The organism is Stieleria varia (genome assembly GCF_038443385.1).
Classification (GTDB): Bacteria; Planctomycetota; Planctomycetia; order Pirellulales; family Pirellulaceae; genus Stieleria; species Stieleria varia.
Genome location: NZ_CP151726.1, coordinates 8,765,753 through 8,881,095 on the forward strand (window position 1 = coordinate 8,765,753; position 115,343 = coordinate 8,881,095).

Genomic DNA, 115,343 nt, shown 5'->3' on the forward strand with positions numbered 1-115,343 from the left:
TAAATATCAGAAGCCAGAACCATATCGTCGACGGTCAAGTGATACTGTGACCACAACGCTTGCTGCTGTGAGTCGCCCAATTCTACCGTCTTGGATTCAGTCTCTTTGGCAGCTTGCCAATAACCGAGCTGTACTGCCTGTTCGATTCCGTTCTTTGCGTGACGCATCTCTTCTTTGACAGGTGTCGCATTCACGTCATTCGGTATTGAAGTGAGGCCACGAGTAAACTGGTAGAGCGTGACCGCCAATCCTGAATCATGCTCGTAGGCGACGGTGAATCCGTGATCGTCTGGCGGTAACGCACGTGTTTCACTTCGTATCCAACCAGGTGGAGTTGCAAGTGTAATGTTTGGTTTTGGCGGTTCCGTGTTCTGCGCTTCACGCTCGGCTTCAGCAACAGCGGCGAGTAACTGCTCGCGCTCGGATGCCGAAGTCTGTGGCGGTGTCGCCGGTGACACTGGCTGGGAGCGGTCGCACCCGCAGACGCTCACGAGCAACAAGACAATAACGGTGAGTGGTTGGGTTGGATGAGGCATGTTCTGCAAAATAACGCCTGCATTGACCGAGTGCGAGCGGTAGACTTTACGCAAGTCAAAAACGCCCGATCGAGCACTTCGGTCCAATGCTTTGTTCGTCTTAAGGGGTTCCTAGAATCTTTCTGACGACGGTAGCAAGTTTGCTGCCAAGGTCGAAGTGTTGCTTTTCGTCTAAATGAATGCCATCCACGGCACTTGCACTTACTACTTCTCCCGAATCGAACATCTCACATCCAATCTCCGTTGTCATTCTACTGAATTCGCTTGTAAGTCCTAAACACTTAGCATCCGCACCTTCAAATTTATCAGCAATCGGTCCCATTGGTCTGGTTATTGGAGGCGGAACGACGACTAAAACCTTCGGCACAGGCATGTCGGGTTCGATTGGAGCGCGGCGAATTGCAGTCACAATTGCCGACACCCCCTGAGCAGCGTGCCAAGCATTGTGTGCATGCATCGACTGAAAGTCGTTGGTTCCAAGCATGATCAAAACAAGCGACAATGGAGAGTTCACTTCGATTCGCTGTTCGATACCTTCAAGGCCGTTTCTTCCCGGCTTATATGGGTCGTCAAACACAGTCCGCCGTCCATTGAGACAGTCCTCGATTACCCGCACGCTAGCTCCGTTTGCTATCAATTCCATCTCCATAACTCCGGGCCATCGCTTCTCGAAAGTCAAGCGTTGGCGCGTGCCCGGGATGATGCCCCAGGTAAGCGAGTCAGCGTAAACGAGAATCTGATCCACTCACGATTCCTTATAGAGACGAACGCTGGCGTTGACCGAGCGACGCCATTGTGGTTTCCATGTTCATCCGCCCGATGCGTCGCTTCGGTCCAACGCATTGTTCGTCCCGGTCACTGACGATCGCCCAAATTGTCGCTCCGCATCGTCGCCTCCCCAGTCTATCGATCCCAATCTCGGATCGCAAATCGGATGCTGAATTCGAACCTGCGTCCGGGCACTCTCTTTCTGAATCGCAATTCGCGTTCTGATTTTAAACGCTCCGACGCCGTGTCTTTCGAACACTGTCTCAAGTCGCACTTACGACGGCATCGAATGCTGGTCTCAATGGCGGTCATTGAATCGCATTGCGTTGTCCAACTCGAAAAGGTCTCCGCGGCGACGAACGGCGGCGTTGACCGAGCGACGCCATTGTGGTTTCCATGTTCATCCGCCCGATGCGTCGCTTCGGTCCAACGCATGGTTCTGTCGTCCTCCGAGGCGGCACAGTACCGCCGGGTTTCGACCATTGGATTGTACCGCATGCTCGGACCGCACTGCAATTCGAGTCCTGGTTTCGCTCCTGATTTTGCCCCGCCGACGATGTGGCCGAAGTCGAATGCCGAGGCCGGACCGTCACACGCGATCCAATGGCAACAGATGATGATACGAGTCCTGGATCGCCAGCACACGATCTCATGCACAACAGTTCGGCGAGAGGACGCATTGCCGAAGTCAACAACATGCTGTCGGCCCCAAGATCTGCCAACTCATTCGACTGGTCGATCACTACATCGACACGCGACGATCAAGCACGGTTACGACAGAACGAATTGCGATCTATGCAGGCACAGGACGTGCATGCATAGATCGGGCGTTGAGCTTTGTCGGAGGTTGACGTCCCGTAGGACTTGGATCGGAGCGTCCAATCCACCCTCAAAAAGATTCTATCTCGAACGACACTCCCGGTGTCAAACCAGGCAGGTACATCTGGATCGCTTTTGCCGGTTCCGGTCCCGTTTCCTTTGCGACTTCTACCTGCGTTTCCAGGTACCAGTCGTAATAATCCGAACCGTAGTGGGCCGTCCAGAACTCTCGGTGTGACTCCCGCTGGCGCTCCGCGTACCACTCCGGACACGTCTCACTCTCTCGCCAGAACAACTCCTTCCACGTCGGCTTGGGCGTTTCACACACCAAACTTAGCTCGATGCTCCCGCAGTGCGCACACTCGGGCAACGATGGAGGCTCCCACTGCGAGTCCATCGAATCGACCGCTTCGACCGGCGCTTCCGAGACCTCCGGCTCTGTCCCCAACAACTCCTGACAACGAGCCATGTAGCCTGCCAGTCGGTTGTTGCTCCAACCGCCAAAGTACCGAGACTTGGTCAACTGGTCCGGTTGGATGTGCAGACACCAGCGGCGGGTGAACTCGGGCACTGATAGCTTGATCGGGACTTGTTCCCGCTCACCGCCCACACGTTTTCCTTCACGGGCCATGAAGACGACCTCGTCTCCGTCCGCAGCGGTGATACGGTGGTTGCTGATCGGCCCGCCGGTCAGATAGCGTGTCAAGTAGTTGACTACTTCGCCGCCACCACTGGTCTCCTTGGGCGGCGGTTGGATGTAGGCAACCCATTGGGTCGACTCTAGATTTTTGACGAACACCTCCCAGTTCTCATCGCTTTGCAGGTACTCGAACTTTCCGCCGAACTTCAATTTGCCGTCGCGTCGCAAGCGACGAAGCTTCGCGACCGCCCTTTTGCGGAAGTCGTCCTTCAACTTCTCGGAGTCGACCAGATAGTAGCCATCCGAATTGCGAACCCCCGGTGGCGTTTTGGCTTCTTTCCACTCATCGCCACTCAAGCTCGGCCCGGCACCGGGCACCAGCATGTGAACATGCCAGTGTGCCTCCAGCTTTTGGTTCCAAGTGTGCAATACGCTGATCGCTGCCGGGTCGTAGTCCTGCTCGGACTTGATGTTTTTCGAAAGACTCTTCCAAGCCGTGCTGACCAACAAGTCCGCCAGCTCGTTTCGGTTGGCCAACGCCAACTCAGAGAGATCACTCGGCAGAGTGAAGACGACTTGATAGTACGCCACGCCGGAGAGGATCAGCTTGGATGCCTTGTCATTGAAGTCCACTCGCTTGCTGCCACTGCATTGGGGACAGTGGCGGTCGCCGCACGAGTTGTACCGTGAGCTGCTCTTACCGCAGTCGTTGCACAGATACTCACGACCGCCAAGCACATGCGTGCGGCAAAGCGACAGCTTCGCCAGCACGCTCTGGACTTGGCCGCAAGTCGATGCGTCGACCATCGACGCCGCACCGACCCGCAAAATCTCCGCGACGGTTAGCTTTTCTTGTTCGGCTGCGAATCGTCGTCGTTCTTTGGTTTCTTGTTCTCTTCCGGCGGCCCTTCTTCGGGTATCACGTACGTCGGCAGTTGTTTCACTGGCAGCCAGTCCAGCGGGCTCGGTGCGCTGCTGAGGTGCTCGCGACGACAGTGCAGATAAATCATCGTCGTCAGGAAACTCGCGTGACCCAGCAGCCGACTGATGGTCAGAATGTCCACTCCGGCTTCCAGAAGTCCGGTCGCGTAGCTGTGACGCAGAGCGTGCGGAAAGATCCTCTTTTTGATCCCCGCCCGCTTCCCTGCTTCCTTCATCGCCTTGCGGATTGTCGTGTCGGCGTAGGTCTTGTTGGCCGAGTTGCCCGGGAACAGCAAGCCCTCCGGACGATACTTCAGCCAGTAGATTCTGAGCTCTTTCAAGAGCCTCGGTGAAAGCGGAACGCTTCTCTCCTTGCGTCCTTTGCCGCAGGCGATCTTGACCATCATCCGGTCCGAGTCGATGTCCGCGATGGTCAAGTTGGCGGCTTCGGAGTACCTCATCCCGCAAGCGTAGAGTGTCATCAGAAAGGTTCGATGTTTCAGATTGGGAGTGCACTGGAGCAGCCTGTCGACTTCGTTCCGGCTCAGCACGGTGGGCAGTTTCTTTTCACGTCTGCCGAAGGGCAGCATGGTGACTGGCCAGGAAACGGGGATGGAATGTTTGTAGAGGAACCGTAAGGCACAGACTGCCTGGTTGAAGCTGCTGTAGGAACCCTTTACCTCTTCAATCAGATAAAGCTGGAACAATCGAACGTCTTCCGGGGTTACGCGGTCTAAAGGCTTTTTAATGAAGTCGGCGAACCGCTTGGTGTGGTAGGTGTACGCGTCGATGGTGGCCTGAGCGTAATTGCGAATCTTCAAGTCTTCCGCGAGACGTTTGGTGAGTTCGCAGGAACGTTTTTGATAGGGAGTCATGTTGTGAATCCTGAGTGGAAAGGGAAACAAAAAAGGTTGTCCAACCTACGAATGAGATTGGTGTTTCCGAGGCTGCTTACGGTTAGCAAAAGCGCAAGTAAAAACTGGAAATAAAGTCAAAAAGAATCAAAACGTTCAACGATTAACCCGGCTATTTACGGGTCGCATGCGAAGAAAAAAAGAATGAAAGAAAGACTGTCGCGAAGCGAATCAAAGACCTTTGAAAGACACGTCAGTGCAAGGTCGATTGCGCCCAAGCGGCGGGCGAAAGAAGGTGCGGGGGTGCGAATGCAAGAAGAAGCTCAGTGAAGATTTGAAGTTGGTTGGCAAGGAAGCCAACGCCTCCTTCCTCGAAGGATGCGTACCCCTGACTTTAACCCCGAGCAGTCAGCACTTGACTTCAAACCCCACCACGAACTCAACCAACAGAGACCCGATTAAGTTCAACGGCACGCGTAACCGGGCACGCGCGAAAGATTCTCAATTCCAAAATCGCTGGCTCGCGTGCTCCGGTTCACGCGATGGTTCGTCGATTCAACTTTGCGTTGACAAACCGTCAAGGTCAGTTGCAAGAGTTAAGCGATTGCATCAGCCCGGCCCCGCAAACTCGATACCCGAGTAGTTTAGCACCCAGTAGATAAACGCCAGCAATAGTACGAGACCGACGTTCATCAGAACGCTGATCCCACCGAAAACTCTCGCGACAGTAAATCGATATGAAAACACCACCACACAGATCGAACAGATCAGGCTGAGAGCAATCAACGCAAACATCGACACGGCAGTCGCGATATCGTCAAGCCAATTCTTTGTCAGCTGTGGCCAATATGTAACCAGACCGAACAACGCAAACGACGACACAACGGCCATCCATGCGTTTCGGCGGGACGCGGTTGCAAAACGGAAACGCGGTTTAACGCGAGGGCGTTCTATCAAGGATAGCGTCAGTGCAAAAGGGTTCACAGCAAGGTGACCAATGATTGGTTTCTTCGACGAACGCAGAGATCACCCAGCCGCGGCGGTGGTCTCTTGTGGTACGTAACGACGACACCCGCGGCTTGGGTGCATCGACATTGATCATCGCGGTACAAGGAGCGACGGCTGGGAAGCATCGCCGCCCGTTGCCATTGTACCCGGTCAACCCGACCGTGTGTTAATTGAGAACTCCGCTCCGTCTCTGACTCCACGCTGCACTCGATCGCTAGCCGCGTTGATCGGCGGCGTTGACCGAGCGACGCCATTGTGGTTTCCATGTTCATCCGCCCGATGCGTCGCTTCGGTCCAACGCATGGTTCTGTCGTCTTCCGTGGCGGCACTGTACCGCTCGAATGCGACCATTGGATTGTATCGCATGCTCGGACGACACTGCAAATCGAGTCCTGGATTCCGCTCCTGATTTTGCCCCGCCGACGATGTGGCCGAAGTCGAATGCCGAGGCCGGACCGTCACACGCGATCCAATGGCAACAGATGATGATACGAGTCCTGGATCGCCAGCACACGATCTCATGCACAACAGTTCGGCGAGAGGACGCATTGCCGAAGTCAACAACATGCTGTCGGCCCCAAGATCTGCCAACTCATTCGACTGGTCGATCACTACATCGACACGCGACGATCAAGCACGGTTACGACAGAACGCAGAGATCACCCAGCCGCGGCGGTGGTCTCTTGTGGTGCGTAACGACGACACCCGCGGCTTGGGTGCATCGACCTTGATCATCGCGGTACAAGGAGCGACGGTTGGGAAGCATCGCCGCCCGTTGCCATTGTACCGGTTGAACTCGGCCGTGGGCAATTCGATCACTCTGATCAGTTCCTGCCTCCACTCTGCACTCGATCGCTAGCCGCGCTGATCGGCGGCGTTGACCGAGCGACGCCATTGTGGTTTCCATGTTCATCCGCCCGATGCGTCGCTTCGGTCCAACGCATGGTTCTGTCGTCTTCCGTGGCGGCACTGTACCGCTCGAATGCGACCATTGGATTGTATCGCATGCTCGGACGACACTGCAAATCGAGTCCTGGATTCCGCTCCTGATTTTGCCCCGCCGACGATGTGGCCGAAGTCGAATGCCGAGGCCGGACCGTCACACGCGATCCAATGGCAACAGATGATGATACGAGTCCTGGATCGCCAGCACACGATCTCATGCACAACAGTTCGGCGAGAGGACGCATTGCCGAAGTCAACAACATGCTGTCGGCCCCAAGATCTGCCAACTCATTCGACTGGTCGATCACTACATCGACACGCGACGATCAAGCACGGTTACGACAGAACGAATTGCGATCTATGCAGGCACAGGACGTGCATGCATAGATCGGGCGTTGAGCTTTGTCGGAGGTTGACGTCCCGTAGGACTTGGATCGGAGCGTCCAATCCACCCTCAAAAAGATTCTATCTCGAACGACACTCCCGGTGTCAAACCAGGCAGGTACATCTGGATCGCTTTTGCCGGTTCCGGTCCCGTTTCCTTTGCGACTTCTACCTGCGTTTCCAGGTACCAGTCGTAATAATCCGAACCGTAGTGGGCCGTCCAGAACTCTCGGTGTGACTCCCGCTGGCGCTCCGCGTACCACTCCGGACACGTCTCACTCTCTCGCCAGAACAACTCCTTCCACGTCGGCTTGGGCGTTTCACACACCAAACTTAGCTCGATGCTCCCGCAGTGCGCACACTCGGGCAACGATGGAGGCTCCCACTGCGAGTCCATCGAATCGACCGCTTCGGTCGGCGTTTCCGAGACATCCGGCTCTGTCCCCAGCAACTCCTGACAACGAGCCATGTAGCCTGCCAGTCGGTTGTTGCTCCAACCGCCAAAGTACCGAGACTTGGTCAACTGGTCCGGTTGGATGTGCAGACACCAGCGGCGGGTGAACTCGGGCACTGATAGCTTGATCGGGACTTGTTCCCGCTCACCGCCCACACGTTTTCCTTCACGGGCCATGAAGACCACCTCGTCGCTGTCCGCAGCGGTGATGCGGTGGTTGCTGATCGGACCGCCGGTCAAGTAACGCGTCAGGTAGTTGACCACTTCGCCGCCACCACTGGTCTCTCTGGGCGGCGGTTGGATGTAGGCAACCCATTGGGTCGACTCCAGGTTCTTGACGAACACCTCCCAGTTCTCATCGCTTTGCAGGTACTCGAACTTCCCGCCCAGCTTCAGTTTGCCGTCGCGTCGCAAGCGACGAAGTTTCGCGATCGCCCGCTTACGGAAGTCTTCCTTCAACTTCTCGGAGTCGACCAGATAGTAACCATCCGAATTGCGAACCCCCGGCGGCGTCTTGGCTTCTTTCCAGTCATCGCCACTCAAGCTCGGCCCGGCACCGGGCACCAGCATGTGAACATGCCAGTGTGCCTCCAGCTTTTGGTTCCAGGTGTGCAATACGCTGATCGCTGCCGGGTCGTAGTCTTGCTCGGACTTGATGTTTTTCGAAAGACTCTTCCAAGCCGTACTGACCAACAAGTCCGCCAGCTCGTTTCGGTTGGCCAGTGCCAACTCGGAGAGATCGCTCGGCAGGGTGAAGACGACTTGATAGTACGCCACGCCGGATAGGATCAGCTTGGACGCCTTGTCATTGAAGTCCACTCGCTTGCTGCCACTGCATTGGGGACAGTGGCGGTCGCCGCACGAGTTGTACCGTGAACTGCTCTTACCGCAGTCGTTGCACAGATACTCACGACCGCCAAGCACATGCGTGCGGCAAAGCGACAGCTTCGCCAGCACGCTCTGGACTTGGCCGCAAGTCGATGCGTCGACCATCGACGCCGCACCGACCCGCAAAATCTCCGCGACGGTTAGCTTTTCTTGCTCGGCTGCGAATCGTCGTCGTTCTTTGGTTTCCCGTTTTCCTCCGGCGGCCCTTCTTCGGGTATCACGTACGTCGGCAGTTGTTTCACTGGCAGCCAGTCCAGCGGGCTCGGTGCGCTGCTGAGGTGCTCGCGACGACAGTGCAGATAAATCATCGTCGTCAGGAAACTCGCGTGACCCAGCAGCCGACTGATGGTCAGAATGTCCACTCCGGCTTCCAGAAGTCCGGTCGCGTAGCTGTGACGCAGAGCGTGCGGAAAGATCCTCTTTTTGATCCCCGCCCGCTTGCCTGCTTCCTTCATCGCCTTGCGGATTGTCGTGTCGGCGTAGGTCTTGTTGGCCGAGTTGCCCGGGAACAGTAAGCCCTCCGGACGATACTTCAGCCAGTAGATCCTGAGCTCTTTCAAGAGCCTCGGTGAAAGCGGAACGCTTCTCTCCTTGCGTCCTTTGCCGCAGGCGATCTTGACCATCATGCGGTCCGAGTCGATGTCCGCGATGGTCAAGTTGGCGGCTTCGGAGTACCTCATCCCGCAAGCGTAGAGTGTCATCAGAAAGGTTCGATGTTTCAGATTGGGAGTGCACTGGAGCAGCCTGTCGACTTCGTTCCGGCTCAGCACGGTGGGCAGTTTCTTTTCACGTCTGCCGAAGGGCAGCATGGTGACTGGCCAGGAAACGGGGATGGAATGTTTGTAGAGGAACCGTAAGGCACAGACTGCCTGGTTGAAGCTGCTGTAGGAACCCTTTACCTCTTCAATCAGATAAAGCTGGAACAATCGAACGTCTTCCGGGGTTACGCGGTCTAGCGGTTTTTTGATGAAGTCGGCGAACCGCTTGGTGTGGTAGGTGTACGCGTCGATGGTGGCCTGAGCGTAATTGCGAATCTTCAAGTCTTCCGCGAGACGTTTGGTGAGTTCGCAAGAGCGTTTTTGATAGGGAGTCATGTTGTGAATCCTGAGTGGAAAGGGAAACAAAAAAAGGTTGTCCAACCTACGAATGAGATTGGTGTTTCCGAGGCTGCTTACAGTTAGCAAAAGCGCAAGTAAAAACTGGAAATAAAGTCAAAAAGAATCAAAACGTTCAACGATTAACCCGGCGATTTACGGGTCGCATGCGAAGAAAAAAAGAATGAAAGAAAGACTGTCGCGAAGCGAATCAAAGACCTTTGAAAGACACGTCAGCATGCGTGTGCACTGGGGTCAGCCCAGCCCAAGCGGCGGGCGAAAGAAGGTGCGGTGTGCGAATGCAAGAAGAAGCACAATCAACGCTTGAAGTTGGTTGGCAAGGATGCCAACGCCTCCTTCCCCGCAAGGATGCGTACTCCTGACTTGCCCCAAAGAACGATCAGCAATCCACTGCCAGATTCTTCACAAACTCAACCAACAGAGACCCGATTAAGTTCAACGTCACGCGTAACCGGGCACGCGCAAAAGATTCTCAATTCCAAAAACGCTGGCTCGCGTGCTCCGGTTCACGCGATTGTTCCCCTCAAAGTCGCAGTCAACCGTCCCGCGCAACACCGTCGGCAGCGATCTGTTCTTCGAGTGCAGAGACGACGCCCTGGTACAGTTCTGTCATATTGATTACGTCACCGGCCTCAACCCGTTTCACAATCATGTCACGCGGAAACGCCAAGACCATCCGCGATGGATGTTTGATCGCGAAATCCGATCCATGTTCGTCGGTAGCCACAACCCATTCGAATCCCAGTGTCTCGGCAACGACGTCACCGAAAGCACCTCCTAGCAGCTCAAGTGCAGCTTCATCGCCTGACGCGAAGGGTTCGGCGTCAAGAAGCGATTGGAGTGTTGGAATATCGTTAGGCGCTTTCTTCAGTACGTGCTCTGGCCCGAAACGTCGAAGGTATGCGTCAAGCCATTCCCGCTCGGAATCAAATCCCTCAACTTCGGTTTCATCGAGCGGGCGTATGTCCATCAAACTGCCTTCAGTCGGGGAACTACTAAGTTAAACCCTACTCACCCAGTGATATATTTGGATTTCGGGTAATATCAACTACTCAAGTAGCGGATAATACCTGAGAACGCTCGTCTCGTCAAGTTGAGTGATATGCATTAAGATCACCCTACTCGCGGCGTGTCTTCGGTTCGGCTGCCGCGCCGAATTGGGGGACTTGCGTCCAGTTTCCTTCTCTCGTTTCGCTCCATCTAAATTTATAGGGTCAGCATGACGGTTCTTCAATTTGAAAAAGAGGTTTTGCTTTCAGCACAATTTGGGGAAAATGACAAGACTTGGTTCCCCAGGTGGGTGAGGCGATATTCGTTGACTTTGCGAAAAGGGCTTGATGGTGAGTTGGCGGTCAATCGGGGCTCGTGATCCGCTTTTCCAAAGCTTTGCTTGCCAGCGGTGCCCCGGCATGGCAGCGTTGGCAAGCGGTCCGGGCACTTGAGTGCTATCGGGATCTGGTATTGAAGCGATCTGAGCCTGACCTGTCAGACATCGTGGCGACACTGGCACGGCTGGGAAAGCGAGAGAGAAATATCGAATTGGACGCACCACCAACCGCCGAGGAACTTGCTCGATTGCGGGGGAACGTCAATCGCTCTGAGCCGCTCTTGATCCAAACCATGCGGGGTGAAATGCGAGTCCTGCACTATGCAATGGCGACGGAGAGGGCCTACGTGCGTTGGGTCAAGCGATTCATGACGCACGTCGGTTCGGAGAAGTTGGAGCAGTTCAATGAACTCGACATTGCCACCTTCCTAACAGCCCTGGCAACACGCGATCAAGTGTCCGCGAGCACTCAAACGCAAGCGCAGTCGGGGATTCTGTTTCTGTATCAGTGCATTTTGGGAAAACGTTTGGGGTTCATTGACGCAGTAAGAGTGAAGCGTCCTGAGACGTTGCCGGTTTGGTTCAGCCGTGAAGAAATCGGAAAGCTGTTGGATCAATTGACCGGCATACACCGCTTGATGTTCTTGTTGATGTACGGGTCGGGACTTCGGCACAAGGAGTGCCGTCGGCTGCGGATCAAGGACATTTGCTTTGACGCCAAGCACATCGTGGTGCGTGATGGTAAAGGGGAGAAGGATCGAGTGACGTTTTTGCCGGAGCAGGCGATTGCGGAATTGAAGCGTCAGATTGAAACAGCGGAGCGCATGCATCACAGGGACGTTGCCGACGGATTTGAGCAGGTGTATTTGCCGTACGCATTGGGTCGCAAGTATCCCAATGCGTGCAAGGAACTGGGTTGGAAATGGGTCTTTCCTTCTCGTCAGCGCAGTCGAGACAAACGCAGTGGTCAGGTTTGGCGGCACCATATCAGCGAGGAGCAGTTTGCCAATGCTTTGAAAGCGGCGCAGAAAGCGGCCGGGATTACAAAGAACGGGGTGCCGCACTCACTTCGTCACAGTTTCGCGACGCATCTGGTCGAGGACGGGACGGATTTGGCCACGGTGCAAAAGCTGATGGGGCACAAAGACATTGAAACGACGATGAAGTATGTGCATGTCGACGTGGGATTTGATGGCCGCTTGCAAAGTCCGATCGATCGGTTGATGCAACAGGGAGGTTGCCTTGGTGGTGGCAACGCAGGCCGTGTAGCGTCGTTGTGATGTCAGACGTAGAGTCGACGTGCTGGATGGCGCGGGGTTTCTGAGAATTGGCGTGAGAACGGGACGCTCTCGAGAACGCGGCTGAATTGGGCAGGCGTGAGAACCGGACGCTATCGCGTGGCGGCTGATTTGGGTAGGCGTTTTTCGTGCCAGTGGGTGCGAGCTGTTTCACGCAAATGTGTTGTGAAGACTGTTGTGGGTCGCGTGAATGATCCGGGCGAGTGGTCTGTTTGCTTGCCGAGGACGCATGGGGGGACTGCTCGCTTTGCTCGTTGGGTTAGCGTCTCGGAGAGACGATGCTACGTGGTGGTGCGGGCGGATTCGTTGACGCCTGCGGCTTGGCGTTAAACGATGAGCTCCTACCCAGCCCTTCTCTCCCCAGATCCTGACTCGCTGGAAGCTCGCCAGGATCTGGGGAGAAGGGGGCTGTTTTTTCAGTGCTGAGCGGCTGAAGCCTGGACTCCAGCAGGGACTGCTCGCTGCGCTCGTTGGGTTAGCGTCTCGGAGAGACGCTGCTACGTGATGGTTGATTCAAGCTGGCGCAGTGTAGTGCGCCCAGGCCCCAGATCAATTCGTAGCAATCGACCGGGATCACCGTGATATCGGGCTGCGTCGCCCGGCAAAGATCACTCAGGATTTGGAGCGCCGCGGCGTCGGTATCTGGGCTTCGAAAGGTCGGGACGAGCAGGCATTTCGGCCCGACCCTCAAGAAGTTGCAATAACTTTCGGGAACACGTTGGCCGTCAATGTCACGCGGCGGTGGGATGGGCAATCGATGGGCCTTCACTCGGGGAAGCGTTTGCTCGCCCCATTGTTGTAGCTGCCGAAAATTTGCTTCCAGACCAACTGCGTTCTCATCATCGGCGTCATCGCAAACGGCGACAACCACGTTTTGCGTATCCACGAATCGGGCCAATTGATCGATGTGTCCATCTGTATCGTCGCCGATCAAACCGCCACCGTCGATCCAGTTGATTTCGCGAGCGCCGGTCAGCTCGATCAAGTGATCCGTGATTTGCTGCTTGGTCCAGCCGGGATTTCGCGTGTCGGTGACCAGGCATTCGCTGGTCGTCAGCAGTCGCCCGGTTCCGTCCCACTCCATCGCGCCTCCTTCCACGCACAAGGGGCTGTCGATGACTTGCAGGCCGATGTGTTGGGCGAGCTTGGGCGCGACCGCGTCGTCGGCGTCCCACGGTGGGTACTTGCCGCCCCATGCGTTGTAACGCCAGTTGATCGCGTGCATGGTTTGCGTTTCGTCGTCGACCACGAAGGAGGGTCCGTAGTCACGAATCCATGAATCGTTCGTCTCGATGTCGATCCAGTGAACGGAGGGAAGCTGCGACGCCCACTGCGATTGTGCGGCAATGGTTTGTTGGTCTGCGAGGACACAGACGTTGACGTGGGGAGCGAGCTTGCTGATCCAGTCGCGGTAGACCGGAGGAACGTGCTCATAACGTCCCGGCCAAGTCTCCAGGCTGTGCGGCCACGTCAACCAGATAGCGGATTGAGGCTCCCACTCCGCCGGTACTCGAACAGGTTTCACTTACGTTCCTGGGAGAACAGCCATTGAAAGAAGTCATCGCGTGCAAACGTCGCTGACCAACTGTCGTGGTTGACTCCCGGGTATTCGACATAGCGAACTTCGGGAGTATGCCCGGCCAAGGCCAACGCACTGATCATCTCACGCGATCGATTGACCGGAACGACGCTGTCGGCACCGCCGTGAAACGCCCAGACGGGAATGCCGTTGTAGAGCGGCGCCCAAGCCGGGATGCCGCCGCCACAGACGGGGGCTGCTGCGGCGAAGAGTTGGCTGTGATGGGCTGCGGCATACCAAGTGCCAAAGCCGCCCATCGAAAGCCCGGTGACGTAGACTCGCTGAGGATCGACTGGGAGGGTTTCCTGGAGCGACTGGACCAGTTCGATGGTCAGTTGCATCGGGGAGGATGCCTCCTCTTGCAACGAGCGTTTACCGGTCGCTTCGCTCCAGTTCACATTCACCCATTTGTCATCCGTGGGGCACTGGGGAAACACGACGAACGCGGGGTATTGTTGACGCCGGTCGTCGCGGGCAAATTCAGCGGCCCCGTGTACCAGTTGTTTGGCGTTGTCGCTGCCACGTTCACCCGCACCGTGCAAGAACAAAACCAGCGGGTAACGCTTGCCCGGCTCGATGACCGCCGGGGACATGATGCGGTACGAGAGCGATTGGCCAGTTTCGCCGCGATGCTGGTGAGCGTGATAAAGAGTCAAAACGGTCTCTTTGTCGGGTCGATTTGCGTCGGGTCGATTTGCGGAGGACTCCGCTGGTGACTGAGCATGCATGACGCCGGGGGACAAGAGGCAGGTCAATGCGGCGACAAAACCAAGCAACGGAAAAAATCCGAGTCGGGATGGTTTTATCGCGATACCCGGCAAACCGATGAAGTGGGACATGCGAACCTTTGCGGGTTGACTCGACAGGTTTACTCGGCAGGTTTACTCGACCTTGATCTCTTCTTTCACTTTCTGAACAAAGTGAGGCGATTTGCCGCCCTTGCTGAGCTCTTTGGCCCGTTTTTCGGCTTCTTTTTTCTTGTCGAAATCAAAAACCGCGACACGCTTCAGGTTTTGGCTGAAAACGCCCCAGTAGAGTCGCAAGCGTACATTTTCGGCGGTCTTGGAGCGTTTCGACGAAGACTTCTTTTTTTTCTTCGCGACAAGCGCTTTTTCGGCTGCTTCGGCTTCGGCAGCTTTTTCCTTACGATTGACGACCTTTCGGGCCATGGACGGTCTTGGGGGGTGAAGGTGTGGAAGAGGGGAAAATGGACACGGTGCCGAACGCGGCGAAAACGGATCGCCTGGACGACTGTTCTCTCAAATCCTGCGAATTCAGCGGGTTTTCTTGCAAAACAGAGGCCAGCCTCTCCACGAGCGGTTCGCCCCCCCTGACCTTGCGAGGAGGCGGATGGTGGAACGCCACAAGCGGTCTGGTCCTGATTTGAGACCTAGAAAACTACCACGGTTGGACGTGGAACGCCAGACGCCAAACGGCATCCCACCCCATTGCCCGTCGAGGAAAGCTGATAAGCTGGTGGAAATGATCGCTACCCGAGAAACCCATTCTCGCGTATGCTCTTGAATTGTGGGCGCGGTCGCGCCAACGAGTCCCCTCCGAGGAGGGAAGAGAAAACTCTTCTGAGAGAAAACGACAATGCAGGTAAGTGTCTCGGCGCGTCACGGGAATCTTCAGCCCGGAGATCAACAGCTCATTGAGGAAAAAGTAGCCAAGCTACGTCGGCTTTACGACCGCATCAATGCGATCGAAGTGACGGTGGACTTGGAGAATTTGGATAAGCCGCAGGTGGAAATCCAAGCCTCGATCGAACACGCCGACGACTGCGTTGCCACTGCCGATGCATCAACGGTGATTGCCGCACTTGATACGGTGATTCCTAAGATGGAGCAGCAGCTTCGTCGATTGAAAGAAAAGAAAACCGGCCACCGCGCCACTGGACACAAACATTTAGACAATCCCATAGATACCCCTGCCGAAGCCGAGGAATCGTGAGAACAGTCGGCACAGCCGGCCCTCGCGATTGCCGCGGTACTTTGGCGGACGCCCACAGGAGCATTGCCGCCACGTGGTTCGCTTGCACTCATTCACCACCGACATCGGAATCGATCCGAGGGGCGTGACGAATGAGAGGTCTAGTGCGCTGACGAGAGGTACATGTTTCCAAAAGAGGAACCACACCCCATGAAGTTTGCAGATTTTATCAGCACCAAGTCGATTCAAGCCGAGTTAAAGGCGGTCACGAAAGAAGAAGCGATTAAGGAACTGGTTCAGAGTCTATTGGACTCTGGCGAAGTCGCCGCGGATCAACGTGACGAGATCATCGCTGCCATCATGAAGCGAGAAGAGCTTGGTAGTACTGGAATCGGTCGCGGTGTTGCCGTGCCCCACACAAAGCATCCCAGTGTTCAGAAGCTGGTCGGAACGGTGGGTGTCAGCGAAGAAGGCGTTGATTTCGACTCGCTCGACGGCGAGCGTGTTCAGCTTTTCTTCCTGCTGATCAGCCCTCCAGAACGGCCCGGTGATCACCTTCGAGCACTGGAAAACATTTCCCGACAGCTTCGTGACGAAACGTTCTGTCGTTTCTTGAAACAAAGCAAGACTGCAGACGACATCAGTCAGTTGCTGCAGGAAGCCGACGACAACCAATTTGCATCCGGCTGATGTCCCAACCTCTGTCTCGCACCGTCGTTGTTCGCAACTACCAAGGTTTGCACGCCAGGCCAGCAGACATGCTGGTCCGGCTGGCTAATCAGCATCAGTCGCAGATCATGATCGGGCGTGGCGGAGAAGCCGTGGACTGCAAGAGCATTCTGTCACTGCTGACGCTGGGGGCGGCGCAAGGAACAGAATTGTTCGTGACCGCTCAAGGCACAGATGCCCAGAGGGCATTGGATGCGATCGAAGCGTTGTTCGAGTCGGCGTTCGACGAGCCCACCGAGTTAGAGAGCCACATAGAGTCAGAAAGAGGTGCCGAGCCCGCAGGGGAAACCTAACGGCTGACGCCCAATCCGTGCATTTCGGATCAAGCGGACGATCGCGTTCGCTCAAAAAGTTAATACACAACAAGAACACAAAGCTGATGGATCGGTTCGTGCCGCATCAATCGCTAAGATGTCCTCCTTGCCCCGATCTCCGGTGCGAGGCGGTCATCAACGACACTGCCACGGGAACACCCTGTCCGACAACTCGCCGGACAGCTCATTGCCGCCAAAACACTTGTCACTCGCAAACTTGTCGAGCAGTCATCTGCTACCACGACATCGACGACGAAACAGGCTGTCCAAGCGAATCCTGGAATGCAGCGTCCGGCGCTGAGATGCGATACCGCGTGCCGCAGTCCGTTGACCAACGATGGTCGAACTACAAGGAATCCCCGTCTCGCCTGGAGTTGCGATTGGCCCAGCCCTGATTCTGGACGCCGATGGTTATCGCATTCCCCGCTCACTGATCGCCGCCAAAGAAGTGGCCGATGAGTACGCGCGCCTGCGTGCCGCGGTCGACGAAGTCTCCAAGAAGCTGGAAGAGAGCCGCTTGGAAACCGCAGCCGTTGCCGGACAGCACACCGGCGACATCTTTGCCGCTCAATTGCAGATGCTGCATGATCCGCGACTGCAAGCCGAACTGCGGCGACGCATCGAAGTGGAACATCACGCGGCCGCCTATGCGGTCAACCGTGTTCTGAACCATTATGCCGCCGCCCTGAGACGGCTGGACAACCCGCTGCTGGCCGATCGCGCCGAAGACGTCATCGACATCGAAAAGCAATTGTTGTTCCAGCTCGGCGCCGTCACTCGCCAGCCGCTGAGCGATTTGACCGAACCGGTGATCGTGCTTTCGCACGTCTTGACGCCCAGCGAAACGGCGAACTTGGATCGGCGATACGTCCAAGGTTTCTGCACCGAGACCGGCGGTCCCGGTGGTCACACCGCCATCGTCGCCAAAGGACTCGAGTTGCCCGCCGTCGTCGGCATCGGTTCCTTCATCGAATCTGTCAGCGATAACACTCGCGTGATCGTCGATGGCGATCGCGGTCGCGTGATCATCGATCCCGATGCAAAAACCATCGCCGGCTACGAAAAACGTCTGCAACAGCGTCGCAACCTCACGGCGCGGCTTTCAGAACTCGCCAACATTCCCGCCGAGACCATCGACGGCGTGCGAATTCAACTCAGCGCCAACATCGAGTTCCCCGACGAGACCGCCACTTGCCTGCAACGCGGTGCTGACGGCATCGGGCTGTACCGGACCGAGTTCTTGTATCTCGCAAGCAGCGAAGAACCCAGCGAAGAAGACCACTACGAAGCCTACAGCCGAGTCGTCCGCGAGATGGAAGGCCGGCCGGTCGTCATTCGGACCCTCGACTTGGGCGCCGACAAGATGGGGCATCGACCGCTCGCCGAACAAGAACACAACCCGTTCCTTGGACTTCGCAGTATCCGCCTGAGTCTGCGAAATCTGGATCTGTTTCGACCCCAACTCCGTGCCATCTTGCGAGCCGCCGTCCACGGTGACATCCGCGTGATGTTCCCGCTGATCACCACCATCGGTGAGCTTCGCCAAGCACGTATGCTGCTCAACGTCGTCGCGCAAGACCTGGAGGAATCCGGTATCCCACATCGCAGCGACATTCCCGTCGGCATGATGGTCGAAGTCCCTGCGGCGGTCGTGATGCTGGATCGCTTCATCGGCGAAGTCGACTTTTTGAGCATCGGTACCAACGACTTGGCCCAGTACACCTTGGCCGTCGACCGTAGCAACGAGTACGTCGCCGATCTGTATCAATCCAGCGACCCGGCTGTGTTGCGACTGATCCGACAGAGCGTCGAGATCTCCGACCAACACCAAACGCCGATTTCCGTCTGCGGTGAAATGAGCAGCAATCCGGGACGCGCCCTGTTGCTGATCGGCTTGGGCGTTCGCCACTTGAGCGTTCCTCCTTCGGCTCTCTTGAGAGTCAAGAAAGCGATCCGCAGCGTATCCATCGAACAGTGTCAAGCCATTGCGGCTCGCGTGATGTCTCTGGAGGCCGCACGAGATGTCGACCTGTATTTGCTGGATCGATTGTCAGAACTTGTCCCCGAGTTGATCGTGACGTGAACGGCTGCAAAGAACATTGATCCTGTGGAGAGAGACTTCGCAAACGCTTTGAAATGAAATCACCCGAACTCGAAATCACGAACAACGACGACGCTCAGGAATCACCTGAGTTGCTGCGGGTTCGGTATCGAATTCGCTTTTCAAAAACGGACCTTCTGCGTTGGACCAGCCACCGTGACTTGGCTCGTTTGTGGGAACGTCTGCTGCGGCGTGCCCAGTTGAACTTGTCGATGACGGAAGGCTTTCACCCCAAGCCACGCGTTGGTTTCCCCTCCGCACTCGCGTTGGGCACCGAGAGTCTGGACGAAGTCGTCGAAATCGACTTGGCCGAAGAGCTGGCCCCACAAGTGCTGTTGGATCGGCTGGCCGATGACCATCAGCCCGGCTTGACCATCAAGAGCGTGCAACGCATCCCTGTGGAGGCGGGCAAGGCCAAACTGCAGCGAAGCGATTTTCAGGTCGCGTTGCCCGATGGCGTTAGTCCCGACGAACTGCGATCAAACATCGAACAGTTCCTCGGTCAAGAAACCGTGACGATCATGCGTAAGGACAAGCCGCTGACCGTCTCGGTGAAAAAACAAATCAACAACGTGATGATCGAAAACGGAATGCTGATGTTTTCGCTCATCGCCGCCGATGCCGCATCGCTACGTCCGAGCGATGTGCTGGATCTCTTGTCCGCTAGCGACTGGATCGAGCGTGGCACCAAGATCACGAGATCGGCCGTGATCCTCGCTAAAGAATGCGAGCCCAATTCGGACGCTCCCCTTGCCGTGGCGACTTCGCTCCCAGCGAGCGATCCGCCAACGGCCAACTGAACGCTTAACGAGAACACCATTGCCCCCCGATACAACACTAGCCAGCAACACACCACACCCTAAATCGCCTCACAACGAAAACATCCTGCCTGACGGCACCACCACGAGCCAGTTCGACCTGCCTGACACGCGGAGCGCAGATCGGCTCGATCACCAAACACACGAATTCACTTCGAGTTCTGAATTTGAATCAGACTCGGTCAACCACCCCAGAGGTGTCAAAATGCGAAAAGAAATGTTGATGAACGTGCTCCAACCAGAGGAGAGCCGCATCGCCATCTTGGAAAACGGACGACTGGACGAACTGTACGTTGAACGCAAGAGCGTGGAAGCTTTTGCGGGCAACATCTACCGTGGCAAGATCGTCAATCTCGAACCCAGCATCCAAGCCGCCTTCGTCGACTTCGGCGTCGGACGCAACGGTTTCCTGCACATCAGTGATGTCGAACCCCAGTACTTTCGCCAAGGCGGTTACGACCCTGAAGAGATCATGCGGGAGTCCGATGAAATGGCGGAAGCCGCAGCCAAGCGAGCCCGCGAATCGGGACGTGGCAGCAAACGTGCCTTCAAAGGCGGCCGCCCCCGCAACAAGCCGCCCATCCAAGAAATCTTTCGACGCGGCGACGAAGTCCTCGTGCAGGTGATCAAAGAAGGCATCGGAACCAAAGGCCCCACGCTCAGCACGTACATCTCCATTCCCGGTCGCTATCTCGTCTTGATGCCCGCACTGGGCCGCGTCGGTGTCAGCCGCAAGATCGAAGACGACGACGACCGCAAACGCTTGCGTCGCTGCCTACTCTCAATCAACCCGCCCAAGGGACTCGGATTCATCGTCCGCACCGCCGGTGCCGGTCGTAGCGAAAATGAATTGCAACGCGACATGGAGTACCTGCTGCGTCTGTGGCACGCGATCGTACGTCGCGTCAAAACCAATCCCGAACCGGGCGTGCTGTACGAAGAAAGCGATCTGATCATTCGCACCATTCGTGACATCTACAACAACGACATCGATCAAATCCTGATCGACCAAAAAGAAGCCTACGAGACCGCTCGTGAGTTCCTCAAGATGGTGATGCCTCGCGCAGTCGATCGTCTGAAATTCTACGACGGCTCGGTGCCCCTGTTCCACAAGTACAAACTCGAAACCGAGATCGTCAAAATCAATCAACGGCAAGTCAAACTGCCCGAGGGCGGTTCGATCGTGATCGATCCCACGGAAGCACTCGTGGCGATCGACGTCAACAGCGGCAACTTCCGTGGTGACGACTCCGCCGAAGAAAACGCGTTTCGCGTCAACTTGGCCGCCGCCAAAGAGATCGCACGCCAGTTGCGTCTGCGTGACCTCGGCGGCGTGATCGTCAATGACTTCATCGACATGCGAAAAGAAAGCCACCGTCGCAAAGTCGAGCGAGCCTTACGCGACGCCATGGCCAACGATCGCGCCCGCACCAAGATCCTCCGCACGAGCCCGTTCGGCCTGATCGAGATGACGCGGCAACGTATCCGACCAAGTTTGAAACGCAGCATCTATCAGGATTGTCCTTGCTGCGAAGGTCGCGGGTTGGTCAAGACCGCCGAAAGCATGTCGATCGAAGTCGTCCGCATGCTGGCACTGGCGGTCCGTAACTCACACATCCGCCGTGTCACCATTCGCGTCAATGACGCCGTCGCTGCTCACCTGAATAACCAAAAACGTCGCAGCGTGATGGAAATGGAAGACGTCGGTAAGATGACCGTCCAAATCCTCGGCAGCGAAGGCCTGTATCCCGAGCACCTGGAAATGGACTGCCGCGACGAACAAGGCGAACGCGTCGAAATCGATTCGTAATCGACTCGTAATGGGATTCGCCAGAATTCCCGTCCACGTCAAACGCGACTCGGCACGTCAAAACGCCGTTGGTGTTCCATCCTTCCATCACCGCTCGTGAGTCCACCCAATGACATCGACTCCATCCGCCACTGATCGCCCTGTCGCACTCGTGACCGGTTCAGGGACCGGGGTCGGTCGAGCCTGCATTTGGCAACTCGCCGAACGTGGATTCGATGTTGTTGTCAACTACTCACGGAGCGAGGCCGAAGCGATGGAAACGGTCGCCGGTGCTGAGCAACGCGGTGCAACGGTGTTGTGCATTCAATGCGATGTCTCCGACGATGCGTCCGTGGTCGAGATGATCGGTCAAATCCAATCACGTTTTGGTCGTTTGGATGTTTTGGTCAACAACGCCGCGACCACGAGCTTCATTCCGGCGAAGCAACTGGATGATTTGACCGAAGCGATGTGGGATCGCATGTTGGCGGTAAACCTCAAGGGACCGTTCTTCGTCACGCGAGCGGCATCTGTGTTGCTTGCCCAGGGAGATGGCGGTTCTATCGTCAATGTCAGTAGCGTTGCCGGACTGACCGGCAGCGGTTCGTCGATCGCGTACTGTGCCACCAAAGGCGCCCTGAACACGATGACCAAATCCTTTGCCAAATCCCTCGCGCCCGCCATTCGCGTCAATGCGATTCTGCCCGGACCGATCGACAGCCGGTGGATCCGCGAAGGAGACCCGAGCTGGGATATCGACGCCATGGTCGCCGGATACCCGATTCCCAAGGCATCTTCGCCCGACGACATCGCGACCGCCGTCTTGGCTTTGGCCATTGACACCAAGATGGCCACCGGACAACTCCTCTGCGTCGACGGTGGTCTGACGCTCTGATGACCGAGAGGTCGACGACTCGACGGGTGATCTCCGAATGCGTGCAGGTCATCAAAGTCGCCCGACCGGGTTTTTGGCCGACGCACCTTTGGTTTTACGTGCTGCCCCTGGCGACACGGGAAATGTTCCACTCGCCCGCGTTCTGGCTCGGATGCACCTACGTCTGCTTTCCCCTGGGATTGTTGTTGTACGGCTGGAATGACCTGGGCGACGTCGCCAGCGACTCGATCAATGACCGTAAAGACAGTTGGCTCTTTGGTGCTCGCCCCGACGCCACCATTCGCCGTCACCTGCCGGCCTGGATCGCGGCGGTCCAAGTCCCCTTTGTGATCGCGATGTGCTGGCTGGGCGGTGCAAAGATGTTGCTCTGGTTTGCCGGAGTGGTGTTGGTCAATTGGACGTACAACACGTTGCGATTCAAATCCAAACCTGTCCTGGACTTGCTCAACCAGTCGGGCTACTTGCTGATCTTTGTGTTGGCCAGTTGGTTGTGTGGTGTTCCCCAGATCAACGCCGCCGCAATGGTCTTCAGCATGCTCTTCGCAATGCAGAGTCACCTGTTCGGCCAACTCATGGACTTGGATGCCGACTTGGCTGCTGGCCGACGATCGACCGCCGTGATGATTGGTGCAATTCCAGCCAAACTGCTGTTGGTTGCGATCATGTTGTGCGAAGTCGCCATCGCGGCGGCGTTTTTCCGTTCCCCCATCGTCGCCTGGTTCATGGCGTGCGGAGCCACGTTCTTCGCCCTGGACACCGCGTTTGGCCCCAAGCGTTACCCCGTCTGGTTCACCAAAGCATTCTTCGTGCTCTGGAACCTGATCGTCATCGTCACCATGCACTGGGTCTGGCAATACGGACTGTTCCTGCTGGATTGACACGTAGTCGCGTCTCTCCGAACGTGAAAAGTATTGTTGCTGCATATGACCGTGAAGCGGTCATCGCCGGTTCATTCTTCACGTTCCCAGCAATCCCCTCAGTCGCGGATGCGACGACAGCATACAGCCTGGGGCGCGAGCCCCAGGTGAACACCGCCCGACGCCGCCAACAAGCCGCGGAGCGGCGACAGATTGCATCCAGACCACCGCGTGCTGTGGTCTACACCAAACGTTTTATGCTGTCGCTGCTCCGCAGCTTCTGGGTGGACTCGCTTGCAGAAACATGGGGTTGGCACCCCATGCTGTATGCTGTCGCTGCTCCGCAGCTATCGGAGCTAACCCGGGGTGCGCTGGCTTCGCCGCGACCCCAGGCTATGTTGTTTAACCACTTCGTGGTCGGCTTGGAGAATAAGTGTCCACTCTCGTTGCCAAAATCACGCGAAGCGATGATTGCTACGTGGATTTCGCGACACTTATTTTCCGCACGTTGCCCCGAGACGCGAAGGTTCGAGCCTCGGAGAGGCTCGACTACGTGAAGAGTGAACCAGAGACTGGTCTATTGTGTCCACACACAACCATCCTGCCGAACTTTTTCCACCACGAGGATCATCATGGGCGCTTCGCAGGGCGACTTCGTAAAGTACCCGCGGACGCCGCACTTGTTTGGGTCACGCGGGACAGCTGACGACCGGCACCTCGGTCAACGGGAATCCGACGGGTTTCTTAGTGATGATTCTTTGATCGTCGAGGAAAAGATCGACGGCACCAACGTCGGCATCCACTTTGCCGACGGACAACTGCTGCTGCAATGCCGCGGGCATTTGATCACCGAAGGCATGCACCCACAGTACGATCTGTTGAAGCAATGGACGCTGGTCAAACGCGGTGTATTGGAGGAACGACTCGGCGAACAATTCATCTTGTACGGTGAGTGGATGTACGCCAAACATTCGATCTACTATCGCGAGCTGCCTCATTACTTCTTTGAGTTTGACATCTATGACAAGAACGCCGGTTTGTTTCTGACACTAACGGATCGACTGCAGAGACTCGATGGATCGGGCATCGAAACCGTCCCCATTGTTCACCGTGGTCAGGTCAAACGCTCCGACTTGGATTCACTCATCGGACCATCAGCGTTTGGCGCGAGGTTCGACAATCCGATGACCGGCAGTCAGGACAACCTGATGGAGGGAATCTATCTACGCACCGAGAACGCTGATCGAGTGACCGGCAGGGCAAAATATGTCCGTCCCGAATTCGTCGAAAAGATCAAACAAAGCACACACTGGCAACAACAGGCGATCACACCGAACGAACTCGTCGATACCGCGGACATTTGGTCATGAACTGGAGTGAACTCACACGACTGAGCCAAGACGAAGTGATCGCTTGGGCGGAGTTGCAACCTTGGTCGCAAGCCATGGCAGAGTGCCAGCAGGATGCGCAATGGCACGCCGAAGGAGATGTTTGGACGCACACCAAAATGGTTTGCCAACAGCTTCGCCAACTCGATGAATGGGCATCACTCGATTCGTCCGATAGGCAGTTGTTGCTGCTGACGGCATTGTTTCATGACGCGGCCAAGCCGGCGACAACGATCTTCGATCCAGAATCTGGGCACCTTCGTTCTCCCCATCATGCAGTCAGGGGCGAACACTTGGTTCGCAACGTCCTACGACAGTTGGATTGTCCGCTCGACCATCGCGAACGCGTTTGCTCGTTGGTGCGATATCACGGTCGCCCTGCGTTTCTCGTGGAGCGTGATGATCCTGCTGGCGAAGTGATTCGCATGTCATGGCTGAGCAATAACCGACTGCTGTATCTGTTCGCACTCGCCGACACACGAGGACGCAAAACGACATCTGATTCCAGGCCTGAAGAAAATCTTCTCTACTGGAAACTCGTCGCCGAAGAAAACGAGTGCTTGGACCGACCGTATTCCTTTGCCACCGACCACGCCAGATATCTGTATTTCAAGCAACCTGAACCCAACCTGCTCTATGTCCCGCACGAGGATTTTGCTTGCTCGGTGACGATGATGTGTGGCCTGCCTGGTAGTGGCAAAGACACGTGGCTCGCCAAGTATCACCCCGATTTGCCCGTCGTTTCGTTGGACGAGATTCGCAAAGAGTTCAACATCGATCCGACAGACGATCAAGGCCGTGTGATCCAAACCGCGACCGAGCGTTGTCGGCAGCACCTGCGATCGGGGACCTCATTCGCCTTCAATGCCACCAACTTGCTACGTCAAACACGGTCCCGCTGGACCGGATTGTTCGCCGACTACAACGCACAGATTCACCTCGTCTACTTGGAACCACCGCTGAGCGTGTTGCTGCGACAAAACCGCAACCGTGAGGCGGCAGTCCCCGAAAGCGTCATCCAGAAACTCGCCGCCAAAGTCGAACCACCGACCTGGCTGGAAGGACACACGGTCACACTGTCAACAGCCAAATGACAGTGTGACACTGCCGCTCTGTGGAGAAATCTTGCCGATTTAGACAGGATTTTTGGCGTGCGCCCATCGCCAATGCCACTCTACAATACGGACAGGCAGTCTCCGACAATTCCCAGATGCCAGACAATACACCATCAAAACCGACGCGTTTCAGCGACGCATCGCTGCTCGTTCGATTCCAGTCGGGCGAGGACGATGCCGCTACGGCCCTGTACACCCGCTACGCACAACGGCTGATGGATTTGGCTGGGCGAAACAGCGGCGACGATCTCTCCACTCGCGTCGACGCGGAGGATATCGTCCAGTCAGTGTTTCGGACGTTTTTTCGGCGAGTGTCCGATGGCCACTACATGATCCCCGAGGGTGAGGAGCTTTGGAAATTGCTGTTGGTAATCGCCCTGAACAAAGTGCGTTTGATCGCGGAACGTCACCGCACCATCAAGCGTGATGTCAGCAAGACCCAATTGTTGGGCGACCACGATCTCGGTCAGTCGGCAGACGCGAGTGATGTGCTGCGTCTGACGATCGAAGACGTTTTAGAGACACTCCCCGAACTTCATCGCGAGGTCGCTCGTTACCGTATCGATGGATACGAGATCGACGAAATTGCTTCGCGAGTTTCCACTTCACGACGCAGCGTCGAACGCATCCTGCAGTCCTTCCGCGCACGCCTCCGGACTAAGTTGGATATCGAGTGATTGACAAGCGATACACGATTACCACCGACGCAAGCAGCGAAGTCGAAGAACTGCTGGCTCGCTTTGAGCGTGATCGGTCGCAGGATGTCGTTGACTTAAGCGACTATCTTCTCCCCGACGACGACCCCGCGCACAGCGCAGTGGTCACCGAGCTTTGCCGGATCGACATGGAGCGTGCCTTTGAGGAGGGAAAGAATTCGCAGGCGTCAATCTACACGGAATCGTTTCCGGAGGTTTTTTGCGATGAAACACACCGCACTCAATTGGTTTTTGAAGAGTATCGTTTGCGACGACGAGCGGGCGAAGATATCGATCCGATGGAGATTGCGGGTCGCTACGGCATTGATGGGTCACGTTGGCCAAAGTTGAAATTGGGCAGCGGTGAATCCGGTAGGGCAATGTCGACGACTCGCCGGTTCCGAAAAGAAGATTTGGCGGTTCAGAGCGTCAAGTATCCGCGTACAGGAGACATTTTCGCCGGCTATCCACTTGGAGAGCGATTGGGCGAGGGCGCTTTCTCCCGCGTGTTTCTCGCCCGGCAACCCGACTTGGCAAGTCGCCCCGTCGTGCTGAAAGTGACGCCGATGGCGACGGACGAATCAGATCGTTTGGCGCGCCTCCAGCACACTCACATCATTCCGGTCTACTCCGTGCATCGCGAAGGCGACTTGTCATGCATTTGCATGCCATTTCTTGGAGCAACGACGCTCGCAGACTTATCACAACTGAGCGAACGATGGGCTTCACTCGACGGACCAGCGATCGAATTGGTTTCGACGATCGTTGATCGACGCCGATCGACAATCAGCATGGTCCAGGGAAACCCATCACCCGCCTCAGCGGTCGACGAATCTGGCGAACCCGACGAAACGGAGACCTCGCACGAGGGCGTCGGATTGGAGCAGTACGCGAAACTTGGTTACGTGGATGCTCTACTGCGTATTGTGACCGGAGCAGCCGAAGGCCTTGCGCACGCCCACCAAAGAGGAATCATTCACAGAGACCTCAAGCCCGCCAACATTCTTGTTGGTGATGACGGCAACGCACTCTTGTTGGACTTTAACCTCGCGACCGCTAGTTACGAACCAAAGACAAAAATAGTCGGCGGAACACTGCCGTATATGTCACCACAACAGCTTGCGGCTCTCGAAAACGGCCACCCTCCCGACGCCCGCGACGACGTGTTTTCGATGGGTGTGATTCTGTACGAATTACTGACTGGCCATCTCCCCTTTGATTGCCCGAGAGCAGGTGAGGAGTTTGAACTATCACGCGTGATTGCGGACCGGCGTCGAAGTCCACGTGAGGTGCATTCTCGCAACAAACATGTCTCGGTAGGATTGTCCGATATCATCAGCAGGTGCGTTGCTCCTGATCGTGAAGACCGATACGGCGACGCAACTGAACTGCTGGAGGACCTGAACTGTCATCGACAAAACCTACCATTGCTGCACGCCCCGAATCGTTCGATCCGAGAGCGTTTGACGAAATGGTCGGCGCGGCATCCAAGCATCACATCGGCATCATTCGCTGGCAGTTTGGCCGCGTTATTGCTGGTGGCTTGTGTGTTCTTGATTTACCAGCGGGGGCAAAAGATTGCTCGGTTTGACGCAAAGTTCCAGTGGCAAGATTTTCAAAATGAAGCGACCGTTGCGATCACGGCGTTGTCGAGTCCTGGGCGTGAGTCGGAGTTACTGCTAGATGGCGTCGGCCACGCGAGGCAGCTTGTAAACCACTGGATCGATCCCGCCACCCTGGACTGGAACTCAGAAGCTCTCGCGAACCACTTGGAACACGAATCCCGCGTTCAACTCAGTCAGCAAGTTTCGCGCTTGGCCTACTTGATGGCTGACGCCGAAACAGACATTGGCATACGATCGGGAGCGAAATCAAGAGTTTCGCATAGGGAAAGTGCGTTGAAGTGGAATCGCGTTGCCGCTGCATTTGACTCTCGAATGTCCCACATGTTGAATGAGCAGGACTTACGAATCAGACAGCTTTTCGAAGGTGGTCCTTCGGACCTGAGCATCACTGAGATCAAACCCAACTCTTCTGATCTGCGTTTGTTGGCAGCGAGCCGATCAACCGACGCGGCCACCTTGCGAGAACTGGCAAACGCTCAGTTGAGCAATGAACCGACAAACGTCGCCCTTTGGTTCTATCGCGCGATCGCTAACGCCCGACTCGGCGACTGGAACAGCGCGGTTGCGAGTATGGACGCATGCAACTCGCTGCAGCCTCGATCGTTGACCATCCTCTTTAATCGAGGGCTATTCCACCTAAGTGCCGGAGATGCACGAGCAGCAATTGGCGATTTCACCGAGTGTGTCGCAATCAAGCCAGACATGCTGACCGCTCGATTCAATCGTGCGGTCGCAGCCGAGCAGATGGGTCAATATCAGCTTGCACTGGATGACTTGAATGCCGTGTTGGAATCTGATCGAGCCACAACACGGATGGTCTTGATGCGTCGCAGGATTCACCAAACACTTGGCAACGATGTTGCTGCTCAAGCGGATTTATTGACAGCCATGTCCATCCCGCCTCGTGACGCCAATGATTGGGTCGCGAGGGGAGTGGCTCGTTTGGACAAAGAACCAAAACGAGCGATTGAGGATTTCCTGTCTGCCCTGAAGATCGATCCAAGCCACTTCGACGCACTGCAAAACGTCGCTCACGTTTACGCTGAACGTCTGAATGAACCGAGACAAGCACTTCCGTATCTCGATCGGCTTGTGTCGGCGTGGCCCTCAAAGGCATCTCCCGTTTCGTCACGGGGAATCATTCACGCCAGGCTAGCGGCTTTGGATTCTGCGATTGCCGATGCAAAGGCGGCGGAAGCGTTGGAACCGGGTCCAAGGGAACAGTTGCAGATTGCGGGAATCTACGCGATCTCACAAGCGGGAATCAATAACACGGAGAACGTGCTGCCCAGAGATGAAGCCAACACTTTGGCGATCCGCTGGCTCGGACGTGCATTGAGAAACGACCCATCGCTCGCCAAGATCGCAAGCGTTGATGTTGACCTCGCCAGTTTGCGAAGAGAAACGGTCTTTCGCCGACTGGTTGGCAGCGCAATGACGCTGCAGTCGAGCGATAAAGAGCAGGTGCGCGATCCACGATAAGTGAATTCAGCCGCACCGAACCAGGAGCCGGTGCCACGCATGAGTTCCGATCTTAGGCTAGCGATTGGTCCATCAAAAAAGCATCCCAATCGCTGCATCGCTTGCCTTGATCCGCTCGGCTTGCCATGTCCCGTCCAAGGTCCCGTTGGGTGCTTTGACGGGCGGAGCAACCGCCGATACAAACTCTGATTCCAAAGCCATCCTTGCTTGTAGCATGGCATTGATCACCATCAATGCATCTCCGGCAGTGACAGTGAAATCACCGTTCACATCCGCAAAAGCGCCGACAGAGGCGTTGGTGACCACGATCGTTCGGCCTGCACTGCGCCCCAGCAAATTGATGATGATCAATGCGTCTTGGGCCGTGACCATGTCGTTGCCACTGACGTCAAAAATATTGCTCAGATTCTGCCAAGGGCTGGCCGCTGGATTGGTCGGAGTTGGATTGGTTGGAGTTGGATTGGTCGGAGTTGGATTGGTTGGTGTTGGATTGGTTGGTGTTGGGTTGGTTGGAGTCGGGTTGGTTGGAGTTGGATTGGTTGGAGTTGGATTGGTTGGAGTTGGATTGGTTGGAGTTGGGTTGGTTGGTGTTGGATTGGTTGGAGTTGGGTTGGTGGGTGTTGGATTGGTTGGTGTCGGGTTGGTTGGAGTTGTTGGATAGGTGGGAACAGCGATGCAGGCTTCTGTGTAGAACTCCCACCACAAGGGATCTTGCACCTGAACCCATTCAAAATCTTGAACTCCATAGTCACTGCAGCCAAAACCATACTCCCACCACCATGGATAGTTCATTACGTAGGTTTGCTCGGTGATTGTCGGAAGCTCTGGATAGATCGGCGTATAGATGTAGCAGTAATCTGGGTTCGAACCGGGTTCTGAGCATGGCACATAAGGCTGATTGGTTGGGTTGGCCACACCGGGTCCCACGTCAATCGAAACCTCATCGATAAAAACACTCAGTTGGACTTCACCCAGCGGTTCGAGTGACGACGCGGCGTAGTGAATCGTATATTGGCCGGAGTCCAGAAAAGTCACCGGAGCGGATCTTGCCTCTCCTGGACGCAGAGCCACTTGAGTGACCACATTCTCATTGGAATCCAACACAGTGACCGAAACAAAGGCGTCGCTATTTGATGTTCCCTTGTATTCTGAGTTGTCGACGTGCAAATGAATGAGGCGTGAGGAGTCGACATTGAACGCTTGTTTCCAGGCCTTGTTCTCGTCGTCCAACATGACCTCGCTTACCTGCCGCGACATTTGCAATTCGGGTGTGAAATCAGCCACCAAGTTGAATTCGCCCACCGATGCATGAGCCGAGACCGTGGGATTTACCACGACATAATAGGCATCTTTGCTGTTGACTCCAAACGCTTGGACAACCACGCTTCCTTGTCCATGGTGCAACGCTTGCGATTGCACACGTCGGCCATTGGCGTCCATGATGACAATCTCTGTCGACGATTGAACTGTCCCCAACGATTGCAATGATACATGCAGGTTTTCGAGACCTTCTGCTTCAGGCCCGGTTGGAGTCAAACGATACACCAAGGGTGGTGACGAAGGGGAAATCATTTGATTGGTGCTGTAGCGAATGCTATTCCCAATACTTGGAGCCAAACTTTCAGCGTTTGTCAGATCGAACGAAACGGATGAGCTACCGGAGTCCCCTGTGTTCGCCGCGTGTGTTGCCTGAAGCTCACTCGTGCCATCGCCGTGCAGATGGTCGAACCCGCTTTCTTCAAATTCAATTCCCGCGTAGATCGTTTGCAGCTGCTGGATGTCATCGGTGGTCGGCGACAGCACATCGTGGACACCGTGAACAAACATTGCGGACGCGGGATCATCTGCATGCCCTAATCCGAGTACGTGACCGAATTCGTGCAGCGCCACCGCGAAGACATCTTGTAGATTGCTCCATGGTGCGTCCGAGTTGATCAAGATGTCGCCAGCCCAAGAACCCTGGACCATCGCACTATGTGGGATGGACGTTGCATAAACGTTTTGAGAAAGGGGAATGGCGGCAATCCGAATATCGCCAAAACGGGCATCACCCTGTGTGGGGCCAGCGACTCCAAAGCGACTCCCCGAATCGGGCACCTCATGGATGGTCGCATTGAGCGGCTCTAACCAGGCGTTGAATGCGGCATCAAATTGTTCCTTCCAGAGGCTGGGGGCACCGAGCAAATCGAGCTTCTCGAATAGGCGACTGTCTTGATTCGCGACGCTGGTACCGTCTGGAGCAAAGCTGTATGTCAATCCACCGGGATCAAACCAAGGCAGCGGGTCTGCAATACCGAGTCCTGCACCGTCGAAGGCAAGCCGTGTACACAGACGTTCCACACACAGATCGCGTCTTTGCGTCTGCCGACGTGCCTTCTTAATCGTGCTGCGTCGAATCATGTGGTCTGTCAACCGTTCACGGGCTTCCTAAATCTCAAACGCGAAAGCCCTTTTGCGTCTGTTTTTTCATGACAAATTGTCTTCGGGAGGGTTTGCCGGGTCAACCGTTTTCCACTTGCGAATCGCTAGCTCAACATGAATGTTCAGGGCCTGCAGTCTGATGCGGATCGCAAATTGACATCAAGGAGATGCTGCCAAACACCCACCACAGGCAAGAGCAGGATTGGCACCCTCTATCCGCCAGGAATTCTCATAGATCTCCTGCGTTTGGGACAGGGCTCTGCACCCTCAGACGCGTCAACGCCGCTGATAATTGGTGGCCAAATCCTATCAACGAGATCGACTCGCCGTTGCGTTTCTAAACGAAAACTAATGGAAAACGACGATGAGCGAGGGCGACGTCGGGGTCAGCTGGGGCGACTCCCTTGGTCAGCCTTTGCGATTGAGGCAAAGTTTCAAAAAACTGCGGAAATGTTGGCGGATCGAGAATCGGGATCCAACTCTCTTGGTCATTGCGGGACTTCGGTGATCTCTCGGATGCCCCTGTTTATTGTCCACTTCGCTTCTCTCCAGCCAGAACCCAAATCCATGAACATCTTGTCACGCCGTATCAACAAGAAGACTCGCCAACGCAAAATGCTTCGTCGGCGTCGATTCTCTCGACTGGAGACGCTTGAAGCAAGACAACTGCTCGCTGGTGATATCAGCGGAGGAATCTACAACGACCTCAATGGCGACGGTGTTCGCGACCAGGGAGAGGACGGTCTGGCAAATTGGACGGTGTTCTTGGATCAAAATCAAAGCGGAACGCTCGATGCAGGAGAACCGTCTGCGTTGACCAATGCCGACGGCGAGTACTTCTTTGGCGGCCTTTCGGCAGGTGACTACCGAGTGGCCGAACTTGTACGTTCGGGATGGACTCCGACGAATCCCGCGTCCGGCTTTCAAGACGTGACATTGTCAGATGGTCAATCAAAGACCGTCAACTTTTTGAATCAAGGCAGCGGTGGGACGGGCGTCATCACGGGGAATGTCTGGCGCGACATCAACAACAATGGCATCCAGGATCCTGAGGACACTGGGCTGGCGGGATGGACGCTGTACCTGGACCTCAATGGAGACAAAGTACTTGATCCTGAAGAACCATTTGTCCTGACCGATGGCAACGGGGACTACTCATTCACCGGACTATTGGGCGGCGGCGGTACCAGTGCGATCGACTACGAAGTCACCATCGTCTTTCCCACCGGCTGGGAGCCCAAGGACGAAAACATCACTGCCGCAGTCATCGACGGACAAACAACATCCGGCATCGATTTTTCGAATTGGCCCGATCCTGAACAGACAACGTCAATCAGCGGTCGAGTGTTCAACGATCTCAATGGCAATGGTGTGCTCAATGCGGGTGAATCGGGGCTTGGTGGCTGGATCGTATTTGCCGATATGAACCTGAACGGCGTCCGTGATACGGGTGAAGTGTTTGGAACGACCTCAAGCAGTGGGAACTACTCGCTGACCGGCCTTGAATCGGGGAACCTACGAATCACAGTCGCCCAGCACCTCGACTACAAGTCGACTTCGCCAGCTTCGGGATTCCGGAATGTAAACCTTGTTCCTGGGGTGCCTGTCAGTGGCGTCAATTTCGGCGCTCAACTGCGCACGGATGCCGCGATCGGAGGTGTGATTTATGTCGATCGTGACAAAGACGGAACCCGGGATCCAGGGGAAGAAGGTTTACCAGGTATCACCGTTTACTTGGATGTTGACAACAGCGGTTCGCTGACGGCAGGCGATCCGAGCATGGTCACGGGCGAGGACTTTTTCTACACGCCCGATGTCGATGAAGCGGGGGCCTATCGCTTTGAGAAACTGGGCGGCGGGACGTATGTGGTGCGTCAGATCGTGCCACCAGAGCTTGATTCGCCAGGCTCCGAAATCGAGCACAGCGTGACGGTCGGTCCCGCGGATGACATCAGCGATCTGGAACTGGGTGATGAATATCGCCCCAGTGAAATTCACGGCATCAAATTTGAAGACGCAAACGGCAACGGATTGCGTGATCCGGGCGAACCCGGTATCGAAGGGGTGACGATCTTCATCGACTTGAATCGTGACAACGTGTTTGACGACGCAGTGGAGCCATCGACACAGACACTTGCCGATGGTTCGTACTCCTTTGTTGGGCTCGAAGCGGATGCCTACATTGTTCGCGAGATCGTTCCCGCTGGCTTTGTACAAACCTTTCCATCAACCGAAAGTGGAATTCTCTGGCCAGAGGGAGTCAGCAACGCAGCGGTTGGCAATGTGACGCCGACGTTGATCGAGACTTCTCTCGCGAAGGATGAGACGTATACGCAAACGGTCAGTCTGACGCTGCCAACCACCGGTGCGCTGACGAACCTGGTCGATGTGTTTTTGCTGTTCGATGACACCGGCAGCTTCACATCGAACAGCCCAATCGTGCGAGCTGCTTTTCCAAATATCATCTCGCAACTGCAAACCAAACTGCCGGGAATTGACCTTGGGTTTGGAGTCGGTCGGCTGGAAGAGTACGGCGGGTTTGCCTCGGAGTACGGAGCGGGACGCCCATTCACACTCAATCAACCGATCATCGCGTCGGACGTCAGTGGATTCTCGGCATCAATCCAATCCGCACTCGACCATGTTGCCCCAGGTTACGGTGGTGACGGACCTGAGACGGTGATCGAAGCACTTTACCAAATGGTCAGTGGTGCCGGATTCGATGGCAATAACAATGGATCGCTGCTTGATAGTGGGGCAGCGGGATTGTTGTCGACGCAAACGAGTCCTGGCAACAGTGGCGATGTTCCCGCGTTCTCCTCTTTTACGCCAGATCCGGCAAACGGTGTCTTGCCGGCATCCGGAACGATTGGCGGAGCTGGCTTTCGCTCGGGTGCCCTGCCGATCATCATCACCGCGACCGATACCGGATTCGCGTATCAGCCCAAAGGCGAAACCAGCATTGTCGGCATCGACGGCTTGTCCGTCCCCGTGTCTCAATTGACCGCAGCATCGCGGGGCTCATCACCTTTTGGCGCGGGGGCTGGGATTCAAGAAACCGTTACCGGGCTCAATGCCCTCGGGGCCTTGGTCATTGGACTCGGCACCACGGACTCGCCATCATCTGCACCGCGGCAGGGACTGGAGGCTCTCGCCAATCTGACCGGTGCGATCAATCGCACGACCAACACCATCGACAACGGCACGGCCGACGCGATCGCCCCGAATGATCCGTTCTACTTTAAGATTGGTAGCGGTGGTGATCCACTGGTGGGCAACATCGCCGACGGCATCGTCGCGGCGATCGATGGTGCCGTGACCTCCGTCAACGTCAATGTCACGCTGCGTGCGTCCGATCCACGTGTCCACCTCAGTTTTGATCCGGGAGTGATCAACGGACTTGGCGCGGGCGATACCGCAACGTTTGACGTGACTTTTACCGGTGACGGTCGACCACATCGTTTTGATCTGCAGTTCATCCGCGAGGGCACCGATGTCGTGCTCGGGTCGATCCCCGTCGTTTTGGGCACGCCCGTCGAAGGTGACGGCTACGAATATGAAGACTGTGAGGATGGGGAACATAGCCAGGAAGTCAACTTCGGAAATCAGCGGATTGACGGGATCACTCCCAACGTTGCACCAAGCTTTACAGTCGGTGCCGATCAACTTGTGATGGAAGACGCAGGACCGCAAACGGTGACGGGCTGGGCGACCAACGTCAGCCCTGGTCCCGCCAGCGAGTCGACTCAGTTGATCGATTTCATCGTCAGCACTGACAACAACGGACTGTTCGCGATTCAGCCGACGGTCGCTCCCGATGGCACACTGACGTTCTCGCCTGCTGCTGATGCCTTCGGCTCGTCAATCGTGACCATTCAAGCTCATGATGATGGCGGTACGGCTTTGGGGGGCATGAACACGAGTGCTGCCCAGACCTTTGTGATCGAGGTGAGCCCGGTCAACGATGCCCCAATCGGGCTTCCTATCATTCTCGCCCAAACGATCGACGGCACGGGCTCAATCACCCTGACTGAACCGACGAATGTTCAAAGCGGCAACCTGCTCACGGTCGACACCTCTGGCATCAGCGACGCCGATGGATTGGGCACATTCAGCTTTCAATGGTTGCGTGATGGAATTGCGGTCACAGCAGCATCGAGCGACACCTACCTCGTCAGCGAAACGGACGTGGACGCTCGAATTAGCGTGCAGGTGAGCTATACCGACGGAGACGGAACCCTGGAAACCCTGACGAGTGCCGAAGTCGGCCCTGTCAGCGCTGCCAACTCGGCACCCATGGGGGACGTACTGGTGGTAGGCACACTGACAGAGGACGAAGTCTTGACTGCGGACACCAGCGGAATCACGGACGCTGATGGTTTGGGTGCATTCAGTTTCCTTTGGAGCAACGGTGCGACGACCCCCTCGATCACTCTGGGCGACTCGGATGTAGGTCAAAACATCGGAGTGACGGTTAGCTACACCGATGGCGGAGGAAAACTGGAGCATGTGGCCAGTTCGATCGTTGGGCCAGTCGCCAATGTCAATGATGCCCCCACAGGCGAAGTCATCGTTCTCGGGACACCCCAAAATGGGCAGGTGTTGACCGCGGACGCCAGTGGTGTCTCTGATCCGGATGGCCTGGGAATGTTCAGCTACGCCTGGAGCAACGGTGCAACGACACAGTCGATCACCTTGGGTGATTCCGATGTTGGGCAGAACATTTCCGTTGCCGTCAGCTACACCGATGGACACGGCACCAACGAAGGGCCCCTGACAAGTGTCCCTACAGCGGCAGTTACCGACATTGCATCGGCGGGACCAAAGTTCTTTGTAGTCGATCAGTCGCAGCGAAGAGTCTTTGAATACGACACAGACGGCAATGCTCTCGAGAACGATCGATTGGACAAAGAAGGCGAGAAGCCTCGCGGCATCGCTGCAAACGCAGACGGGTCGCTGTCTTGGGTTGTCGACGGTGATGGCGAAGTCTTTGTCTATAACCAAGACCATGAACTACTCGGATCGTGGAAACTCAAGGAGATCGATAAACCGGAGGGGGTTACTGTCCACGGTGATGACTTGTGGATCGTTGATCGTGAAAACGATCGCGTCCACTTCTTCGCCGGGGGTGCACTGCGTCGATCTGGAAAAGCCGAGTCCACATCGAGTTTCCGACTCGATCGCGCCAACCGTAACCCAATGGATGTCGTTACCGATGGAGTCAACCTTTGGGTCGTCAATGACACACGAGGCGTTGACAAAGTCTTCCGGTATGACATGCAGGGAGTGCTGGAAGGAAGTTGGCAAATCGACGCTGCGAATGCGAAACCGACCGGACTGACAATCGACCCCAGTGACGTCAGCCACATCTGGATTGTCGACTCCCGTAGCGACTCGGTGTATCAGTACGACCAAGCAGCCGGTCGTGTCTCAGGAAGCCAGGATGCGAACGCTTCTTTCAAGCTTGCTGAATCCAATCGGAACCCGCAAGGAATCGCCGATCCGTTGGCATCAGTCGCAATGGGAGGGGCCAGAAAATGGACGAAGCTTGGAAGCTCAGCTGACGATTCAGTGATTGCCTGGAATAACGTCATCAGCCCGTTGGATGCAAACGACGATGGCGATGTCTCCGCGTTGGACGCGTTGGTCGTCGTCAACCATCTCGGCAAAGGCCGAGCGACGAGCGTGGCCGATTTGGACGTCGATGCTCCATTCGTGGATACGAACGCTGATGGACTGGTCACGGCCCGCGACGCGTTGGTCATTGTCAACTCGCTCAAACGACAAACCCATGCGTTCAACGCTGAGTCCATCGACAGCGTGATCAGCAAGTTGGCTGACCGTGAGGATGAGAGATTCACGTTTGAGAATGATTTCGACGACATCCTCGCCCTCATCTCCAGGGGCGGATCGCGACGCGATTGACCCCTAGGGATACTTACTCAGGGTTGTGGCTTTGGAACATTGCCTGAATGCATCTCCCAAAGCCCGTTTGCGAGGAAACGGCGAAAGTCGCGGGACCGGGCGCAAATCAGTGATTTTTGGGCAAATCGCGATTTTCCCGGCCCTGTTCGGCTGGCGGCTGAGTTTTTAGACTGGCAACTCCAGATCCTTTCCCGCAACGAACAAAGACATGGCGACCCCACGAGTCCTGGTGTTACGTGCCCCCGGCACCAATTGCGACGTAGAAACCGCGCACGCATTTCAGCTTGCCGGTGCCCAAGCCGAGAGCGTCCACGTCAATCGGCTGATCGAAAACCCCGCGCTCAAGGATCGCTACCAAATCCTCTGTGTTCCCGGCGGGTTCAGCTACGGCGATGACATTGCCGCCGGCCGCATCCTGGCGACCCGGCTGCGACGCCACCTCGCCGATCTCGTGGACACCTTTGTCCACGGGAGTGGTGACCGACTGGTTCTGGGAATCTGCAATGGCATGCAGGTGCTGATGCGTCTGGGCGTCTTGACCGAGGGCGTCGGAAACGGCGCATCAGAGCCCGCCACGCTGACGTGGAACAACCACGGACGATTCGAGGATCGCTGGGTGCACTTGGCCACGCACGGCAGCTCCTGCGTTTTCTTGCGTGACATCGAACACATGTATCTGCCGATGGCCCACGCGGAGGGCAAGTTTGTCGCGGCCAATGATGCCACGCTGGGGCAGTTGCGTGAGGCGGGACGTCTGTGTCTGCGCTACGCGGATGGTGAAGCCGGAGGCGTCCAGGACGAAATCTTGAATTTCCCCGCCAACCCCAACGGGGCCGACGCCAACGTGGCCGGCGTTTGCGATGCCAGTGGTCGCGTGTTCGGCTTGATGCCGCACCCAGAACGCCACCTGCTAGCCACCCACCACCCATTCTGGACTCGACGCGATGTCCAACCGGAACACGGTGACGGTATGAAACTGTTCCAAAACGGTGTGGACTGGTTCGCGTAGTCAGCCAAGCCATTGTCGCTCGACGTTCCACGTCGATAGCGGACACATCACTTGGAGTCGACGAGGCCTTTGGTGGTGAAGTTCGACGTCATCAACGCGGTGCTGGATCGGGCGCCAGGGCCTTGGTTTTCGCTCGGCTTCTGCATGAACTCGGGAAATCGAGTGCTGCCAAAGATCGACAGATTGGGCTTCTTGCCCGCTTCGTCGAGTGCCTGTTGCATGGTTTGCCCTCGTTTTGTGGCCAATATTCCAGGCACGTTGCTGCTGCTGCGTGACCAAAGATCTTTGCCCTGCCACTGCAGCTTCACCCTCGACTCATACTTGTTGACGATGTAGGAGCCCGCAGCGATATAGCTGACGGCCTCCTGTTTGGGGCCGGTGATCGTCGCCACCACCTTGATCGGCGAGCCGGCGGAGATTTTGTAGCCTGAATCCGCGATGGATTTTTCAAGTCCCTGCTGTACTTCAGCGCGGTGCTGTCCGCTCACGCCCGAGACATCGATGGCGACTTCACATCCTGGGTGCACCAGGAACATCGTGGGGTCCGACTGAGCCTTTTCCAGCATGGCTTTCGCTGCGGGATGGGGAAATTCGGCAGACACGAATACGCCATGATCCCCGGCTTGGACGGCAATGAAGGAAACACCGCCGATGGTGCTGATCGAACTGGCTCCGCTGTACTGACAGACTTGGATCCGGGTCGGCAGGTGTACTAACAGCGAGTCATCCAGCAACGCGTAGTCATTGTTAGGAAAAGACAGACCACGAGTGGCAACGGGTCCCTTGGCCAAGGCAAACTCCTCGGCCCATTGTCCTGACTGGACGTCCAGAACACGAATGTCGGAATTCGACGTGAATAGCAACCGCGTTCCGTCTTCGCTCCATTGCAATTTGGGCCACCCAACCGTGGTGCCTTTGTCCAACGACAAGCTGCCCAGGACTTGGGCCGAATCCAAGTCCATCACCGCAACCGTTTTGTCATCGACAAGGGCCAATCGTTTGCGGTCCGTGGAAACGGCCAATGCAAAGTTGCGTTCGTTCAAGCGTGCGTGCCAAATGGGCTCGCGTGTTGCGATTCGCCACAACACCAAGTGCCCTTTATCGCTCATGGTCAACAAGTTGTTTCCGTTGACGGGAAAGGCTTGCAGGACATCGGCATTGGCGATCTTGCCAAAGTCCTTCTTATCCTTGGGGTAAGGCACCCAACTCGGTGTGCGTTGGATTGACTTTCCGGTCACTCGCCAAATCTGCAATTGGTCTTTGGTCTCTCCATCATCACGGCGACCATCACTGTTACCCACCATCAAAACATCGTTTCCGCTGTCCAGCAAAGTCAGCGGGCGCATGTCGGCTTGGACAGGCTCCGCTGCAATTGCACGTCCCGATTCCAGATCAACCAATGTCAGTCGAGACATGGTTTGAGGAACCGTGAAAGAAACGGTGTAACCCAATGCGGCACGACGACAGAACGGATTGACCGTCATCGAGTGCATGCGTTCGTGAAAATTACTCTTCGGGCCCAACGTCACCGGCTTGGATTCAAACGCTAGGGCGTTGGACACCACCGGAACGTTCCACGCGACGTCGTTGACGATGGTCACTTGCCTCGCTGCATCCCAATTGGGTGTGCTGGGCTCGGACCACCCCATCGCACCGGTACTTGCTCCCGAACCACTTGCTGGTGTGGCAGTCGCAGCGGGTGCTGTCGGTGCTCCCGCATCCTCGACCATCTCAAATGGATTGCTGTCTTCGTTCAAGAATGCTTGATCGGCCGCGCTTAACTTGGCGACCGGTATCCGCATGGTCTTGCCGTCGGAATTGCGAATGGTGGCAACTCCGTCGACCACACTCACCAGACTTGCGGTGACTTTGAAGCGACCGGTGGCATCGGACCACTCGCGCATCGTATCTTGCGCGGAGCAGGTGACGGGAATTCCGATGGCGGACAACAACACAACGGCGGCGAAAAGCAAACAAGGAGTGCCGCAGGAATAGAATGGAACTTTCATCTCTTGCTCGATCCAAGTGATGGGAAGGAAAGGTGAGGGTTGAACTGGCTGAGATCTGGGGTGACCTAATGCAGCATCGTTTTGGACTCGGAGAGGTTGTGAGTTGCTCTCATACACGTAGCCGAGCCTCTCGGGACGTGCGATTTATAAGTTTCCGCTTGCGGATTGTCGTTCGACTCTCCGAGTCGACAACGTGCAGCGGAAAACGCTTTCGATTTGGAAAGTCGAGCGACAATTACGATAGGATATCGTGAACCACGTTCCCGTGCACGTCGGTCAGTCGGAAGTCACGGCCCATGAATCGGTAGGTCAGTCTTTCGTGGTCGATTCCCATCAAGTGCAGGATTGTCGCGTGCAAATCGTGGACGTGCACCGGGTTTTCGGTGGGTGCGAACCCCAGCTCATCCGTTTCACCATAAATGAAACCCGGCTTCACTCCTGCTCCGGCCATCCAAACCGTAAACGCATCGATGTGGTGGTCACGCCCGACCGACTGGCGGACTTCACCCATCGGCGTGCGTCCAAACTCTCCGCCCCAGATGACCAGCGTATCTTCCAGCAATCCCAGTCGCTTCAAATCCAATATCAACGCCGTCGTCGCGCGATCGATCTCTTCGGTTCGTTTCGGAAGATCCGTTTGGATGTTTTCTCCACCGCCTCCGTGATGGTCCCAGTTGGTGTGATAGAGTTGGACGAAACGTACGTCGCGCTCGATCAAACGACGGGCCAGCAAACAGTTGGCAGCATAAGACGGCTTGCCGACCTCGACACCGTACAGATCCAGCGTTTCTTGGGTCTCGTCTTGGATACTCATTAGCTCCGGAGCGCTCGTTTGCATCCGATAGGCCATTTCATAGGCTGCAATGCGAGTCTCGATTTCCGGGTCGCCCACGTGATGGTGATGCAATCGATTCAGATCGCCCGCGGCATCCACAAAGGCGCGCTGACCGTCCATGCCCCCGATGCCATCGGGCGTTTGCAAATTCAGGATCGGCGAAGCACCCTTTCGAAACGGGACGCCTTGGTAGGTGGACGGCAAGAAACCACTGGACCAAAGCTGTGCTCCGTTGCGAGGCCCACGCGGCCCACTTTGCAAAACCACAAAACCGGGCAAGGAATCCGATTCGCTGCCAATTCCATAACTGAGCCAGGACCCCATGCTGGGGCGTCCGGTTTGCGCCGACCCCGTGTTCATAAAAATCTTGGCCGGCCCGTGATTGAACACGTCCGTTTGCATCGTCTTGATTTGACAAATGTCGTCCACGATCTTTCGATGGTGGGGGATCAAGTCCGAGAGCGTCGCTCCGCACTGGCCATACGTCCCAAAACTGCGGGTGGGACCAAGGAGCGTCTCGTTGCCCTTGAGGAAAGCAAAACGTTTTCCCTGCAGCATCTCCGCAGTCGGTGCTTTGCCACTCAACTCCGCCAGTTTCGGTTTGTAGTCGAACAGTTCCAGCTGACTGGGACCACCCGCCATGAACAGATAAATGATCCGCTTGGCTTTGGCGGGAAAATGTGTCGGTTTGGCCGCCAGAGGATTGATCGCGCTGGGTGATGCCAAGCCGTCGCGGTGCAGCAGTGAAGCGAGTGCGAGCGAACCGATTCCGGTTGCCGTGCGTCCAAACAAATGGCGGCGAGTGATCGCGCGGTGCTCTTGCTGTTGGTGATGTAAGGATTCGTTTCGATTCATGTTTTGCAGTCTTATTCTCGGGTGATGAATTCGTCGAGATTCAGCAGCACGCGTGCGGTGGCCGCCCATGCAGCGGCGTCAACCGTGTTCGAATCTTGCTGTCCGATCAACGCTTTGGCATCATCGGGGTGCGATTCATAGTATGACACACGCTCGGTGTAGAACTCGGCCACGCGTCGGGACTCTTCTTTGGTCGGTGGACGGCAGAGCGCCAGTTTGAACGCCAGCTCAACCCGCGATGCAAAATCGTCGGTCTGTTTTCGAATTCGCTCGGCCATCGACGCACACAACTCCATCAGTGAAGCGTCGTTTGCCATCGTCATCGCTTGCAGCGGAGTATTGCTGCGGCTCCGGCGTGTGCAAGCGTTGTCACGGTCCGGTCCATCAAACGTGACCAGCATGGGATACACGTTGGCTCGATAGATCGTCGTGTACAGGCCACGTCGATACCGATCCTCGCCCTTGCTCTCGGGCCAAGTGTGATTAGCGGAACTGGTGCCGATCACGCCGGGTGGGATCGGTGGAAACACACTCGGGCCGCCGATGGTCGGACTCCACTTACCGCTGGCACAAAGCGCCAGGTCGCGAACAATCTCGGCTTCCACGCGATAACGCCGCTGATGCGACAGCAACGCGTTCTTTGGATCAACAGCCAGTGCATCGGCGCGATAGTGGGACGACTGACGATACGTCGCCGACATCGCGATCAACTTGTAGATTCGCTTCAGACGCCACCCACCGTCCATCAGCTCTGTCGCCAAGTAGTCCAGTAGCTCAGGGTGCGATGGCAACGAACCTTGGTATCCAAAGTCATTTTCCGTTTCGACGAGTCCCATGCCGAACATGTGTTGCCACATTCGGTTGACTTGCACGCGTGCGGTCAATGGGTTGGCCCGATCGTTGATCCAATGAGCCAAGTCCAATCGATTGGCGGGGCGTTCCTCAGGTGCCGTCCAAGGATGTAACACACTTGGTGGTGCGGGCTGGACGTCGGCGCCGGGATCCAGGAAATCTCCTCGCAATTGAATATAGGAATGACGCGGTTTGCTTCGCCCGGCCATCACCAACGTCTTGGGTACTGCATCCTGGAGAGCTTTCTGACGCTTCTGGAGTTTCTCTTGCTTGGCCTGCAGCCGAGCCAGCTCGCTGTCCGGTTCGGGGAACAATGTCGGATCAGACCCCTGCGACCACTTCATTCGCCCGATGTTGTACCCGTTGCCTTGGTCGTATGTCCGAAGACGGATCTCCATCTCTCCGACAACGGGCTGCTCGAATTCAAAATACGCATGTCGATCATGATGGATGGAGCCGCCGCTCACATTGATCGCCCATCCATCGGTCGTGTTACCGTTGTAGGAATTCTCGATCGGATGGCCGGCTTGTTCGTGGTCGGCAAACGCGCGACCGATTGCAACGCGATTGCCATCAACGGAAAACTGCAGGTCGGCCAAGACGAAGTTTCCGTTGCCCGCTCTTCCAGGTCCCTTGCCCGGCAGTGAAGGATGCGTCAACGTCTCGAGTTGGATGTACCGGGCGGGCTGCGAAAGTTTGGCCCGAATCACGTAAGTATCGATCGACGGATTCGCACCACCGGCAAGAATGGATCCGTCTTCCAATTGGGTCAGCGTGCTGCCGCCCGTGCTTTCAAAATGCACCAATTCCAGGTCTTGCCACTGTCCGGAATCCGCGGTCTGCGTGGAGTCGCTTTCCTGAGTCGCTTGTTTGCTCTTCTCCGCATCGATCAAAACTTGGATCTGTGCCAACTCTGCCGCAACCTGCTTGGATTCCTCCGACGGCTCCGGCGGCGTGACCGAGATGGTTCGCTCATCGGCATCATTAAAGAACGCGTAGAGCTGGTAGTACTCACTGTGCGTCAGCGGGTCAAACTTGTGCGTGTGGCACTGCGCACAGCCGACGGTTAAGCCGAACCAGACAGCGCCCGTCGTATCGGTCCGATTCTTGGTCCGCTCGACACGATACTGCTCTGGGTCCGATCCGCCTTCGGTTTGATGAGGTGTGTTTCGATGAAAACCTGTGGCGACGAGTTGGTCGATTGTGGGATCGGGCATCAGGTCGCCGGCCAGTTGTTCCAGAGTGAACTGATCGAACGGCATGTCGGCATTGAGGGACTTGATCACCCAGTCCCGATACGGCCAGATCGAGCGGACGCCGTCATTGGCGTAGCCGTTGGAGTCTGCATAGCGAGCAAGGTCCAACCAGTGGCGGGCAAACCGTTCACCGAAGTGTTGCGAGGAGAGCAAGCGATCGACGAGTCTTTCATAGGCATCGGGATCCGAATCGTTGACAAACGCGTCGACGTCACCGGGAGTCGGCAGCAACCCCGTCAAGTCCAACGACAGTCGTTTGATCAGCGTCGCGCGATCTGCTGCAGGGGACGGGTCCAACGAATGCTGCTTCAATGCCCGACTGATGAAATGATCGATTTCGTTGATCGCCCACTCGCCATGCGGTGCTTGGGGAATCGTTGGCTTGACAATCGGTGCAAACGACCAGTGTTCTTCAAACGGTGCCCCTTGATCGATCCACCGCTTCAGAATCTCGATCTCGTTTGCATTGAGCGATTTGCCGGACTCCGGGGGCGGCATCTTGGTGTCCGGATCGTCTGCGGTGATGCGAGCGACCAACTCACTGGCCTCCGCATCACCCGGCTTGATCGCTTGATAGCCACCCATGTCTTGCGTCGCTGACTCCGCGATATCAAACCGAAGTCCTGATTCACGTTTCTTTTCGTCCGGTCCGTGGCATTGAAAGCAGCGATCAGAGAGTAGCGGTCGGATATCGCGATTGAACTGAAGCGTTCGCGTCGTGTCGGATAGTTGGCCGTCAGGCGATTCTGCGTCTGCGTGGATACCGACAGCAAACAAAACGGACAACGCCGACAGAAAGACGAGGAGAAGAGATTTAGGTAGGGACATATGCAGGCTGGCAGGAGGCATTCGCAGTGTTCTTGCTCGCGGGCGGGTTGCTCACGGAACCGGGCGTGTTCGAGGCAAGCCTTTAGGATAACCTACGAATCCGAGAACTCATAACAGCGAATTCATCGCTGCCGGAACGGCTGCTACGAAAGTACATTCATGGGCAAGGTTTACCCGTCGATCGACGAAAAATTGCGTGATTTCATTGAAAAACAGCACGTTTTTTTCGTCGCCACCGCGCCAAGATCTGACAGCGGCTTGGTGAATCTCTCGCCCAAAGGACTCGACTCACTGCGAATCCTCGACGAGCGAACCGTCGTCTACGCCGACTTGGTGGGCAGCGGAATCGAAACAGCCGCTCATGTGCAAGAGAACGGCAGGATCGTCTTGATGTTTTGTGCCTTCGCCGGTCCGCCAAAGATCGTCCGCCTACATGGCCGTGGTGAAGTGATCCCTCACGTCCATGCCGATTACCCGCAATTGGAAAATCATTTCCCCCAACTTTCTGGTTTGCGATGCTTCATTCGCATCGATTGCCACAGGATTTCTGACTCCTGCGGATTCGGCGTCCCATTGTTCGAGTACCAAGGTCAGCGTTCACAACTGACGCAGTGGGCAAGCCAAAAAAGTCTGCAGTCATTAAACGACTATATCGAACAGAACAACCGAGAAAGCCTGGACGGACTGCCTGGACTGTCGCCTGATATGACAGACGGTGAGCGTTAGCCCGGATGATTCATAACCCGACGCGTCACAGCTCATTGTCAAGAATCTGTTTGCGATGAAATCAACCATCCGCATGAGTAACCCGGGCTAGTGACTTGCTGAGTTAGTGCGTTATGGGGATTGAATCACGGTAAAGCGGGCAATCATCGTTGTCAGGGAGATGATTGCTGGCCAAGAGTGACCTATCCCACGACTAAATCAACAAGTCGAACGCATTTCGGTCACCAGCAACAATCGCTTAACGTCCATTCAACTCCCGTGACGTTTCGGACTCACGATTGGTCTCCGCCAATTCGCCCCGACGAATCGCCACCTCACGGGGCGCTTCGATACCGATTGCGACTCGGTTGCCCGCAATCTTTGTGAGTGTCACAATCACATCGTCGCCGATATGCAAGCGTTCACCCGACTTTCGTGAGAGTACCAGCATGGTTCCATCCTCGTTGTTGGGAAAGAAATGATTTGTCGTCCGAGTGACTGCAAGCTTTGTGCCAGTCAAAGGCGTTTTTCACGAGGCTCCCAACCGTATGCCTAGCAATGCAAGGCTAGCAACCGTTGGCCGATGGATCGGATGACGCAAACTGGGCGATGGTTTGCAATGAAATGACAGTGCCGACAGACGATCGCGATCCAACAACTGCCCAACAGCTAAAATGAATCGTGTTCCAAAAGAACGTCAAAACGAGAAATCAGCTCACCCCTTAGGGCGATCGCGCAATCCATAGTGAATGATTGTCAACCAATTTGATAGCCAATCTGCCAAGGAAATGGCCTTTGACACATCAATTACACACCGCTGTAGATCGAGCACCACGCCGATCAAGTTTTCCCGACTGGCAGTGCGGTAACATTCTCCAGTGGTTGGCCACAGCAGCGGAATTCGGTGGTGCAGTCTTCGCAATCGCAGCCATTGGTGACGTGTATTTCCAAACGACATTTGCTGCAGCGATACATGTTCCCGATCTTGGGCGGTTCCATTTTCTTGGTAGGCATGATTGGTTTTCTGGAGTGAAGGAATGATCGTTCTGGACACCATGGATTGAGACACGATGCAATCAACAGCAGTGCAACCAGCAGTTCAAAGCCACAAGTAATGCAAACGACGTTCCCAATTGGTGGATTGGTTGTTCAAGTCTTGACGACAACCTTGCCACGAATCGTCACTGGGTAATCCGTTCAAATGGGTCTTGAAAACAGCAACGCTTTAGGAAACCGTGGCGTTGATGCGTCTCGCATTTGGGGATCCAAACGGAATTCCTTTCGCATTTCTGTTAGCAAGCAGCCCAGAACGTTCTGACCGACCAGGAGTTGGTCGTCATCCGGTTGCGGCGCGGCACCCCAGAAAGCATCCCGACGTGAGAGCTCGACGATGGGCAAATCTGCGCTCAAGCCAAATGCGTCGGACATCCGTTGTGCGTTTGCCTTGATCTTTCGTGCCAGCACCCATCGCATCACGTCAATGCGAATCTCCATCCAGTCCTCGCGTGTCACAGCGTCATGGTCACGTGCGATGGTTTTACTGGTCTTGGGTGCATCGGCATCCAGAATGTGAAACTGCACCTCCGGCAGATGCGGAAAACGCATCGCTTGATACAGATGCTCCGATGACGGCACGACGTACCCATGAATCGGAATCGGCATCCCGCTGGCAAAGTTCGAAAAGTCTCCCAAAGGATCACTTGTTCGACAAAACCAAGCGGAATCCTGTCGTTTCCAGCGTTGCGTGACAAATTCTGTATGCGGCATCCAGATGGTCTCCGTTGTGTGTGTTGTCTGGACGACACCAAACGGACAGAACAGGATCACCAATAAACCGAGAATGCCACAACCTCAACCTTTTGACCGCCCAGGCTAACGCTGGGCCGCCACGCGATAGATAGCGTCCCGTTCTCACGCCTAGACTCGGGAACCAGATGCTCTCTTTCGCCCTGCGGCTGATGAATGATCCTCGCTTAGCGATTGGTGATCCAAAGCGATTGATAGGGCTGTAGCTCGATCTCGCTGGTTCGATCATCGAACTGCTGCCCTGAAATGGCATCGTACCAAGAATCCGTGGAGATCAAATTCAGGTCAGACAACCTGAGTTCCTGTACGCCCGCAGTCATGTTGTGAACACAAAAGATGCTTTGACTGCGGTCCGTGCTCTGACGCCAGAACGCAAAGAATGGCTCTCTCGGCTGCAAGGTGAACTGGGTCGCATTGGGATGAAACGCTTCATTGCGACTGCGGATTTGCATTCGGCGAGTGAGTTCCCTGAAGACCCGACTGTGAACCGAAGCATCGTCGCCCAGTTGTTCTTGCAGCTCCGACCAACTCCATTTGTGTCGATTGATGCTGCGATTGTGTTGAGTTTTTGCCACACCCGCTTGATCATTCGCCGTGGCCAACAGGCTGTGAATGTAGAACGCGGGGATTCCCTCCAATCCCATCATCACCGTTTGTGAACACAAAAATCGCTCGACTTGCCATTGGTCATTCCCCTCAACGGTCCCCTGCATTGCATCGAACAGCGATACATTCAGTTCGTAAACTCGTTCGCCACCGTCAGCCGTACGGCGTGTCGAGACCCGGCCACCAAAGCGTCGAACGGTTTCGACGAGTTGCAGTTGTTCCTCGTCCGAGAGCAAACCTTCCGCCGGTCGCATGCCGATCCCGTCGTGCGACGCCGTGAAATTGAGGTAAGTGCAACCGACCGGCGCCGGCGGCATGCTCATGATCCATCGCTTGAGGTATTCCGTCTTGCCCGTCAACAGTGAGTGAATCAACAAGGGTGCCAGGCTGAAATTGTAGATCACATGGGCTTCGTTGCGATTGCCAAAGTAAGTCAGGTTCTCATGATTGGGGACGTTCGTTTCCGTGATCAGCAACGTCCCAGGGGCAAACGCATCGGTGACGGTTCGGATCAGCTTGATGACTTCGTGTGTCTGTCGCAGGTGCATGCAACTCGTGCCCGGTTGTTTCCACAGGAAACCCACCGCATCGAGTCGAAAGACGCTGACGCCCTGTTGCAAGTACAACCGAATGATCTTCAAGAATTCCAGCAGCACATCAGGATTGCGAAAGTCCAGGTCGACTTGATCATGACTGAACGTGCACCAGACATGCTTCAGTCCGTCGGCCGTTTCCGTGGGACGTAATAAAGGTGATGCCCGAGGACGGACGACCTCCGACAAATCATCCCCCACGTTTGCTTCCATGAAAAAGGTGGCACCGGGGTCGACACCCTTGCAGAAATTCTGAAACCACTGACTCTGTGACGAACAATGGTTGATCACAATGTCCGCCATCAGTCGATAGCGTTGCGAGATCTGCGAAATCTGTGTCCAGCCACCCAGTTGCGGATTGACCTTTGTGTAATCGATCACCGCGAATCCGTCATCCGAACTGTACGGACAAAACGGCAACACGTGTACCGCCGAAACCGAATCCTTGACGTATTGATCCAGAAACTGCTGGAGCGTCTCAAGTGGAACAGTATCATTGTCGATGACGGAATCACCGTACGTGATGAGCAAACAATCTCGCTCAGACCACAGCTCATGCAAAGGCAACGGCACTTGAGGTTCAAAGCCGTCGAAGACCATGAGGACGGTTTCGGCAAGCTCCTCCGCATCGGCTTCGGGATACAGAAAGCCAATGTGTTGGCAAAGCTGTGAGTGAACTTGAGATCGATCTTGAGGTGGAGGAGCCATCGGAACAACTGCTGAATGCGTAGGTGGTGTTTGTCGGCACCGACATGGCTGAACGCTGTTTCAACGAACGGCCAATGCAACGATGACGGACGCAGCGGATTTCACCAGAAACCCACTTCATTGGAAGGAATTCTGACGAAGATCCACCATCAAATCGAACAATGGTTTTCTTTTCGTTGCTTAGCGGTTGGCCATTGCGCGTTGTCCGTCACCTAACGGCAAACCGCTCGTATTTTTGCAACATTTTGTAGTGGACGAGGTCACGAGTCCCGTGCGGCCGGACTCGTGACCTCGTTCACTACGCCCGTAGATGACCGCTGGTCGTCAACGGTTATCTGCTTCCACCGCTCCGAGCAGCATGTCGTAAACTTGGGGAATCGCGCTGGTCACACGTGACCAATTGTGAATGAAGGGGCTTTCATCGGGGTGATTCAGGAAAGCGTCCCCTGCTGCGACAATCACCCTGCTGAACAGTTCGACCGTCGCCTCCTCCTGGTGTCGATCCAGATTCAAACCGCTCATGACGGCATCGTTGTGATAATGGTCCACAACGTCTAGCGCGGTGCGGTAGTAACATGCCTTCAGAGATCGCAGCATGCTACTGCTGATGACAATTCCCTCAACGGCCAGTTTGCGTACGAACGCTTTGCAAATGTCCATCGCCATCCGATGCAATCCGTTGAGTCGATCATCTTCTGAAATGATTTGATGTTTGTGATCATAGGCGTCGGCGATATCGACTTGGCAAATTCGGTTCAGGTTGCAGTTGCGATACATTTCCGACAGCGTGCCGATCTCAAGTCCCCAATCGCTTGGGAACCTTAACGAGGTCACAACCTCTTTGCGCATCGAAAATTCACCGGACAGTGCGTAGCGAAAGCTGCCCATGTAGTCGAGATACTCGACGCGCCCGAGAACCGTTTTGAGAGCACGGATCAGGGGGATGACCAAGAGTCGGAACACTCGACCGTTAAGTTTTCCGTGTGCCGCTCGGTAGTAGTAGCCCTTGCAGAACTGATAGTGAAACGAAGGATGTGCCAGCGGGTAAAGTAGTCTGGCCGGCATCGATCGGTCGTACGTCAAGATGTCACAGTCGTGCAGTGCGATGGCTCTGGATTTACCCGAAGCGAGGAAATAGCCGAGGCAGTACCAGACATTGCGACCTTTGCCGGGTTCGGTTGGGGCGATTCCCTCGGCATGCAACGCCGCGTCGACATGCCGTAGTCGGGTTCCGTCGTTCCAGAGCACGACGTGATTTTGCGGCAGGCGATCAAAGAACCTTTTGGCGGCTTCGAATTGATGCTCATTGGCACGATCCAATCCGATGATGATCTCGCTCAGGTAAGGAATCTTAGCCAGCTCGTCGACGATCGGCCCCATCGCCGGACCTTCCAGCTCCGAGTAAAGACAGGGCAGCAACAAAGACATGGGAGTCTCAGCGGAATACTGAACCAACTCCGATTCAAGCTCGTCGGTGGAGCGATTCCGCAGATTGTGAAGCGTTCCGATGATTCCGTTTTGGGCAAAGTCAGCCATGATCGTTCGTTTGCTTAGACGCTCCAGGAGTTCAGATCAGGATCGACAGATCCATCGATGCGAGAGAGCAGCTCGGTGATCGCTTGGGCCCAGCCCGCCGCACCTTGCTCGGTGGCCACGATTCCACGTTGGCCATCGATGTTGACTCCCAAACCATTGGCCGTCGGGATTCCGATCGGGACATCTGCCGCATCGAGCATGCTTTGGTCGATCGGACTGTCACCGATAGCTGCTGTGATCAACCTTTCATTCTCTTTGGAGAATTTAGCGATCACACGCTGCATTGCGATACCCTTGCTCGTTCTGCCCGCGACATGCCAAAAACGGCCGCCTTTGGTCAGTGTCAGATTATGAGCAACCAACTGTCGCTCAAACTCGACGCGGTGTTCGTCGGAATCATCCCAAAGCAAAGGTTCCGTTCCGCGACGCTTTAAGGCAAGAGCCGCTTTTTCCGCAGACAGTTGCGTCTCAAGAGCGACCCCGCTGACGCCCATGTCGGCAAACGATCTGAAGCGAAAACTCCGTTTCATTCCATCGAGAAGCGACAAAATATCGGTGCGGGATGCGCCAATGACCTCCGTCTCATCGGTCGGATGGTCCGTCTGGGAAGTGGACTGCAAGGTGCTGGGCGATGACGGAGTACTGGTAACATCGTTGCCCCAGCAAATGACGGAGCCATTCTCGGAAATCAAAGTGTTTCCTTGCAGTCCGAGCTCACCGCTCAACGCGATCATTTCCGGGACCGTTTTGCTGGAATTCAAGACGACCGGGATTTGGCGTTTGCGCAATTCCAACAAAGAGGATTTGGCCGGTTGCCAGTCATAGTCGTGCTTGTTCAGCAAGCATCCATCGAGGTCCGTGAAGATCATCAATCGATTGGGATTGGCAAGCATGACCGCGAGTATATGCGATCACGGCATCACCCGCTATTGATTTGGGGGATCCGTCGTCGGGGTTTCCAGGATGTTTTCGGAGTCATTGATAGGGACTTCTCCCAGCACCGCGACGACGTCTTCGGCATCGCTGTGCAAATCGCCCTCGCCCGGGGACTCGGTGGGTTCGTGCGCGAGCTTCTTATGCGCCCGTTTGGCAAGTGAGTTGCGAGGGTCGGCGTCCGAGCGTCGCAACAACTGAATCGGGACCGCATCGGGGAAGACGATCTCTCGCGCTTCATCAGGCAACACCACCCCCGCGTCACGCAACGTCTGCTTGGTCTGACGGATCAGAGCGCTCTTGACACGGTCGCCGGAATGCGACTGTTGGTTGAACCAATACCTGCACTGCAGATTCACGGTCGAACTGCCCAATGAATCGACCAGCACCGTCGGTTCTGGTTCATTCAGAACGGCCGGATGCGATGTCAGCACTTCCATGATCATTTCCTGCACTCCTTGAACCGAATCGTCGTATCCGATTCCAATCGCAAAACTTTGACGACGCAGCGGCGAGGTGCTGAAGTTCGTGATCTGGCCTTTGTAGATGATGCTGTTGGGAATCTGTACTTGGTTGCCTTCGAAGGTGGCCAAGATGGTCGCACGAGTCGTAACGCGGCGAACGAACCCGGTCGTCCCGTTGACTTCGATCAGGTCGCCCACGCAGAAAGGATGCTGCAAGCTCAACAGCACACTGGAAAGAAAGTTTTCCGCGATGTCACGAAAGGCAAACCCGATTGCCAAGCCGATCAACCCAGTTCCGCCCAACAAGGTGGTCGCCAAACGGGTCAAGCCTGAGACTCGCAACGCGATGTGCAGCCCGATCAGAAACACCAACACGCCGATGACCGTGGCGACGACTTGACGAAGCAGTTTGCTATCGGTCTCAGGCGAGAAGAACCTGCGAGTGATCCGCGCAGACAACTTGGCAAGCAGGTAGAACGTCAGGATCACGATGACAGCGACGACCAAAAGTGGCAATGAGGTCAAGAAGTCACGCAGCATCTCGCGTAATGATTTCCGCGCGGGCGTCAGATCAAACAGGGGCTTTTCCGTGACGGTGATCCGATTGACCACAGCGACAACGTCCCGCGTGTGCATCGCGGTCTGCTCGGCCCATTGACGATGCGATTCTGAATCCGCGGTTCCCGACAGAAAGACGACGCCATACTCGACGTTGATGTCGGCACCGCGAAACCACCCGGTTGCTTCCATGATCTCCGCCAGTCGGCGTTCGATCTCCAGGTCGCTGTTATCGGGAACGACTTCGACCAACTGCGCAACACCGACGACTTCGACGGTACCATCGGGAGACACATCTGTCTCTTTGCCCCCGTTGTCTTGCGCGGAGACAGGGACGCAGACAGGCACGCAGACCGCGGCGGGAAAAATGAATGCGACCAGCAGAATCAACCAAGCGATGTTTCCGATTCGATTCAACATGCGTGTGCCATGCGAGCGGCTTGCTGGTTCATTCTGCGATGGGAATTGAATGTCGGCCCAGAGTGACCGACCTAGGGTTCAATCAACAATTCTTTGATTAGGATCCGGCGGTATCCGGCTCGTTCAACGCATCATCGGTCTCGGACGTTGGTGCCGCGTCGGTCGTCGGTGCGATCTCGCTCGTGGACTCTGTGGCGGCTTCGACTCCCGGTTCTTCGCTGATCTCTTCTCCCATTTCCCCGATGGATTCTTCCCACGAGTCGGTGATCTCCAGTTCAAACTCGCTACCGTCCTCCATCACCAAGACGGCGCGTGCGGTTTGGTCTTTCTGGTTGGTCCGGTAGTAAATTTTGCCGCTGCCTTTGTCGCCTTGAACATCGACCACCATCGTGGTGACGTCCCCTTTGCCTTCGTTGGCGGCCGCCTTTTGCGCTTCGGTGATCGTCGCACCAAAGTTGGGACCCGCCGATTGGACTTCGCCGATATTGTCTTTGAACACTTGCTGATCGCCGAATTGACTGGCAACCTCTTCCGTCATGATGTCGCTCATGGCGGATGTTGTTGTTCGATACACGAAAAACGTCGCCCCGCAGCACACGATGCACCCCAGCAGGAACACGCCACCGACGATGCCCAGGACCCACAGCCAGACGCTGTTGTTTCCTTGCGGCGGTTGGCTGCCGTATCGATTTCCGCCCTGAAAGTCGCTTTCAAACGGATTGTTGGGTGCCATCGACATGATGCTCGCTCGTTCTTCGGAGAAAAAAACTGGCCAGAAAATGGCATTCGGAATGGCTTTCAATCATCGATTCGCCCCACCTGGGACGTGTTGAAGCCGCTCAGTGCATGCCTGATTGGTTACATTAGAGCGAATCTGCCATGTCCATGACAGCCAACATCAGTCGCGCCCCAGCACTTCCATCTGGCCCTCCCTTGGCCTCCATCCTGACCTGTATTCTTTGATGAAAAATCTGGCCCACCACCCAAGCATGCTTCGCCACCGTCCTCTCCACCCGATGCATCTAACGCTCGCGGTCGCGTCGTTTTGGTCGCTCGGTGGTTTCACGTCATTCTCTGTGGCGACAGACGCCTTGCCTGCCACAATTCTGAGTCAGGCAGATTCCAAAGGGGCAGCGTCTGAGACGCCCCAGGCCGATCGGCCAACCATCGCCGGTCAATCAATGGGTCAATACGCCGAGCAGCTCGACGACGAAAGCCGGGTTGTGCGGTTGCGGGCGATCAAAAGCCTCGGTGCGTTCGGCAGTCCCGCAGCGGAACACATTGTCGCCGCGTTGACCCACAAGGACGCGGGGGTTCGATACATCGCGGCCGTGCATCTGGGGCACATCGGGGGCGAATCGCTCAAGTCTGCTGTGGAAACGTTGCAGCAGCAATCCGAAGGCGAGTCGTCGTACGCCGTCAAAATGGCAATCGCATTCGCATTGTGCAACGCAGATGTCGACACACAATCTCATCTTCAAACCTTATCTGCGGCGTTGGACCATCCCGATCGGGGAACCTCATGCAGCGCTGCCGAGCTGCTGGGTGACTTGGGATCAAAAGCCGAACCGGTGCTCGCAAAGCTGCGTGACGTCCATGCCAAGAACAAACCGGGTGTCAAAGGCGGCGACTACCACCGCGGCGGAGCCGCAATGAACGCGATTCGGAAAATCACGGCCACCTAGAACACCTCAGCAAAACACCGCGACAAAGAATTGCCGTCAGACCCCAAGATCCACCCAAGCCATGACCGCCCGATACACCCCATCAGCTCAGACCCTCGCCATGCGTCTCGTTTTGATCGCATCCTTTGTGACCAGTCTCGTTCTGACCGCCCATGCCGAGCACAGACCGAACATCGTTTGGATCAGTTGCGAAGATATCTCGCCCAACCTGGGATGCTATGGCGATCCGCACGCGATCACACCCAATCTGGATCGGTTGGCCAAGCAAGGCGTCCGATTCGATCGCGCGTTCACACCGGCCGGCGTCTGCGCCGTGGTCCGTAGCAGCGTCATCACAGGCATGTACGCGCCATCGATCGGCTCCCAGCACATGCGCAGCAAGATCATTCCACCGGCCGATGTGCAGACCCTGCCCCTGTTGCTTCGCCAAGCCGGATACTTTTGCACCAACCGCAGTAAGACCGACTATCAGTTTGATGAAGTGCCCAGCATGTGGGACCGACAAGGCAACCAGCACGGCGATTGGCGAGAACGGGACGACCCCGAACAGCCTTTCTTTTCGGTCATCAACATCACCGTTTGTCACGAAAGTCAGATTCGGCACAGCGAAGAAGCACACGCGAAAGTGATTCAGCGGATCGGTCAAGCCAACCAGCACGCCCCCGACAAAGTCGCCGACACCTTGCCTGCTTATTTGCCCGACACGGCAGCGGCGAGAAAAAACTGGGCTTGGTACCACGACAACATCACGCTGATGGACCAAATGGCGGGCGAAGTCCTGCAGCGTCTGGAGGATGACGGCTTGGCCGACGACACCCTGGTGGTCTTTTGGAGCGATCACGGCATGGGGATGCCTCGCGGCAAACGCTGGATCTATGACACCGGCACCAAGATCCCCATGATCATGCGGTGGCCCGACAAGCTCGATGCCGACACCCGACGTCCCGACTTGGTCAACACGGTCGACCTCGCACCCACAATGCTGGCCGTCGCCGGCGTGGACGTCCCACGCAACATGCAGGGCCGTGTGATCGTCGGAGAAAAATCGGGCAAGGAACCGCCGTACCTTTATTTTCACCGCGACCGCATGGACGAAGTCTACGAGTTGCAACGCGGCGCTCGCGACCGTCGCTGGAAATACATCCGTAACTACGAACCTGAAAAGCCCTACTCGCAGCGGCTGGACTACATGGACGAGATGCCCGCGATGGTGCAGTGGCGACGATTGGCGGCAGAGGGCAAATTGACCGGCGGCCAACGCAATTGGTTCCAAACCCCCAAACCGATCGAGGAACTCTACGACACCGAGAACGATCCCTGGGAAATCGACAACTTGGCCCAACGCCCTCAGTACGCCGATCGACTTTCTCGCATGCGTCAAGCCACGCAACAGTGGCAGGAAAAAATCGGCGACATGGGTCTGATTCCGGAAGCGGTGATGATGGAGGAGATGAAACCGGGCGGCGTGACACCGCAAGTCGATCCGCCTTCATTTGATCGCTCCCGCGATGGTCACATCACCCTGACATGCAGCACGGAAGGGGCCGCCATCGTGTACCGCATCGGCAAAGCAGACGGCTGGTCCGCGTGGCGGCTCTACACCAAATCGTTTTCCCAGCCGTCCAGCCGGGTCGAAGCACAGGCGTGCCGGCCAGGGATGGAGTCCAGCCCGATCGTCAAGTTCGACGGGGCAAACAAACCTTAGTGTGAAGTATCGCCGTCCTCTCCATCATCCGTCTCAATCATGCCCACCATCGCTGTTCTTGGAACGTACGACACGAAAGGAGACGAGCTGGAGTTTGTCGCTCGCAAGATCTTTGATTCGGGAATGTCTGTCCTCCGCGTCGATGTCGGCACCGGCGGACCGCCATCGGTCACACCGGACATTCCGCGTGAGCAAGTTGCCGGCACGATCGATGCTGATTTGCAGACCATCGCTGGCGATCGTGGACGTTGTGTCGAAGCGATGGGCCGCGCTGCTGCCAAGTTGCTCTCGGAACTGGTCGACGCCGGACGTATCGATGGAGTGATTTCGCTGGGCGGCGGTGGCGGAACATCGATCGCCACCACAGCCATGCGAGCATTGCCGATCGGGTTTCCTAAGTTGATGGTTTCGACGATGGCCAGCGGTGACACGTCGGTCTATATCGGAACGAAAGACATCGTGATGATGCCCAGCGTCGTCGATGTGGCGGGGCTGAATCGAATCTCGCAAGTGATCTTTTCTCGCGCCGCCGGTGCCATCTGTGGCATGGTGGCCGCCGACGTGGAAACACGATCGGCCAAACCGATCATCGTCGCCAGCATGTTCGGCAACACCACGCGGTGCATCGAATCGGCCAGACCGATCTTGGAGTCCGCTGGCTACGAAGTCCTGATCTTTCATGCCACCGGTACCGGCGGCCGGGCGATGGAGGACTTGATCGCCAGTGGGATGGTGGCAGGAGTGTTGGATTTGACGACGACCGAGTTGGCCGACGAGTTGTTGGGCGGAATTCTCTCGGCCGGCCCGAATCGTTTAAGCGCCGCGGCCGTCGCGGGAATTCCCACCGTGATCGCACCGGGATGTCTCGACATGGCAAACTTCGGCGCACGCGACACGCTGCCCGAGCGTTATGAGGGGCGGGTCATCTATCAACACAACCCAACTGCGACGTTGGTGCGAACCAACGTGGAGGAATGCCGAGCACTTGGCACGCGGCTCGCCCAGCAAGCCGATCGGTACACCGGTCCGGTGACGATCGTGATCCCCACCCGAGCTATCAGTGTGATCAGTGCCGCCGGTCAAGCGTTCCATGACGTGGATGCCGATCAAGCGTTGTTTGACGCGATCGAAGGATCGAGCAAACCCGTGATTCGAATCGATGCAGAGATCAACGACGAGTCATTCGCGGTTGCGGCGGCAAACGAGTTGCTGCGTCTCTTGTCGCTCGGCTCTGCCGAGCGTTTTACGTAGTCGAGCGTCTCGGGACGTGCAGAAAATAATTGTCGCGAAATCCACGTAGCAATCATCGATTCGCGTGATTTTGGCAACGAGAGAGGACACATATTCTCCAAACCGACCACGAAGCGGTTAAACAACATAGCCTGGGGTCGCGGCGAAGCCAGCACACCCCGGGTTAGCTGCGGAGCAGCGACAGCATACAGCATGGGGTGCCAACCCCATGTTTCTGCAAGCGAGTCCGCCCAGAAGCTGCGGAGCAGCGACAGCATAAAACGTTTGGTGCAGCCCACAGCACGCGGTGGTCTGGATGCAATCTGTCGCCGCTCCGCGGCTTGTTGGCGGCGTCGGGCGGTGTTCACCTGGGGCTCGCGCCCCAGGCTGTATGCTGTCGTCGCATCCGCGACTGAGGGGATTGCTGGGAACGTGAAGAATGAACCGACGATGATCGCTGCGCTCTATCGCCGGCTACCGTCTGAGACCGCTTCACGGTCATAGGCAGCAACAATTCTTTTCACGTCCCCCGAGGCTCAAGGTTTCGCGTCTCGGAGAGACGCGGCTACGTGTTTTGCGTCGATAGTGGGCACCACCGTACGCTCCAGACGAAATTCGCTCGCCCTGTGCCATGCAATTTCGTTTATCCTAGAGCACATGGATACGCTTTCTTCCCTCCGCGTCGCATTGGCTTTTGGTCTCCTCCTGCTTCCCACGATGGTGGGGCGGGCTGATGATCAGTTGTCAGAAATCCAGTGGTTTGAAAAACACATTCGCCCCACCTTGGTCGAGCATTGCATCCGCTGTCACGGGCCAAAGAAGCAGCAAGCCGGATTGCGGTTGGATCATGCCGCGGGGCTCCGTTCCGGCGGCGACACGGGGCCGGCAGTCGTCCCTGGCGATCCTGATTCGAGCCTGTTGATGCAGGCCATCCGTTACGACAATGTTTCTCTGGAAATGCCACCCAGGGGAAAGTTGCCGGCAAGCACGATAGCTGCATTTGAAAAATGGATTCGGCTCGGCGCGGTGGACCCTCGCCAGGACCCACGCGAGAACGCAGAGCCAGATGACTCGACAAGCGGACCGCCCTCGGTGGAGGAAGGCCGATCCTTCTGGGCTTTCCAACCCATCGACGCTCCAGTGGTGCCGCCGTCGGACGATCACCGTTGGGCCCTCGGGAAAATCGATTGTCTTATTCTCGCCAGGATGCAGTCCGAAGGCTGCCAGCCGACCGTGGACGCCGACCGTGAAACCTTCATCCGACGGGTGAGTTACGACCTGACGGGATTACCGCCGACACCGGCAGAGATTCGAGACTTTGTCGACGATGAATCTGCCCAGGCGTACGAGACTTTGGTGGATCGATTGCTAGGCTCGTACGCGTTTGCAGAACGTTGGGGCCGTCACTGGTTGGACGTGGTGCGATATGCCGAATCCAGTGGAGGCGGTCGAACGCTCCTGTTCCCCGATGCTTGGCGTTATCGCGACTTTGTCATCGACTCGTTTGATCGTGATTTGCCCTACGACCAGTTCCTGCGTCTGCAACTCGCCGGTGACTTGATCCCCGAATCCGACTGGCAGCAACGACAACGCAATTTGGTGGCGACCGGTTTCTTGTTGCTGGGACCGACCAACTTTGAATTGCAAGACAAGGACGTCTTGGAGATGGACGTCATCGATGAGCAATTGGACACGATCGGCAAGTCCATGTTGGGCATGACGATCGGATGCGCTCGATGTCACGACCACAAGTTTGATCCGATCCCCACCGCCGACTATTACGCGATGGCTGGGATCTTTAAGAGCACTCTTTCGATGACCCATTCGAATGTGTCGACGTGGAACACCGCCGAGCTGCCGTTGTCAGCGGAAGAAGAATCCAGGTACGCCAAGATTCAATCCGAGATCAAAACCTGCAAAGGCCAAATCCAAGATCTCAATGACGCGATCGAGCGTGCCGGTGGAAAGAGCGGTGAAATCGCAGCCAAGGATGCCTCCGTCGATCCCGACAGTTTACCGGGTATCGTGATCGATAACGCGCAGGCTCTTCGCACGGGACAATGGATGGAATCGAAATCAAATCCAAAATATGTCGGTGCCAATTACATCCACGATGAAACATCCGAAAAAGGTGCCAAGCATGTCGTCTACGAAACACTCGTCCCTGAGTCCGGACGCTACGAAGTCCGGGTGAGCCATTCCTCGGGGAGCAACCGATCAACCCGTGTTCCGATTCGTATCCGTCATGCCGAAGGTGAGGCATTGGTTCGAGTCAATCAACGAAAGCAGCCACCGATCGACCACCTGTTCAACTCGGTCGGCACCTTCTCGTTCGATTCCGATCAGAAAGCGCAGATCACGGTATCCAACGAGGGTACCGAAGACGGTGTGGTGATCGCCGACTGCGTGGTCTTGATTCCCGCCGAAACTCAGATTTCCACAACCGCAAAAGAAACGAGCGCTGAGGACGAAGCGGCTGCTGCGGAGAAGAAAAAGTTGCTCGCCGCGTTACACGCGTATCTCGAGCGTCTCAATCAAAGGCTCAGACAGTTGCAATCCCAAGCCGCCGAGCGGCCGGTCGCGATGGCAACCCGTGATCAGCCGACTGCCGCCGACATCCCGATCGCCCTGCGCGGTGTCGTGGCCAACCAAGGACCCGTGGTGCCTCGTGGGGCACTGAGTGTTGTTTCATCTCAAGCGTTCCCTCGACTGGACGAGAGGTCCAGCGGACGACTGGAGTTTGCCGACTGGATCACAAGTCGCCAGAATCCATTGACGGCACGTGTGATGGCAAACCGCGTTTGGTATTGGATGATGGGTCGAGGACTCGTCGAAACGGTGGACAACTTTGGAGCCACCGGACAGCGGCCGTCCCATCCCAAATTGCTCGACCATTTAGCGGAGTCTCTGATGGCAGACGATTGGTCGATCAAGAAACTGGTGCGAAAGATCGCCCTGTCCCGGACCTATCGCCTCAGCTCCACATCGCGAAATGATTCGCTCGCCATGGATCCTGAGAATCGATGGTTTTGGCGCATGACACCAAAACAAATGCGAGCAGAAGCCATCCGGGATACGTTGTTGTTCATCAGCGGGGATTTGGACCGCACTCGTGGAGGGCGAACGATCAAACCGGGAACGTCGATTGAGTACGGTTATCGATTCGACAGCAATCGGCGTAGTGTCTATTTGCCGGTGTTTCGCAACACTCTGCCGGAGATCCTGCAAGCGTTCGACTTCGCGGACCCGAATATCCAGCAGGGCAAACGCAATGCCAGCACGATCGCTCCGCAAGCGTTGTTGATGATGAATCATCCCTTTGTGATCGACCAAGCCCACGCGGCAGCGGCACGTCGTATCAGCTCCAACCCAAAGCAGCTCGGTGAAACCGTGGACGAAACACTCGACGGGGTGTTCCAGGAGGTCTTGGGACGATCGGCGAGCCCGGAGGAAAAACGGCTTATCGGCCAATACATCCGCCAGCAGGAGATGCGTCATGACATCAGTCAACCAGCACGATCGAGTGTTGAAACGAGCGATGAATATTTGACGCGTTGGGCTTTGGTTTACCAAACTTTGTTTCAGTGCGTCGACTTTCGTTATCTTGATTAGGAGCGTGTGGGACTCACTGTCTCTTGAAAAGAATATGAACACTCAACCCAACGCAAAGTCGAGCGTCACCAACAGCGAGAGCACTCATTCGTTAACCCGTCGTCAGATGTTGGGTTCGATGGGTTGTGGGTTCGGCTTGTTGTCTGCTGCGGCGATGGCGAGCCGGCAGGCGAACGCGGAATCCGTTGCTAGTTCGGCGTTGAATCCGTTGCGGGAGCGATCACCCCATTTCCCGGCGCGTGCCAAGCGAGTGATCTTTGTCTTCATGCAAGGTGGCCCGAGTCACGTCGACACCTTTGACTACAAGCCGTTGCTGGCGCAACAGCACGGTGAGATGCACACGTTTGACGATGCTCGGACGTTGGCAAAAAGCAAGACGGTGACGAAGCATCGGGTGTTTCAGTCGCCTTGGAAATTCAAACGATACGGTCAGTCCGGGCGATATGTCTCGGAGTTGTTTCCCCACATCGCCCAGCATGTGGACGACTTGTGCTTCGTCAAAGGCATGCACACCGATGGGGTGGCGCATGGACCCTCGACACTGTTTTTGCACACGGGATCGATCAATCTGATTCGCCCATCGGTTGGTTCTTGGATGTTGTACGGTTTGGGGACCGAGAACGAAAACCTGCCAGGGTTTGTGACGATTCAGCCATCAATGGGCAACGGCGGTCCGCGAAATTATGGCAATGCGTTTCTGCCAGCGCATTTCCAGGGCACCGCCGTGGGTCGGGCGGGTACGAGCGCCGCAGATGCCACCATCGGAAATCTCAGCAACAGCCGCATCTCGCATGCACAACAGCAGCAACAGTTCGAGTTGCTGCGATCGCTAAACGCGACCCAAATGGAACATCGCCGCGATGACAATCGATCGGGCATCGAGAAACTCGAATCCGTGCTGCACTCCTACGAGTTGGCGTGGCGGATGCAGCAGAATGCGCCGGACACGTTGGATTTGTCTGACGAGCCTCAGCATGTGCTCGACTTGTACGGCATCAACGACAAGCGAACCGAAGATTTTGGGCGGCAGTGTTTGATGGCTCGCCGGCTTGCCGAGTCCGGTGTTCGGTACATTCAAGTGAATTACGGTGACAACACCAACAACCCGCGATGGGATCAGCATTCCAATTTGCCCAAGCACGCGGATCACGCTTTTGCGACGGACAAGCCGGTGGCAGGGCTACTGGCGGACCTCAAACAGCGAGGTCTCTTGGAGGACACGTTGGTGTGGTGGGGAGGTGAGTTTGGCCGAACGCCTTACGCTCAATCCAACGGAACCGGTCGCGATCACAATCCGTATGGCTTCACGATCTTCTTAGCTGGTGGCGGTGTCAAGCGTGGATTCGAGTACGGGGCGACCGATGAGTTTGGTCATCACGCCATCAGTGGAAAGGTCCACATGCACGATTGGCACGCGACCCTGCTGCACTTGATGGGTTTGGATCACACCGCGTTGACCTTCATGCACGACGGCCGCCCATTTCGCTTGACCGATGTTCATGGCGAAGTGATCCATGACTTGATCAGTACGTCAGCCTTTCCAGGCTGACATACGCTGGAGTGTCAGCCTGGTTCAAAACGGTGACAAAGTGAATCCGATGGTAACGAGCGCCAACAGGCCGGCGAAGGCGGTTCCTGTGATGAACAGCGCCCAACGCAATGCGAGTCCTCGATAGCCCAACCACGTGATGTAAGTCTCGATGACGGGACCGGCAAAGTAACAGAGGTTGGCAAAGATCGCACCGAAAAGGACGGCGCCCAGAGCTTCTTGCATCTCCTTGCCTGTGACGGGAGTGCTTATTTGGTGCATGACCAACGCCCCCGCAGTGATCATGCCAAGAACCGCGATGTATATCAGACGCAGTTTTTCCCAGATCAGAAAGATGGGCTTGGCGACCTCTGGCAGCGTAGCACGCTGTGAAGTTTCAACCGTCTCTGTCGGTGGTGCGTAGGGATTGCTCATGGGATTGCACAAAGTACGTTAGTCTTTGTACGTCAGCCTTTCCAGGCTGACATACGCTGGAGTGTCAGCCTGGAAAGGCTGACGTACGTGTTTGCTGACCTACGGTCATTTCACGTATCGGATGTCGTCGAGGTAGAAGCGAAACGGTTGGCCTTTGCTGGCAGCAGACCAGCCAAAACCGGTTGCGATTCGCTGTAGGTTCTTGCCGGTCAACGGGATCCGTACCTGCTGCCATTTCGATGTCAGGGTCAGATCGGCACGCTCGGCTTTGCCTGTGTCCGGGTACGCTTTGTCATTGCCCAAGTAACCCATGGCAAAACTGATCACTTCGCCGCCCTTTTCGCCTCGCACCCAGAACTCCAGGGCAGTCGCGCCGGTCAAGTTCCATCGGCCCGGTTGATCGCCCCAGTTGTTGGGCGGCGATTGCCAGATGACGCCGCCCCAGTCGTCACTGGCGTCGTAGTCGACTTGCAGGCACGCTTTGCCAGAGTGGGGATTGTCGGTGCTGATTTGCATTTTGATCGATTCGACGTTGCCCATGTATCCCGACGGCGAAAACGCGTCGGTATGGTCGTCGGAGAACAGCGTCAACGGAAAACGGGCTTGTTCCATCGCGGCCGGCGAGACATCCACTGAGAGGGGAACGTTTGCCACCGCGGCGCCACCTTGGCCGTCGTAGACGTAGGCGAACAAGCGATAGGCGGCGAGACCCTCGGGCACCGTGACGGAGGCGTTTGCGCCGTCGCTGACGACGGCACCTTTGACATCGGGTTCGGCCGGTTCAAAATCACCGCCCGTTCCGATGGTCTTGGAGTCACGTCTCAGGACCCATTGAATATTCAGCGGGTCGTTGTTGGGGTCGGACGTCGAGACGCTTGCCGTGATGACTTCGCCTGGTTTGATCCCGGCGGTCTTGCTGAGTTGGGGCGGTTCGATGACGGGGCAACGATTCTCCGGCTGTTTTCCCGTCCAAGCCTCGGACATGGCGTCGGCAGAGGCGACACGGGTGCCGTCGGGCAGCAGCATGCCGTACCACGTTGCGGTGGTCTCCTGTTTGTTGCCCCAATAAAACGCGTAGCTGCCCAAGCACAAGCCGGGCTGGTTTTTCACCGCGGTCTCGTAAGCGGCGCGATAACTGTCGGCTTTGGCGGTACTGGTCGCTTCGATGGGTGAGCCCCAGGGCGTCGTGGGACTTTCCCAGTGCCCCCGTCCAGAGAACTCCGTCAACAGGTACGGTTTGCTGCCACCGGCGGCTCGATACCGGCTGGGCATCGTCAGCACCGACCCGTACGTGTTGATGCCGATGATATCGATGCTTGGGCAGAGGTTTTCGATTTGAGGAATCTTTGCGTCGATCGATTCATGAATCACCGTCATCGTGGGATGATTGGGATCGATGTGTTTGCACTCCGCGGCGATCTGCTGGACGGCTTTCCAAATCAGCGGGTTTGTTCCGTCGCCTTCCATTTCGTTGCCGACCGCCCAGAGCAGGACGGCGGGATGGTCTTTGTGTTCGCGTACCACTCGGAGGCAATCCTCCCGTTGCCGGCGAACTTGGTCGGCATCGGAGTAGTTGAACCCGTGGCGTTCGTGACCAAGCCAAAATCCGACACTGACCGTCAAACCGTGCTTGTGAGCTTCGTCGAGAACCGAGCCGATGTCATCCGAGCCCCAGGTGCGAATGGAATTGCCACCCATGCGTGAGAGCAGTTCGAGGTGTGTTTGTCCGCCGGCACCGTTGACGAAATAGGGTTCACCGTTTCGGATCAACTGATGTCGGCCGTCGATGTTCCGAAGGGCGACCACGGACTGCGCGTTGACCGAATGGGCGTTGACGGTGCCACAGATCACCAGCAGGCACGAGATCAACCTGTAGAAATGGAGCAGGGAGCGACGCATGAGGAGCCTGGAGTTTTTTGGGAGGAGGACAAGAATCGAAATTCTACACCAGTGTCGTGTCCGCAGCCAAAAACACCGTGAAATACGGCAGTTCTCGCTGATCGCCACCACTGGTTCCCAGGCTCCTGCCTGGGAACCCAATGATTGGCAGGCCCCTGCCTGCCGATCTGCTGACAATTTCCAGGCTACTGCATCGTCCAGTCTTCATTTTGGGGTTAGCCGTTTTGGCGATAGCCACGGTTGTGTCACGAAAACCGTGGCTATCGCCAAAACGGCTCATCTACCGAACCCACGTTCTAAGACTGGACGATGCACCACGCTGATTTTCGCGAGGCAGAGCCTCCGTGGCAGTGCGTTCCCAGGCGTGAGCCTGGGAACGAGCGTTCTGCGGGGTGGCGATCAGCGAGAAGTGCCGGAAATACCGCAGTTTTGCTCGAAAGAAAGTTTTTTGAGATTCTTGGGAAGCAATCCGGGCGACCCCCGTTTCCTTGAGTGAAGTGCCTGATTGGTCGGCACGCCTAAGAAACCCGCGAGCCGAAACGCTCGCCCACCTCAAGAAAACCTCGGAGCAAGTCAGATGTCTGGATTGATGAACTGGAAAGCATTCGTATTGGCAGCCGTCGTGGCAACCGTTTCGCTGACCCAAGCGGGCAACGCGTCGGCAGGGGATCACTACTACCAGCCCGATTGCTACTGGAAAACGGTCACCGTCTACGAATCGATCAAGAAGCCCTACACGGCTTATGTGACCAAATACGACCACTGTGGCCACCCCTATCAGGCCAAAGTCGTCCGCTACAAGACCGTCCAGGTTCCCGTGACCAAACGCATCAAGGTCTGTCATTGATGTGACACTGCGGGACAGTTAATCTGTCCCGCATGGATGGCACTGGCACCACGACCGAGATTCTGGACGATTGGGTTCGCAGGCTGCCTGCACAGCCCGACGTCATCGGAGAAATCTTTCAGATCCTGGCACCGTCCGTGTTGGCGCTCGTGCGAAGTCGCTCCTCGAGCCGGACCGATGCGGAGTCGATTTGCCAGGACACGTGGGTCAGCGTGATGACCAGTTTGGATCGATACGAAGTCAAAGAGCCCGCGTGGTTCACGTTTCGGTCCTACGTGTTTCAGATTGCCAAGCGAAAGCTGATCGATCATTCACGTCGCAAATCGGCGAGCGATCTGCCGGAGACCTATGACCCGGCCGCACCCGAACAACGCGACGGGTTGGAGCATGATGAAGAACTCCAAGTGATGCGAGGATGCATCGAATCGCTGCCGGACGAATTCCGCCAAGCCGTGCGTGGTCGCATGCGTGGCGAATCTCCCAATGAAATTGCCGAAAAGTTACAAATCCCCGTCGGCACGTACCAATCACGACGCAATCGTGGTGAGAAAATGGTGCGAGAGTGTATGGAAACCAAACTCAACTCCTAACCTGATCCCATGACCATCCGCTGTTTTGAATTGCCGAGCGAAATCGCCGACTGGCCGGATTGGCTTGACCGCCAATTGGTCGGCGATGCGGTCGCGCAACTCGCGGATGAGTTTCGCGTCGCCGGTGGAGAGACTACTGCAGAGACGGTCGCGCTGGATCAACTGATTGGCGATCGTCGTAGCGAGCTGCTCGCTCGCGGAACGATCGCTCTGAGCGAGACACAGTTGAGGACATTGATCAGGCATCCCGACTTGCTGATCGAGCTGCAGGAACTGGTCTTGATCGAAGGCGGTGCACATTGGTTGAACCTGTCCGCTGATGCGTCGCACGCGGACGAAGCTCGGGGGCAGTGGCAATCGATCCGCTTGCTTGCCGATGCCACGCAAACGAAGGTCGATGGGAGCGAGCACTTGCAGCAGGGCGTGCATCGGGACACTCCCCGAGACGGATCAACCGTCCCCTGGATGCCGTTGCTCGCCGTTGCCGCCGCTTTGTTGTTGGCGGTCGGATGGTGGTTCGGTATTCGAGAGACGGGACCGGGCTGGGGATTCGATAATCAAGAGTTGTTGTCGGCAAAGGTCCAGCCGCAGCAGTACATGACCTTGTTGGCCGATGCCGCGGACGACTGGTACAACAAGCGTCCCGACACGAGCGAGGCGCTGGCGAAACGATTGGAGCAATACAGCCAAGGATGCCAGATTTTGCTGGAGGCGCCCCATGAGCAGCTTGCCCAAGCCGATCGAGAATGGTTGTTGGAACGCTGCGCCGCGTGGAAAGGCAAGATCGATGACTTGCGTGCCGAAGTGATCGCAGGGGAGAAAGAGTTCTCCGTGGCCTTGGCGGACGCCGATCAGATCATTGACAAGTTAGAAACCGCACTGCGAGAGCGCGACGTCGTTGCCACTGGTTGAGTGATCGGCACTAGCCGCTACGCAAAAAAGAGCGTCCCGCTTAAGATGGCCGTGTTGCTAAACGCTGGGTGGTGCCAGGTGGTTTTGAGCCGCTGGCCGTCAAGGCCACGGGTTTCACGAATTGAAATGGATGCTTGTTACGTGCAAGACCCGGCCGCTGACGCGTCACGGCTCACTGCGTATGGTTTGCGTTTGAGCGTATGGTAGCGTTCGTTTTCGACGTGGAACGTCGAACGACAGTCGCTCGATTTTCCAAATCGAAAGCGTGCCCCGGTGATGACTCGACCAACGCGTGAGAAACCGGCTCGACAATTCGTGTCGTGAGAATCGAGTCTGATGGCTGAGTCATCGATTGCGTTCGTTTTCGACTCGGAGAGTCGAACGACATTGGCATCATGCGGCACGTCGAGCCGGCATGGATTCTCTTGCGATCCCGAGGCGGCTGCACAGCCATTGAGCGGCTCGCTGCGTTGCACCGGGTTGGGCGTAACGCTCGCACAGTTCGTCGAGCAGTCGCAACTTCTTTTGGTAATAGAACTCGTCGGCGATCATGGCGTCGACCGAATCGGCGAGGAACTCGATGGCGGCAGAGGGATCGCCCACCGAGACCATTTCGGGAAAGACTTTCTCGTGATGCATCAGGTTCGGCAGCGTCATGCTATCCACTCCGATCACGCACTTGCCAAAGGCGTAGAGAAAGCGGCCGACGCGATAGATCACCGCGGCGGGAGTGCGGCGTGCCATCATCTCCAAACTGACCGAACCGCTGACCATCATCGAGCATCGTGCTGCTTGGATGATTTCACTGGTGCGGCCGACATAGAATTCGATCGGGAGTGATGCATCAGATTCGCTGAGTTGGTGACGACACCACTGGCATTGGGAATCGCGATAACAAGCGATCGCAAACTTTGCGTGAGGGTGTTTTTGATTCAGCCTGCGAATGGCCGCGAGCATCAGAGGCCAGTTGCGACGGACCTCGTGGCCTCGCGATCCCGGCAGGACGGCCACCAAGGGTGCCTCGGGGGTCGAAACCAGTTTGCTCATCACGCGGGGATCAAGCTGTGTTTGGGCAACGGCGTCAAAGAAAGGATGTCCGACGTAGGTCGTTGGAATGCCGTGACGCGAAAAGTATTCTTCTTCGATCGGCAGCACGGCAAGGACATGATCGATCAGGCGTTTCATCTTGCGCACACGCCAACCGCCCCAGGCCCACAATTGAGGCGGACAGTAGTAGTACACCGGGATGCCGTGTTTACGGGCGCGGCGGGCGACATGCCAATTGAATCCAGGGAAGTCCACCAGCAGAACGGCGTCGATGCCGCCTTGTTCAAAGATCGCTTCGGCTTGGTCGGCAAAGCGAAAGAACTCGCGAATCTTGGGCAGGACTTCCAGCAATCCGACCACCGCATGTTGGGTGAGGTCCAGATCCAGTTTGCACCCGGCTGCTTTCATCGCCGGGCCGCCGAATCCGCGGAGCTTGATCGAGTCAGCGCTGACTCCGAGGGTGCCTGCAGCGGTAGCCTGTGTGTGCAGGGCTGAAATCAATCGAGCGGTATGTTGGTCTCCGCTGGGTTCGCCGACGGAGAAAAAGACGGTCTTGTTCATGGCCGAAGAGGTACCTGCTGCGAGGCGACCACGTCAACGCGAATTCCATTTGCTAGCTGAGTCGAAACGAAAAAAGCGGCTCGGGGGAAAGTTTCCCTCGAGCCGCTTTCAGTTCACGTCTGAAGTGACAGTGTCACCGTTTCACTGAAGTTCAGCGAACGTACCGAGCACTGGCTTGAATGACGTGACGCTTGGATGAAACACGAGCACTTGGATCAACGATCGGTGCTGGTGGCATGGATTCGCTGGTAGCAGGAGCCATGGCGGGAGCAGCTACTGGAGCGGCATACGGAGCAGCCATTGGGGCGACCGATCCGCAGCTGCTGCATCCGCAGTCGCTGTAGCCGGCGTCGCAACCGCTGTCGCAGCAGCTCTTCTTCTTGCACTTCAGGTTGCCAAACAGTTTGGTCAACAATCCGCACTTTTTCTTCGAGCAGCCGCTGTCGCAGCCGGAGTCACATCCGCAAGGATCGGCAACGCCGCATCCGCAGGTGGGATCAGCGGCACAACCGCAAGCTGGAGTTTCGCAACCGCAAGCTGGCTCGCAGCAGGTCGACTTCTTTTTGCAGCTGAACAAACCGCTCAGCAATCCGCCCTTCTTGCTGCAACCGCAAGCTGGTTCGCAGCCACAGGCTGGTTCAGCGGTGCAACCACAAGGAGCTTCGCAACCACAAGCTGGTTCTGCACATCCGCCGCAAGGAGCTTCGCAGCCACAAGCTGGTTCTGCACATCCGCAAGCAGCTGGTTCTGCACATCCGCCGCATGGGGCTTCGCAACCACAAGCTGGTTCTGCACATCCACAGGGAGCAGGGTCGCTGCATCCGCAAGGTGCTTCGCAGCCGCAAGCTGGCTCTGCGGTGCAACCGCAAGGTGCTTCACAGCCACATGCTGGCTCTGAAGTACAACCACAGGGCGTATCACAGGTGTTGCAAGGAGCTTCGCAACCGCAAGCCGGTTCGCAACCGGTATCGCAGCATGCTGTAGCTTTGCCACAACCCTTCATGCCCATCATTTTTTCCAAAAGGTCAAACCCGAAGCTTTGGCTACACATGCTGGTGCCAAGGACGAGTGTCAAACAAAGTATTGTTCGTTTCATTGGAGCCACGTCTCCTTAATGTCTCTTTGCGGGAGATAATTCGCAGTCGATCATCTGCGAGAGAAAAACGAGGCGAGAAAGCAACTTTGGGATCGACAGTGCCGGCCCGGAGTTTCGCTTGTTCACCAATTCAAGAGATGAAGCTTCCGTTGTGCGGGACACCCGACCCGCCGGCTTCGTCATCCTTGACCTCTCTGATGCTGCGGTGGAACAGATCAGAGTCATCGCGTTTCAATCGTTTCGATGACCACTGGCAAGTCCTGACGTCCGTTGTCAGTGACTCTGGGTCATTTCAGCTCATCGTTTTCAGCCGGCCACGAGCCGGAAGTTTTCGATGACCTGAGTCAACATACGTATCGGCCCGGATCATGGGTAGAATCAGTGCTACAAGGCATTTTCGGTAGTTTGGGAAACTATGCCGATCGCGTCGCCCTAGCGAGTTTTTCGGCCTTCCGCGATTCCTCCGGATGCACGCATGGAAGATTGATTAAGATCGGTATAAACTACCACTGAAGGCCTTCGGGCCGAGAAAAAGCTCCCCAAACAGGGGTAACCCGACCTGTCCTGTGTGATTCCGCGAACCGGCTTGCAAGCCTCCTAGAATTGCCTGCCAGGGTGGCGAAACGATGTCACGATTGAGTCTCGCCGTTAAGCTTGCAATGCAATCCCCCTCTGCAGGCTTGCCATAAACATCCCCACCAACGCCGATTCTCGGCAGCATTTTGCCGCTGAATGCGGTCCCACCGATCGCCTGCCCACCATCAGTCGCGATTGCCAGCCACCACCATACGACGTTGGCCCGATTACGGGCCCATTGGCACATCGACCTCATGAATCCCAGCTCATCCCCGCCGACCGCTCGCTTGGTACATCTGCCGGACTTGCCCCCTGTGGACTGTCCTTGTGGGCAGGCTCGACGAGGATTTGCTGACTGCACAGAATTTCCGGGTACAATCCACCTGACGAACATTCACACCGACGCCCGCGCTCATTTCCATCAGCGACTGACCGAGGTCTACACCATCCTGGATTGCGATGCCGACGCGGCGATCGAGTTGGATGGTGTCGCCCAGAGCGTGAAACCATTGACTTCGGTGATGATTCCCCCGGGGGTCGTTCATCGGGCCGTCGGGCGGATGACGGTGTTGATATGTTGCATCCCCAAATTTGACCCCCACGACGAATACTTTCCAGACGAATACTTTCCAGACGAATGAGCCCCGGGGCCGCACATCGTTGGCCCGCTTCTTGCACCAAGTCAGCAGCTTGATGCGAGTGTGCCAATTTCGCGGCGACGGAGCCGGCCCCTGCTACTTAGCCGGTCCGTGCTACTTAGCTGGCACTTTGCGACCTGATGGTCCATCACTCCCATCCCATCCTTCAAGCAAACACCGAGAGATACCAACCGATGCGAGATAGCAATATTTGGTTCACCCACCGTGATTCTTGTCGTGCAGGCAGGACAAGCGTTCGATGCCACGATGCGACCAACGGACGATCCCGCTTTGCCTGGATCGTCATTGCTGTCTTGGTTGTTTCCGGTTTTGCACTCGCTGACGCCCAGCAGTCTACGGCGGCCGACTGGACGTATTGGCGTGGTCCGGCGATGGACGGCACCGCCGAGGCAACGGGACTGCCTGATTCTTGGGATCCCGATGGCGGCGAAGGCAGCAACGTGCTGTGGAAACGCGAGGACATCGGCGGCCCATGCACCCCGATCGTCATGAACGGCAATCTCTACACCATCCAACGCAACGAGCCCGGAGAGCCGACCGAAGGCGAAAAGGTGGTCTGCCTGAACGGGGCAACGGGTGAAACGATTTGGGAAACCAGTTTCAACGTTTGGCTTTCCGACGTGCCCGCCGAGCGGATCGGCTGGAGCAGTGTCGTCGGAGATCCAGAAACGGGTTACGTCTACGCTTTGGGTGCCTGCGATGTCTTTCAATGCTTTGATGGCAAAACCGGCGAAGTGATTTGGAAGGTCCCACTGCACGAACAATACGGAATGCTCAGCACCTACGGTGGCCGCACCAACTTTCCCATCGTCCACGAAGACCTCGTGATCATCAGCGGGATCATCATCAACTGGGGCGAAGCCGCCAAACCCAATCACCGGATCTTGGCGTTGGACAAACGGACCGGTGCTGTTCGCTGGTTCTCCGGTACGAGGGACCTGCCTTACGACACCACCTACTCGGCACCGTCATTGGTGACCATCGACGGGCAACGTCAGTTGATCATGGGAACGGGCGATGGCGCGGTTTGGGGATTTCAACCGCGGACGGGCAAGCCATTGTGGCACTACGACCTTTCGCGTCGTGGAATCTTTGCCACGCCGCTGGTCGTGGGTAACAAAGTGTTCTGCTCGCACAGTGAAGAAAACTACGGTGATGAAAGCATCATGGGCGCGGTCGCGGCCCTTGAGATTTCAGGCACCGGCGACCAAACCAAAGCGAAAGAGTTGTGGAAGCAATTCGAAGTCGTCTGCGGGTACAGCGAGCCCGTCTTGGTAGAGGACCGTCTGTACGTCGTCGATGACCGCTGCAAAATGTGGGTCTTCAACGCGGAGACCGGCGAACCGCTCATCGAGAAAGAGTCCTTTGCCGGCTCGCGCCAACGCGCTGCGTTGTTGTACGCCGACGGAAAGATTTATGTTTTGACCGAGAACGGCCGATGGGCGATCGTCAAACCGACGTCCGACGGATACGAAGTCCTCAACAAAGGCCGAGTGCGTGACACGGGTTTCTCCGGATCACCGATCGTTGCCGATGGGCGACTCTATTTCCCCAGCACCACCACGCTCTATTGTGTGGGCACGGGTGAGGGCAAGCAGACCGCACAGACGATGACGGAAAGCCTGGGAACAGAGACTCCCGTCAGCGAAGACTCCAAGATCGCACAGATCCAAGTCTTGCCCGCCGAGTCCTTGATCCAACCGGGCGAGTCGATCGAATTCTCTGTCAACGTCTTCAACGCCATCGGACAGCAGCTGCCGACACCCGAGTCCGGGGTCTCCTACACCGTCGAAGGGCCAGCCCAGATCGATGGCAACAAATTGACAGCAAATGCCGATGCCCAGCACACCGCTGCCATCGTTACTGCGACGCTCGATGGTGTGACCGGACAAGCACGATTGAGAATCGTCCCACCGCTGCCTTGGAACTTTACCTTCGACAAACTGCAGGAACCGCCGGTATCATGGGTCGGTGCCCGATACCGTCACGTGATTCGCCCTGTCGATGGATCGAACGTGCTGACCAAGATCAGTACCATCCCCAAGGGAGCACGAAGCCGAGCGTGGATGGGGCCCAGTGATTTGTCCGAGTACACGATCGCCGCCGACGTGCGGGGCGAAAAAGCGGAAGAGCAACTGCCCGATATCGGCTTGACGGCACACGGATACGTGCTCGACTTGATGGGGCAAAGTCAGCAATTGCAGATCCGAACTTGGTCGGCTCAACTCAGGATGGCCCAGTCGGTACCATTCTCGTGGCAGGAAAACACTTGGTATCGCATGAAGCTACGCGTCGACTTGGAAGGCGAGGGCGATTCAACCGTCGCTCTCGTCCGTGGCAAGGTTTGGCCGCGAGATGTGGATGAGCCCGAAGGCTGGACCGTGACCGCTCGGGACGAATCGCCCAACTTGGCCGCCAGTCCAGGGCTTTACGGAAACGCGAAAGTCGCGGAACTTTACCTAGACAACCTTACGGTCACAAAGAACGAAGACTGAGTTCCAGCCTACTTTCACCGAGTCACGTCGGGCGTCTGTTTCGAATCCGTTTCCGAATCACGCCCGACAAGCACAAACCTCCCCATAAAAACTTACCCGTAGCTGACCAAACCGGTCACGCTGCAACGCACAAAAATTCAACCCGCCCTCCCCGCAGCAAATTGCAATGCGTAAACAAGAATTCTCCGCGTGGACCTGTATCGCCGGCGCCTGTCTGATGGGTTCCATCACCGCCGCCTTCGTCAGCGGGTGTAAACCGCCCACCGCCGCTCGACCGGCCGCCGAACGAACCTCCGCCAACGCGACGGCGTCCGATGCTGCCGTCAGCACCGCGTCCAACACGACCGCGTCCAACACAACCGTCACCACCGGCAACGTCACAACGGCATCCGCTGCCGCGGTCGAAACACCGCTGGCAGATGCTCCCGCCCCGGCACCGGAAGCCCCAGCACCGGAAGCCCCAGCACCGATGAAAACAGATGTCGCCGCAACGACGACTGATGACAAGGCCGCTGCAGAGTCACCTGTCGAGACCGCACCCGCGGAATCGGCCGACGCCAAGGTCGCGATGAAACCAGCGGAAGAGCCTGCTGCCCCCTCGCCGGCCGCAACAGAGTCGCCAGCCGCCGACACCAGTGAAACAGAAACTGCCGCCGAGGCTCCCGCAACGGAGACGTTGGTCTCTGAAGCCGTCGAGCCGGAGAAAGTCATGGAGGCCGGTGGCGACTGGCCTCAGTGGGGCGGCACGAGACTTCGCAACAACACGCCCAACGTCAGCGGCCTGCCCTTGGAGTGGAACATTGGCAAGTTCGATCGACGCACCGGTGAGTGGGACAAGTCCAAGGTGTTGAACGTCGCTTGGTATTCCAACTTGGGCAGCCAAACCTACGGCAACCCGGTGGTCGCCGACGGCCGCATTTTTGTCGGCACCAACAACGGTGCAGGACACCTGAAGCGGTATGACCCTCAAGTCGACCTGGGATGCTTGTTGGCGTTTGATGAGACCAACGGCGATTTTCTGTGGCAACACAGCAGCGAAAAGCTGATCACCGGTCGCGTTCACGACTGGCCATTGCAAGGCATCTGCTGTTCACCGTTGGTGGAGGGAGATCGTTTGTGGTTTGTTACCAGTCGCGGGGAAGTCCGCTGTCTGGACACTGCCGGATTCAAAGACGATGAAGACGACGGAATGGTCGACCCCGAACCCGCACGCGTCGCCGATTTGATGCTGGCCAGCGATCCAGGCAAAGCCGCCATGGGTGGTTTGGCAAAGGGCGAGGTTGCCGAAGCGTTGGCGACTGCGTTGGACACCGCCGGCGAAACCGTCAGCGGAGACGTCAAGGTCGAAGCCGTCACGGAAGGCAGCAAGTGGACCCTCACCGGTAACTTCGGAGGTGTCGATCGCACGTTGACCATCAACAAAGAAGGTCCACGACTGAGTGTCTACAAAGAGCTCGGCATCCACGATAAAAACGACGCCGACGTGATTTGGGTTTTCAACATGATGAAGTCCCTCAACGTCAGCCAACACAACATGTGCTCGTGCAGCGTGACCAGCTACGGTGACCTGTTGTTCGTCAACACCAGCAACGGCTTGGATGAGTCTCACATCAACTTGCCTTCCCCCGACGCGCCGACGTTCATCTGCATGGACAAGAACACGGGTAAGCTGCTTTGGAGCGATGCCTCGCCCGGCAAGAATATCTTGCACGGTCAATGGTCCAGCCCAACCGTTGCTGTCCTCGGTGGCGTGCCCCAAGCAATCTTTGCCGGCGGCGATGGCTGGATTTACAGTTTCAAAGCCGACAGCGGAAACGCGGGCAAAGGCGAGCTGCTGTGGAAGTTTGACGGCAACCCCAAAGACACCGAATGGAAGCTCGGTGGCGAAGGAACCCGCAACAACATCATCGCGACACCAACCGTCTATGAAGGACGCGTCTATGTGGCCGTCGGTCAGGACCCCGAACACGGTGAAGGGCAAGGTCACCTGTGGTGTATCGATCCGACCATGCGTGGAGACATTTCTCCCCAGTTGGCGATGAAAGTCGAGGGAGACAAACGTGTCCCGATCGAGCACAAGCGGATCCAAGCGGTCGAAGCTGAGGAAGGTGAGATCGCCGTCGACAACCCGAACTCGGGAGCGATCTGGCACTACGCGATGTACGACGCCAATGCCGACGGAGAGATCGATTTCGAAGAAGAGATGCACCGAACCATCGGATCGATCGCGATCAAGGACGATGTGCTCTACGTCGCGGACTTCTCCGGTTTGGTTCACTGCTTGGACGCCAACGGCAAAGACGGCCAACCGGTGGTCCACTTCACCTACGACATGCTGGCCCAAAGCTGGGGCAGCCCGCTGATCGCCGACGGGCACGTGTTCATCGGCGATGAAGATGGCGATGTGGCGATCTTTGAATTCGGCCCCGAAAACAATGAGCCGATCGAAGAAATCAACATGGGCAGCAGCGTGTACAGCACGCCCGTCGCTGCCAATGGCCGAATCTATATCAGTACCAAAGACAAGCTCTTTGCGATCGAGAAACAATAGCACCGTTTGACTTCGAGCTTACTCCCATGACCAGACTTGTTATTGACTGTGGCAACTGCGGACCCGATTTTCACTCGATCCGACAGATGGTCACTTCCCATTTTGACGCAACTGTCGTGCAGACCCACGGGGCTCAGGACACGTTGGAATTGCTGCGTACGCGCGATGTGGACCTCGTCACGGTCAATCGCAAACTGGATCGAGACTACTCCGATGGTATGGAAGTCGTAAAATTGATCCGAGCCGATCCCGAGGTCGGCTCGGTCCCGATCATGCTGGTGACCAATTACCCCGAACATCAGGAAGCAGCGATGGAGCTGGGCTGTGAACGGGGCTTTGGAAAACTGGCGATCGGAGATCCAGAAACGTTAGAACTGTTGACGCCTTTCTTGGGCGAAGTGATCACGCGGTGACGCTCGTCGCCGCTGGTCGCAGAACGAAAGTGATCAGAGAATGAATGGACCGTTTCGGAAAATGCTGTCCGCCAAGATTCATCGCGCGACGGTGACCGAGGCGAACGTCGATTACGAAGGCAGCATCACCATCCCTCCCGAACTCCTGGACGCTTCGGGCATCGCTGCCTACGAAGCCGTTTGTGTGTGGAATGTTACCCGCGGAACGCGTCTGGAAACTTACGCGATCACCGGTCAAGTCGGCTCGTCGGACATCTGCGCCAACGGCGCAGCGGCGCACCTGATCCAACCCGGCGATCAAGTCATCATCGCGGCCTATGCGTTCGTTCATTCCGATGAGGTCTCGTCCCATCAACCGCGTTTGATTTTCGTGAACGAAAAGAACGCGATCGTGCACAGCGGTCCCGAGATCGCAGGACCATTGATCCGCGAGTCGGTCGGTCAAGCTTTCGATGCCGCCGTCAGGGGCACGCCTGTCGACGGAGTCGCCGGGGCGTGATGTCGCCCCGACGCGGTGCCCCGGGGAGCGACAGCGCTGGCAGCGACGGGTCTGGCAGCGACGGGTCTGGCCCATCAACCTTTCGCCTCCGAGGTCTTTCAGGCATGTTGCTTTTAGCGGTATTGATCGGATTGGCCGCCGGGGCTTTGTTGGGTGCACAGCCCAGTGCGAACGGCCATCTGGGGCGTAACGTCGTGCATCCATTGCAGGCTTCGCTGATCTCGTTTGCTTCCGGGACCGCGATCCTGCTGGTGCTGTCGGTTTCGATCAGCGGGTTTCCAAAATTCACCACGGCACCCGGTTCACTACCGTGGTGGGTTTGGATCGGAGGAGCGATCGGCGTCGTCATGGTTTCGACCTCGTTGTACTTCGTTCCACGAGTCGGCTCACTGCCATGGTTTGCCGCCGTCATGACGGGTCAGACCGTCGCCGCCTTGATCCTGGATCACTACGGTTGGATGGGGAATCCTCGCAGCCAAACGTCCTGGATCCGATTGCTGGGAACGGGCCTGTTGATCGCCGGGGTGATGCTGATCGTGGTGGCCAAGCAAACAGAGAAACGGGTTTTTGACTCGAGCGATACTCTGGAAAACAATGCGATATCCGGTTCGGCCCAACGAGGCGGTGACGCCCAACCATCTGAAACCAAATCAGAATGACCAACGCGTTCCCATCCAACGACAATCCAACCCCACACTCGCCCGGTGATCTCGGCGAGTCTGGATTGAATGCTGCGCACTCGGCCGGCACGCCTGCACCCGGTTCGCTAGACGGCATCTGGCGAGAATTCGGTGATCAACTGCGTCGTCGTGCCCGAACGCGTTTGCGTCAATACGGTTTGACCGGACAAACCGAATCGATGGACATCTGCAACGAAGTCATGGTCGACTTGGCTCGGCGCAAGGATGCCGATCGCCTGCAAGCCGACGACGTGCTCGCTTACATCCTGCGGGCGATCGACAATCAAGTCGTCGATACGTTTCGGACCCTCGCTCGCCACTGTCGTGACTTTCGTCGCAATGAGTCGGCACCGGTGGAAGACATTCGGCTCAGCCAGCCGATTTCCTCGCCCAGCCAAGTGGCCCTGCGGCGTGAAGTCGCCTCACGAGTGCGTTCGGTTTTGGGTGAGCATGACGCCGTTGCGATTGACATGATGTTGGAGAATCGCGACTGGAGCGAAATCGGTGATGCGTTGGGTTTGAAACCCGATGCGGCTCGCATGCGTGTCCGTCGCGCCTTGGATCGAGTGCGAAAGGACATCGGATTGGATGAAAGTGAATGCTGAAACAGCCATCGAACGACGCGACCCTGGATCGCTGGATGGATTGGCTATCGAAACGACGCGAGCAACAGCCCCGCCAACCGCTTCGTGAATTGCTGGACCAGGCAGCGGAAATGTCCGCTCAACTGCTACTGGACTTGGCTTGCGTCGACTTGATCCAACAACGCCGCGCCGGTGTCGAGGTCGACACCGAGTCGTATCTGCAGCAGTTTTCTTCACTACAGAACGCCGCAGCGACACTTGATTTGATCGATGCCGAACTTTGCGTCACGCGAGAACTCGGGCTGCCGCTGGACGCAAGAACGCTGATCGGTCGATTTCCCGAACAGGCAGATGCGATCGCCCAGCTGATCCGATTGGACTTAGACGCAGGATCGGCTAGTTTACTTTCCGGTGTGGTACCCACACACAGCGTGGATGAGTCACTGGATTTTTCGCTCAGCGATCTTGCCTCGAAAAGTGATTCGCGTCAACTCGCGCAAGTCCGATCGCCGGTCACGCCACCATCATGGCTCAAGAGCCTGCACTGTGTGGCCAGCGGACCGGGTCACTGGTTGTTCAGGGGACGCGACTCGTCCAGCGGTCAGAACATGGCGATGAAGGTCATTCAGCTCTCGGGCGTGCTGACAGCGGCGGATCGCAAACGTGTCTTGGACTTGTGTGAACAAAGCAGTCAGGTCGGTCATCCCGCTTGGGTCGTGCCTCGAGTCGCCGCGATCGAAAAGAGCTACTTGGCCGTCATCCGTCCTTGGGTGTTCGGTGTGTCGATAGAAAGCACTGTGCTGGATCAAGCCGTTGACGCGTCGTCGCTGATCCGTCGCATGCGTCACCTGTCCACCGTTGCCTACGCATTGCACGCCGCGCATCAAAGTCGGGCCTGTCACGGCGGGGTCAATGGCAAGAATCTTGTGATCGATCATGACGGTACGGTCAAGCTGTTCGACGCGGCGTCCACTCTGGTCGGATGGACGCGATGGTTGTCGGCCTGGGATAGGGACGAAGCCGCATTCGAGCGATTTCGAGTCCAGGCCGACGTTCGCGACCTCGTTCGCATGATCGCCTCCGACGCTCTGTTGTTGACAGGCTTTGGCGATCGAGACGATTGGTTTCAAAAGCTGGCCGGATTGTCGTGCGGCTGCGCCGGCGCAGTGGGTGACGAACTGGTCAGAAAAGCGAGGCAAATCGAAGACGATCCGCTTCGTCTGTCGGGGGATGCCAGTCCTTCGGCCGCGGCCCGGATCGCGACCCGGCTGCGACTGGGACGCTTTTTCCAACCACGCCCCGCGAACGATTAAACTGTGCGGGATGCCGACCACACGTAGCCGCGTCTCTCCGAGACGCGAACGTTCGCGTCTCGGAGAGACGCGGCTACGTGAACCAGTTCATTCGTATCGCTCCAACGCCCGCAGCATTCCGCCTCCTCGAAGTTTGACCATGCAAATAGCCTGCCCAAATTGCAAGGCAAAGCTGACGCTCGGCACACCCAAACCGGGACGCTACAAACCGAAGTGCAAGCACTGTGAACAACCCTTCATCTTGCTCGTCTCAGATGATGATCCACCCAAAATCCGATTCGGTAAAATCCCGACGGAGAAAACTTCCGAACAAAAACCACCGTCTCAGGCCGTCGGAAAACCTGCTCCACAAGAACAGCCCACTCAAGCTGCCCCAGCTTCGGCAACCCAAGCGGATCCGGATCAAACCATTGATGCAACCATAGCGCCTTCGCAGACCACGGCGCAGACCACGGCGCAGACCACGGCGCAGACCACGGCGCGAACGATCCAGAAAACGATGGACGCGTCGATCGCTGCGGCGAAGTCGTCGCAGTCTGCCACTCTGGAGGCGACACTCGACCCGAGCACGACGGGCAACTCGAATGCGGATTTCAGCGGTGACGCCGCCGCGATCGTATCGTCTGGTCGCGGCAGCAATGGCGCAGCTGCCCCTTCTGGAGCCCGGTCATCCGTTGCCAAACCAGCAACCGCCGCGTCGTCAAACGATTTGTCACCGATCCCTCAACGATTGGGCGGCTACAAGATCTTGCGAATGCTTGGTCGTGGCGCGATGGGCGCCGTCTATCAAGCACAGCAGATCTCGTTGGATCGCAACGTCGCACTCAAAACCATCCGCTCGCGGTTGGCACAGAATCCGGCTTCTCTGGCTCGTTTCACTCGCGAAGCCTATGCGGCGGCACAACTGACGCACCACAACGTCGTACAGATCTATGACTTTGGTGAAGACGAAGGGCAGCATTTCTTCAGCATGGAATGGGTGCGTGGGGGAACGCTCGGCGATCTCGTTCAAGAAAAAGGGCCGATCGATCCCAAGCTGGCTGCCAGTTACATCTTGCAGGCCGCGCGGGGGCTCCAGTTCGCCCACCGCAACGGCATGGTTCACCGCGACATCAAGCCAGCGAACCTGTTGCTCAGTGACGACGGCGTGGTCAAAGTCGCTGACTTGGGACTGGTCAAGATTCCCGAATGGGTCGAGCCCGAATCAGAAGTCGGACCGGCGGCCGTCAGTGGAGTTCAGAGTGGTACCCACGTGACGATGCAGGGCACCGCTGTCGGTACGCCCGCTTACATGGCTCCCGAACAAGGAATCGATGCGTCGTCGGTGGATCATCGCGCCGACATCTACTCGCTCGGCTGCAGTCTGTTTTACATGCTCGCGGGCAAAGCACCCTTTGACGGTTCGGAAGTCTCCGAAGTGCTGGCGATGCACGCCCACCAACCGGTTCCCGATCTGACAAAGATCAATCCGCGTGTGCCGCCACAACTCGCTGAAATTGTGTCTCGGTGCATGGCCAAACAGCCCGCGCAGCGATACGACTCGCTGGCGACGATGATCGATGACCTGGACGCCTTTCTCGGCATCCAACACGACGGCGAGTTTTCACCGACGACGCAGCAAGCAGACCAGTGGGAGTCGATCGCCAGCGAGTACGCGGCGTCACAAGCGATGCGTCGGTTGGGCAAGCCGCTGCTGCTGACGCTTGCCATCGTATCCCTCCTGCTCACCATCGCTCTGCCGATCCTGTTGTCGATCGGTTGGATCGCGTTGGGGCCGATGTTGTGCTTGAGCGTCTTGGCCACAGCGATCATCTTGGGTTCCACGGGCGGACGTAGCCCTGTCGCCACCTCGATGCGCCGCTGGATCGGCACGCTGACTTGGTGGGACTACCTCATGGCGGCGTTCGCCATACCGACCGTCGCTGTGGTCGGCTTTCTCGCCGGCATGCTGCCCGCCGCAATGATCGGCGGCATCCTCGGAGCGGCCGCCGGCGCGGGTTATCATTTCGGATTGATCGCGCCGAGCCGACGCTCAGGCGAGGACAAGTTGCAACAAGCAGAACGCTTCATGCGTGATCTGCGGATCGCCGGTGCCGACGAAACAGGCCTGCGAAACTTTGCCGCCCGCTATGCCGGCAAACGCTGGGAGCTGATCTATGAAGACCTGTTCGGATACCGCGCGCTGATCGATGCGAAAACAAGGTTGCAGCACGATCCGAGTTTCCGCGGTGGTGTCTCCCGCTCAAGTTGGCGTGATCGCATTTGCGATCGGTTGGACACGATGGCCAAGTCCAACGAAGAGTCAAAGACGCATCAACAGTTGGCCGCCATCGAAGAACGTGGGTTGGTCAGCGAAGGACTCAGTGCATCAGAGGCACGCGAGCGCAGTTGGCAAATGGCCGCTGCGGTGATGGAGGGTGCTAAGCTGCCCGCGCCGATCAATACGGACGACGCGGAGGCCGCAGCCAGAGCCAAGCGGGAACGCATCAAAGCGGACTTGGCCGAAGCACGCAGTGGCAAGTACAAAATCAAACGCGATCCTCTCAAACCGCTCAAACTCGCGTTGTCGGGCTACACACGACTACTGGCCGGATGTTGTCTGCTGGCCGTGTTCGGGATTTGGGCACAAAGTTCCGGTTTGCTCAGCAGCGAATTGATCCAGTCCGTAAAAACCGGCGATGTGGACCTGCAAGCGTTGGGGCAACAAGCCGTTGAGACGCCGATGGCGGACGCCCAAGTCGGCGGGGGAATGAATCCTTGGTCGATCGGGGCCGCCGGATTGCTGCTGGCCATGTCCGCGTTCGTTTCCGGCTGGCGAATGACTCCCTTTGCAGTGATCGCAACCATCGTGATCGTCTTGGGTGCTCAGTTGGGCGTCCCGGCGATCAATGTGGTGCCCGCATGGCTGGTCTCGCTTGCCGCAGGACTGATCGTCTATTTGCCCGGCATTTTCTTTGGCGAGTCAGGACACGCTCAGTGACCCAAGGTGTGGTGCTGGCCTGCTGGTTTCCTACTGTCCCATCAGTCCCATGCGTCCCCTAGGTCCCATCAATCCGGTCAGACCGAATCACTAAACATTACACCCTATCGTGCCGTCTCGACTTTCAGTGGTGCTGTCCAGTTCTTTGCCTCCGCGGTGTAGTACAGGTAGGTTCGCGATGCGGGGCCGGTGTAGCTGCCGGGGACGGTTGCAGTGACGGTGAAATCGATCGTCTTTTTCGCCGATGGTTCCAGCGTTCGCCAGTAAAACACGACGTCCCGGCCTCGCAGTTCGTAGTAGTCAAACTGGCCGGCCTCTTGTAATTCGTCCAGCTCCTCCATCTTTGGCTCCACGCCACCGGGCAATCCCACGACGGCGACCGCCATCGGTTGACCGGCGTCGGTCGTGTTCACCAAAGTCGCACGGACCGTTGCGGTTGCTCCATCGGTCAACGAGGTGGCCTTGTCGCCTCCCACGAACTCCGTCGTCAACTTCAGCGGACAACTCGCGTCACTGATCGGTGTCTCGGCATGTGAAACGATGTCGATGCTGAAGGCCAGACTTTCACAGCCCGGTGCCAAGAGTTTCAACGCGACCGATTCCGTTTCCCGATCGGCTGAGAGTCGTTTCAACAACTCATCACCGAGTCCACGGATTTCAATCGCGTCACCGCTATCGATCGTCGACCAGGACGCTTGCCCGATCGTTTCGTCGCCAAGTTGGACTTGCAAGGAACCAGACGAGTTGTTGCCCAACAGTTTGCCGGCACCCACGAGCGCCTTGAGCGCCAGCACGGTCGCTTGTGTGCTGCCGAATCCGCTACCGGATTGACGATGCGCCAACAGCCACATTGTTGCCCGACGCGTACGCTCAACGTGCTGCTTGCTTTTCAGCCATGCCAGGATGGCCAGCGAAGTCGTCTCGACTTGTCGTGAGATCCCGCCACTGGAAACGACGGTCGTTGCCCCGTCCAAACCACCGTCATCGGCTTGCAGCTCACCGAGTCGATTCAGTAATTTTTCACCGACCGAAACTCGCCCGGCGTTCATCAACGTCGCTGCCGACAATGCGATCAAGTACGCGTCTTCACTGGACTGGGCGACGCGTTGGATTTCATCCAATTCCTTGGCCATCTCTCTGGCGGATCGTTGTGGTTGGCCGGACGCAACGTCGGCCTCCGTCAACGCCCACATCACGTACGCGTTGACGATTTCCTGCTGCACCGACCAGACATGCAGGTGTCTTGGGTTGCGATGAAAACCGCCTTTGCCATCACGCCTGGACATCAACCAGGTCCGTGTGCGTTGGACCATCTCGGTGTCGACTTGCATGACCTGCTGCATATCGGCGAACTGCATCAAGCCGAATGCCGAGAGCGCTTCGTGACCTGGATCGCTGCCGAACCACTCGTAGCCGAGTTGCTGGCACTCAAAGCTGGTCAGCTTGCCGTAACCGCGCTCCAACATTCCCGTCGCCTTGCGAGTGATCTCGGGTTTGGCGATCCCGTTTTGTTTCATCAACAGCAAAGCCATCGTGTTGGGATAGTTGGTCGCGGAGGTCTGCTCAAAACACCCGTGCGGTTCTTGCAAGATCCCTTCCACGCCCGACATCAAATCTGCCAAGCGAGACGGATACACTCGCAAGGTGACAGCCAAGGATCCCGGCACGATATCGCGAGGAATCGGCAAATCGACTTCCGCGGACTCGTTGATCGTCCCGGACAGCGCCGAGGACATCGGATATCCGCGTGGCGAAATCTTGAGCGTTCGGCGGATGTTGTCCTTCAGCACTTGGCCGCCCGGTGCCGCGGTTCGGCCACGGATCTCGATCGACGCAGTCTTTTCGTTGTGACCAGAACCGACAAACAACGGAAAGTACTGCCGCGTGCGATCGAGTCCGGCGATGCCCGACAAAGTTGCCGCGGTAGACTCGGCCGACAGTTCGTCACCGACGACCAAGTCAAGCGACACATCCACTTCGTCCTTTGTCGCATTGACGACCGCGACAGGCAGATCGATGCGGTCACCACTGGTGACCTCCAGCGGCAACTTGGGCTCGATTTGGAAAGGCAAACGAGAGACCACTTCGGCATCCCCACTGCCGATCCTTCCGTCCGTGGTATGCCCATCGATGTTGACGCGAAAGAGCGTGACGGAGTCGGACACGTCGAATCGGATCGTCGCTTTGCCTCGGGAGTCCGTGATCAGCAAAGGATTCCAATAGAGTGTCTCGGCAAAATCCGATCGCACCTCCGGATCAGGCCGTTGATGCTGGTGAGCGTATTCGCGGACGGGGAACCGCAATTCGGCCAGCAATTGATTGGCAAGATCCTTACCGCTGATGCCACGACTGTTTGCATACTGGCTCAACTGCTCGCGAAATCGCTGTTGACGATTGGCAACCGGATCGAGACCCATGCCTTGTCCCATCGCATTGCCCATGCCCATGCCCATGTCCAGGCCGGGTCCACCGAATGCGTTCATGTCACTGCGGTCTTCGAAGGCTTGACCTGCGAAATCGCCTGCCAACTCGTTCATTGGAAAGCCGTCCATGCCTTTCATCCCCTTCATCATGTCACGTCCGGCATCGACCAAGTCGCTCCACTTCGCTTCGTCATCGCGTCCACCAAGATCAGCCGGCTCAGAGGTGGGCTTCTCCGCTGCCGGCGCGGACGACTCAACAGGTTTGATTTCCGTTGGATTTTCTGCCCAAGCTTTCGCCGCACTCATGTCCGCTTCTTCGCCGGACGCCATGGCAGAGCCTGCCTCGTCACTCTTAATCTCAGCGGTGCTGACCACACGATTTTCGGGAACACCGCATCCGGCGATCATCAACCCCGACACAACCAGCAACAACAACCCCGCGAACACGGATGCGGTGCGTCGCCGAGCAAAAAGACTGATCAAAGCAACGAACACCACCCACACCATGCCGACCAGCAGCAACAATACCATTGTCTCGCCGATCAATGCTTGCCATGCGTCTCGCATCTTGGATTGATACACGCTCCACTGACTGTGAAATACAGGTTCGTTGCTGACCTGAACAGGCAACTCCGAGTTTCGACTTCCATCCAAATCCAACAGCTTGGTCAGTTGCTCTTTAAAAGCACCGTCGGCTTGATCAGCCGAACCACTGACAAAACGTCGCCAACCCTGTGTGCCCAACAGCAAGTCCAGGCTCTCGGCAGCCTCGGCGTCATCGCTCAAGTAGAAATTCGCGTGCTCCAGATCTTCTGGCGATTGAACTTCACTGGTCAACAAAAAATGTGTCTTGAGCGTCGGACGTTCCGTCTCATCCAAACTCAGTGACGCGTCGTCCACCACGCTGACCCCCAACACCGCGGCGATCGGTCGATCGTTTTCATCGGTCACCTGCAAAGTCAACCGAGTGGCTTCGCCGGGCGATCGTTCGATCGCACTGTCACGAGAGACTCCGTCGTCGGACACCACGCGTACGTTCAATTCCTGATCGCTGCGACGGAACACCAGTCGCTCCACCATCGGAGTCGGCGGTGTTGACTGGGCATCCAGCACGGTCACACGCAGAACACCATTGGCAGATGGCTGCAGTGCGACCGCAATGGTGTTGTCGCCTTTCTTGAGAGCGACACGTTGCTGACCAACCAACTCGCCTCGACAGACGACGTGAACCAGCACATCACGACGTTTGGGCGAGCGAACGATCATGCCCAACGCTTCATTGGAATCGAGTACACCATCGAGGGTATCGATTACCGGCAGGTTCTCCACCACGGCGGGCAACTCAGGCGTGCTTGTCACGTCCAGGGGCGAGACAATCTTGACTTGGTATCGCTGACCGACTTCGGGGACGAACCGAAATAGGCCCATCCCGTCGCGAACCGTTTGGATATCGGCCACTTTCTTTCCCGATGCGGAGAGGACTTCCCCGGTCACTTCGATCGGTTCCCCGAGTGAATCACGAGCGTTGAAGTAAACGCGATTGTCCAATCCGTCGACGAGATAGCCGCCTTCGGGATAGAACTCCATCGTGACCTTGCCGGTGTGAATCGGAATGCTCTTGGACTGCGTTTCTTTGACGCTGCCGTCGTCGATCATCACGGACAACGTGCCGACACCTTTTTCGATCACCTCGGGCAGCTTGAACTCGATGGCCAGCGTGCCGTCCTCACCGGTCCGCGTCGTGTTTTCATAGATCACACGTTCGTCGACGCGAGCGGTCACCACCGCGGTTGCATCGGCCAGCACCTCGCCTTCGGCTCGTCGCACGGAGAAGTCGGCTTCGACGGTATCGGTCGCTCCGTAGCTGCGGCGACGAAACTCAAGATCTTTCTTGAAACGCGGGACCCGATACGCTCGAACCTGGATCTCACGTTCTTCGTCGGGAAAGAATCCGTCCAGGCTCTTGGCGACCAGCTTGTAGGTTCCGCCCGGTGCAAAACTGGGCAGCGCAAACGAACCGTTGCCCACACCTCGGTCTGTCACTCCGGCGATCTCCAACGCACCGATCTTGGCACCACTGGGATCGAGCAAATGATATTCGATGGGCACATCGGCGTGAGCGGCCAAGGAACGTCGATTCAATGTCAGAGATCGAAAGAAGATCGTTTCGCCGGGACGATACACCGGTCGATCGACGGTCACGTAAGTCAGACAACGCGTCGGTTCCAGGGGAATCTCGATCGTCGCGTTGGCTTGCTCTTCACCGTCCGTGTTGGCCGTGACCTTGAGTCGTGAATCGGGCGGGATCACCACATCGTCGGGGACCGTGACGCGACACATTCCGTCCGGGCCGGTTTCCGATTCACCTGCGAACAACACCGAACCATTGGAGAGGACCGAGAACGAAATCGACGCGGGGACCACGATGGAGCTGGCCGTGGAGCCTCGTGCGGATAGACGCATGGTGGTGAAACGAAACTCATGACTGGCCGTCGCCTTCTCAGGCTCGACCGATTGAGCACGGACTTGCAGAGCCGCCGGCGGCGCGGCTGGCAAACTTTGTTGATACCGATAGCCGGTCACCATCACGGCCAAGCATGCCGCCGTGGCAAGCGTTGCAAACGCAGTGATCCAAAATCCTGCGTTGCCGCCTTCACCAGGATGATTGGCCTCGGCATGTGCCGGCAAAGCGTCCTCGTCTCGATCGTTCACGTCTCGACCGTCATCTGCTTTGAAGGCCGTTTGGAGCGCACCCATCGACGTTGCCAAATCACCAGTCGGTTGAACCTTCGTTGCCTCCGTGATTTTGCCAGCCAATTGCAGAGTGGTCGCCCAAGCCGTCGCGACGGCGGGATCCTTTGCGATCCGGCCACGCAATTCAGCCGCCTCGCTGTCGTCCAACAGCCCGTAGTGCAACTCCATCAGTTGCTGCATCAGTTCATCGTGATCATTCATATGGTTCATGACAGGTCCCCCACGCTTTGGCGGAGTTGACGGATGGCGGTGCGCATCCGAGTTTTGACGGTGCCGATCGGGAGCGAAGTGGTTTGGGCGATTTCCTCGTAAGTCAATTCGCCGTTCTGCCGCAGCAGAAACACTTCCTGCTCTTCGGCTCGCAACTGCCGCACGGCATGTTGCAAGCGTTGTATCTGTTCGTCTTGGACGAGCCCCGAATCGGGGCTCTCAGCGGTAGAAACCATCACAGCGTCCTCGGCTAGGGACTGGCGACGGCGATTCCAAGCCGTCTTTCGAAAATCACGTCCGGTATTGAGCGCGACCCGAAAGACCCAAGCACGCAAGTTGGTGATGTCCGAGAGTTCCTGGCGTTTCCGCCAACATTTCAAGAACGTTTCTTGCAGCGCGTCACGAGCGTCTTCGATATTCCCGACCAGATAAAACAGCGTTCCCAAGATTTCGCCACGCGCATCATCGAACAACTGTTCCAGCAATTCGCTGAAATCAGTCAGATCCGGGGGTTCGGTCTTGGAGGGTGCATCGGTCATGTCAGAAAAGATTCTCGCGGCCATCGGGGGCGGCTACCAAGACAGACGAGGCTGCGGACGACGCGGATTTAAGGAATATCCAAAAAAACACGCTTCGTCCTCAAACCACTAGAATGAACGCTTTCTCAGTGCGATTGGCGGTTGAAGGAAGGGAGCAAGATGCGTTTTTTATGTTTCGTGGCCGCGGTGGGGTGTTTTGTGGGCTCGGCTGTCACTTCGGTCTTGTCGGCGCAGGACCCGAATCCGCCCGCGGGCCAGCCCGCGGTTCAGCCGGCGAATAACAACACAGTGGAGCATCGCGAAATCCGCGACTTCTTTCAGCGTTTCCAGGAAACCACCAAGGATGAGACCGCTGAGAAGCTGATGGAGTTCTACGACTTTGACGCCATGGTCCAAGCCATCGTGGAACTGGCCGACGTCCCGTTGCCGCCGCCCGGGCAAGCCCAAATGGCAGTCGCACTCCGCAATCAAGTTCAAACCCAACTCACAACGTTGGGCGTGACTTGGCTGCGTCACAAGATCGTCAGCACCGACTTTGATCAACAGAGGACACGTGCGGAAGTCTTCATCCGCAACTGGACAGAGTCTCACGGCACCTCTCGCGAAATCTTCGTGCTCCAAAAAATCGGCGGCCAATGGAAGATCGTCGATTACAACGATCTCTCCATGGATGTCTCCATGGTCAGCTTCACCGCCGCCGTGATGCGAGACGCCAGTCAAGCCAATGCTCCCGTGGAAATGCTCCAAGCTGTTCGTGGCTTGCTTGCCTCCATGATGGCAGCCGCACAAGAAGACACCTACCAAAGCGTCAATGAACTCGATCAAATCCGCGGATACCGCTTGCCCCATTCGATGGAGGGCATCCGGTGGAAACTCGCTGCGGCAGTGTACACTGCATGGGATGCGGCGGAGGCGATTGAGTGCCTGGACAAAGTCGATGCGTTTGGCGCCAGCGCCCCCTTTGCAACTTACGTCCGCAGCAATGCGTATCTCATCTTGGAACGCTATGAACTCGCCGCCAAATATGCCCAGCAATACTTGGACGAATTCGGTGCCGACGCAGACGCTTCGCTCGTCCTGGCCGCTGCGTTAGAAGAACTCGGCCGAACCGACGAAGCCATCGCGGCATACAAGGCCGCCGTCACGGACACCCCGGAAAATGTCGAGAGCCTGGTCCAGTTGATCACGCTCCTGCCGGTCCAACGCAAAGAGGAATGGACACCTCTCTTTCAGAACACGCCCATACCGGAGGAAGCGTTCGAACTCATCAGCGACTCGTTGATCCTTGCCGAGAAACCCGACGTCCTACAAATCCTGATCGACGAGATGGCGGCGATCGATCCTCAAGCTCAACTCATCGACTTCTACCGCGCATCCGTGCTCCACATGCGCGGCCAGACCGACGCAGCCATCGATGCCTTGCAGGAGTTGATTCGCAAGACTGACGAAGCATCCGATTGGCTCTCTTGGTTTGAATACACTCTGTGTGAGTGGGTGTCAGACGATGTTTCCCGGTCGGGCAGCGATCTGGTCAGTGTTTACAGCCAGTGCTCAGACAAAGAAACAGCATTTGAATGGTTCTTGAGCGCCGACGAAAATGACGACGCAACGGATGCGGTTCGAAATCAGATCAACGAAATGATCAAACTGCATCTGCAAGAGTTTGGCGATGATCCCAATGCTCATCGAAACATCGCGTGGAGAGCTTTTCGCCTGAAGGACTACGAAACAGCCAAAACCGAATTCCGGACGGCCATCAGTCTCATTCCCGACGATGAAGAGCACGAGTACGATCTCGCAGAGACACGTAGCGAATTGATCTCCTGCTACATTGAGCAGGATCAATACGCCCAGGCATACCGCGAGTTGGAGCCCAAAGAAGAGGTGTTCTCCATCTTGGTGGAAGAACTCGATGCCGATGACCCGACCTATCAGCAACTGCTGAAGCTTCATCGCGAAACCGATCCCACCAATCCGCGTTTCGTCATCGAAGACGCAACCGAAGCCTATCAGTCGGGGGACTATGAAAAGACGCTCGACTTGGTCGGGGCGTCGCTTAAACGATCCGGCTCAGAACAAAATGATACCTGGCAAGAGATGCCGCTCCGGCGACTGCAGATACGTGCTCTGGCCCAACTGAAGCGATTCGATGAAGCGTTGCTTGCCGCTCGGCAAGCCGGTGTCGAGCATCGCGACTACTATCGCGCGATCATTTATGCCGTCAAAGGGGACAGGGAGCGCTTCGAAAACGCGTTTGTACTCTCCATCGGTGACGAAACCTACTACGCTCGCGAGGACTATGATGACCTCGATGAAATCCCCGAGGGTTGGATCGGCGACACAGACACCACCAGCGCCACACCCGATGCCAGCCAAAGGGCATTTGACAGAGATTTCGAAATCCGCCGATTGATCCTACTGCTCTCAGAACCACGTAATGTGGATGCCGGGCGGGTTCTGGATGCGGCGAGCGACATGGGACTGCAACTCTTTGCGATCGAGCCGCAAAGGGTCACCACCGACGAAGACGAGTACGTCTGTCAATGGAATGGTAACGCGTGTACTCTCGCCATCGATGGCTGCCGGTACTTCGTACACAGTGGCAACACGCCGTTCTTGGAGGACCGCGAAGGCTCTAATTTCTTGATCGAGTCTGACGAAGTACGAGAAGCCTACGCAAAGCACAACGCATGGATCGCAATCGACATTTACACGTGGCCACAAAATGCTCAGGCAGGCCATCCGATCGCGATCCCACCGCAGGCTGAAAAGCGATTGTGCGAACTCGCCAAGAGGCTCGCCCAGGACGTCGCTTTGGTGGCCATCCACATCGACACCGAGCAAATCGCAAAGTGCGACGAAGCCTTCTTTGACAAGCTACTCAGCAACGATCCCATCACAGCCTTCCAAAACGAAATCGTTGAGCCGTGACAGTAGGTCATGCTCTGCATGACGAAATACGGTACGTACGCCTTTACGCCTTGGTGACCTAATTCGGTGACCTCCGGAGCAGTCCGGTTGTATTGTGCGGTTGTGTTGAACGGATGTTGTCATGCAGAGCATGACCTACCTAATGCAGCGGTGCAGCTAGAATCCGAACAGCTTTTCCAGACCCGTTGCGACTTCTTCTTGCAGCTTGTTCTGCACGGCTTGAGTGCCCAGTTGCATCACGAGGTCTCGGACACCTCGGGGATCCAATCGTGGTTGTGACAGCGTTCCCGTGATCGGCATGGAAACCGACTGGCCGGCCATGCCTTGTAGGTCACGCCCGATCCATCGTGCGTCCAAGGGTACTTGGGCGACCAAGTTGACCGAACCGTTCATGCCGACTTGACCGCTCGTGATCAACTGCGCGCGATCGATTTGCAAGTACATCCGCTGATGGGTCACGACGCCATTGCCGACCGCGAAATCGACGCTTTGGGGTGGCATTGTGACCAATGTCTTACCCGTCACATCACGCCCAACGGCCAAGGCACCCTGCGACAACGACTTGAGCTGGTCCACACCCTGGACGACTTGATTGGCCAAGGGCCCCGGTGAAAGCTGCAGACGCTCGATGTTCAAACGTCCTCTTACGCGACTTTGCTGAGGTGCATCAAAGTTCACGAACGCTTCGTCGATCTCCGCGCCGATCGTGCCATCCACTTGGGTCGCATCGGCCGCGATGGGTGCTAGGTACTTCAGCCACTGCGAGGTCATCTGCTGGGTGATGCGAACGTTCTGTGCTTTGGTGCCGGGTGCCAACTGCATGGCGACGGGGCCGGGACGGTAGAAGATGTCACCGGCCAAGTCGACTTGGCCGCCTTCCACGGGGATCACGCAAGGATTGATCCTGACGATGGAGTCGGTCATGTGAAGGGGGATGGAACATGGCCCAAGATTGACACCGGCGACGGCAACCGATTCCCATCCCATGTTGCAGTCGACTTGGACGTCCAGAGCATCCTGCGGTCCGCGAGCGATGGCGATCTTCAAGGGCGTTTCGTGGATCCCCACGGCATCAATGCGTGTCCCGGTCAGTGCGGTCAAACGCCGCGCCACCTCGTCCATTTTGAATCTCGATGGGCCATCCAGCTCCACCTTGCCCACCACATCGTTCCAAACCACGTCGCCGCTGAGTGTTGTGGCAAACCAATCGCCCGAGATTTGCAGATCATCGGTCGATAGCGTTCCGCTGCGAGAGTCGTATCGGGCGACGGTGTTGATTTTGACATTCGGTTCCAGCCAGACGATTTGATCCAACGCCGACGCGTTTTGTGCTAACAATGTCCTGGGTTGTGGACCGAAGCCCACATTGAGCGGACTTGATTCATGAAAGGCGACGTCTTTGGCGGTGGTCTGCGATTCCAGTTCGATCAATCCGGCTCCCAGTTCCAAAGCACTGCTGCGAACGCTGATCTTTCCCTCGCACGTGCCGGTGATGAATGTCGACGAGGTGGGGACTGGTACTTCGTTGAAATTCTGAGGAGCTTGCGGATCAAAGGCGGCTTGTTGGATGTTGCCCGCGGCCCGAGCCATGCGTGGCTGCATGCTGTCCTGCAACCGTTTCAGGTCGGCCCTCCAAGCGAGTTGCAGTGCGACCTTCTCCCGATTCCATTCGCCTTCGGCAGCCAATGAGATGGCATCGCCGACGACTTGCAGGGAGCGACTGTTGAAGTCACCCGAGGGCAATTCCACGCCGCCCTGGAAATCGATGGTCACACGCGGTTGGCTGATCCAATTCGCGCCGTACGCGATGCGAGGTCGCGTGATGTCGATGCGAGCCTTGCTGATGCTCGCGTGGTCCGACGAGATCATCCCATCGGCGTTGAGCACAAAGGCTCCCTCCGCGTCTCGCGTCGCCTCTGGCAACCAAGGACGCAGCGTCTGCGCTACGTTTTCAATTCGCCCGTTGGCATAAAGCTGAATCGGAAATCGGGATGCTGATGTCGGATTGGCGACGGCGCCGGAAAGCTCTGCTCGCAAGTCCATCCCGTTGCTCAGCAGCTTGAAATTCGCCTGCGAAAGTTCGGCGAGCGATTGTCCGTTCCATCGTCCGACGGCATTGACATCACACTGAACCGACGAGCGTTGAATCCGATGCCCATCTGGCAAGGCGATCAACAGATTCGTCGCGTTCCCGGAGCCCGTCAGTTGCCACAGGTTTTGGTTGGTCGCATTCCAGCGAATGCGACCGGTCGCATTTCCACCGAGTGAGACGTCGGACAAGTCCACGACGGGGCGTAGCATGGCGTACAGTCGTCCGAAGTCGATATCCAAATCGGCTTGGCCGGTTTGCAAATCTCCGCTGCCGGTTGCCGTCGCAAAGGAACTGGTCCACTGAAACTCATCGGCATGAACTCGACCGCCACGATTGGAAACCATCGCGGTCAACTCGATCGGCTGGACCACGACAGCACGCCCGTGCGCTCGCGCACGCAGAGAGTCACTGGCGAAAATCAAACGACTTTGTCGGGCATTGGTGCTGGCGGGATCATTGTCGTTCTTGGCGACCGACTGAATGGTGGCGGACGCGTGACCGGAGATCAATTGTGCGTCATCACGCAATGGGATCATCCCCGGCATCGCTTGATCAAACGCGGCCAAGTCCACATCCACGCTTGCTTGACCATCCAATGCTTCCAGCCATCGAAGCGGGTTGTCGTCAGCACCGACTAGGGAGAACTCTGTCGAGAACGCGCCGTCGAGCGTAGCGACGGCAAAGTCCGTGGTGGCTTTGAGTCCACGACCGATCACCCAGCGATCCACCAAAGAGACTTCGCCGTCCAGTGAGGCCATGGCGTTTTTCCAAGCACCTTGGCGTCCTGGCAACCCGGCGACGGAAAGGTCTCGAATTCGTAGTTCTTCAATGGATGCCTCAACATTGCCACGGTCGTTTCCACTCAACAGGATCTTCCCTGTCGCTTCGCCGGTCACACTCGGTCCGTTCTGGCCAAGCATTTCGGGAAAGCGGCGTATCAACAAATCCGTCACCGACAGCGGTAGCGATTCGGTCGTCAAGTTCATTCGCCAACCGCCGGCGTTTGCCATCTCACCAGCGGGTGTTGCCGCAGGCGAGGTTCCGGACAAGTCTGCTGGGCTCCAGTGGATTTCTGTTTGCAACGATCCGGCGTTGCCCGACGGTTCCGTCAAGACGCCCGCGAGCGAACCTTCGATGGAACGTCCCGTCATTTGAACGTCCATGTGCGATTGTCCCATTGACCAACCTCTGCCCGTGGGCAAATCGATCACCTCGACCGTTGCGTTCTCCACATGAACATGGCCGTTGACGTTGCCGCTGCCCTGGTCGTCACCTTGCATCAGTGGCTGCAAGTCGCGTTCGAGCGAGCATACGCCGTTGTCGACGGAGCACCGAATGTTGAGATCGCGGACGGTGATGTTTCCCAATGACTCGGGATCGAAACTGAAAAGGTCCAGGATCGTTAACTCCGTGTCGACTTGCTCTACCAAAATCTCGCTGCCGGAGCGTTCGTCTGGGGCCGCGCCGATTGCATTTTGGACGGGACGACTTTTGATGCTCAGACCACGCAATCGCAGAGGGGTGATCCAGCCCACTCGCATGGACTCGACCTGCCCATCCAGTCCGTAGCCGGAGAGGGTGTTGGATAGCAGAGATGTGCCGATGGAGGTATGGCTGACAAAACTAGGCCCGGCCAATACAAACAATGCCAGCATCAATAGCACGGCGATGGCCGTGTAGCGTCGGCGACGAGAGCGGTTGTCGCGTCGTCTCAGAAGTCGGTCTTGCTGATTACGTTCTGCTTGGTCGAGCAAAAATTCATCGGTCGCCACGGTCACATCCTTGTCAACCTGTCTCGCGGAATAGAGTCACCCGGCGACAATAGCAAGTTGACCGGGTCCAGCGCAAGATCATCTGGGCGATTGTCCGAGCGACTGCGGTGCACGCTATCGGCTCGTAATGTCGCTCGATCTCCCAGATCGATAGCCCGGATTATTCACTCGACTCACGATAGTCATCGCAAAACGTTTGCGTGAAACGGCTTGCGCGGATTGGTAGGAATGGTAGGAATGCAGTCTGCGCATATCAGCCGCCACGCGATAGCCACACGCTCACCCATCACATCCGTTTTCGGTTCACCAAGTTTCCGCGGCGGGCAAACCGCACAGCAGCATACGCTAACGATTTGGGAAATCGAACGACAATGCATTCCGCGTCTCTCCCAGAATTTTTGGGCTGATTTTGCAGCCGGTCAGGCAATCCGCTACCATGCTGTCAATTCCCGCCTCCCCCCTCTCAACCTTTCTCTCCTCCGCATGCCATTCCTGCCACGCCACACGTTGCCCTTCATTGGCCTCGTCTTGCTTCTCGCGACCGCATCCGCCGAACCCCCGCAAGCGGATCCCGCTCAGGCAGCCAAAGACCCTGACTTTCTGGTCCAGGGCGAATACGCCGGTGTTCGCAAAGGCATGCAGGTCATCGCGTTGGGCGACGGTGAATTCGACATGGTCGTCTACGAAGGCGGTTTGCCAGGCGCGGGTTGGGACCGCGCTGAGCCTCGCCGACTCGATGGGGACAGCGATACGGTGCTTGATCTCGTCGATTCGATGAAACTGAAACGTGTCGAGCGAGAAAGTACCACTTTGGGTGCCAAGCCGCCCTCGGGTGCCATGGTCCTGTTCGACGGCTCCGAAGGCTCGTTGGCAAACTGGGAGGGCGGCAAGCGATCTGACAGCGGCTTGTTGATGCCTGGAACGTCCAGCAAGCAAACCTTTGATGACTACACATTGCACCTGGAGTTCCGAACTCCCTACCTGCCGACCAAACGTGGCCAAGCCCGTGGGAACAGCGGCGTGTATCACCAAGGTCGCTATGAGACCCAAATCCTCGACTCGTTCGGTTTGTCCGGCGCGATGAACGAGACCGGCGGCATCTACTCGATCGCCGCGCCCCAAATGAACGTCTGCTATCCGCCACTGACTTGGCAAACCTATGACGTCGATTTCACCGCCGCCCGTTACGACAACCAAAAGAAGAAAATCACGGAGCCGACGATCACCGTTCGTCTCAACGGAGTCATCGTTCACAATGCGGTCAAGCTCACCCACGCCACCACGGCCGCCAAGTTGGGTGAGGGTCCTGGACCTGGCCCGATCTACCTGCAAGACCATGGCAACGAAGTTCGCTATCGCAACATTTGGATTCTGCCTCGTGATGTCGAGCGTGAAGCCGCCCGCCCGATCGTCCCCGGTTTTGAACGGTTCTTTGCCGGTAATCCCAACGCCGCCGCCGATGGCGGCCACGTCCTGATCAGCTCGCTCGCGTGTAACGCATGTCACGCAGGCGGGATCGACGCGATCCCAGGCAAACGCGGACCCGACCTTACCGCTGTCCGATCTCGCGTTCGTGGCGATGCTTTGGTTGCGATGATCGCCAATCCGCACCAAACCAAGACCGGAACCACGATGCCCGATCCTTGGGTCGGAGCCGATGAAACGACTAGGCAGCAAAACGCCACAGCGATCGCCAGCTACCTGACGTTGCGTGGCAAGGGCGAATTCGTGGATCGCCCCACTCGCAACAAGAATGCCGATCGCGGCGCTGAACTCTATCATTCGATCGGTTGCACGGCGTGTCACTCGCCGCTGAACAACTTTGCCAAACCCTCCGCATCGCTGCCGCTGGCAACAACGGTACCCTTGGGCGACGTTGCCAAGAAATACTCCACCGTCGCGTTGTCTCGGTTTCTGCAGAAACCTCATGACGTCCGTCCCGGTCTGCGGATGCCGGCGCTCGTGGGCAGCGAGTCCGATGCGTTCGCGATCGCAAGTTTCCTGACGCGTAGCGTCACCGAACGAAGGAACACATCGAAATTCTCGCGCAAGGTGTATCGTGGTCAGTGGCAACAGTTGCCGGATTTCGATTCACTGACGCCTGTGCAAACCGATACCGTTCGCGGGCTCAAGATCAACGACATCAAACCAGCAAATGATTACGGCGTCGTCTTCATGGCCGACATTCGAATCGAGAAAGCCGGCAAGTACCGTTTCCGTATCAACAGCGATGATGGTAGTCGACTGATCATCGGCAAAAACCGACTCGAAAATGACGGAATCCACGCTCCCCAGGCCAGGGAAGCCACCTTTGAATTGACGGAGGGCATCCACCCGATTCGCATCGAGTTCTTCAACGGCGGCGGTGGTGCCGAAGTCGACGCACAGATTTTTGATCCTGTTTTCGGGCGTGTCGACATCGAAGAAATGATCGTGGACCCCGACCAACCCGCCGAACCGAGCCTCCTGCCCAGCCGTTTCAGCGCCGATGAATCCATGGCGGATACAGGTGCGAGACTCTTTCGCTCTGCGGGATGTGTCCAATGCCACGGCTTTGGTGACGACAAAACCAACGAGGCCTTTGCGCCCGCTTTGGACGTCGCTCGCGCCGGACAAGGCTGCCTTGCCGACACGGTTGCCGCCCCCGCGGTGGACTACGGACTGACATCCCTTCAACGCAGTGCGATCGAAGCCGCGATGGTGGACCTCACTCGCAAAGTGAAACGGTCCCCGCAAGATGTCGACCAACAGCGTGTTCACCTGACGATGGCGGCACTCAATTGCTATGCCTGTCACCGTCGTGGCGATGTCGGTGGTCCTGAGCCGAGCCGCGAGGCAATGTTCAAAACCCAGATTCCCGAGATGGGATTGGAAGGCCAACTGCCGCCGCCACTGACCGGAGTGGCCGACAAACTCAATGACGAATACCTCACCGAGTTGTTCAACAAGGGTGCCAACGAGCGACCGTACATGCTGACCCGCATGCCAGGTTATCGGCACGAGCCATTGGCTGATTTTCACCAATCGTTGGTGCGACTAGACCGGGACGACAGCAAGCCCACGGTAGACAATTCGGACACACACAATGAAATCGTCGCCGCCGGCAGACAAGCCGTTGGCAATCGCGGGCTGGCGTGCATCAAATGCCACGCCTACAACGGTGACAAGGGTGGCGGGATCGGCGCGATCGATTTGCTGGCGATGCCACGACGTCTTCGCGAGTCATGGTTTCATCGCTATCTGAAAGACCCCCTGGTCTATCGTCCCGGAACACGTATGCCCAACAGTTTCGTCGATGGCCGCAGCGCACTGACGAAACTCTACGACGGCGACCCCGCAAAACAGATCGATGCCATGTGGCAATATCTCAAGGAGGGTACCGAAGCCAAAGAACCAGAAGGCTTGAAAGAAGGTGCCATCTTGCTAGCCGCCGATGCCCGTCCACGAATCTACCGCAACTTCTTTACCGACATCTCAGCACGCGGCATCGGAGTTGGCTATCCGGGCGACGTCAATTTGATCTGGGACGCCGAGCAAATGACCTTGGCAAAGATCTGGAAGAACAGCTTCATCGATGCCGCCATGCACTGGCAGGGGCGTGGACAAGGCCGACAGCAACCGATGGGAGATGACGTCGTCGACATCGAAAAACAAACGCCATTCGCGCTGCTGCCCTCGCTGAACTCTCCTTGGCCCAAAGAGTCGGGACGCGACCGTGGATATCGATTCAAAGGTTACCGACTCGATGCGGACGGCAATCCTGCGTTCGGTTACCGATTCGGTAACGTCACCGTCACCGAATCGATCAAACCGTTTGAGCCCACGATCGGCAAAGGTGCCTCGGGGTTCTCGCGCGAGATCACCATTGAGCGAAACGATCCGTCGTCTGACGAGTCTCTCGTTTGGCTGATCGGCTCGGGAAAAGTCGTCGAGGGTGACGGTGGTTACCGAGTCAACTCCCACGGCGTGGCAGTCGTCTCGGACAACGACGCCGTTCAACCGCAAATCATCCAAGTCGGTTCCGATCAACAGCTTCGCGCGATCATCCCCAATCAAGCCACCGTGACGATCCGCGAAGTCATCCTCTGGTGATGTGGCATCGGCCATCCGTCACCACCATTCCCACCGCTCGCATTTCATATTCACGCCCAATCCCATGACTCTCAACAATCGATCAATTATCTCCATTGCTGTGTTCACACTCGTTGTGACGGCGCTTTCCGGAGTCCTGTCGGCGCAGAAACCCAGCGAAGACGATTACTACAAGATCACGACGTTCGAAACACCATTGGACGAAGTCATCGAAGCATGCGGATTTCAGATGATGCCCGATGGCAAGCTGGCGGTGTGCTCGCGACGTGGTGACATCTTCATGATCGACAAACCATTGGCCGACACCGTCACCGCCGAGCAGTTTCACGTCTACGCACGCGGCTTGCATGAACCGCTGAGCTTGGCACTCAAGGACGGCTGGCTTTACGCGACACAACGCCCCGAGGTCACCCGCATGCGTGACAGCGACGGCGACGGCTTGGCCGACGAGTTTGAAACGGTCGCCGACGGCTGGGGCGTATCAGCGGACTATCACGAATACGCGTTCGGCAGCAAGTTCGACAAGGACGGCAACATGGTGGTCACGCTTTGCCTGACCGGCTCCTTCAGCAGCGCCGTGCCGTTCCGTGGTTGGGCGATGAAAATCACACCGGACGGCCAAACCATTCCCATGACCAGCGGCGTTCGTTCGCCCGCCGGCATCGGTGCCAACCTGGACGGCGATCTTTTCTACACCGACAACCAAGGACCGTGGAACGGAACCTGTGGCCTGAAGCCATTGATCGCGGGCAAGTTCGTCGGTCACCCCGGCGGCTTCCAGTGGTACGATTCCGCTGCCGACTCGATGGGCAAGCGACCGACGGAACCCGAAAGCGGCAGTCGCATGCACATCGAACTGGATAAGATTCCTGAGTTGGAGCCGCCAGCGATCCTGTTCCCCTACGACAAGATGGGCAAGAGCGCCTCGGGCGTCGCTTGCGACTCGACCGACGGCAAATTCGGTCCCTTCCCCGGCCAACTCTTTGTCGCCGATCAATCCCACAGCACTCTCATGCGAGTGTTCTTGGAAAAGGTCAACGGACACTACCAAGGAGCCTGCTTTCCGTTTCGCAAAGGATTCGCGTCGGGCAATGTCGGTGTCGAGATGACGCCGTCGGGGGCTCTGTTCGTCGGTGGCACCAATCGCGGTTGGGGATCGATCGGTACGCGACCGTTTGCGGTGGAGCGTCTGGATTGGACGGGCAAAGTGCCCTTCGAAATCAAAGAAATGCGACTGACACCCGATGGCTTTGAGCTGACGTTCACTCAGCCGGTCGACCCTGAAACGGCATCCCAACCGGGCAGCTACACGATGGAAACGTATGCCTACGAGTATCGATCACAATACGGCAGCCCCGAAGTCGACCACACCAAACCGACGATCAAGGCCGCAACGGTCTCCCAAGGCGGTATGTCGGTCACACTCACGATCGACGCTCTGCAACGTGGTCACGTGCACGAACTGACCAGTGCCGGCGTGAAGAACACAAACGGCCAAAATCTGTTGCACGACAAGGCCTACTACAACGCCAACTATCTGCTGTCCAATAAGTAGCCAACGTTGGAGTACAACGTTGGAGTCCAGGCTTCAGCCGCTCACACCTGAACCGAGCACAGTTCTTTCAGCACAGACCCCAGTGCTCGATCGCCTAAAGGCTATACTCCAACGTGTCGTTCCTGATGACTGGCTGCTGATCGTCGACCAAGCCACGCGATCAAACATCCTCCCATGATCGTCGAGAGCGATTCACCCAGCGTCCACCAGATCGGCAGCGAAGACATCCCGTCAACAACGCCTTGCATCACACCAAAGCCGATGGTTCCGATGGCCAACCATCGAATCATCGGTCGATACCGGGGCAGATCGTTTGCGATCACGAACAGCCCGATGCCGCCGAATCCGTAGATCAGCGACAAATTTCTCGCCAAGTAGAACGTCAGCGGCGCCGATGGAAACGGTTTGATCGTCAACCACTGGGCAATCCGGATCATCCAGGATTCCGGCATCACGGCTGCGGGGAACGCGAACAAGGTAAAGACACCGACCATCTGCAAGAACCGAATCAACCAGCGATCCGCTGCCGTGGTTTCTTCGCTCATGTTCTCCGAGTTCGACTTTTCAATGGGCTCGTCCACACACATTGCCTTCTCACGATTGCTGCCAAGGAAGCACGGGAGTTGTTTCAGGAATCGTCAATAGTTTGAGCGCTGCATCCGGAATCGCCAACGCCTTGTGGTTTCGCAAATCGACGAATACCCATCGTGTCTCGACACGAGCCAGGACGGTTCGATCCGCCGGTCGACAGATCACGTACTTGCGTCGTGATGCAAAACGTTGGATTTCGCTGACCCAGGTTCGAACGACGATCTCATCGCCGGCCACCGCGGCCGCCCGGTAAGTGACCTCGTGACCGCGGACGACCCAGCCCAGGCCGTCCGCGAGCGCCGCCGCCGTGTCCCAGCCGGTGGATTTGGTGTGTCCCCCGGCGGCCCAAAGCGTCCATTGGAGATATCTCAGGTTGTGGACGTGCTGTTGAGCATCGATTTCGTCCGGCAAAACCGTGTGGTGAAAGTCAAAAAACGCGTGCATCGGGCGTAATATGCTTCTTTGCGAGAAAAAAGGGAGGGAGCAGAGAATCCGTCGACGTGCCAATTCAGGTCGGCGCTGTGTTGCCCCAGAGCGTATGATACAAGCGTGTCGCGTAGACCCTTTGCAAGGCGATTTTTGCAGGACACCGCCTTAGCCAACGCAAATCGACCCGTCGTCCGACGCACCCGTTTCCCGCACGATCGATTTCGTGCCCAACCGTGGAGAACGTTTCCATGCTCGCTCGTTTGAAGTCAACCTCATCCATGCGTATTCCATCCTTGTCTGGTATTCGACGGTCCATCGCTCCGGCATGGAGCATTTTGTTGGGTATCACGCTGGTCACGGCCAACACAGCTACCTGCATGGCGGCCCAGCCTGCCGAGGAAACTCAGTCTGACGCAAAACCTGGCGAGAGCAAAGAGGCCGTGGCGACGCTCGCAGGTGGATGTTTCTGGTGCACCGAAGCGGTCTACGAACGTATGGAGGGGATCGAGGACGTGGTCTCAGGCTACATCGGCGGCACCGTCCCCAATCCGACCTACGAACAAGTCTGCAGCAAGTTGACCGGTCACGCGGAAGCCGTCGAGATCACTTACGACCCGTCGGTCGTCACCTACGAAGAAATCCTGGAAGTGTTCTTCAAGACCCACGACCCGACGACGCTCAATCGCCAAGGCGCCGATGCCGGCCCCCAGTATCGCAGCAGCATCTTCTATCACGACGAGGAACAGAAAAAGATCGCTGAGAAGTACATCGAAAAACTCAACCAATCTGGCGAATACAATCGCAAGATCGTGACTTTGCTTGAGAAGGCCACCACGTTCTACCCGGCCGAGGAGTACCACCAAGACTACTTCCGCCGCAATCCGAACGCGGGCTACTGCAAGTACGTCGTGCAAAATAAAGTCCGCAAGTTCAACCGAGAATTCGGTGACAAAATCAAAAAGGACCTCAAGTAGGTAATACGTAAAACACGTAGTCGCGTCTCTCCGAGACGCGAAGCTCCGAGCCTCAGAGAGCCTCGGCTACGTGAACAAGGTACGTTAAGAATAGAGTCGGATCATGAACATCTCACGCGTCCTCCTCAGCTTCGTGATCGCAACCTCGGCGTTGGCGACCGCGAATGCTCAAGTCGTCCAGCTCCCCACGTTCCACCAGTTCTCGTACAACGGTTCGGTTCTCGTTCCCGATGGTGGAACCACATCGCTCGGCGGTGTCAGCCGCTCCGCCATCGGTTCATCGCACCGTCCGGGTAGTCGAGCGCTGGGGGCGACCCTGAGCCGCAGTAATGCATCGGTGACCGTCACCATCATTGATCACGACGAAATCGATCGACAGATTCGCGGGGTGACGGCCGATCGCCCCAACGGATTTCCCGTCGACCCCGCTGCGGCAAAGGTCGTCGATCAAGACGCGGAAGGCAAAGCACTGGTGAGGTACGCGCGAGCCAAATATCGCAGCGGTGACCAATCGGCGGCCTTCGAAGGCTATCGGATGGCGATCGCCGTCCTCTCTCCAAATCTTCGCCAGCTTGCCGAAGCCGAATTCAAGCGACAATTCGGCTCCGCAGCGACGCAAGCCCTATCGATGCGTTGACGCGGACGGTGGTGTTCGTTTTCGAGTTGGAAAGTCGAACGACAATCGTCGCTCGACTTTCCAAGTCGATAGCGTGCCCCGCCAAGCGTTTTGCCATTCCCCGTCATTGACTCAAGAACCGGACGCTATCGCGCAGCGGCTGATGAATCATCCGGGCTAGTCTTGGGGGACGATCGCGTCCAGGCCGACGTCGATGAATTGGCCGCCGGTCGACTGGTGGACGTGGATCGCGATCACGTTTTCACCTTCACGTAGCGCACCGGATGGAAACTCCACCGTCTCGTACTCCGTCGTGAATCCGCCGTAGTGACCCAACAGTTTGCCATTGAGGTACACCGACGCTTCTTCATCATGCCAGATCCGCAAGGCAACGCGTGGCGGCAACGGTGATGTCAGCTTCATCGTGCGTCGCAACCAAATGTCGTTGGTATTCCAAGTCGTTCCCACGGGCGCGCCGGGAGTTTCTCGAGTACCCAGTCCGCCTTTGCCGGTTCGCCACTGCGCGTCGTCAAAGTCCGTTGCAAACCAGTTCTCAGATGGTTTCGTCGTTGTGAAACGATAGTTCGTTTCGGATTGATCGCTGGTGCCGACCAACGATTTCGTTTTGGGTGGCACGGGCATGGGCGCCCAATCGGATGACTTGGTGACATCTCGCGATGCGTACTTTTGCCAGACAGGCGAGTCGTACAACAGTTTCAGGAACACGCCGCCCACGACGGGCCGTGCCGTGAAACCTCGCTTCTTTGCCGTCGAAGTGAAGTACCAATCTGTCATCGGAGAACGATCCGGCGTGGCATGCAAGAAATCATGCACAGGACCAACCAACGCGTCAAAGTCATCGCGGTTCTCTGTCAACGTTGCCGTCCACAGGATCCAATCGAGTTTGGTGTAATCGGACCGGTTGTCTAACGGCAGCCCGTATCGGTTCTGTGTCTTGCGATAGAAACGCATCTCCTGCTGGTAGACTTCTTCGGGAAACAATCCCAAGTCCAACAGACGATCCCAAACCAAGTTGTATTTCTGGCTCCACGTTCCTTCGCGGTCAAACGCCAGACGAAAATGGTCACCATCGCGAGCCGCTTGAACCCATTGGTTGGCGTATTGCTTGGCGATCTTTCGATACCGGTTTGCTTCGTCCGTCATGCCACGCATGTCACACATCATTGCGTAGGACCCCAAACCGCAGATCGCTTTGGCGCTCAAGTTCACGTTGTGGGCCATGTGGCCGGCGAAGTCGTCGGTGCAGAGTTGATTGTCCGGATCGAATCCTTTGTCTTGTAGGTAATCCGCCCACTGACTGAGCTGTTCCCAGTAGATCGCTGCGAAATCCGCGTTGCCTTCCATTTTTGCCAGGGCACCGAAAAGTGCGAGCAGGTTGCCGCATTCCTCCACCGGCATCTGGTTTTCTTCGCTTCGCTCTCCGCCGCCGTATCGCTGACCATTGGCCATCGGATAGGTGCCCAGATCGTGCGGCGCAAACGGAAACCGCCAACGCTCGGACGCTGCATAGTCCATGAACGGAACCAACATGGACTTGGTCAGCGTCGGGCCGAACAAGAGAAACTGGGGAGCCATCGGATAGAAAACGTCCGAGGTGGCGATGCAGCCGTTGGAGTGGTTTTCTTTGCAGAATTGCAACGGCTGTCCCTTCGCGTCGGCCACAAACTTTCCCGCCGCAAAACATTGTCGATATGCCAGGGCTCCGATCTCTGCGTACTCTGTACCGCCCGAGTGTTCGAGGTCTGCCATCAATTCGTTGTCAAACTCTTGGCAGCGTTTTTCCAATACGTCGTGTTCTTCAATCGCAGCCGTGATCAACTCGGCTGCCTCCCAACCGTCCTTGCGCCAGTAGGGACGCAATGGCTGTTTCATGTACTCGATGGAATACAGGTCGTCGTAAGCGATCAACGCATAGCGGGAGGTGGGTTCCTTGCCGACAGAGCCGACGGACATCGCCACGGCGGCGACCACATCGCCCGCGTTGACAGGAAATGTCGGCGCTTGTCCGGCCAATGCTGCTAGACCTTGTTCGCCGAACGAGTCACGCAACTGATCTGCGTTGCCAAATGCACGGGTGGGAAAAAAAGCGTCAGGTGCGGCGACGTACAAATAACCCCAATCGATGCGTAGATCGTCGCCTGATTTTCCAAGCACCTCCTGAGACTCCGTTCCGATCTTCAACGAGTTGGCATTGGCCATCGCGACGGTGGAACCGACCACTTGCTGATCCAGAACATTGGTCGCTAACTCGCCTCCGGCGTCGAAGTAAAACTCGACTTGATGGACACGATCACTGGCGGATACGACACTGCAATTCACGTAGGTCGTTGGTCGACTCAGGATCGCCACATCGTCTGGCAGCGCAGGCGTCGTGAATGTCAGGGTGACCTTCACATCAGCGCCGGCAAACTCGTACACCGTTCGCGTTGGTAACACCTTCACACTGACTTGCTTCATGGCCGCCAGTGTTTGTGGGGAGCCGCCCATCAACCGATAGGCCTGTCCGTCCACGCGTACCAATGCAGCCATTCGATGCTGCTTGCCCGTCCAGTGAGTCGTCCGCGATGCCCAAAGTTGATCCGTTTGGGACCAAACGCTGAAGTAGGGGTCGCAGGCAACCAGGGGAACGGCAGGCGGTCGAAACGCGTCCGCGGCACTGCACAGATTCGACCAAACACACGCGATGGCGACGAACAGAAGTGGGATGGATTTGGAGTGTTTCATGTTTGCCTGAAAGACGGATTTCACAAAGTACGGTTCTCGATGTCGGGTACGACCTTCACAGAAGCCCGCATCGCATCATGGTGAACACCAGATCCTACTCCTATTGGGCAGCCATGCAATGAGAAGCAACACGGTCGTCCTGAGATCCGTTCTCACGTGGCTACATGAGAACGCCCGTCGTGTGTTATCGTGCTCCATTGAGACGCGTCCCAATTCTGTGCCTTTCCTGCAAACCGAGCAAAACATGATTGACTCACGCGAGCAGTCAGAGCAGCACCTCCTGTTCAGTACAGAAATGGGCGTCTGCGGGATCGCATGGACGCCGGTTGGGCTGACGCGGTTTGTTTTGCCCGAGCGCAGTGTCGCCTTGACAGAGGCTCGCTGCAGCAGTCGAGGCTCGCGATGCCGCGAGAACGCATTGCCAGATCATGTCGCAACGTGGGTCGAAGCAATACGGAACTATTTCCAAGGGCGGCCGATCGAGCTGAACGACATCCCCTTGGATGATGCTGCTCACAGCGTATTCAGCAACGCCGTTTATCGAGCGCTTCGATGCGTGACGTGGGGAACGACAACCACTTACGGTGCCTTGGCACGAGCCGTCGGATCCCCCGGAGCGGCCCGATCCATCGGTCGGATCATGGGTGCCAATCCATGGCCGGTGGTCGTGCCCTGCCATCGCGTCTTGGCCAGCGGCGGAAAATTGGGTGGCTTTTCCGCGCCAGGCGGCTTGTCGACCAAAGAAGCTTTGTTGAAGCTGGAGCACTGCTCGGTTGGTTCGTTACCGTTGTTTGACAGTGATGGGTAAAGCCGTGGCCACCAACAAGAGCAGCGATTTGTCGATCGATGAAGCACGCCGGGTCGTGTTGCACGCTCAGGGGTTCCACGGTGTTCGATCCACCAAGCCCGTTTCAAGACGCAAGCTGAGCGATTCGATCCAACGTCTGGGTGTTTTGCAAATCGACTCGGTCAATATCCTGGCACGAGCTCACACCCTACCGACCTTCTCGCGGATTGGTCACTATCGCGAGAATGATCTATTCGATTTGGCTTACTCTGATCGGCACCGGGCGCTGTTTGAGTACTGGGGACACGCAGCGTCACTTCTGCCATTGGATCTTTATCCGCTGTTGCGATGGCGGATGACACGGGCGGAACAGGGAACGGGCATCTACACCGGGCTGGCTCGGTTTGGTCGCGAACGAGCTGAATTGATCCAGCAAGTCCGACGCGAGATCACCGATCGTGGACCGCTTTCGGCTGCGGAACTGACGTTGAGTAACAATCGATCGGGAGGCTGGTGGGGCTGGTCCGATGGCAAAACGGCTTTGGAATGGCTTTTCTGGGCCGGCATTGTCACAACAGCAACGCGTCGCTCCACGTTTGAACGCGTTTACGACCTGACGCAGCGTGTGTTGCCTCCTGCGGTCTTGAACGCAAAGGCTCCGGATGAATGCGAATCTCATCGTCAGTTGGTCGGGCGTTCGGCGATCGCACTGGGTGTGGCAACCGAGTCGTGCATCAGGGACTACTACCGTTTGGCAGCCAAGGAGACCCGAGTCGCGATCGGCGAGCTGACAGACGCGGGAGAATTGATTCGCGTCCAGGTGGACGGTTGGCGCAAACCCGCGTTCATGCATCACACGAACAAAGTGCCGCGCTCGGGCAGCGGAAAAAATGCAGCGGCACTGCTCGCTCCATTTGATCCTTTGATCTGGCATCGCGACCGTGCCGAGTTCTTGTTCGGTGCACAAATACGTTTGGAAATCTACACGCCCGCCGAAAAACGCAAGTACGGGTACTACGTGTTGCCGTTTCTGCTGGGCGACCGTGTCGTCGCGCGAGTGGATCTCAAAGCAGATCGTCAGAACGAAACGCTATGCGTGCTGGCGACTCACGCGGAGTCGGGTGTTGCCCCAAAGACTTTCGTCAGCGAATTGGCAAAGGAGCTGAACTTGCTGGCACATTGGTTGGGCCTGCCCAAGGTCCAAGTGACACAAAAGGGAAATGCTGCTCGGGCATTGCGTGCCGAGATTGGTCAAAGCAGGTAGCCATCGGTCGCGAAATTGTACCGACGGTTGGTCACTCTTGGCCGATTGTCTTTGCTCAATGCAAGACAGGTAAATCACTTTTGGGCTGCTTTGCCGCCGACTGGTTTTCACCGACATCCGGGTCACGATAGTTTGCGGTGTCGAAGTGGCGTGTGTAGGTTCCAAAATCGTTGAACGCGTATTTCTTTGCCCAGCGATACACGAAACTACGCTCAGGAATCTCGTCACCCGGTTGGTATTGGCTGCGTCGCGGTTCGACGTTCCGCAGTTCCTCCGCCACCGCGCCGCGGACCGTCGTGTCTCGTGCACCATGTTTTTCGGCCAAGTCCAACAACAAGTCCGGTCGTTCCATGATCACGCAGCCGCGTGTGTTCTGCGCGGTCAACTCGCGAAAATCGCGTAAGAACTCAGAGTTGTTGAAGGTCTCCGCAAGCGGTCGATCGTCGTGGATCGATTCGGTCGCCAATTGAATCACCGGACACGGCTCGATATCACCCCAGGGACCGATATGGTGTGTGAATCCTGTCGCCGCGGGGCACAACGCGTTGCCCGCGTCGTCGTGATACGCATCGATCACGATGATCGGCTTGGTCGCGCGAGTGTCGACCACAAACTGACGCACCTTGCGTTGCTCGGCGCTGTTGAGTGCCAGTTGTGGGTTGGGCTCGGGGCCGACCGGACGATAGATGTGGTACCAGCAATACATCACGCCCATGTCGATCAATGCGTCCACCCACTTGTTGTTGACCAGGTCATCGAGGTTTGTCTTGCAGACGCTGGTGCAAACGCCGACCAGCAACTTGTGCTTCAGCGCGGTCTCGAGTCCCTTCATCGTTTGACTCAGAACACCGGCTCGGCCGCGACGCGTGTCGCTGATCACGTCGGTTCCTTCCACGCTGATCAACGGGGTGACGTTGCCAAACTTTCGTAGCTGAGTTGCGACTTCGTCGGTGATGAAGTGCCCGTTGGTAAAGACTTGGAAATAAACGTCGCGGTTCTGTTCAAAGATCTTCATCAGGTCTTTGTGCATGAAGGGTTCGCCACCCAGGATGCCAAAGAAGCTGTTGCCCATCGCCTTGGCCTGGCGAATCGTCTCGTTCGCCGCATCGACTTCGATCTTGTGCTGCTTGGCACCCACATCGACCCAGCAACCCTGGCAACGCAAGTTGCAACTGTTGATGACCGACATGTACAGAAACGGAGGGAAGAACTCCCCCCGCTTGAGGCGGCGTTTGTGCTTGTGCACGCTGAGCAGGCCTTTGACGCCCAAGGTCCAAATGGCCTTGGCCAATAAACGCTTGTCCGTCTCGGTCAGAAATCGGCGGGCCAATCGAAAATACATGCGTTGGAATCTATCCGGAGGAAAGGATCGGAGAAGTACTCATTATGTCCCGAAGACACCGTGATTGCACAACCCGTTTTGTCACTCTATGGGGACGTGCGGAGAATAAGTGTCGCGAAATCCATGTAGCAATGATCGCTCCGCGTGATTTTTTCAAAGAGACAGGACACTTATTTTCCGCACGTCCCGTCAGAGTCTGGGCCAATAACGGGGCCAATCGACGTCGAGAATCGCGTCACAGGGGACGAACGGTTGCTCTGCGAAGTCGCGAAATAATCCCTCCAGATCGCCAGCGGTGGTCGCGACACACCCAAACTTGGCTGGGGAGCCCGCCGAAATCCTGCCCCATCGGGGATACCGCAACGCGTCGGCCCCCCCGACGGTCGCCATTTGAATGATCGCGTGCGGTGAAAGGTCTTGACGATGTTTGAGCAAATGCTGCACTTCGCCCCACAGACTCAAATCCGGGTTGCTGGCGCGGGAATCGGTGCCCAAAGCGACACGGACGCCAGCACGCAGCATCCGGTCGACGGGGTGCCGGGAATGGCCAAAAAAATGATGCGTGCGAGGGCAATAGACGACCGTCACATTCGGATGCCCAGCGAGCTTTTCGATTTCGGATGCATTCAAGTCGTTTCCATGAACCAACAGGGCACTCGGCGCGCGAGCCAACAGATCGATCAACGTGACGAAATTTTGATCGGCATTCCAGGGAAACAGTTCGTCGCGCCACACCCCCATCCGCTGCAACGCGTCGGCAAACGGCCCCGTGCCACGCTGCAGCAATTCACGTTCCTCTGGAGATTCAGCGACGTGCATCGCCAGCGGAACGTCGGCCGATTTCGCTCGCGTCACACAATCCTGAATCAATGCCCATGGCGTCGAATAGGGCGCGTGGGGACTGATCCCGGCGTCGCTGCATTGTTGCAGGTGGTCCGATGCGACGGCGAGTCTTTCTGCGGCACGCTGCTCGCTCAGTCCGAGGACTTCCGCGAAAGTCACCAACGATGGCAACGTGTCATCGCCCTGGTACTGACACGGTAACGTGGCGATTTCGCCAATCAAGCAAACACCGGCGTCCTGTGACTCTCGCCACCCGAGCAAGATGTTCTGTGCTTTCTGTTGGATCGTGGTTACCGACCGGGCGTTGTAAACCTTGCCGATCCAATCGGCCAATCGCATGCCCGGCCGGCCAATCGGCCGAGGGCAATCAGAGAACTCCAGGTGCGTGTGAGCATTGATCAGTTGCGGCATCAACGCGATGTCGCCCAGATCCGTCGCCTCCGGAGGGGCGGGACCATCGCCGACGTCTACGACCTGTTGACCTGAGACACGAACCCAGCCACGCTGAATTGGTGACGCAGTGATCGGTACGATCCAACGAGCTGTATAAATTCGATCGGGCGGTGACATGAAAGACTTTATCAGCAAGGGCCAGCGGCTAGACGCCGAATTCTACAACGATTCTCCCGAGAGCGTTGCCCGGCGGTTGATCGGTGCCGCTCTGCTGCGATGCGTCGATGGCATGTGGCTGGGTGGATGGATTGTTGAAACGGAAGCCTATTTGTCGGCGCGAGATCCCGCCAGTCATAGCGCGCGTGGAAAAACGGCTGGCAACGCATCGATGTTTGGTCCACCAGGAACCTTGTACGTTTATCCGATTCACGCGAAGTACTGCATGAACGCGGTGACGGAAAACGAAGGTGTCGGCAGCGCGGTGTTGATCCGCGCGATCGAGCCTGCGTGGGGAATCGAACAGATCATCCAACACCGAAACCAAACCCATCCGCGACGGCTGACATCCGGGCCTGCGATGATTTGCCAAGCCTTGTGTGTCGACCGACGCGACGACGGAAAGGATCTGACGCAGGACGATGACATCTTGATCCTCGCGGCCGTTGATGAAACGCAACGCCGAATTCGGGCGTGCAAGCGGATCGGAATCAGCAAAGCCAAAGACCGCCGGTTACGGTTCGTAGATCGCGATAGCGCCTACCTGAGCCGGCCCGTCGAGACATAGACGGCTACTGTCACCTCCGCCAGTGAGCCGCAAGGCGCTAGCCGCGGGCCAGAAGCGGATTGTGGCACCGGCCCACGGCAAACGCCTGGATACTCAGGGGGTTTTCGCCGACGCGAACCCGGCGAATGCCTCGACGCCGTACATGATCGAAGCGAGAAAACGTGGCACCGCGTGGAGAACGATCGTGCCGCAAGTCAGTTACGCACCGGAAGCGGATGACGATCTTGAAGCGATTGTGGAGTACATTGCACGTGACAAGCCGATGGCCGCGCGCGATTGGCTGTTGAACGTTCGCGAGACGCGCGAAAAGCTGGCGACACAACCCGGAGCAGGTGAGGTGCGCGAGGGATTTGGCGTGGAGGGTTGTCGGTCGCTCAGCGTTGGGAAGTACGTTGTGTTCTTCCACCCAATTAACGGTGGAATCGAGGTTTCGCGTGAATCACGCAAGTCGCGATTTGTAAGGCATCTAGGTCGCCCAACGGAAGGTTTTCACGACACCGCCCCAAACGAAGCGGTTGAGTTTGAACTAAATTTGATCGTACAATGGCGTCGAGGCTCATACTACATCGAAGGTGTGCCCGAAGGGCCTCAGCGTAAAAACCATGTTGTCAGTCGCGTCCCCTCGAGTAAGGTTGAATGAAGTGCCGAGTATACCAATTGAATTGCCAAGCGATCTGATGAGTTTTGTGGACCAAAGTGCGAAGCAAGGAGGGTTTTCCAGCGCAAGCGAATATATCGTAGCGTTGGTCGCCGCAGCGAACAAAAAGCATGGTGAAATTGAGGAGGCGTTGCTTGCCGGCATTGCCAGCGGTCCCGCAGAACCGTGGACAGACGATGAATGGCGAGCCATTCGAGAGCGCGTTGAATCACGAAGTGTGAATTAGGTGGATCACTCCAAGCCGATAACCCGACGTGCCAAGGCAAGCGAAGACGTCGAGTCCCATGCAAGTTACATCGCGGATGGCAGTGTCGATGGCGCCCTGCGATTTCTTGAGCGAGCTGAACAGACGATCAAGGGCTTAGCGATATTCCCAGCGAGCGGAGCGCCGTTTCCCACGGACGTGCCGGACTTGGCTGGAATGCGAACGAAACTAATCAGAGATTTCCCGAATCACGTCGTGTTCTACGTTGAACGCGAATAGTCTATCGAGATCATCCGCGTACTGCGCGCAGGACAAGACATGGCGGTAGAAATCAGGAAAGACTAGCGACCGACAACGGAAGGTTTTTACGACACCGCCCTAAACGAAGCGAGCGATGTATGAACTACGGCAATTGCAACAAGGCCAAGGCCCGCTGCCAAAGAGCCAAGGTGAGCCGAAGGCCTCAGCGTAAATACCATGTTGGCAGACACTGGCTTACGGTTGATTCTCAATCTGGGCAAGTCCCAGTTGAGCGCGCCGGTACAGTGGGTAGTCGATGGGAATCCAACGCAACCGCAACCATGGGCCGCCATTGCCACATTTCCAGCGCCGGTACGAGACGTTGACGATCACCGAACCATCAGCAGCGGGATCGAGGTCAACGCGATTGCCATACTGTTCCATGTCGGATTGCAGATATTCAGAGTCGAATTTCGCGATTAAGATTCGACCGTCGCTAAGCGTTATGCGATCGCCGTCAACTGCGGCGACGTCAAGAGGCGCGATTAAAGGGTCGTTGTCAATCACGTTGTCGTAGGTAAACGAAACGAACCCACCGCCCACAACCAACACCGCCAAAAATGTGACGACGATCAAAGGTTCGATGATTCGAGTTGCCCAACGTTTCACTTGTGTCTGCCAACGGAAGGTTTTGCCGACGCCGTTCGTGACCGAAGCGAGAAAACGTGGCAAGACAATAGTTTGTAGCTACAGCGTGAGGTTTGAACAACCAAAAGAGGCGTCCGCGGCGTGACCATCCGAGCGACGTTATCGAGGCGATTGAAGTTTGCCAACCGAACGACGCTCAAACGGCGAAGCCGCGGCTTAGCGGCAAAACCATGTTAGGCGACCGGTCAGCACCGAAGCCACCATCGTGATTGAGATTAGTGTTCGATTAGCGAATATTAGTGTTCAGCGCAGCCAAGTTTTTGGGAACACTAATCCGCACTAATCGCACACTAATGAACCCCGCAGGCAACCCGAACCTGGGATATCGCTAGGTCGCCTAACGGGTTTTTGGGCGACACCCCCTATCAACAGTGGGGTGTCGGGGAGGATTTGATTGCTTTTAGATTAGCGGGTCTTGGGGCTTGGGGAAAGATTGTTGTCAGGTGGTAGGTGGGCCTGTGCGGAGATATCGAGGCCTTCTTTTGATGGCAACGCGCAGAGTGAGATGTCGGCCGCTGTGGGGATGGCCGATGGGGCTGCGGGGGAAGATGTTTGATTGCTACGAGAATCAGGCGATCTCGGCGGAGGCGGCTGGACCGGGCTACTCGCGTGGATAGCGTCTCAAGACGTGCGCGGTGATGCGAGCGGAAAGCATCTCTTAGAAGCCCGCTTCGTGGATGCGATCGGCCTGGACTGATCAAAATTTGGGATTGTGGCACTGTGATGCTGCGCAAGTTTCTGTCACGTCCCTCGGGCGCAGCTGGGAGGTAATTGTTGCGAAGCACGGCACACGACGTCTGGCTTGTGTTTGGGCGGATGGTTGCATCCGCTATCGACTTGGAAAGTCGAGCGACAATCGTCGCATCCCGGGATTCGTTGCGGTTCTCAGTGAGCCTCCAACCAG

The 115,343-nt window shown here is 56.9% G+C and carries 87 protein-coding genes (2 of these 87 running past the window's edge); 47 read left to right on the top strand and 40 right to left on the bottom strand.

What is annotated here, in order from left to right; translation table 11 throughout:
• Nucleotides 1–536 carry the 5' portion of a hypothetical protein gene (locus tag Pla52nx_RS29680; RefSeq protein WP_146521551.1) on the bottom strand. It extends 142 nt beyond the left edge of the window, so 536 of the gene's 678 nt are visible here — the first part of the coding sequence; it begins with the start codon at nucleotides 534–536; the stop codon falls past the left edge of the window.
• 100 nt (nucleotides 537–636) lie between these two features.
• Nucleotides 637–1,281 (bottom strand): SGNH/GDSL hydrolase family protein, encoded by a 645-nt coding sequence (locus Pla52nx_RS29685; protein ID WP_146521552.1) that lies wholly within the window; start codon nucleotides 1,279–1,281, stop codon nucleotides 637–639.
• Nucleotides 1,282–1,907: 626 nt separating this feature from the next.
• Between Pla52nx_RS29685 and Pla52nx_RS29690 the strand changes: the two genes are divergently transcribed.
• Entirely contained in the window at nucleotides 1,908–2,126 is a 219-nt protein-coding gene (locus Pla52nx_RS29690; RefSeq protein WP_342190286.1) for a hypothetical protein, read from the top strand.
• 67 nt (nucleotides 2,127–2,193) lie between these two features.
• Here the strand turns inward: Pla52nx_RS29690 and Pla52nx_RS29695 are convergent, their stop codons facing one another.
• The 4 genes from Pla52nx_RS29695 to Pla52nx_RS29710 all read right to left on the bottom strand — a co-directional run bounded on the left by Pla52nx_RS29695 (nucleotide 2,194) and on the right by Pla52nx_RS29710 (nucleotide 5,912).
• Nucleotides 2,194–3,591 (bottom strand): IS91 family transposase, encoded by a 1,398-nt coding sequence (locus tag Pla52nx_RS29695; protein WP_425289847.1) that lies wholly within the window; start codon nucleotides 3,589–3,591, stop codon nucleotides 2,194–2,196.
• Between the two features lie 14 nt (nucleotides 3,592–3,605).
• Nucleotides 3,606–4,559 (bottom strand): site-specific integrase, encoded by a 954-nt coding sequence (locus Pla52nx_RS29700; RefSeq protein WP_342190287.1) that lies wholly within the window; start codon nucleotides 4,557–4,559, stop codon nucleotides 3,606–3,608.
• Nucleotides 4,560–5,147: 588 nt separating this feature from the next.
• The gene (locus Pla52nx_RS29705) at nucleotides 5,148–5,429 is read right to left on the bottom strand and encodes a hypothetical protein (RefSeq protein ID WP_146523888.1); all 282 of its coding nucleotides are present in this window, start codon (nucleotides 5,427–5,429) and stop codon (nucleotides 5,148–5,150) included.
• Between the two features lie 267 nt (nucleotides 5,430–5,696).
• Nucleotides 5,697–5,912 carry a hypothetical protein gene (locus tag Pla52nx_RS29710; protein WP_342190288.1) on the bottom strand — a complete coding sequence of 72 codons (216 nt, stop codon included), beginning with the start codon at nucleotides 5,910–5,912 and terminating at the stop codon, nucleotides 5,697–5,699.
• Nucleotides 5,913–6,018: 106 nt separating this feature from the next.
• Here Pla52nx_RS29710 and Pla52nx_RS29715 point away from each other — a divergent pair, with 106 nt between their 5' ends.
• A complete protein-coding gene (locus Pla52nx_RS29715; RefSeq protein ID WP_342190289.1) occupies nucleotides 6,019–6,405 on the top strand; it encodes a hypothetical protein in 387 nt (128 codons plus the stop codon).
• Here Pla52nx_RS29715 and Pla52nx_RS29720 read toward each other — a convergent pair.
• Nucleotides 6,371–6,553, bottom strand: coding sequence for a hypothetical protein (locus Pla52nx_RS29720; protein ID WP_342190290.1), 183 nt, complete (start codon nucleotides 6,551–6,553; stop codon nucleotides 6,371–6,373). The two genes, Pla52nx_RS29715 and Pla52nx_RS29720, sit on opposite strands and share 35 nt — an antisense overlap.
• A 106-nt stretch (nucleotides 6,554–6,659) precedes the next feature.
• Between Pla52nx_RS29720 and Pla52nx_RS29725 the strand changes: the two genes are divergently transcribed.
• Complete coding sequence (locus Pla52nx_RS29725) at nucleotides 6,660–6,878, top strand: hypothetical protein (protein WP_342190286.1); 219 nt, start codon at nucleotides 6,660–6,662, stop codon at nucleotides 6,876–6,878.
• A gap of 67 nt (nucleotides 6,879–6,945) precedes the next feature.
• On the opposite strand, the gene Pla52nx_RS29730 is transcribed toward Pla52nx_RS29725, so the two are convergent.
• The 3 genes from Pla52nx_RS29730 to Pla52nx_RS29740 form a co-directional block, all read right to left on the bottom strand.
• Entirely contained in the window at nucleotides 6,946–8,343 is a 1,398-nt protein-coding gene (locus Pla52nx_RS29730) for an IS91 family transposase (RefSeq protein WP_425289835.1), read from the bottom strand.
• A 14-nt stretch (nucleotides 8,344–8,357) separates the two neighbouring features.
• Entirely contained in the window at nucleotides 8,358–9,311 is a 954-nt protein-coding gene (locus Pla52nx_RS29735; protein WP_342190238.1) for a site-specific integrase, read from the bottom strand.
• Nucleotides 9,312–9,867: 556 nt separating this feature from the next.
• Nucleotides 9,868–10,302 (bottom strand): DUF3806 domain-containing protein, encoded by a 435-nt coding sequence (locus tag Pla52nx_RS29740; RefSeq protein WP_146523867.1) that lies wholly within the window; start codon nucleotides 10,300–10,302, stop codon nucleotides 9,868–9,870.
• Between the two features lie 395 nt (nucleotides 10,303–10,697).
• Here Pla52nx_RS29740 and Pla52nx_RS29745 point away from each other — a divergent pair, with 395 nt between their 5' ends.
• Nucleotides 10,698–11,939, top strand: a complete 1,242-nt coding sequence (locus Pla52nx_RS29745) for an integron integrase (RefSeq protein ID WP_342190291.1) — start codon at nucleotides 10,698–10,700, stop codon at nucleotides 11,937–11,939.
• Nucleotides 11,940–12,432: 493 nt separating this feature from the next.
• Here the strand turns inward: Pla52nx_RS29745 and Pla52nx_RS29750 are convergent, their stop codons facing one another.
• The 3 genes from Pla52nx_RS29750 to Pla52nx_RS29760 are packed head-to-tail and all read right to left on the bottom strand — an operon-like array spanning nucleotide 12,433 to nucleotide 14,705.
• Nucleotides 12,433–13,482: an agmatine deiminase family protein gene (locus Pla52nx_RS29750; RefSeq protein ID WP_146523234.1), complete on the bottom strand. Its 1,050-nt coding sequence runs from the start codon at nucleotides 13,480–13,482 to the stop codon at nucleotides 12,433–12,435.
• Nucleotides 13,479–14,375, bottom strand: a complete 897-nt coding sequence (locus Pla52nx_RS29755; RefSeq protein ID WP_146523233.1) for an alpha/beta hydrolase-fold protein — start codon at nucleotides 14,373–14,375, stop codon at nucleotides 13,479–13,481. The genes Pla52nx_RS29750 and Pla52nx_RS29755 overlap by 4 nt, the downstream gene beginning before the upstream one ends.
• A 42-nt stretch (nucleotides 14,376–14,417) precedes the next feature.
• A complete protein-coding gene (locus tag Pla52nx_RS29760) occupies nucleotides 14,418–14,705 on the bottom strand; it encodes a hypothetical protein (protein ID WP_146523232.1) in 288 nt (95 codons plus the stop codon).
• A gap of 427 nt (nucleotides 14,706–15,132) precedes the next feature.
• Between Pla52nx_RS29760 and hpf the strand changes: the two genes are divergently transcribed.
• The 12 genes from hpf to Pla52nx_RS29820 all read left to right on the top strand — a co-directional run bounded on the left by hpf (nucleotide 15,133) and on the right by Pla52nx_RS29820 (nucleotide 29,276).
• Nucleotides 15,133–15,489: a ribosome hibernation-promoting factor, HPF/YfiA family gene (gene hpf, locus Pla52nx_RS29765; RefSeq protein WP_146523231.1), complete on the top strand. Its 357-nt coding sequence runs from the start codon at nucleotides 15,133–15,135 to the stop codon at nucleotides 15,487–15,489.
• Between the two features lie 189 nt (nucleotides 15,490–15,678).
• On the top strand, nucleotides 15,679–16,158 hold the full coding sequence (locus Pla52nx_RS29770; RefSeq protein ID WP_146523230.1) for a PTS sugar transporter subunit IIA: 480 nt from the start codon (nucleotides 15,679–15,681) through the stop codon (nucleotides 16,156–16,158).
• Nucleotides 16,158–16,490 carry an HPr family phosphocarrier protein gene (locus Pla52nx_RS29775; protein ID WP_146523229.1) on the top strand — a complete coding sequence of 111 codons (333 nt, stop codon included), beginning with the start codon at nucleotides 16,158–16,160 and terminating at the stop codon, nucleotides 16,488–16,490. Before Pla52nx_RS29770 ends, Pla52nx_RS29775 begins: the two co-directional genes overlap by 1 nt.
• Nucleotides 16,491–16,848: 358 nt before the next feature.
• On the top strand, nucleotides 16,849–18,594 hold the full coding sequence (gene ptsP / locus Pla52nx_RS29780) for a phosphoenolpyruvate--protein phosphotransferase (protein ID WP_146523228.1): 1,746 nt from the start codon (nucleotides 16,849–16,851) through the stop codon (nucleotides 18,592–18,594).
• A 53-nt stretch (nucleotides 18,595–18,647) separates the two neighbouring features.
• Nucleotides 18,648–19,412, top strand: coding sequence for a TIGR03936 family radical SAM-associated protein (locus Pla52nx_RS29785; RefSeq protein WP_146523227.1), 765 nt, complete (start codon nucleotides 18,648–18,650; stop codon nucleotides 19,410–19,412).
• A 223-nt stretch (nucleotides 19,413–19,635) separates the two neighbouring features.
• Nucleotides 19,636–21,240 (top strand): Rne/Rng family ribonuclease, encoded by a 1,605-nt coding sequence (locus tag Pla52nx_RS29790; protein ID WP_146523226.1) that lies wholly within the window; start codon nucleotides 19,636–19,638, stop codon nucleotides 21,238–21,240.
• 109 nt (nucleotides 21,241–21,349) lie between these two features.
• On the top strand, nucleotides 21,350–22,114 hold the full coding sequence (locus Pla52nx_RS29795; RefSeq protein ID WP_146523225.1) for an SDR family NAD(P)-dependent oxidoreductase: 765 nt from the start codon (nucleotides 21,350–21,352) through the stop codon (nucleotides 22,112–22,114).
• Nucleotides 22,114–22,992, top strand: coding sequence for a UbiA family prenyltransferase (locus Pla52nx_RS29800; RefSeq protein WP_146523224.1), 879 nt, complete (start codon nucleotides 22,114–22,116; stop codon nucleotides 22,990–22,992). Before Pla52nx_RS29795 ends, Pla52nx_RS29800 begins: the two co-directional genes overlap by 1 nt.
• A gap of 611 nt (nucleotides 22,993–23,603) precedes the next feature.
• A complete protein-coding gene (locus Pla52nx_RS29805; RefSeq protein WP_146523223.1) occupies nucleotides 23,604–24,341 on the top strand; it encodes an RNA ligase family protein in 738 nt (245 codons plus the stop codon).
• Nucleotides 24,338–25,453, top strand: coding sequence for an AAA family ATPase (locus Pla52nx_RS29810; RefSeq protein WP_146523222.1), 1,116 nt, complete (start codon nucleotides 24,338–24,340; stop codon nucleotides 25,451–25,453). Before Pla52nx_RS29805 ends, Pla52nx_RS29810 begins: the two co-directional genes overlap by 4 nt.
• Nucleotides 25,454–25,569: 116 nt before the next feature.
• On the top strand, nucleotides 25,570–26,151 hold the full coding sequence (locus Pla52nx_RS29815) for an RNA polymerase sigma factor (RefSeq protein ID WP_146523221.1): 582 nt from the start codon (nucleotides 25,570–25,572) through the stop codon (nucleotides 26,149–26,151).
• Nucleotides 26,148–29,276: a protein kinase domain-containing protein gene (locus tag Pla52nx_RS29820; protein ID WP_146523220.1), complete on the top strand. Its 3,129-nt coding sequence runs from the start codon at nucleotides 26,148–26,150 to the stop codon at nucleotides 29,274–29,276. The genes Pla52nx_RS29815 and Pla52nx_RS29820 overlap by 4 nt, the downstream gene beginning before the upstream one ends.
• Nucleotides 29,277–29,348: 72 nt before the next feature.
• On the opposite strand, the gene Pla52nx_RS29825 is transcribed toward Pla52nx_RS29820, so the two are convergent.
• Nucleotides 29,349–31,676, bottom strand: coding sequence for a matrixin family metalloprotease (locus tag Pla52nx_RS29825; protein WP_146523219.1), 2,328 nt, complete (start codon nucleotides 31,674–31,676; stop codon nucleotides 29,349–29,351).
• 588 nt (nucleotides 31,677–32,264) lie between these two features.
• Here Pla52nx_RS29825 and Pla52nx_RS29830 point away from each other — a divergent pair.
• Entirely contained in the window at nucleotides 32,265–37,622 is a 5,358-nt protein-coding gene (locus Pla52nx_RS29830) for an SdrD B-like domain-containing protein (RefSeq protein WP_197455072.1), read from the top strand.
• Nucleotides 37,623–37,830: 208 nt separating this feature from the next.
• Nucleotides 37,831–38,631, top strand: coding sequence for a phosphoribosylformylglycinamidine synthase subunit PurQ (locus Pla52nx_RS29835; protein WP_146523217.1), 801 nt, complete (start codon nucleotides 37,831–37,833; stop codon nucleotides 38,629–38,631).
• 47 nt (nucleotides 38,632–38,678) lie between these two features.
• Here the strand turns inward: Pla52nx_RS29835 and Pla52nx_RS29840 are convergent, their stop codons facing one another.
• From Pla52nx_RS29840 to Pla52nx_RS29850, 3 genes are all read right to left on the bottom strand, one after another.
• Nucleotides 38,679–40,640: an SHD1 domain-containing protein gene (locus Pla52nx_RS29840; protein ID WP_146523216.1), complete on the bottom strand. Its 1,962-nt coding sequence runs from the start codon at nucleotides 40,638–40,640 to the stop codon at nucleotides 38,679–38,681.
• A gap of 235 nt (nucleotides 40,641–40,875) precedes the next feature.
• Nucleotides 40,876–42,330 carry a DUF1501 domain-containing protein gene (locus Pla52nx_RS29845; RefSeq protein WP_146523215.1) on the bottom strand — a complete coding sequence of 485 codons (1,455 nt, stop codon included), beginning with the start codon at nucleotides 42,328–42,330 and terminating at the stop codon, nucleotides 40,876–40,878.
• Between the two features lie 11 nt (nucleotides 42,331–42,341).
• Complete coding sequence (locus tag Pla52nx_RS29850) at nucleotides 42,342–45,287, bottom strand: PSD1 and planctomycete cytochrome C domain-containing protein (protein ID WP_146523214.1); 2,946 nt, start codon at nucleotides 45,285–45,287, stop codon at nucleotides 42,342–42,344.
• A gap of 138 nt (nucleotides 45,288–45,425) precedes the next feature.
• Here Pla52nx_RS29850 and Pla52nx_RS29855 point away from each other — a divergent pair, with 138 nt between their 5' ends.
• On the top strand, nucleotides 45,426–45,992 hold the full coding sequence (locus tag Pla52nx_RS29855; protein WP_146523213.1) for a pyridoxamine 5'-phosphate oxidase family protein: 567 nt from the start codon (nucleotides 45,426–45,428) through the stop codon (nucleotides 45,990–45,992).
• A 238-nt stretch (nucleotides 45,993–46,230) separates the two neighbouring features.
• Here Pla52nx_RS29855 and Pla52nx_RS29860 read toward each other — a convergent pair whose 3' ends face one another.
• The 8 genes from Pla52nx_RS29860 to Pla52nx_RS29895 all read right to left on the bottom strand — a co-directional run bounded on the left by Pla52nx_RS29860 (nucleotide 46,231) and on the right by Pla52nx_RS29895 (nucleotide 54,334).
• Entirely contained in the window at nucleotides 46,231–46,422 is a 192-nt protein-coding gene (locus Pla52nx_RS29860; RefSeq protein WP_146523212.1) for a carbon storage regulator, read from the bottom strand.
• 389 nt (nucleotides 46,423–46,811) lie between these two features.
• The gene (locus Pla52nx_RS29865) at nucleotides 46,812–46,985 is read right to left on the bottom strand and encodes a hypothetical protein (protein ID WP_231742742.1); all 174 of its coding nucleotides are present in this window, start codon (nucleotides 46,983–46,985) and stop codon (nucleotides 46,812–46,814) included.
• Between the two features lie 183 nt (nucleotides 46,986–47,168).
• Complete coding sequence (locus tag Pla52nx_RS29870) at nucleotides 47,169–47,738, bottom strand: NADAR family protein (RefSeq protein ID WP_146523211.1); 570 nt, start codon at nucleotides 47,736–47,738, stop codon at nucleotides 47,169–47,171.
• A gap of 206 nt (nucleotides 47,739–47,944) precedes the next feature.
• On the bottom strand, nucleotides 47,945–49,684 hold the full coding sequence (locus tag Pla52nx_RS29875; RefSeq protein ID WP_146523210.1) for a sugar phosphorylase: 1,740 nt from the start codon (nucleotides 49,682–49,684) through the stop codon (nucleotides 47,945–47,947).
• A gap of 324 nt (nucleotides 49,685–50,008) precedes the next feature.
• Nucleotides 50,009–51,220: a glycosyl transferase gene (locus tag Pla52nx_RS29880; RefSeq protein ID WP_146523209.1), complete on the bottom strand. Its 1,212-nt coding sequence runs from the start codon at nucleotides 51,218–51,220 to the stop codon at nucleotides 50,009–50,011.
• Between the two features lie 14 nt (nucleotides 51,221–51,234).
• Complete coding sequence (locus tag Pla52nx_RS29885; protein ID WP_146523208.1) at nucleotides 51,235–52,113, bottom strand: HAD-IIB family hydrolase; 879 nt, start codon at nucleotides 52,111–52,113, stop codon at nucleotides 51,235–51,237.
• Nucleotides 52,114–52,146: 33 nt separating this feature from the next.
• On the bottom strand, nucleotides 52,147–53,595 hold the full coding sequence (locus tag Pla52nx_RS29890) for a mechanosensitive ion channel domain-containing protein (protein ID WP_146523207.1): 1,449 nt from the start codon (nucleotides 53,593–53,595) through the stop codon (nucleotides 52,147–52,149).
• 97 nt (nucleotides 53,596–53,692) lie between these two features.
• Nucleotides 53,693–54,334 carry a hypothetical protein gene (locus tag Pla52nx_RS29895; protein ID WP_146523206.1) on the bottom strand — a complete coding sequence of 214 codons (642 nt, stop codon included), beginning with the start codon at nucleotides 54,332–54,334 and terminating at the stop codon, nucleotides 53,693–53,695.
• A gap of 277 nt (nucleotides 54,335–54,611) precedes the next feature.
• On the opposite strand from Pla52nx_RS29895, the gene Pla52nx_RS29900 reads away from it, so the two are divergent.
• The 5 genes from Pla52nx_RS29900 (at nucleotide 54,612) to Pla52nx_RS29920 (ending at nucleotide 63,376) form a co-directional block, all read left to right on the top strand.
• Nucleotides 54,612–55,280 carry a HEAT repeat domain-containing protein gene (locus Pla52nx_RS29900; protein ID WP_231742740.1) on the top strand — a complete coding sequence of 223 codons (669 nt, stop codon included), beginning with the start codon at nucleotides 54,612–54,614 and terminating at the stop codon, nucleotides 55,278–55,280.
• 61 nt (nucleotides 55,281–55,341) lie between these two features.
• Nucleotides 55,342–56,985, top strand: a complete 1,644-nt coding sequence (locus tag Pla52nx_RS29905; RefSeq protein ID WP_146523204.1) for a sulfatase family protein — start codon at nucleotides 55,342–55,344, stop codon at nucleotides 56,983–56,985.
• A 39-nt stretch (nucleotides 56,986–57,024) separates the two neighbouring features.
• Complete coding sequence (locus Pla52nx_RS29910; protein ID WP_146523203.1) at nucleotides 57,025–58,236, top strand: Tm-1-like ATP-binding domain-containing protein; 1,212 nt, start codon at nucleotides 57,025–57,027, stop codon at nucleotides 58,234–58,236.
• 636 nt (nucleotides 58,237–58,872) lie between these two features.
• Nucleotides 58,873–61,827 (top strand): DUF1553 domain-containing protein, encoded by a 2,955-nt coding sequence (locus tag Pla52nx_RS29915; RefSeq protein ID WP_146523202.1) that lies wholly within the window; start codon nucleotides 58,873–58,875, stop codon nucleotides 61,825–61,827.
• 34 nt (nucleotides 61,828–61,861) lie between these two features.
• A complete protein-coding gene (locus tag Pla52nx_RS29920) occupies nucleotides 61,862–63,376 on the top strand; it encodes a DUF1501 domain-containing protein (protein ID WP_146523201.1) in 1,515 nt (504 codons plus the stop codon).
• Nucleotides 63,377–63,400: 24 nt separating this feature from the next.
• On the opposite strand, the gene Pla52nx_RS29925 is transcribed toward Pla52nx_RS29920, so the two are convergent.
• Both Pla52nx_RS29925 and Pla52nx_RS29930 read right to left on the bottom strand, forming a co-directional pair.
• The gene (locus Pla52nx_RS29925) at nucleotides 63,401–63,790 is read right to left on the bottom strand and encodes a hypothetical protein (protein ID WP_146523200.1); all 390 of its coding nucleotides are present in this window, start codon (nucleotides 63,788–63,790) and stop codon (nucleotides 63,401–63,403) included.
• 105 nt (nucleotides 63,791–63,895) lie between these two features.
• A complete protein-coding gene (locus Pla52nx_RS29930; RefSeq protein ID WP_146523199.1) occupies nucleotides 63,896–65,689 on the bottom strand; it encodes a glycoside hydrolase family 2 TIM barrel-domain containing protein in 1,794 nt (597 codons plus the stop codon).
• A 577-nt stretch (nucleotides 65,690–66,266) separates the two neighbouring features.
• Here Pla52nx_RS29930 and Pla52nx_RS29935 point away from each other — a divergent pair.
• The 3 genes from Pla52nx_RS29935 to Pla52nx_RS29945 are packed head-to-tail and all read left to right on the top strand — an operon-like array spanning nucleotide 66,267 to nucleotide 68,038.
• A complete protein-coding gene (locus Pla52nx_RS29935; protein ID WP_146523198.1) occupies nucleotides 66,267–66,536 on the top strand; it encodes a hypothetical protein in 270 nt (89 codons plus the stop codon).
• Nucleotides 66,537–66,568: 32 nt separating this feature from the next.
• Nucleotides 66,569–67,126: an RNA polymerase sigma factor gene (locus Pla52nx_RS29940; RefSeq protein WP_146523197.1), complete on the top strand. Its 558-nt coding sequence runs from the start codon at nucleotides 66,569–66,571 to the stop codon at nucleotides 67,124–67,126.
• A gap of 9 nt (nucleotides 67,127–67,135) precedes the next feature.
• Complete coding sequence (locus Pla52nx_RS29945) at nucleotides 67,136–68,038, top strand: hypothetical protein (RefSeq protein WP_146523196.1); 903 nt, start codon at nucleotides 67,136–67,138, stop codon at nucleotides 68,036–68,038.
• 393 nt (nucleotides 68,039–68,431) lie between these two features.
• Here the strand turns inward: Pla52nx_RS29945 and Pla52nx_RS29950 are convergent, their stop codons facing one another.
• From Pla52nx_RS29950 to Pla52nx_RS29960, 3 genes are all read right to left on the bottom strand, one after another.
• Nucleotides 68,432–69,646, bottom strand: coding sequence for a lipid-A-disaccharide synthase (locus Pla52nx_RS29950; protein WP_146523195.1), 1,215 nt, complete (start codon nucleotides 69,644–69,646; stop codon nucleotides 68,432–68,434).
• A 151-nt stretch (nucleotides 69,647–69,797) separates the two neighbouring features.
• A complete protein-coding gene (locus Pla52nx_RS29955; RefSeq protein ID WP_146523194.1) occupies nucleotides 69,798–70,058 on the bottom strand; it encodes a hypothetical protein in 261 nt (86 codons plus the stop codon).
• A 170-nt stretch (nucleotides 70,059–70,228) separates the two neighbouring features.
• Nucleotides 70,229–70,639 (bottom strand): hypothetical protein, encoded by a 411-nt coding sequence (locus Pla52nx_RS29960; RefSeq protein WP_342190292.1) that lies wholly within the window; start codon nucleotides 70,637–70,639, stop codon nucleotides 70,229–70,231.
• A gap of 933 nt (nucleotides 70,640–71,572) precedes the next feature.
• On the opposite strand from Pla52nx_RS29960, the gene Pla52nx_RS29965 reads away from it, so the two are divergent.
• From Pla52nx_RS29965 to Pla52nx_RS30005, 9 genes are all read left to right on the top strand, one after another.
• Nucleotides 71,573–71,959 carry a cupin domain-containing protein gene (locus Pla52nx_RS29965; protein WP_146523193.1) on the top strand — a complete coding sequence of 129 codons (387 nt, stop codon included), beginning with the start codon at nucleotides 71,573–71,575 and terminating at the stop codon, nucleotides 71,957–71,959.
• Nucleotides 71,960–72,150: 191 nt separating this feature from the next.
• A complete protein-coding gene (locus tag Pla52nx_RS29970; RefSeq protein ID WP_146523192.1) occupies nucleotides 72,151–74,472 on the top strand; it encodes a PQQ-binding-like beta-propeller repeat protein in 2,322 nt (773 codons plus the stop codon).
• A gap of 568 nt (nucleotides 74,473–75,040) precedes the next feature.
• The gene (locus Pla52nx_RS29975) at nucleotides 75,041–77,023 is read left to right on the top strand and encodes a PQQ-binding-like beta-propeller repeat protein (protein WP_231742747.1); all 1,983 of its coding nucleotides are present in this window, start codon (nucleotides 75,041–75,043) and stop codon (nucleotides 77,021–77,023) included.
• Between the two features lie 26 nt (nucleotides 77,024–77,049).
• Nucleotides 77,050–77,436: a response regulator gene (locus tag Pla52nx_RS29980; protein WP_146523190.1), complete on the top strand. Its 387-nt coding sequence runs from the start codon at nucleotides 77,050–77,052 to the stop codon at nucleotides 77,434–77,436.
• A gap of 40 nt (nucleotides 77,437–77,476) precedes the next feature.
• On the top strand, nucleotides 77,477–77,935 hold the full coding sequence (panD, locus tag Pla52nx_RS29985; RefSeq protein ID WP_146523189.1) for an aspartate 1-decarboxylase: 459 nt from the start codon (nucleotides 77,477–77,479) through the stop codon (nucleotides 77,933–77,935).
• Between the two features lie 104 nt (nucleotides 77,936–78,039).
• Nucleotides 78,040–78,594 (top strand): DMT family transporter, encoded by a 555-nt coding sequence (locus Pla52nx_RS29990; RefSeq protein WP_146523188.1) that lies wholly within the window; start codon nucleotides 78,040–78,042, stop codon nucleotides 78,592–78,594.
• Complete coding sequence (locus Pla52nx_RS29995; RefSeq protein WP_146523187.1) at nucleotides 78,591–79,220, top strand: RNA polymerase sigma factor; 630 nt, start codon at nucleotides 78,591–78,593, stop codon at nucleotides 79,218–79,220. Before Pla52nx_RS29990 ends, Pla52nx_RS29995 begins: the two co-directional genes overlap by 4 nt.
• Entirely contained in the window at nucleotides 79,214–80,512 is a 1,299-nt protein-coding gene (locus Pla52nx_RS30000; RefSeq protein ID WP_146523186.1) for a hypothetical protein, read from the top strand. Before Pla52nx_RS29995 ends, Pla52nx_RS30000 begins: the two co-directional genes overlap by 7 nt.
• Before the next feature lie 139 nt (nucleotides 80,513–80,651).
• Nucleotides 80,652–83,492 carry a serine/threonine-protein kinase gene (locus Pla52nx_RS30005; RefSeq protein ID WP_146523185.1) on the top strand — a complete coding sequence of 947 codons (2,841 nt, stop codon included), beginning with the start codon at nucleotides 80,652–80,654 and terminating at the stop codon, nucleotides 83,490–83,492.
• 104 nt (nucleotides 83,493–83,596) lie between these two features.
• Here the strand turns inward: Pla52nx_RS30005 and Pla52nx_RS30010 are convergent, their stop codons facing one another.
• Together Pla52nx_RS30010 and Pla52nx_RS30015 are read right to left on the bottom strand one after the other, a co-directional pair.
• Nucleotides 83,597–88,879, bottom strand: coding sequence for an MG2 domain-containing protein (locus tag Pla52nx_RS30010; RefSeq protein WP_146523184.1), 5,283 nt, complete (start codon nucleotides 88,877–88,879; stop codon nucleotides 83,597–83,599).
• Nucleotides 88,876–89,418 (bottom strand): RNA polymerase sigma factor, encoded by a 543-nt coding sequence (locus Pla52nx_RS30015; protein WP_231742738.1) that lies wholly within the window; start codon nucleotides 89,416–89,418, stop codon nucleotides 88,876–88,878. The genes Pla52nx_RS30010 and Pla52nx_RS30015 overlap by 4 nt, the downstream gene beginning before the upstream one ends.
• 159 nt (nucleotides 89,419–89,577) lie before the next feature.
• Here Pla52nx_RS30015 and Pla52nx_RS30020 point away from each other — a divergent pair, with 159 nt between their 5' ends.
• Nucleotides 89,578–92,349 (top strand): tetratricopeptide repeat protein, encoded by a 2,772-nt coding sequence (locus Pla52nx_RS30020; RefSeq protein ID WP_146523182.1) that lies wholly within the window; start codon nucleotides 89,578–89,580, stop codon nucleotides 92,347–92,349.
• 156 nt (nucleotides 92,350–92,505) lie between these two features.
• Here Pla52nx_RS30020 and Pla52nx_RS30025 read toward each other — a convergent pair whose 3' ends face one another.
• Nucleotides 92,506–96,213 carry a hypothetical protein gene (locus Pla52nx_RS30025; RefSeq protein WP_146523181.1) on the bottom strand — a complete coding sequence of 1,236 codons (3,708 nt, stop codon included), beginning with the start codon at nucleotides 96,211–96,213 and terminating at the stop codon, nucleotides 92,506–92,508.
• Between the two features lie 483 nt (nucleotides 96,214–96,696).
• On the opposite strand from Pla52nx_RS30025, the gene Pla52nx_RS30030 reads away from it, so the two are divergent.
• Nucleotides 96,697–100,305 (top strand): family 16 glycoside hydrolase, encoded by a 3,609-nt coding sequence (locus tag Pla52nx_RS30030; protein WP_197455067.1) that lies wholly within the window; start codon nucleotides 96,697–96,699, stop codon nucleotides 100,303–100,305.
• Nucleotides 100,306–100,369: 64 nt separating this feature from the next.
• Complete coding sequence (locus Pla52nx_RS30035) at nucleotides 100,370–101,860, top strand: PQQ-dependent sugar dehydrogenase (RefSeq protein ID WP_146523179.1); 1,491 nt, start codon at nucleotides 100,370–100,372, stop codon at nucleotides 101,858–101,860.
• 101 nt (nucleotides 101,861–101,961) lie between these two features.
• Here the strand turns inward: Pla52nx_RS30035 and Pla52nx_RS30040 are convergent, their stop codons facing one another.
• Both Pla52nx_RS30040 and Pla52nx_RS30045 read right to left on the bottom strand, forming a co-directional pair.
• Nucleotides 101,962–102,405 carry a hypothetical protein gene (locus tag Pla52nx_RS30040; protein WP_146523247.1) on the bottom strand — a complete coding sequence of 148 codons (444 nt, stop codon included), beginning with the start codon at nucleotides 102,403–102,405 and terminating at the stop codon, nucleotides 101,962–101,964.
• Nucleotides 102,406–102,454: 49 nt separating this feature from the next.
• The gene (locus tag Pla52nx_RS30045) at nucleotides 102,455–102,895 is read right to left on the bottom strand and encodes an acyl-CoA thioesterase (protein ID WP_146523178.1); all 441 of its coding nucleotides are present in this window, start codon (nucleotides 102,893–102,895) and stop codon (nucleotides 102,455–102,457) included.
• Nucleotides 102,896–103,158: 263 nt separating this feature from the next.
• Between Pla52nx_RS30045 and msrA the strand changes: the two genes are divergently transcribed.
• Entirely contained in the window at nucleotides 103,159–103,854 is a 696-nt protein-coding gene (gene msrA / locus Pla52nx_RS30050; RefSeq protein WP_390620418.1) for a peptide-methionine (S)-S-oxide reductase MsrA, read from the top strand.
• Between the two features lie 103 nt (nucleotides 103,855–103,957).
• The gene (locus tag Pla52nx_RS30055) at nucleotides 103,958–104,491 is read left to right on the top strand and encodes a hypothetical protein (protein ID WP_146523176.1); all 534 of its coding nucleotides are present in this window, start codon (nucleotides 103,958–103,960) and stop codon (nucleotides 104,489–104,491) included.
• A gap of 156 nt (nucleotides 104,492–104,647) precedes the next feature.
• On the opposite strand, the gene Pla52nx_RS30060 is transcribed toward Pla52nx_RS30055, so the two are convergent.
• Complete coding sequence (locus Pla52nx_RS30060) at nucleotides 104,648–107,215, bottom strand: glutaminase family protein (protein WP_146523175.1); 2,568 nt, start codon at nucleotides 107,213–107,215, stop codon at nucleotides 104,648–104,650.
• Nucleotides 107,216–107,459: 244 nt separating this feature from the next.
• Between Pla52nx_RS30060 and Pla52nx_RS30065 the strand changes: the two genes are divergently transcribed.
• Both Pla52nx_RS30065 and Pla52nx_RS30070 read left to right on the top strand, forming a co-directional pair.
• Nucleotides 107,460–108,023, top strand: coding sequence for a methylated-DNA--[protein]-cysteine S-methyltransferase (locus tag Pla52nx_RS30065; RefSeq protein ID WP_197455066.1), 564 nt, complete (start codon nucleotides 107,460–107,462; stop codon nucleotides 108,021–108,023).
• A gap of 4 nt (nucleotides 108,024–108,027) precedes the next feature.
• Nucleotides 108,028–109,266 (top strand): DNA glycosylase AlkZ-like family protein, encoded by a 1,239-nt coding sequence (locus Pla52nx_RS30070; protein ID WP_197455065.1) that lies wholly within the window; start codon nucleotides 108,028–108,030, stop codon nucleotides 109,264–109,266.
• A 55-nt stretch (nucleotides 109,267–109,321) separates the two neighbouring features.
• On the opposite strand, the gene Pla52nx_RS30075 is transcribed toward Pla52nx_RS30070, so the two are convergent.
• Together Pla52nx_RS30075 and Pla52nx_RS30080 are read right to left on the bottom strand one after the other, a co-directional pair.
• On the bottom strand, nucleotides 109,322–110,608 hold the full coding sequence (locus Pla52nx_RS30075) for a radical SAM protein (RefSeq protein WP_197455064.1): 1,287 nt from the start codon (nucleotides 110,606–110,608) through the stop codon (nucleotides 109,322–109,324).
• Between the two features lie 189 nt (nucleotides 110,609–110,797).
• Nucleotides 110,798–112,021, bottom strand: coding sequence for an amidohydrolase family protein (locus Pla52nx_RS30080; protein WP_146523172.1), 1,224 nt, complete (start codon nucleotides 112,019–112,021; stop codon nucleotides 110,798–110,800).
• Between Pla52nx_RS30080 and Pla52nx_RS30085 the strand changes: the two genes are divergently transcribed.
• From Pla52nx_RS30085 to Pla52nx_RS33065, 4 genes are all read left to right on the top strand, one after another.
• Nucleotides 112,020–112,628: a DNA-3-methyladenine glycosylase gene (locus Pla52nx_RS30085; RefSeq protein ID WP_146523171.1), complete on the top strand. Its 609-nt coding sequence runs from the start codon at nucleotides 112,020–112,022 to the stop codon at nucleotides 112,626–112,628. The genes Pla52nx_RS30080 and Pla52nx_RS30085 overlap by 2 nt on opposite strands.
• Nucleotides 112,629–112,689: 61 nt before the next feature.
• Nucleotides 112,690–113,268, top strand: a complete 579-nt coding sequence (locus Pla52nx_RS30090) for a type II toxin-antitoxin system RelE/ParE family toxin (RefSeq protein WP_231742737.1) — start codon at nucleotides 112,690–112,692, stop codon at nucleotides 113,266–113,268.
• A gap of 1 nt (nucleotide 113,269) precedes the next feature.
• A complete protein-coding gene (locus Pla52nx_RS30095; protein ID WP_146523170.1) occupies nucleotides 113,270–113,512 on the top strand; it encodes a ribbon-helix-helix domain-containing protein in 243 nt (80 codons plus the stop codon).
• Nucleotides 113,513–113,770: a type II toxin-antitoxin system RelE/ParE family toxin gene (locus Pla52nx_RS33065; protein WP_146523169.1), complete on the top strand. Its 258-nt coding sequence runs from the start codon at nucleotides 113,513–113,515 to the stop codon at nucleotides 113,768–113,770.
• A 216-nt stretch (nucleotides 113,771–113,986) separates the two neighbouring features.
• On the opposite strand, the gene Pla52nx_RS30100 is transcribed toward Pla52nx_RS33065, so the two are convergent.
• Complete coding sequence (locus Pla52nx_RS30100; protein ID WP_146523168.1) at nucleotides 113,987–114,463, bottom strand: hypothetical protein; 477 nt, start codon at nucleotides 114,461–114,463, stop codon at nucleotides 113,987–113,989.
• 861 nt (nucleotides 114,464–115,324) lie between these two features.
• Nucleotides 115,325–115,343: the end of a DNA polymerase I gene (polA, locus tag Pla52nx_RS30105; protein WP_146523167.1), read on the bottom strand. Its footprint extends 2,786 nt past the window's final position; the window shows 19 of its 2,805 coding nt (coding positions 2,787–2,805); the start codon falls outside the window, past its right edge; its stop codon occupies nucleotides 115,325–115,327.

Coding starts and splice junctions, on each gene's coding strand:
- Pla52nx_RS29810 (WP_146523222.1), top strand. CDS start 24,338: ATGAACTGGAGTGAACTCACACGACTGAGCCAAGACGAAGTGATCGCT.
- Pla52nx_RS29860 (WP_146523212.1), bottom strand. CDS start 46,422: ATGCTGGTACTCTCACGAAAGTCGGGTGAACGCTTGCATATCGGCGAC.
- Pla52nx_RS29935 (WP_146523198.1), top strand. CDS start 66,267: ATGTCTGGATTGATGAACTGGAAAGCATTCGTATTGGCAGCCGTCGTG.
- Pla52nx_RS29770 (WP_146523230.1), top strand. CDS start 15,679: ATGAAGTTTGCAGATTTTATCAGCACCAAGTCGATTCAAGCCGAGTTA.
- Pla52nx_RS29725 (WP_342190286.1), top strand. CDS start 6,660: ATGGCAACAGATGATGATACGAGTCCTGGATCGCCAGCACACGATCTC.
- Pla52nx_RS30065 (WP_197455066.1), top strand. CDS start 107,460: ATGATTGACTCACGCGAGCAGTCAGAGCAGCACCTCCTGTTCAGTACA.
- Pla52nx_RS29855 (WP_146523213.1), top strand. CDS start 45,426: ATGGGCAAGGTTTACCCGTCGATCGACGAAAAATTGCGTGATTTCATT.
- Pla52nx_RS29950 (WP_146523195.1), bottom strand. CDS start 69,646: ATGAACAAGACCGTCTTTTTCTCCGTCGGCGAACCCAGCGGAGACCAA.
- Pla52nx_RS30000 (WP_146523186.1), top strand. CDS start 79,214: ATGCTGAAACAGCCATCGAACGACGCGACCCTGGATCGCTGGATGGAT.
- Pla52nx_RS29845 (WP_146523215.1), bottom strand. CDS start 42,330: ATGAATCGAAACGAATCCTTACATCACCAACAGCAAGAGCACCGCGCG.
- Pla52nx_RS29945 (WP_146523196.1), top strand. CDS start 67,136: ATGACCATCCGCTGTTTTGAATTGCCGAGCGAAATCGCCGACTGGCCG.
- Pla52nx_RS29710 (WP_342190288.1), bottom strand. CDS start 5,912: ATGCGATACAATCCAATGGTCGCATTCGAGCGGTACAGTGCCGCCACG.
- Pla52nx_RS29700 (WP_342190287.1), bottom strand. CDS start 4,559: ATGACTCCCTATCAAAAACGTTCCTGCGAACTCACCAAACGTCTCGCG.
- Pla52nx_RS29890 (WP_146523207.1), bottom strand. CDS start 53,595: ATGTTGAATCGAATCGGAAACATCGCTTGGTTGATTCTGCTGGTCGCA.
- Pla52nx_RS29720 (WP_342190290.1), bottom strand. CDS start 6,553: ATGCGATACAATCCAATGGTCGCATTCGAGCGGTACAGTGCCGCCACG.
- Pla52nx_RS29990 (WP_146523188.1), top strand. CDS start 78,040: ATGTTGCTTTTAGCGGTATTGATCGGATTGGCCGCCGGGGCTTTGTTG.
- hpf (WP_146523231.1), top strand. CDS start 15,133: ATGCAGGTAAGTGTCTCGGCGCGTCACGGGAATCTTCAGCCCGGAGAT.
- Pla52nx_RS30080 (WP_146523172.1), bottom strand. CDS start 112,021: ATGTCACCGCCCGATCGAATTTATACAGCTCGTTGGATCGTACCGATC.
- msrA (WP_390620418.1), top strand. CDS start 103,159: ATGCGTATTCCATCCTTGTCTGGTATTCGACGGTCCATCGCTCCGGCA.
- Pla52nx_RS29940 (WP_146523197.1), top strand. CDS start 66,569: ATGGATGGCACTGGCACCACGACCGAGATTCTGGACGATTGGGTTCGC.
- Pla52nx_RS29875 (WP_146523210.1), bottom strand. CDS start 49,684: ATGGCTCCTCCACCTCAAGATCGATCTCAAGTTCACTCACAGCTTTGC.
- Pla52nx_RS29995 (WP_146523187.1), top strand. CDS start 78,591: ATGACCAACGCGTTCCCATCCAACGACAATCCAACCCCACACTCGCCC.
- Pla52nx_RS29970 (WP_146523192.1), top strand. CDS start 72,151: ATGCGAGATAGCAATATTTGGTTCACCCACCGTGATTCTTGTCGTGCA.
- Pla52nx_RS29930 (WP_146523199.1), bottom strand. CDS start 65,689: ATGCGTCGCTCCCTGCTCCATTTCTACAGGTTGATCTCGTGCCTGCTG.
- Pla52nx_RS30005 (WP_146523185.1), top strand. CDS start 80,652: ATGCAAATAGCCTGCCCAAATTGCAAGGCAAAGCTGACGCTCGGCACA.
- Pla52nx_RS29690 (WP_342190286.1), top strand. CDS start 1,908: ATGGCAACAGATGATGATACGAGTCCTGGATCGCCAGCACACGATCTC.
- Pla52nx_RS29795 (WP_146523225.1), top strand. CDS start 21,350: ATGACATCGACTCCATCCGCCACTGATCGCCCTGTCGCACTCGTGACC.
- Pla52nx_RS29870 (WP_146523211.1), bottom strand. CDS start 47,738: ATGCCGCATACAGAATTTGTCACGCAACGCTGGAAACGACAGGATTCC.
- Pla52nx_RS29815 (WP_146523221.1), top strand. CDS start 25,570: ATGCCAGACAATACACCATCAAAACCGACGCGTTTCAGCGACGCATCG.
- Pla52nx_RS29775 (WP_146523229.1), top strand. CDS start 16,158: ATGTCCCAACCTCTGTCTCGCACCGTCGTTGTTCGCAACTACCAAGGT.
- Pla52nx_RS29755 (WP_146523233.1), bottom strand. CDS start 14,375: ATGTCCCACTTCATCGGTTTGCCGGGTATCGCGATAAAACCATCCCGA.
- Pla52nx_RS30030 (WP_197455067.1), top strand. CDS start 96,697: ATGCCATTCCTGCCACGCCACACGTTGCCCTTCATTGGCCTCGTCTTG.
- Pla52nx_RS30040 (WP_146523247.1), bottom strand. CDS start 102,405: ATGAGCGAAGAAACCACGGCAGCGGATCGCTGGTTGATTCGGTTCTTG.
- Pla52nx_RS29705 (WP_146523888.1), bottom strand. CDS start 5,429: ATGGCCGTTGTGTCGTCGTTTGCGTTGTTCGGTCTGGTTACATATTGG.
- Pla52nx_RS29865 (WP_231742742.1), bottom strand. CDS start 46,985: ATGCCTACCAAGAAAATGGAACCGCCCAAGATCGGGAACATGTATCGC.
- Pla52nx_RS29740 (WP_146523867.1), bottom strand. CDS start 10,302: ATGGACATACGCCCGCTCGATGAAACCGAAGTTGAGGGATTTGATTCC.
- Pla52nx_RS29905 (WP_146523204.1), top strand. CDS start 55,342: ATGACCGCCCGATACACCCCATCAGCTCAGACCCTCGCCATGCGTCTC.
- Pla52nx_RS29920 (WP_146523201.1), top strand. CDS start 61,862: ATGAACACTCAACCCAACGCAAAGTCGAGCGTCACCAACAGCGAGAGC.
- Pla52nx_RS29880 (WP_146523209.1), bottom strand. CDS start 51,220: ATGGCTGACTTTGCCCAAAACGGAATCATCGGAACGCTTCACAATCTG.
- Pla52nx_RS30055 (WP_146523176.1), top strand. CDS start 103,958: ATGAACATCTCACGCGTCCTCCTCAGCTTCGTGATCGCAACCTCGGCG.
- Pla52nx_RS30075 (WP_197455064.1), bottom strand. CDS start 110,608: ATGTATTTTCGATTGGCCCGCCGATTTCTGACCGAGACGGACAAGCGT.
- Pla52nx_RS29800 (WP_146523224.1), top strand. CDS start 22,114: ATGACCGAGAGGTCGACGACTCGACGGGTGATCTCCGAATGCGTGCAG.
- Pla52nx_RS29735 (WP_342190238.1), bottom strand. CDS start 9,311: ATGACTCCCTATCAAAAACGCTCTTGCGAACTCACCAAACGTCTCGCG.
- Pla52nx_RS29980 (WP_146523190.1), top strand. CDS start 77,050: ATGACCAGACTTGTTATTGACTGTGGCAACTGCGGACCCGATTTTCAC.
- Pla52nx_RS29830 (WP_197455072.1), top strand. CDS start 32,265: ATGAACATCTTGTCACGCCGTATCAACAAGAAGACTCGCCAACGCAAA.
- Pla52nx_RS29900 (WP_231742740.1), top strand. CDS start 54,612: ATGCATCTAACGCTCGCGGTCGCGTCGTTTTGGTCGCTCGGTGGTTTC.
- Pla52nx_RS30020 (WP_146523182.1), top strand. CDS start 89,578: ATGCGTTTTTTATGTTTCGTGGCCGCGGTGGGGTGTTTTGTGGGCTCG.
- Pla52nx_RS29790 (WP_146523226.1), top strand. CDS start 19,636: ATGCGAAAAGAAATGTTGATGAACGTGCTCCAACCAGAGGAGAGCCGC.
- Pla52nx_RS29975 (WP_231742747.1), top strand. CDS start 75,041: ATGAAACCAGCGGAAGAGCCTGCTGCCCCCTCGCCGGCCGCAACAGAG.
- panD (WP_146523189.1), top strand. CDS start 77,477: ATGAATGGACCGTTTCGGAAAATGCTGTCCGCCAAGATTCATCGCGCG.
- Pla52nx_RS29835 (WP_146523217.1), top strand. CDS start 37,831: ATGGCGACCCCACGAGTCCTGGTGTTACGTGCCCCCGGCACCAATTGC.
- Pla52nx_RS30085 (WP_146523171.1), top strand. CDS start 112,020: ATGAAAGACTTTATCAGCAAGGGCCAGCGGCTAGACGCCGAATTCTAC.
- Pla52nx_RS29785 (WP_146523227.1), top strand. CDS start 18,648: ATGAAATCACCCGAACTCGAAATCACGAACAACGACGACGCTCAGGAA.
- Pla52nx_RS29965 (WP_146523193.1), top strand. CDS start 71,573: ATGAATCCCAGCTCATCCCCGCCGACCGCTCGCTTGGTACATCTGCCG.
- Pla52nx_RS30015 (WP_231742738.1), bottom strand. CDS start 89,418: ATGACCGATGCACCCTCCAAGACCGAACCCCCGGATCTGACTGATTTC.
- Pla52nx_RS29850 (WP_146523214.1), bottom strand. CDS start 45,287: ATGCCTCCTGCCAGCCTGCATATGTCCCTACCTAAATCTCTTCTCCTC.
- Pla52nx_RS29805 (WP_146523223.1), top strand. CDS start 23,604: ATGGGCGCTTCGCAGGGCGACTTCGTAAAGTACCCGCGGACGCCGCAC.
- ptsP (WP_146523228.1), top strand. CDS start 16,849: ATGGTCGAACTACAAGGAATCCCCGTCTCGCCTGGAGTTGCGATTGGC.
- Pla52nx_RS29925 (WP_146523200.1), bottom strand. CDS start 63,790: ATGAGCAATCCCTACGCACCACCGACAGAGACGGTTGAAACTTCACAG.
- Pla52nx_RS29915 (WP_146523202.1), top strand. CDS start 58,873: ATGGATACGCTTTCTTCCCTCCGCGTCGCATTGGCTTTTGGTCTCCTC.
- Pla52nx_RS30060 (WP_146523175.1), bottom strand. CDS start 107,215: ATGAAACACTCCAAATCCATCCCACTTCTGTTCGTCGCCATCGCGTGT.
- Pla52nx_RS29715 (WP_342190289.1), top strand. CDS start 6,019: ATGGCAACAGATGATGATACGAGTCCTGGATCGCCAGCACACGATCTC.
- Pla52nx_RS29840 (WP_146523216.1), bottom strand. CDS start 40,640: ATGAAAGTTCCATTCTATTCCTGCGGCACTCCTTGTTTGCTTTTCGCC.
- Pla52nx_RS29895 (WP_146523206.1), bottom strand. CDS start 54,334: ATGTCGATGGCACCCAACAATCCGTTTGAAAGCGACTTTCAGGGCGGA.
- Pla52nx_RS30045 (WP_146523178.1), bottom strand. CDS start 102,895: ATGCACGCGTTTTTTGACTTTCACCACACGGTTTTGCCGGACGAAATC.
- Pla52nx_RS29760 (WP_146523232.1), bottom strand. CDS start 14,705: ATGGCCCGAAAGGTCGTCAATCGTAAGGAAAAAGCTGCCGAAGCCGAA.
- Pla52nx_RS30010 (WP_146523184.1), bottom strand. CDS start 88,879: ATGAACCATATGAATGATCACGATGAACTGATGCAGCAACTGATGGAG.
- Pla52nx_RS29910 (WP_146523203.1), top strand. CDS start 57,025: ATGCCCACCATCGCTGTTCTTGGAACGTACGACACGAAAGGAGACGAG.
- Pla52nx_RS30035 (WP_146523179.1), top strand. CDS start 100,370: ATGACTCTCAACAATCGATCAATTATCTCCATTGCTGTGTTCACACTC.
- Pla52nx_RS29825 (WP_146523219.1), bottom strand. CDS start 31,676: ATGATTCGACGCAGCACGATTAAGAAGGCACGTCGGCAGACGCAAAGA.
- Pla52nx_RS29885 (WP_146523208.1), bottom strand. CDS start 52,113: ATGCTTGCCAATCCCAATCGATTGATGATCTTCACGGACCTCGATGGA.